This window comes from Achromobacter animicus (assembly GCF_040775605.1).
GTDB lineage: Bacteria > Pseudomonadota > Gammaproteobacteria > Burkholderiales > Burkholderiaceae_B > Achromobacter > Achromobacter animicus.
Map to the genome: position 1 here is coordinate 1474629 of NZ_JAYGJK010000001.1, position 115343 is coordinate 1589971.

At 65.3% G+C, this 115343-nt stretch carries 99 protein-coding genes and 1 pseudogene (2 of these 100 cut by a window edge); 56 read left to right on the forward strand and 44 right to left on the reverse strand.

Annotated features, from left to right (window positions below; genetic code table 11):
• The 7 genes from AB3147_RS06620 to AB3147_RS06650 all read left to right on the forward strand — a co-directional run.
• A protein-coding gene (locus tag AB3147_RS06620; RefSeq protein ID WP_175122950.1) for a DegQ family serine endoprotease crosses the window boundary here: on the forward strand, positions 1-1061 show its 3' portion. It extends 424 nt beyond the left edge of the window; 1061 of the gene's 1485 nt are visible here — the last part of the coding sequence; the start codon falls outside the window, past its left edge; it ends in the stop codon at positions 1059-1061.
• Positions 1062-1353: 292 nt separating this feature from the next.
• Positions 1354-3147, forward strand: coding sequence for a translation elongation factor 4 (gene lepA / locus AB3147_RS06625; RefSeq protein WP_175122949.1), 1794 nt, complete (start codon positions 1354-1356; stop codon positions 3145-3147).
• A 22-nt stretch (positions 3148-3169) separates the two neighbouring features.
• Positions 3170-4057 (forward strand): signal peptidase I, encoded by an 888-nt coding sequence (gene lepB / locus AB3147_RS06630; RefSeq protein WP_218345225.1) that lies wholly within the window; start codon positions 3170-3172, stop codon positions 4055-4057.
• 2 nt (positions 4058-4059) lie between these two features.
• Positions 4060-4821: a ribonuclease III gene (rnc, locus tag AB3147_RS06635; RefSeq protein WP_175122947.1), complete on the forward strand. Its 762-nt coding sequence runs from the start codon at positions 4060-4062 to the stop codon at positions 4819-4821.
• A complete protein-coding gene (era, locus tag AB3147_RS06640) occupies positions 4818-5708 on the forward strand; it encodes a GTPase Era (RefSeq protein WP_056321933.1) in 891 nt (296 codons plus the stop codon). The genes rnc and era overlap by 4 nt, the downstream gene beginning before the upstream one ends.
• Positions 5701-6288: a DNA repair protein RecO gene (recO, locus tag AB3147_RS06645; protein ID WP_175122946.1), complete on the forward strand. Its 588-nt coding sequence runs from the start codon at positions 5701-5703 to the stop codon at positions 6286-6288. Before era ends, recO begins: the two co-directional genes overlap by 8 nt.
• Positions 6289-6304: 16 nt before the next feature.
• Positions 6305-7213, forward strand: coding sequence for a LysR family transcriptional regulator (locus AB3147_RS06650; protein WP_367351599.1), 909 nt, complete (start codon positions 6305-6307; stop codon positions 7211-7213).
• Between the two features lie 8 nt (positions 7214-7221).
• Here AB3147_RS06650 and AB3147_RS06655 read toward each other — a convergent pair whose 3' ends face one another.
• The 9 genes from AB3147_RS06655 to AB3147_RS06695 all read right to left on the reverse strand — a co-directional run bounded on the left by AB3147_RS06655 (position 7222) and on the right by AB3147_RS06695 (position 16104).
• On the reverse strand, positions 7222-8322 hold the full coding sequence (locus AB3147_RS06655) for a pyridoxal-phosphate dependent enzyme (RefSeq protein ID WP_367351600.1): 1101 nt from the start codon (positions 8320-8322) through the stop codon (positions 7222-7224).
• Between the two features lie 3 nt (positions 8323-8325).
• Entirely contained in the window at positions 8326-9315 is a 990-nt protein-coding gene (locus AB3147_RS06660) for a M14 family metallopeptidase (RefSeq protein ID WP_367351601.1), read from the reverse strand.
• A 31-nt stretch (positions 9316-9346) separates the two neighbouring features.
• A complete protein-coding gene (locus AB3147_RS06665; protein ID WP_367351602.1) occupies positions 9347-10303 on the reverse strand; it encodes a Bug family tripartite tricarboxylate transporter substrate binding protein in 957 nt (318 codons plus the stop codon).
• A 90-nt stretch (positions 10304-10393) separates the two neighbouring features.
• Positions 10394-11683 (reverse strand): NTP/NDP exchange transporter, encoded by a 1290-nt coding sequence (locus AB3147_RS06670; RefSeq protein ID WP_367351603.1) that lies wholly within the window; start codon positions 11681-11683, stop codon positions 10394-10396.
• Positions 11684-11687: 4 nt separating this feature from the next.
• Positions 11688-12605: an aldo/keto reductase gene (locus AB3147_RS06675; RefSeq protein ID WP_367351604.1), complete on the reverse strand. Its 918-nt coding sequence runs from the start codon at positions 12603-12605 to the stop codon at positions 11688-11690.
• A gap of 130 nt (positions 12606-12735) precedes the next feature.
• Entirely contained in the window at positions 12736-13446 is a 711-nt protein-coding gene (locus AB3147_RS06680; RefSeq protein WP_175122939.1) for a Bax inhibitor-1/YccA family protein, read from the reverse strand.
• 145 nt (positions 13447-13591) lie between these two features.
• Positions 13592-14059 carry a hypothetical protein gene (locus AB3147_RS06685; RefSeq protein WP_367351605.1) on the reverse strand — a complete coding sequence of 156 codons (468 nt, stop codon included), beginning with the start codon at positions 14057-14059 and terminating at the stop codon, positions 13592-13594.
• Between the two features lie 52 nt (positions 14060-14111).
• Positions 14112-14573 carry a DNA polymerase III subunit chi gene (locus AB3147_RS06690; protein ID WP_367351606.1) on the reverse strand — a complete coding sequence of 154 codons (462 nt, stop codon included), beginning with the start codon at positions 14571-14573 and terminating at the stop codon, positions 14112-14114.
• Between the two features lie 22 nt (positions 14574-14595).
• Positions 14596-16104, reverse strand: a complete 1509-nt coding sequence (locus AB3147_RS06695) for a leucyl aminopeptidase (protein ID WP_218345216.1) — start codon at positions 16102-16104, stop codon at positions 14596-14598.
• Between the two features lie 57 nt (positions 16105-16161).
• Here AB3147_RS06695 and lptF point away from each other — a divergent pair, with 57 nt between their 5' ends.
• Complete coding sequence (gene lptF / locus AB3147_RS06700) at positions 16162-17265, forward strand: LPS export ABC transporter permease LptF (protein WP_175122935.1); 1104 nt, start codon at positions 16162-16164, stop codon at positions 17263-17265.
• 27 nt (positions 17266-17292) lie between these two features.
• On the opposite strand, the gene AB3147_RS06705 is transcribed toward lptF, so the two are convergent.
• Positions 17293-18213, reverse strand: coding sequence for a LysR family transcriptional regulator (locus tag AB3147_RS06705; RefSeq protein ID WP_175122934.1), 921 nt, complete (start codon positions 18211-18213; stop codon positions 17293-17295).
• A gap of 214 nt (positions 18214-18427) precedes the next feature.
• Here AB3147_RS06705 and AB3147_RS06710 point away from each other — a divergent pair, with 214 nt between their 5' ends.
• The 4 genes from AB3147_RS06710 to AB3147_RS06725 all read left to right on the forward strand — a co-directional run bounded on the left by AB3147_RS06710 (position 18428) and on the right by AB3147_RS06725 (position 22811).
• Complete coding sequence (locus AB3147_RS06710; protein WP_367351607.1) at positions 18428-19645, forward strand: ABC transporter substrate-binding protein; 1218 nt, start codon at positions 18428-18430, stop codon at positions 19643-19645.
• Between the two features lie 93 nt (positions 19646-19738).
• On the forward strand, positions 19739-21232 hold the full coding sequence (locus AB3147_RS06715) for a CoA-acylating methylmalonate-semialdehyde dehydrogenase (RefSeq protein WP_218345215.1): 1494 nt from the start codon (positions 19739-19741) through the stop codon (positions 21230-21232).
• A 95-nt stretch (positions 21233-21327) separates the two neighbouring features.
• Positions 21328-22272 (forward strand): CysB family HTH-type transcriptional regulator, encoded by a 945-nt coding sequence (locus AB3147_RS06720; protein WP_008161940.1) that lies wholly within the window; start codon positions 21328-21330, stop codon positions 22270-22272.
• Between the two features lie 215 nt (positions 22273-22487).
• Positions 22488-22811: a DUF2325 domain-containing protein gene (locus AB3147_RS06725; RefSeq protein WP_035212827.1), complete on the forward strand. Its 324-nt coding sequence runs from the start codon at positions 22488-22490 to the stop codon at positions 22809-22811.
• Between the two features lie 189 nt (positions 22812-23000).
• Here the strand turns inward: AB3147_RS06725 and AB3147_RS06730 are convergent, their stop codons facing one another.
• Positions 23001-23660: a C40 family peptidase gene (locus AB3147_RS06730; protein ID WP_175122931.1), complete on the reverse strand. Its 660-nt coding sequence runs from the start codon at positions 23658-23660 to the stop codon at positions 23001-23003.
• A 229-nt stretch (positions 23661-23889) separates the two neighbouring features.
• Here AB3147_RS06730 and AB3147_RS06735 point away from each other — a divergent pair, with 229 nt between their 5' ends.
• The 6 genes from AB3147_RS06735 to ltaE all read left to right on the forward strand — a co-directional run bounded on the left by AB3147_RS06735 (position 23890) and on the right by ltaE (position 31953).
• Entirely contained in the window at positions 23890-25836 is a 1947-nt protein-coding gene (locus AB3147_RS06735) for a propionate--CoA ligase (protein WP_367351608.1), read from the forward strand.
• Positions 25833-26240, forward strand: a complete 408-nt coding sequence (locus tag AB3147_RS06740) for a heme-binding protein (RefSeq protein ID WP_056567970.1) — start codon at positions 25833-25835, stop codon at positions 26238-26240. The genes AB3147_RS06735 and AB3147_RS06740 overlap by 4 nt, the downstream gene beginning before the upstream one ends.
• Entirely contained in the window at positions 26237-27577 is a 1341-nt protein-coding gene (locus AB3147_RS06745) for an MFS transporter (protein WP_367351609.1), read from the forward strand. Before AB3147_RS06740 ends, AB3147_RS06745 begins: the two co-directional genes overlap by 4 nt.
• 327 nt (positions 27578-27904) lie before the next feature.
• Entirely contained in the window at positions 27905-29884 is a 1980-nt protein-coding gene (gene acs, locus AB3147_RS06750) for an acetate--CoA ligase (RefSeq protein WP_175122928.1), read from the forward strand.
• Positions 29885-30015: 131 nt separating this feature from the next.
• Positions 30016-30900: an EamA family transporter gene (locus AB3147_RS06755; RefSeq protein ID WP_438860967.1), complete on the forward strand. Its 885-nt coding sequence runs from the start codon at positions 30016-30018 to the stop codon at positions 30898-30900.
• Positions 30901-30942: 42 nt separating this feature from the next.
• On the forward strand, positions 30943-31953 hold the full coding sequence (gene ltaE, locus AB3147_RS06760; protein WP_279971720.1) for a low-specificity L-threonine aldolase: 1011 nt from the start codon (positions 30943-30945) through the stop codon (positions 31951-31953).
• A 38-nt stretch (positions 31954-31991) separates the two neighbouring features.
• On the opposite strand, the gene AB3147_RS06765 is transcribed toward ltaE, so the two are convergent.
• The 3 genes from AB3147_RS06765 to AB3147_RS06775 form a co-directional block, all read right to left on the reverse strand.
• The gene (locus tag AB3147_RS06765) at positions 31992-32336 is read right to left on the reverse strand and encodes an antibiotic biosynthesis monooxygenase family protein (RefSeq protein WP_175122926.1); all 345 of its coding nucleotides are present in this window, start codon (positions 32334-32336) and stop codon (positions 31992-31994) included.
• Between the two features lie 193 nt (positions 32337-32529).
• Positions 32530-33381, reverse strand: coding sequence for an NAD-dependent epimerase/dehydratase family protein (locus AB3147_RS06770; protein ID WP_367351610.1), 852 nt, complete (start codon positions 33379-33381; stop codon positions 32530-32532).
• 76 nt (positions 33382-33457) lie between these two features.
• Entirely contained in the window at positions 33458-35104 is a 1647-nt protein-coding gene (locus AB3147_RS06775; RefSeq protein WP_343737530.1) for an electron transfer flavoprotein-ubiquinone oxidoreductase, read from the reverse strand.
• A gap of 109 nt (positions 35105-35213) precedes the next feature.
• Here AB3147_RS06775 and AB3147_RS06780 point away from each other — a divergent pair, with 109 nt between their 5' ends.
• The 3 genes from AB3147_RS06780 to AB3147_RS06790 all read left to right on the forward strand — a co-directional run bounded on the left by AB3147_RS06780 (position 35214) and on the right by AB3147_RS06790 (position 37316).
• The gene (locus tag AB3147_RS06780) at positions 35214-35666 is read left to right on the forward strand and encodes an acyl-CoA thioesterase (protein ID WP_255596284.1); all 453 of its coding nucleotides are present in this window, start codon (positions 35214-35216) and stop codon (positions 35664-35666) included.
• Positions 35667-35951: 285 nt separating this feature from the next.
• Positions 35952-36650, forward strand: coding sequence for a CoA transferase subunit A (locus AB3147_RS06785; RefSeq protein ID WP_175122922.1), 699 nt, complete (start codon positions 35952-35954; stop codon positions 36648-36650).
• Between the two features lie 12 nt (positions 36651-36662).
• Positions 36663-37316 (forward strand): CoA transferase subunit B, encoded by a 654-nt coding sequence (locus tag AB3147_RS06790; protein WP_056567942.1) that lies wholly within the window; start codon positions 36663-36665, stop codon positions 37314-37316.
• Between the two features lie 120 nt (positions 37317-37436).
• Here the strand turns inward: AB3147_RS06790 and AB3147_RS06795 are convergent, their stop codons facing one another.
• Positions 37437-37898: a GNAT family N-acetyltransferase gene (locus tag AB3147_RS06795; RefSeq protein WP_175184262.1), complete on the reverse strand. Its 462-nt coding sequence runs from the start codon at positions 37896-37898 to the stop codon at positions 37437-37439.
• A 202-nt stretch (positions 37899-38100) separates the two neighbouring features.
• On the opposite strand from AB3147_RS06795, the gene AB3147_RS06800 reads away from it, so the two are divergent.
• The 9 genes from AB3147_RS06800 to AB3147_RS06840 all read left to right on the forward strand — a co-directional run bounded on the left by AB3147_RS06800 (position 38101) and on the right by AB3147_RS06840 (position 49290).
• Positions 38101-38976, forward strand: a complete 876-nt coding sequence (locus AB3147_RS06800) for a MurR/RpiR family transcriptional regulator (protein ID WP_175122918.1) — start codon at positions 38101-38103, stop codon at positions 38974-38976.
• Positions 38973-39953, forward strand: a complete 981-nt coding sequence (locus AB3147_RS06805; RefSeq protein WP_175122917.1) for an isoaspartyl peptidase/L-asparaginase family protein — start codon at positions 38973-38975, stop codon at positions 39951-39953. The genes AB3147_RS06800 and AB3147_RS06805 overlap by 4 nt, the downstream gene beginning before the upstream one ends.
• 44 nt (positions 39954-39997) lie before the next feature.
• Positions 39998-41884: a dipeptide ABC transporter ATP-binding protein gene (locus tag AB3147_RS06810; RefSeq protein WP_175122916.1), complete on the forward strand. Its 1887-nt coding sequence runs from the start codon at positions 39998-40000 to the stop codon at positions 41882-41884.
• Positions 41885-41921: 37 nt separating this feature from the next.
• A complete protein-coding gene (gene gsiB / locus AB3147_RS06815; RefSeq protein WP_191576724.1) occupies positions 41922-43475 on the forward strand; it encodes a glutathione ABC transporter substrate-binding protein GsiB in 1554 nt (517 codons plus the stop codon).
• 89 nt (positions 43476-43564) lie between these two features.
• Positions 43565-44485: a glutathione ABC transporter permease GsiC gene (gene gsiC, locus AB3147_RS06820; protein WP_056322028.1), complete on the forward strand. Its 921-nt coding sequence runs from the start codon at positions 43565-43567 to the stop codon at positions 44483-44485.
• A 7-nt stretch (positions 44486-44492) separates the two neighbouring features.
• Positions 44493-45392 (forward strand): glutathione ABC transporter permease GsiD, encoded by a 900-nt coding sequence (gsiD, locus tag AB3147_RS06825; protein WP_175122914.1) that lies wholly within the window; start codon positions 44493-44495, stop codon positions 45390-45392.
• A gap of 145 nt (positions 45393-45537) precedes the next feature.
• On the forward strand, positions 45538-46632 hold the full coding sequence (locus AB3147_RS06830) for a DmpA family aminopeptidase (protein WP_367351611.1): 1095 nt from the start codon (positions 45538-45540) through the stop codon (positions 46630-46632).
• A 19-nt stretch (positions 46633-46651) separates the two neighbouring features.
• Complete coding sequence (locus AB3147_RS06835) at positions 46652-47485, forward strand: M55 family metallopeptidase (RefSeq protein WP_175122912.1); 834 nt, start codon at positions 46652-46654, stop codon at positions 47483-47485.
• A 14-nt stretch (positions 47486-47499) separates the two neighbouring features.
• Positions 47500-49290, forward strand: a complete 1791-nt coding sequence (locus AB3147_RS06840) for an aminopeptidase P family protein (protein ID WP_367351612.1) — start codon at positions 47500-47502, stop codon at positions 49288-49290.
• A gap of 90 nt (positions 49291-49380) precedes the next feature.
• Here AB3147_RS06840 and AB3147_RS06845 read toward each other — a convergent pair whose 3' ends face one another.
• Positions 49381-50379, reverse strand: a complete 999-nt coding sequence (locus AB3147_RS06845) for a hypothetical protein (protein ID WP_367351613.1) — start codon at positions 50377-50379, stop codon at positions 49381-49383.
• 220 nt (positions 50380-50599) lie between these two features.
• Here AB3147_RS06845 and AB3147_RS06850 point away from each other — a divergent pair, with 220 nt between their 5' ends.
• From AB3147_RS06850 to ftsB, 4 genes are all read left to right on the forward strand, one after another.
• Positions 50600-52252, forward strand: a complete 1653-nt coding sequence (locus AB3147_RS06850; protein WP_175122909.1) for a CTP synthase — start codon at positions 50600-50602, stop codon at positions 52250-52252.
• Between the two features lie 203 nt (positions 52253-52455).
• Positions 52456-52740 carry a DUF1330 domain-containing protein gene (locus tag AB3147_RS06855; protein WP_056322046.1) on the forward strand — a complete coding sequence of 95 codons (285 nt, stop codon included), beginning with the start codon at positions 52456-52458 and terminating at the stop codon, positions 52738-52740.
• Between the two features lie 4 nt (positions 52741-52744).
• The gene (gene eno, locus AB3147_RS06860; RefSeq protein ID WP_054429546.1) at positions 52745-54031 is read left to right on the forward strand and encodes a phosphopyruvate hydratase; all 1287 of its coding nucleotides are present in this window, start codon (positions 52745-52747) and stop codon (positions 54029-54031) included.
• A gap of 66 nt (positions 54032-54097) precedes the next feature.
• On the forward strand, positions 54098-54595 hold the full coding sequence (gene ftsB / locus AB3147_RS06865; RefSeq protein ID WP_175122908.1) for a cell division protein FtsB: 498 nt from the start codon (positions 54098-54100) through the stop codon (positions 54593-54595).
• 37 nt (positions 54596-54632) lie between these two features.
• Here ftsB and AB3147_RS06870 read toward each other — a convergent pair whose 3' ends face one another.
• The 14 genes from AB3147_RS06870 to AB3147_RS06935 all read right to left on the reverse strand — a co-directional run bounded on the left by AB3147_RS06870 (position 54633) and on the right by AB3147_RS06935 (position 69404).
• Complete coding sequence (locus tag AB3147_RS06870; RefSeq protein WP_367351614.1) at positions 54633-55409, reverse strand: TadE/TadG family type IV pilus assembly protein; 777 nt, start codon at positions 55407-55409, stop codon at positions 54633-54635.
• Between the two features lie 74 nt (positions 55410-55483).
• Positions 55484-56416 (reverse strand): Hsp33 family molecular chaperone HslO, encoded by a 933-nt coding sequence (gene hslO / locus AB3147_RS06875; RefSeq protein ID WP_218345201.1) that lies wholly within the window; start codon positions 56414-56416, stop codon positions 55484-55486.
• An 85-nt stretch (positions 56417-56501) separates the two neighbouring features.
• Positions 56502-57023, reverse strand: coding sequence for a gamma carbonic anhydrase family protein (locus tag AB3147_RS06880; protein WP_175122905.1), 522 nt, complete (start codon positions 57021-57023; stop codon positions 56502-56504).
• A 2-nt stretch (positions 57024-57025) separates the two neighbouring features.
• Positions 57026-58741, reverse strand: a complete 1716-nt coding sequence (locus AB3147_RS06885) for an acyl-CoA synthetase (RefSeq protein ID WP_279971690.1) — start codon at positions 58739-58741, stop codon at positions 57026-57028.
• A gap of 125 nt (positions 58742-58866) precedes the next feature.
• The gene (locus AB3147_RS06890; protein WP_175122903.1) at positions 58867-59739 is read right to left on the reverse strand and encodes a UDP-2,3-diacylglucosamine diphosphatase; all 873 of its coding nucleotides are present in this window, start codon (positions 59737-59739) and stop codon (positions 58867-58869) included.
• A 106-nt stretch (positions 59740-59845) separates the two neighbouring features.
• A complete protein-coding gene (locus tag AB3147_RS06895; RefSeq protein ID WP_279971686.1) occupies positions 59846-60751 on the reverse strand; it encodes a DUF2167 domain-containing protein in 906 nt (301 codons plus the stop codon).
• A 141-nt stretch (positions 60752-60892) separates the two neighbouring features.
• Positions 60893-61408 (reverse strand): RDD family protein, encoded by a 516-nt coding sequence (locus AB3147_RS06900; RefSeq protein ID WP_218345198.1) that lies wholly within the window; start codon positions 61406-61408, stop codon positions 60893-60895.
• A gap of 132 nt (positions 61409-61540) precedes the next feature.
• Positions 61541-61729, reverse strand: coding sequence for a hypothetical protein (locus AB3147_RS06905; protein WP_367351615.1), 189 nt, complete (start codon positions 61727-61729; stop codon positions 61541-61543).
• 266 nt (positions 61730-61995) lie between these two features.
• Entirely contained in the window at positions 61996-63384 is a 1389-nt protein-coding gene (locus AB3147_RS06910) for a THUMP domain-containing class I SAM-dependent RNA methyltransferase (RefSeq protein WP_246282860.1), read from the reverse strand.
• A 570-nt stretch (positions 63385-63954) separates the two neighbouring features.
• Positions 63955-64383, reverse strand: a complete 429-nt coding sequence (locus AB3147_RS06915; RefSeq protein ID WP_175137366.1) for a CopD family protein — start codon at positions 64381-64383, stop codon at positions 63955-63957.
• A gap of 91 nt (positions 64384-64474) precedes the next feature.
• The gene (locus AB3147_RS06920; RefSeq protein ID WP_175137367.1) at positions 64475-65926 is read right to left on the reverse strand and encodes a bifunctional 2-methylcitrate dehydratase/aconitate hydratase; all 1452 of its coding nucleotides are present in this window, start codon (positions 65924-65926) and stop codon (positions 64475-64477) included.
• Positions 65927-65999: 73 nt separating this feature from the next.
• Entirely contained in the window at positions 66000-67193 is a 1194-nt protein-coding gene (gene prpC, locus AB3147_RS06925; RefSeq protein ID WP_056322074.1) for a bifunctional 2-methylcitrate synthase/citrate synthase, read from the reverse strand.
• 89 nt (positions 67194-67282) lie between these two features.
• Positions 67283-68173 (reverse strand): methylisocitrate lyase, encoded by an 891-nt coding sequence (prpB, locus tag AB3147_RS06930; protein ID WP_175122897.1) that lies wholly within the window; start codon positions 68171-68173, stop codon positions 67283-67285.
• A gap of 241 nt (positions 68174-68414) precedes the next feature.
• Complete coding sequence (locus AB3147_RS06935; RefSeq protein ID WP_054429535.1) at positions 68415-69404, reverse strand: malate dehydrogenase; 990 nt, start codon at positions 69402-69404, stop codon at positions 68415-68417.
• Between the two features lie 355 nt (positions 69405-69759).
• Between AB3147_RS06935 and AB3147_RS06940 the strand changes: the two genes are divergently transcribed.
• The 7 genes from AB3147_RS06940 to AB3147_RS06970 all read left to right on the forward strand — a co-directional run bounded on the left by AB3147_RS06940 (position 69760) and on the right by AB3147_RS06970 (position 75589).
• Positions 69760-70539 carry a GntR family transcriptional regulator gene (locus AB3147_RS06940; RefSeq protein ID WP_056322083.1) on the forward strand — a complete coding sequence of 260 codons (780 nt, stop codon included), beginning with the start codon at positions 69760-69762 and terminating at the stop codon, positions 70537-70539.
• A 120-nt stretch (positions 70540-70659) separates the two neighbouring features.
• Positions 70660-71073: a succinate dehydrogenase, cytochrome b556 subunit gene (gene sdhC, locus AB3147_RS06945; protein WP_063952703.1), complete on the forward strand. Its 414-nt coding sequence runs from the start codon at positions 70660-70662 to the stop codon at positions 71071-71073.
• Positions 71074-71457: a succinate dehydrogenase, hydrophobic membrane anchor protein gene (sdhD, locus tag AB3147_RS06950; protein WP_008161843.1), complete on the forward strand. Its 384-nt coding sequence runs from the start codon at positions 71074-71076 to the stop codon at positions 71455-71457.
• A 3-nt stretch (positions 71458-71460) separates the two neighbouring features.
• Complete coding sequence (gene sdhA / locus AB3147_RS06955; protein WP_367351616.1) at positions 71461-73239, forward strand: succinate dehydrogenase flavoprotein subunit; 1779 nt, start codon at positions 71461-71463, stop codon at positions 73237-73239.
• Positions 73240-73257: 18 nt separating this feature from the next.
• The gene (locus AB3147_RS06960) at positions 73258-73974 is read left to right on the forward strand and encodes a succinate dehydrogenase iron-sulfur subunit (protein ID WP_056322095.1); all 717 of its coding nucleotides are present in this window, start codon (positions 73258-73260) and stop codon (positions 73972-73974) included.
• 24 nt (positions 73975-73998) lie between these two features.
• A complete protein-coding gene (locus tag AB3147_RS06965) occupies positions 73999-74259 on the forward strand; it encodes a succinate dehydrogenase assembly factor 2 (protein ID WP_218345193.1) in 261 nt (86 codons plus the stop codon).
• Positions 74260-74278: 19 nt separating this feature from the next.
• Positions 74279-75589, forward strand: a complete 1311-nt coding sequence (locus tag AB3147_RS06970; RefSeq protein WP_006218129.1) for a citrate synthase — start codon at positions 74279-74281, stop codon at positions 75587-75589.
• Positions 75590-75683: 94 nt separating this feature from the next.
• Here the strand turns inward: AB3147_RS06970 and AB3147_RS06975 are convergent, their stop codons facing one another.
• From AB3147_RS06975 to AB3147_RS06990, 4 genes are all read right to left on the reverse strand, one after another.
• Positions 75684-76709 (reverse strand): fimbrial protein, encoded by a 1026-nt coding sequence (locus tag AB3147_RS06975; RefSeq protein WP_367351617.1) that lies wholly within the window; start codon positions 76707-76709, stop codon positions 75684-75686.
• 14 nt (positions 76710-76723) lie between these two features.
• Entirely contained in the window at positions 76724-79294 is a 2571-nt protein-coding gene (locus tag AB3147_RS06980) for a fimbria/pilus outer membrane usher protein (RefSeq protein WP_367351618.1), read from the reverse strand.
• A gap of 138 nt (positions 79295-79432) precedes the next feature.
• On the reverse strand, positions 79433-80170 hold the full coding sequence (locus AB3147_RS06985) for a fimbria/pilus periplasmic chaperone (RefSeq protein WP_367351619.1): 738 nt from the start codon (positions 80168-80170) through the stop codon (positions 79433-79435).
• Between the two features lie 81 nt (positions 80171-80251).
• Complete coding sequence (locus tag AB3147_RS06990; RefSeq protein ID WP_367351620.1) at positions 80252-80791, reverse strand: fimbrial protein; 540 nt, start codon at positions 80789-80791, stop codon at positions 80252-80254.
• A gap of 170 nt (positions 80792-80961) precedes the next feature.
• On the opposite strand from AB3147_RS06990, the gene AB3147_RS06995 reads away from it, so the two are divergent.
• Positions 80962-82074, forward strand: coding sequence for a hypothetical protein (locus AB3147_RS06995; protein WP_367351621.1), 1113 nt, complete (start codon positions 80962-80964; stop codon positions 82072-82074).
• Positions 82075-82099: 25 nt separating this feature from the next.
• Here AB3147_RS06995 and AB3147_RS07000 read toward each other — a convergent pair whose 3' ends face one another.
• The 3 genes from AB3147_RS07000 to mdeB all read right to left on the reverse strand — a co-directional run bounded on the left by AB3147_RS07000 (position 82100) and on the right by mdeB (position 87877).
• Positions 82100-82552: a DUF2214 family protein gene (locus tag AB3147_RS07000; protein WP_367351622.1), complete on the reverse strand. Its 453-nt coding sequence runs from the start codon at positions 82550-82552 to the stop codon at positions 82100-82102.
• A 99-nt stretch (positions 82553-82651) separates the two neighbouring features.
• Positions 82652-84952, reverse strand: coding sequence for an NADP-dependent malic enzyme (locus AB3147_RS07005; RefSeq protein WP_175122888.1), 2301 nt, complete (start codon positions 84950-84952; stop codon positions 82652-82654).
• 237 nt (positions 84953-85189) lie between these two features.
• Positions 85190-87877: an alpha-ketoglutarate dehydrogenase gene (gene mdeB, locus AB3147_RS07010; RefSeq protein ID WP_367351623.1), complete on the reverse strand. Its 2688-nt coding sequence runs from the start codon at positions 87875-87877 to the stop codon at positions 85190-85192.
• Between the two features lie 211 nt (positions 87878-88088).
• On the opposite strand from mdeB, the gene AB3147_RS07015 reads away from it, so the two are divergent.
• Positions 88089-90140, forward strand: a complete 2052-nt coding sequence (locus AB3147_RS07015) for an OPT family oligopeptide transporter (RefSeq protein ID WP_367351624.1) — start codon at positions 88089-88091, stop codon at positions 90138-90140.
• Positions 90141-90149: 9 nt separating this feature from the next.
• Here AB3147_RS07015 and AB3147_RS07020 read toward each other — a convergent pair whose 3' ends face one another.
• From AB3147_RS07020 to AB3147_RS07035, 4 genes and pseudogenes are all read right to left on the reverse strand, one after another.
• A complete protein-coding gene (locus AB3147_RS07020) occupies positions 90150-91391 on the reverse strand; it encodes a M20 family metallopeptidase (RefSeq protein ID WP_367351625.1) in 1242 nt (413 codons plus the stop codon).
• 4 nt (positions 91392-91395) lie between these two features.
• A pseudogene (locus tag AB3147_RS07025) lies at positions 91396-92649 on the reverse strand (hydantoinase/carbamoylase family amidase); the annotation flags it as partial.
• Between the two features lie 68 nt (positions 92650-92717).
• Positions 92718-93662: an allantoinase PuuE gene (gene puuE / locus AB3147_RS07030; protein WP_367351626.1), complete on the reverse strand. Its 945-nt coding sequence runs from the start codon at positions 93660-93662 to the stop codon at positions 92718-92720.
• Positions 93663-93781: 119 nt separating this feature from the next.
• Complete coding sequence (locus AB3147_RS07035; protein WP_367351627.1) at positions 93782-94690, reverse strand: LysR family transcriptional regulator; 909 nt, start codon at positions 94688-94690, stop codon at positions 93782-93784.
• Positions 94691-94837: 147 nt separating this feature from the next.
• Here AB3147_RS07035 and AB3147_RS07040 point away from each other — a divergent pair, with 147 nt between their 5' ends.
• Positions 94838-96079, forward strand: coding sequence for an MFS transporter (locus tag AB3147_RS07040; protein ID WP_367351628.1), 1242 nt, complete (start codon positions 94838-94840; stop codon positions 96077-96079).
• A 14-nt stretch (positions 96080-96093) separates the two neighbouring features.
• Here the strand turns inward: AB3147_RS07040 and AB3147_RS07045 are convergent, their stop codons facing one another.
• Positions 96094-97110, reverse strand: a complete 1017-nt coding sequence (locus tag AB3147_RS07045) for a 1-aminocyclopropane-1-carboxylate deaminase (protein ID WP_279971649.1) — start codon at positions 97108-97110, stop codon at positions 96094-96096.
• Between the two features lie 192 nt (positions 97111-97302).
• On the opposite strand from AB3147_RS07045, the gene AB3147_RS07050 reads away from it, so the two are divergent.
• The 12 genes from AB3147_RS07050 (at position 97303) to AB3147_RS07105 (ending at position 113221) form a co-directional block, all read left to right on the forward strand.
• Positions 97303-97773, forward strand: a complete 471-nt coding sequence (locus AB3147_RS07050) for an Lrp/AsnC family transcriptional regulator (RefSeq protein WP_056567804.1) — start codon at positions 97303-97305, stop codon at positions 97771-97773.
• A gap of 327 nt (positions 97774-98100) precedes the next feature.
• A complete protein-coding gene (locus tag AB3147_RS07055) occupies positions 98101-100968 on the forward strand; it encodes a 2-oxoglutarate dehydrogenase E1 component (protein WP_367351629.1) in 2868 nt (955 codons plus the stop codon).
• A gap of 103 nt (positions 100969-101071) precedes the next feature.
• Positions 101072-102310: a 2-oxoglutarate dehydrogenase complex dihydrolipoyllysine-residue succinyltransferase gene (gene odhB / locus AB3147_RS07060; RefSeq protein WP_175122879.1), complete on the forward strand. Its 1239-nt coding sequence runs from the start codon at positions 101072-101074 to the stop codon at positions 102308-102310.
• 132 nt (positions 102311-102442) lie between these two features.
• Positions 102443-103870: a dihydrolipoyl dehydrogenase gene (gene lpdA, locus AB3147_RS07065; RefSeq protein ID WP_056567795.1), complete on the forward strand. Its 1428-nt coding sequence runs from the start codon at positions 102443-102445 to the stop codon at positions 103868-103870.
• 84 nt (positions 103871-103954) lie between these two features.
• Positions 103955-105046, forward strand: coding sequence for a cell division protein ZapE (zapE, locus tag AB3147_RS07070; RefSeq protein ID WP_105237867.1), 1092 nt, complete (start codon positions 103955-103957; stop codon positions 105044-105046).
• Between the two features lie 112 nt (positions 105047-105158).
• Positions 105159-105692 (forward strand): sigma-70 family RNA polymerase sigma factor, encoded by a 534-nt coding sequence (locus AB3147_RS07075; RefSeq protein WP_175122878.1) that lies wholly within the window; start codon positions 105159-105161, stop codon positions 105690-105692.
• Positions 105685-106659, forward strand: a complete 975-nt coding sequence (locus AB3147_RS07080; RefSeq protein ID WP_367351630.1) for a FecR domain-containing protein — start codon at positions 105685-105687, stop codon at positions 106657-106659. Before AB3147_RS07075 ends, AB3147_RS07080 begins: the two co-directional genes overlap by 8 nt.
• A 78-nt stretch (positions 106660-106737) precedes the next feature.
• Positions 106738-109266, forward strand: a complete 2529-nt coding sequence (locus AB3147_RS07085; protein ID WP_367351631.1) for a TonB-dependent siderophore receptor — start codon at positions 106738-106740, stop codon at positions 109264-109266.
• A 202-nt stretch (positions 109267-109468) separates the two neighbouring features.
• Positions 109469-109747, forward strand: coding sequence for a DUF3649 domain-containing protein (locus AB3147_RS07090; protein WP_175122875.1), 279 nt, complete (start codon positions 109469-109471; stop codon positions 109745-109747).
• A complete protein-coding gene (locus AB3147_RS07095) occupies positions 109744-111459 on the forward strand; it encodes a PepSY-associated TM helix domain-containing protein (RefSeq protein ID WP_367351633.1) in 1716 nt (571 codons plus the stop codon). Before AB3147_RS07090 ends, AB3147_RS07095 begins: the two co-directional genes overlap by 4 nt.
• Complete coding sequence (locus AB3147_RS07100; protein ID WP_056567777.1) at positions 111456-111779, forward strand: DUF3325 domain-containing protein; 324 nt, start codon at positions 111456-111458, stop codon at positions 111777-111779. Before AB3147_RS07095 ends, AB3147_RS07100 begins: the two co-directional genes overlap by 4 nt.
• Before the next feature lie 86 nt (positions 111780-111865).
• Complete coding sequence (locus tag AB3147_RS07105) at positions 111866-113221, forward strand: tryptophan--tRNA ligase (RefSeq protein WP_367351634.1); 1356 nt, start codon at positions 111866-111868, stop codon at positions 113219-113221.
• Positions 113222-113271: 50 nt separating this feature from the next.
• On the opposite strand, the gene AB3147_RS07110 is transcribed toward AB3147_RS07105, so the two are convergent.
• Complete coding sequence (locus AB3147_RS07110; protein WP_367351635.1) at positions 113272-113778, reverse strand: hypothetical protein; 507 nt, start codon at positions 113776-113778, stop codon at positions 113272-113274.
• A 347-nt stretch (positions 113779-114125) separates the two neighbouring features.
• Positions 114126-115343 carry the 3' portion of an RNA-binding transcriptional accessory protein Tex gene (tex, locus tag AB3147_RS07115; RefSeq protein ID WP_367351636.1) on the reverse strand. It continues 1158 nt past the right edge of the window, so 1218 of the gene's 2376 nt are visible here — the last part of the coding sequence; the start codon falls outside the window, past its right edge — the gene reads right to left on this strand; its stop codon occupies positions 114126-114128.

Genomic DNA, 115343 nt, shown 5'->3' on the forward strand with positions numbered 1-115343 from the left:
CGACGGACATCTACGTCACCCTGACCGACGGACGCGAGTTCAAGGCCAAGGTTATCGGCACGGACGAGCGCACGGACGTGGCGCTCATCAAGATCGAAGCCAAAGACATGACGCCGCTGGTGATCGGCGATCCCAAGAAGCTCAAGAAGGGTCAGTGGGTGCTCGCCATCGGCTCGCCGTTCGGCCTGGATTCCACCGTCACTTCCGGCATCGTCAGCGCCATCGGCCGCGATACCGGCGAATACCTGCCGTTCATCCAGACCGACGTGGCGGTCAATCCCGGCAATTCGGGCGGCCCGCTGATCAACCTGGACGGCGAGGTCGTGGGCATCAATTCCCAGATCATCTCGCGCAGCGGCGGATTCATGGGCATCTCGCTGGCCATTCCGATCGACGAAGCCATGCGCGTGGTGGACCAGCTGCGCACGACCGGCAAGGTCACGCGTGGCCGGGTTGGCGTGCAGATCGGTGAAGTCGGCAAGGATGTGGCCGAGGCCATCGGCCTGCCCAAGGCAGAAGGCGCGCTGGTCAGCAGCGTTGAAGCCGAAGGCCCTGCCGAGCAGGCGGGTGTGCAGCCGGGCGACGTGATCCTGAAGTTCAACAAGGAACCGATCAAGCGCTGGTCCGACCTGCCGCGCATCGTCGGCGAGACCAAGCCGGGCACGCGCGCCGACATGGAAATCTGGCGCAAGGGCAAGAGCATGACGCTGTCGGTCAAGGTGGGCGAGATCCCCACCGAGAAGGCCGCTGCCGCCGGCAAGAAGCCTGCGCCGGAACCCGAGGTCACCAACGCGCTGGGCCTGGGCGTCATCGACGTCCCCGCCGATACCCAGAAGAAGCTGCGCATCAAGGGCGGCGTCCAGGTGAAGGTTGCCGATGGCGCGGCCGCGAAGGCGGGCCTGCAGGAAGGCGACATCGTGTTGGCGCTGAACGACACCGATGTCACCGGCGCAAAGCAGTTCGGCGAACTGGTCGCCAAGCTGGACAAGAGCCGCGCGACGGGCCTGCTGGTGCGCCGTGGCGACCAGACGCAATGGGTAGCGGTGCCTGCGTCCAAGTGATGACGGCCCGGACCGGCGGGCGCCTGCCCGGCGCCGCCACCGGGCAGCCAGCACGGCGGGAAACCGCCAGGTGCGGCCACCCCAGGGCGCTTTTTGTCCCGGGGCGCGCCCCGGACAAAAAAAATGGCTCAAGACCGGCTAAAATGGCTGGTTGCCGCAAGAGGGGGCGCTTGGCGCCCCCTCAGTTTTGTCCGGGCCTAGCCCGTCAGCGCCTCACACGTCGGCCGTGCACATTCCGGCGGCGGTGTCTCCCGGCCGTGTGCCGTCTGTTCCGTCCCTTATAAATTCAAGCATGCAGCATATCCGCAACTTTTCCATCATTGCCCACATCGATCACGGCAAGTCGACCCTGGCCGATCGCCTGATCCAGCGCTGCGGCGGACTGGCGGATCGCGAGATGTCGGCGCAGGTCCTCGATTCCATGGAAATCGAGCGCGAGCGCGGCATCACCATCAAGGCCCAGACGGCCGCCCTGCATTACAAGGCGCAGGACGGCAAGATCTACAACCTGAACCTGATCGACACCCCGGGGCACGTGGACTTCTCGTATGAAGTCAGCCGCTCCCTGTCCGCCTGCGAAGGCGCACTGCTGGTGGTGGACGCATCGCAGGGCGTGGAAGCCCAGACGGTGGCCAACTGCTACACCGCCATCGAACTGGGCGTGGAAGTCGTGCCGGTGCTGAACAAGATGGACCTGCCGCAGGCCGATCCCGAAGGCGCCCGCCAGGAAGTCGAGGACGTGATCGGCATCGACGCCTCGGACGCCGTGCTGGCCAGCGCCAAGACCGGCATGGGCATCGACGAAATCCTCGAAACCATCGTGGCCCGCGTGCCCGCCCCGGAAGGCGATCCCGAAGCGCCGCTGCAGGCGCTGATCATCGATTCGTGGTTCGACAACTACGTCGGCGTGGTCATGCTGGTGCGCATCATCAATGGCGTGCTCAAGCCCAAGGACAAGATCCTGCTGATGGCGTCCGGCGCCACCCACCTGTGCGAGCAGACCGGCGTGTTCACGCCCAAGTCGCAGCAGCGTCCGCATTTGTCGGCGGGCGAGGTGGGCTTCATCATCGCCGGCATCAAGCAGCTTGAAGACGCCAAGGTCGGCGACACCGTCACGCTGGCCAACAAGCCCGCCGCCAACCCGTTGCCGGGCTTCAAGGAAGTCAAGCCGCAGGTCTTCGCCGGGCTGTATCCGGTCGAAAGCTCCGAATACGACCAACTGCGTGATTCGCTCGAAAAGCTCAAGCTCAACGACGCCGCGCTGATGTTCGAACCCGAAGTGTCGCAAGCGCTGGGCTTCGGTTTCCGCTGCGGTTTCCTTGGCCTCTTGCACATGGAAATCGTGCAGGAGCGCCTGGAACGCGAATTCGACATGGACATCATCACCACCGCGCCGTCGGTGGTGTACGAAGTCGAGCAGCGCGATGGCTCCGTGATCACCGTGGAAAGCCCGTCGCGCATGCCCGAGATCGGCAAGATCCAGGACATCCGCGAGCCCATCGTGAAGGTCACGCTGTTCATGCCGCAGGACTACGTCGGTCCGGTCATGACGCTGTGCAACAACAAGCGCGGTGTGCAGGTCAACATGAGCTATCACGGCCGCCAGGTTCACCTGGTGTACGAGATTCCGCTTGCAGAGATCGTGCTGGACTTCTTCGACAAGCTGAAGTCCGTGTCGCGCGGCTATGCCTCGATGGACTACGAATTCCTGGAATACCGCTCCGCTGACGTGGTGCGTGTCGACCTGCTGATCAACAACGACCGCGTCGACGCGCTGGCCGTCATCGTCCACCGCAGCAACGCGCGCCACCGCGCGCGCGACGTGGTGACCCGCATGCGCGGCCTGATTCCGCGCCAGATGTTCGACGTGGTCATCCAGGCGGCCATCGGCGCCGAAATCATCGCGCGCGAGAACGTGAAGGCCCTGCGCAAGAACGTGCTGGCCAAGTGCTACGGCGGCGACATCTCGCGCAAGAAGAAGCTGCTCGAAAAGCAGAAGGCGGGCAAGAAGCGCATGAAGCAGGTGGGCAGCGTGGAAATTCCGCAGGAGGCGTTCCTTGCCATCCTGCAGGTGGAAGACAAATAGAACCCCAGAAGGCGATTAGCTGATGAGTTGGAACTTTGCCCTGATCCTTTTTATTCTGCTGGTGGTTACCGGCGTTATCTGGGTGCTCGATCTGGCCGTACTGCGCAAGGGGCGTGAGCGCCGTGCGCAGGCCGCGATGGCGCAATACGACGCGGCACTGGTGGGCGATGCGCAAGAGGCCGAGCGCCTGCGGCGCGAAGCCGGCGACGCCGCGCGGCGCGTGCCCTGGTGGGTCGAATACGCGGTCAGCTTCTTTCCCGTCATCCTGTTCGTGTTCATGCTGCGCTCGTTCGTGGTCGAGCCGTTCCGCATTCCGTCCGGCTCGATGCTGCCCACGCTGCAGTCTGGCGACCTGATCCTGGTGAACAAGTTCAGCTATGGTCTGCGCCTGCCCGTGATCGACAAGAAGGTCATCCCCGTCGGCGAGCCCAAGCGTGGTGATGTGTTCGTGTTCCGGTACCCCGTTGATCCGAACGTCGACTACATCAAGCGCGTCGTGGGCCTGCCGGGCGACGAAGTCGCATACATCGACAAGAAGCTTTATGTCAATGGCGAACTGGTCCCGCACGTGCGTGATGGTGACTATTTCGAGCCGGATCGTGTTTCGTACATCGCGCAATATAAAGAGAAGTTGGGCGACGTTGAGCACAAGATCCTGCTGGAAGAGAAGGTTCCGCAGGTATATTCCCCGGAAAGGTGGACTTTTCCGTACCGTGAAAACTGCCAATACAGCCACAATGGGGTACGCTGCAAAGTACCCGAGGGCAATTATTTCGCCATGGGCGATAATCGGGACAACAGCGCGGACAGCCGGTATTGGGGCTTCGTTCCGGAAGCCAACATCGTCGGCCGCGCTTTCTTCATCTGGATGAACTTCAGCGATCTGAGCCGTATCGGCCGATTCAACTGATTATGTCGCTAGCCACGCTAGAAAACCGCCTGGATTACCACTTCGGTGATGCGGCCTTGCTTGAACAGGCGCTGACGCACCGTAGCCACGGTGCGCGCCATAACGAGCGGTTGGAATTCCTTGGGGATTCCGTGCTGAACTTCGTCGTGGCGGCGATGCTGTTCGAACGCTATTCAAAAATCGACGAAGGCGATCTGTCGCGTTTGCGGGCCAACCTGGTCAAGCAGGCGTCGCTGGCAGATATCGCCCAGCGGCTGGAACTGTCCCAGTACCTGCGTCTGGGCGAAGGCGAGCTCAAGAGCGGCGGATTCCGCCGCCCGTCCATTCTGGCCGACACGGTCGAAGCGATCTTCGGCGCTGTCTTCCTGGATGCGGGTTTCGAGGCAGCGCGCCGCGTGATCGTGCGCCAGTACCAGCCGGTGCTGGCATCCGTGGATCCCAAAACACTCGGCAAGGACGCCAAGACCTTGCTGCAGGAATTTTTGCAGGGCCGCAAGCTGGCCCTGCCGCTGTATACGGTGGTGGCCACGCACGGCGCGGCCCACAGCCAGCAGTTCGAAGTCGAGTGCGCCATTCCGGCGCTCGATATCAAGGTAATGGCGCCCGGCGCCAGCCGCCGCGCCGCCGAGCAGTCGGCCGCCAAGCTGGCGCTCGAGGCCGCGCTGGCCGTCAGCCCGGCCACCAAGGCTGCCCGCAAGTCGGGCAAGGCGCGCAAAACCGCGCAATTGTCGCTGCCCGTGGCAGTGGCTCAAGAGACTAAATGAGCGATACCCCTTTTCGTACCGGCTTCGTTGCCATCGTCGGCCGCCCCAACGTGGGCAAGTCCACGCTGACGAACGCCCTGATCGGTTCCAAGATTTCCATCGTGTCGCGCAAGGCGCAGACCACGCGCCACCGCATCCACGGTGTGCTGACGCGCGAGCACGAGCAATTCGTGTTCGTCGATACCCCCGGTTTCCAGACGCGCCACGGTGGCGCGATGAACCGCATGATGAACCGCGTCGTCACGCAGGCCCTGGCCGACGTGGACGTGGTGGTGCATGTGGTTGAAGCCGGCAAGTGGTCCGAAGGCGACGCCAAGTTGCTGCCGCTGTTGCCCAACCCCGAACGCACGATCCTGGTCGTCTCCAAGATCGATGCGCTGAAGAACCGCGACGATCTGTTCGCGTTCGTGTCCAAGATCATGGCGCAGCATCCGTTCGGCGCCGTGGTGCCGGTCAGCGCCACCAAGAATCAGCAATTGGACCAGTTGCTTGACGAAATCGCATCGCGCCTGCCGGAAGGCGAGCCGATGTTCGAGGAAGACACGCTGACCGACCGTCCCATGCGCTTCATCGCCGCCGAACTGGTGCGCGAGAAGATCTTCCGCCTGGTGGGCGACGAACTGCCTTACGGCTGCACGGTCGTCATCGAGCAATGGGAAGAGACCGCCAAGGGCGCCACCATCAACGCCTGTGTCGTCGTCGAGCGCGACAGCCACAAGCCCATCCTGCTGGGCACAGGCGGCATGCACATGAAGCGGATCGCCACCGAGGCGCGGCAGGACATTGCCAAGCTGCTGGACAAACCCGTGCATCTGGAGGTCTACATCAAGGTGCGCAAGGGCTGGTCCGACCGCGAGGGTGCGCTGCGCGACTTGGGTTATGAGTAGACGGGCGCCACGCGTCCAGGATCGACCGGGGTTCATGCTTCACGCCACCGCGTGGCGTGAAACCTCCCTGATTGTCCAGACTTTTTCTCGCGATCATGGCTGCGTGGCCATGGTCGCCAAGGGCGCCAAGCGCCCTTATTCCGTTTTGCGCCCCGTGTTGTCGGCTTTCCAGCCGCTGCTGCTGTCCTGGACGGGCAACGGCGAGGTCAAGACGCTGACGCGCGCCGAGATCGCCGGCATCCGGCCGCTGGCCGGGGCCGCGCTGATGTCCGCCTGGTACATGAACGAACTGCTGCTGCGCCTGCTGCCGCGCGAGGACGCGCATCCGCTGTTGTTCGACGCATACGACATGGCCTTGCAGCAACTGTCTGCCGGCACTCGCGCGGCCGGGGCGCTGCGCCGCTTCGAATGGACCTTGCTGCGCGAAACGGGTTACGGCGTCGACGAGGCGCCGCCCGATTTCGACGATCCTGCCATCGAGCCCGCCTTGCGCACCGACTTGCGCGCGCGACTGGCCGAGATTCTGGCGGGCCGTCCGCTGTCCACGCGGCGCGTGCTGCTGGACCTGCAACGCATCTGATTCCCCCGCCGGCCTCATGACGTTCACGCTCAAACAGGTCGAAACCTTCCGCACCGTCTACGAGACGGAAAGCGTCACCGCCGCCGCACGGCGCCTGGACGTGTCGCCTGCAACCGTCAGCGCAACGCTGGCCGCGCTGGAAGCCAGCATCGAGCTGCGCCTGTTCGAGCGCGTGCGCCAGCGGATGCAGCGCACGCCCGAGGCTACGCTGCTGTATGAAGAGATCCGCCGCTTGAATGTGGGCCTGGAAAGCCTGGGACGCAAGATCCGGGCGATCCGCGGCGCGGCGCAGCCGCGGCTGCGCATCGGCTGCATCCACGCCTACAGCGGCGCGATCGTCAGCGATGCGATATCGCGTTTTCGCGTGCGCTATCCGGATACGCCGCTATACCTGCAGATACGCGATTCCAACACCTTGCGCGACATGGTGGTCTCGGGAGAGCTGGACCTGGCGGCGGTGGCCGATGAATCCGAACTCGAAGGGCTGCGCGGGCATCGTCTGGCCAGCTTGCGCGCGGTGGCAGTGTTCCCCGCCAGCCATGCGCTGGCGCGCCTGGAATCGGTGAATTTCTCCCATCTGGCCGAAGTCGATGTGATTGCGCTGAACGCCGAAGACGGATCGCGCAAGCGGCTGGATGCGCTCTTGCGCCAGGCCGGTCAAAGCCTGCGCGTGGCGATCGAGACGCCGTATTCCAGCACCGTGTGTCAGCTTGCCCTGGCCGGGCACGGGGTGGGTATCGCCAACCCGGCGACGGCGCTGGGCATGGAGGCCATGGGCCTCACCTACCGGCCGCTCGAGGCGCCCGTGCATTTCGAATGCCACATGATCGTGCACGGCAGCCGCCCGTTGTCCGAAGCCGGCAAGTTCTGGGCGACGTGCCTGCGCGGCGCACTGGCGCCGCTGGTCGATCGGTTTGGTGTGTAGCCCGGGAATCAGCCCCGGCGGCCGTCGGACGTCAGCATCAGCACCACGTTAGATTCCGCGTCCAGCTTGGCGGCCCGCCTGAGCCGCGCGACGGCCGCCAGCGCGGCGGCCGACGACAGTTCCGCGCCCAGTCCCATGCGCTCCAGGCGTTGCCGAGCCTGCCCGGCTTGCGAGTCGGAGGTCTCCACCGGCATGCCTTCCGACCGCGACAGGGCTTCCAATGCTTGCAGCGTGCACGTGCCGCCCGCAATGGAATACTGCTGGGTCGCGCTTTCCCATTGGCCACGGGCATCGCCGGTTTCCAGCGCGCGCGACAGGCGGGCGTACGGTTCCACGGCGTGCAGCCGGGGCAGTCGGGCGATGCGTCCGGTCTGAAGCAGGTGCTGCCAGCCCAGGAAGATGCCCCACAGCAGGTCGCCGCGCGCGGTCGGGACGATGATGTCCGTGGGCAGACCGCAGTCGTCCAGGATTTCCCGGGCAATCGGCTTGTAGCCCTCGACGCCGTACGGATGCGTGCCCACCGGCGGATTGAGGTAATTGGTGCCCGCGAACGCGCCGTGGTTGCGGCACAGGTCGGCCACGTACGGCCAGCGGCCCAGGCTGTCTTCGAAGGCGCGCAGCCGTGCGCCGAAGCGCTCCATCGCTTCGCGCTGCAGCGGCGGGCAGTTGTGGGTGATGGCGATGTCGGCCTGCAAACCGGCCGCCGCGCAGTAGGCGGCCAGCGACACGCCCGCATTGCCGCTGGAGGCCGCCGCGACGCGCGTGGCGCCGGCCAGGCGCGCACGCGAGACCAGTTGCGCCGACATGCGGTCCTTGTGGCTGCCGGTGGGATTGGCGCTTTCGCACTTGAGCCACAGCGCGCCCACGCCTTCTTCGTGTGCCAGGTCGGGCGCGGACAGGCATGGGGTGCCGCCTTCGCCTAACGTCACGGCCGACAGCACCGGCAGGGGTATGGCGCCGTCCTGCGACGGCGCGTCGTATTGGCACTCCAGGGTGGCGGGGTGCCCAGACGCCAGGCACGAAGGGCAGCCTTCGGGATAGTCTCCCGCGGGCCAGAGGGTTGCGCAGCGGATGCAGCGCAGGCCGGTCAATCTGGGGTTCATCTGCATGGGTCAGTATCTTGAAGCAAGAGAGTCCAAGGAAAGAGGGGGCGCGACCTGCAGCAGGCAATCGCCGTCGTCACTGCGCGCGATGGGACGCAGGCAGACTACGGTGCCCGCCTGTGGGCTGAGCAATGGGCGCGGAGGGACGTCGGGCCGTGCCGGTTCGATCAGGCGGCCGATGGGCTGCTGCGCGGCCACGGATTGTCCCAGCTCCACGGCGGGAACGAATACGCCGGACTTGCGGGCACGCAGCGTCGCGGCGGGGGTGTCCAGGTCGTAGAGGCGGACCTGCGCATCCTGGGCGGGGTGTGCAGACTCGGGACGGGACAGCAACCCCAACTCTGCCAGGCAGCCCAGCAGCCCGTCGCGGCAGCTGTCCGCCAGCGATTGGCTCGTTTCCCGGCCGCCGCCGATCTCGGCCGAAAGCCGCAGCACGCCGTGACGGCTGGCCGCCGCCGGCATGGAACCGGCCTCGCCGCCGCGAAAGAACACGCAGTCGGGCAGTCGGAATGCCCGCGCGAGCGCCGGCAGACGCTCGTCATACGCATCGTTGCCGTAGCGGGTGATGACCGATGACGGCAGGTAGCGCAGCGACGCGCCGCCGCTGTGCACGTCCACCATGGCCTGCACCCGGGGAAGCAGCCGAGCCTCCAAGGCCGCCGCGATGCTTTCGGTGTAGCCGCGCGCCGGTTCGCCCAGGAAAGCGCGGTTCAGGTTGCCGCCATCAGATGGCGACAGCCGCGTGCCGGCCCGCGACGCTTCCGCATTGACGGCGGGAAGCAGATAGACCGTGCCGCGTTGCAGAATCTCCGGCAACTGATGCCACAGATCCAGAATGGCGGCCTGGCCTTCCCATTCGTCGCCGTGCACGCCTGCGATGAGCGCGACGGCAGGCCCCGGGCCCGCCTCGATCCGCAACACCGGGATCGTAACGCGCCGGTAAGCCGACGCATTGGTAGCGGCGGCCACGGAGAAATCCTCGCGGGTTACGTTGGCCATGCGCAGGCTCCGTTGGGTGTTCGGGCGCGGTTCAATCCAGCGTGGCGGCCTTGATGATGCTTTCCCACTTGGGCAGCTCCTTTTTGATCTGGGCCTGGACATCCTGCGGCGTGCCACCCAGGGGTTCCTGCGAGCGGCTGCGCAACTCGCGGCTCACGGCGTCCGAGCGCAACGCCTGATTCATCGCGGCGTTCAACCGCGAGATCGCGGCAACGGGCGTGCCTGCCGGTGCAACCAGGGCGCTCCACGCGGACTGCTCGTACTCCGGATAGCCTTGTTCGGCCACCGTCGGCACGTCCGGGTTGGACGCGGCCCGCTTGCGGGTGGTGACGGCGAGCGCGCGCAGGCGGCCGTCCTTCAGGTTGCCGATCAAGGGCGGCAGGTTTTCCATCATGGCGTCCACGTGGCCGCCCAGCAGGTCCGAGAGCTGCGCGGCCGTGGCCTTGTAGGGGATCTGCCGAACCGCGGCGCCGGTCTGGGCGATGAACAGCTTGACGCCAACTTCGCTGGTCGTGCCCGGATCGGCCGAGGTCATGGTCAGGCGGTCCGGCTGCGCCCGGCTGGCTTCGATGAATCCTTTCAGATCGCGGTACGGCGACGCGGCATTCACGACGATCACATTCGGGGTCTCGGCGACCAGGCCGATGGGCTTGAGGTCACGGTCCAGGTCGTAGAGCTGCTGCTTGAACAGGTACCGATGCAGCACCAGCGTGCCGACGTGGGCATAACCGATGGTGTAGCCGTCCGCGGGGGCCCGGACCACGGCCTGCGTGCCGATGCGGCCGCCGGCGCCCACGCGGTTTTCGACGACGACTGGCTGGCCGAGCAGCCGGCTCATCTCCTGACCGATCAGGCGGGCGGTGATGTCGGCATTGCCGCCCGCGGCGGCCGGCACGATCAGCGTGATGGCGCGTTCGGGGTAATCGGCTTGCGCGTGCGGCGCGGCAAGGCAAAGCAACAGGGCGGCAAGGCCGGCAGAGCGTTTCATGACGATTCCCGAGGCGTTGAGGGCTGCGCCATTGTGCGTCCGGGAATCGGCGTTTCCGTTTGGATGAATAAGATGGTTATTCAGAAAAAGTTAAGGCAAGTCGCCGTTGCGCCGATCAGCCTGCTTGCCCAGGCCATAGCCGACCGCGGCCGCACCCAACGCGACCACGGTGCCCAGCAGCGCGATCAACGCGGCGCCGTAGCCCAGCATGTCGATGCCCGCCTTCACCCAACCGCTGGCGGCATCGCCGCCGCGGTAGACCACGGTGTCGATGACGTTCTTCGTCTTGTACTTGTCTTCCGGCGTGACGGCCGTGAACAGCATTTCGCGGCCTGGGCGGATCAGCGCGTACTCCCCGGCGCGGCGCAGGATCATGGCGGCCGCCAGCACGGCGAACACGGGGAACGCGGCCAGCGCCAGGAACGCCAGCGCCACCGCAAGCGGCACCGCGGTCAGCAGGAACCGCAAACCCAGGCGTGCGGCCACGCGCCCGGTGATGAAGATCTGCGACAGCAGTGCCAGCGTCTGCACGGTGAAATCCAGGGCGCTGAAGACCCGGATGCGCTGGGCGGTGTCGGGGAACGCATCGGCGACCAGCCGCGCCTGTTCCATGTACAAAAACGTGTTCAGCGTGGCGAGCAGCACGACCAGCAGCGAAATGCCCAACAGGTAGCGGGACTGAAAGATGCGCCCCAGCCCGGCAAGAATGCCGCCTTCGATGGGACGCTGCATGTCCTGCAGGCCCACTTCTGGCCGGGAAGCGGCGCGCCACGCCAGCAGCCATTGCTTGAGCGGCAGCGTGGCGGTCAGCAGCAGGGCCGACAACACCAGCAGGCCCGCCGGACCTAACACGCCAGCGAGCAGCGCGCCAAGCAGGGGCCCACACAGGCCGCCCGCGCTGGCGCCCGCCGCGATCAGCGCGAAGAGCCGCTTGGCCGATTCCATGCGAAACACATCGGCCATCAGGCTCCAGGCGATGGACACGACGAACAGGTTGAACACCGACAGCCAGACATAGAACGCGCGCGCCGCCCAGACGCTACCGGGCTGCTGGTGGAGCAGGGCGGCAAAGCCCACCATGGTCAGCGCGAAGATGGCATAGACCCAGGTCACCAGCGTCGCGCGCGGCACGCGGGTGGAGATCCAGCCAAACAGGGGCACGACGGCGAGGGTGGCAAGAAACGTGGCGGTGAACAGCCATTGCAACTGGTTTACGCCCGCCTGGATCCCCATCGTCTCGCGGATCGGGCGCAGCATGAAATAGCCGCAAAAGAGGAAGAAGAAAAACGCGAAGCCGCAGGCGGCGGGAGCGAGTTCGTCCTCCTGGATGCCCAGCGCCCGCGACATGCGGGCGCGCCAGGACAGGGGGGCGGGCGCCATGGCGTCAGGCGAGCAGCGCGGCAATGCGGTCGCGCAGCGCGGCATCGGGCTGTTGGCCAAAGCCGGCGCGCGCGTTGTCCGCCATGTTGGCGGGCTTGGACGTGGCGGGGATGACGGCCGTGACGGCGGGGTGGCCGATGATGAACTTCAGGAAGATCTGCGCCCAGGAAGTGCAGTCGATCTCGGCGGCCAGCTTGGGCAGCGCCACCCCCTTGACCTGGCGGAACAGCGCGCCGTCCTCGAACGGCCGGTTGATCAGCACGGCGACGCCATTGGCCTGGCACGCGGGCAGCAGCCGCTTTTCAGCGCTGCGCGAGGCGATCGACAGGTTCACCTGCAGGAAGTCGGGCTTTTCCTTTTCAACCAGCTCGGTCAGATCGTCGTGGGCATGGTCCGTGTAATGCGTGATGCCGATGTAGCGCGTCACGCCCTGCTGTTTCAGGTCGCGCAGCAGCGCGAGCTGGTTGCGCGTGTCGATCAGGTTGTGCACCTGAATCAGGTCCAGCTTGTCGCTGCGCAGCGCCTCTTGCGACTGCCGCACCTGGCGCATCGCGGATTCGTGGCCGCGCGTGCTGATCTTGGTGGCCAGGAACACGCGCTTGCGCAGGCCGCCATCGCGCGCCAGCAACGCGCCTGTGACGGCCTCGGCCTCGCCGTAGCTGGGCGCCGTGTCGATCAGCGTGCCGCCCGCCTTCAGCATCGTTTCAAGCACCTGGGCCAGCGGCGCCATGGCCGACGCGTCGCTCGGCGATACGTTGAAGGTGTCCGCGGTGCCCAGTCCCACGACTGGCAGCATTTCGCCCGTCGACGGGATCGGGCGTTTGAGCATGGCTTGCGCCGGCTCAGCCGCCCATGCCGGCCACACGGTTCCGAGGAGGGCGGCGCTGGCGGTGGTCTGGAGGAAGCGGCGGCGATCGGGCATGGCGTAGCTCCGGGCAGGAAAAAGGTGAACAGGCGGGCCAAAGGAAGAGGGCCAAACAAAGCTGGCCAAAGAAAAAGGGCCTACATGTTGTGCATGCAGGCCCTTTCGGTGCTGGTCTGGCGACGGCGCGTTACTCGCGGTTGCCGCCAAAGATGCCCAGCAGCATCAGCAGGTTCGAGAAGACGTTGTAGACGTCCAGGTAAATGGCCAGGGTGGCGGACACGTAGTTGGTCTCGCCGCCGTTGACCACGCGCTGCAGGTCAACCAGCATGAATGCCGAGAAGATCACGATGGCGAGCACCGAGATGGTCAACATCAGGGCCGGCAGTTGCAGGAAGATGTTGGCCAGCGCGGCAACCAGGATGACGACGGCGCCGATGAACAGGAATTTCTGCAAACCCGACAAATCGCGCTTGATGGTCGTGGCCAGCGTGGCCATGGTGCCAAACACGATTGCGGTGCCGCCGAACGCCGTCATGACGAGCTGCGAGCCGTTGCTCATGCCCATCACGAAGCCCAGCAGGCGCGACAGCATGACGCCCATGAAGAACGTGAAGGCCAGCAGCAGGACGACGCCCAGCGAGCTGTTCTTGTTCTTTTCAATGGCGAACATCAGGCCGAAGGCGCCGACCAGGAAGACAATGGCCGACAGGCCGGGGCTGGCGCCCATGACGCGGTTGATGCCGGTGTAGAGGCCGACCGCCGCGCCCAGCACCGTCGGGATCAGCGACAGGGCCAGAAGCCAGTACGTGTTGCGCAGGACCTGGTTGCGAGCGACCTCGCCCGGCGCGCCGGCGACAGAGCCGGAACGGTTAAAAGGGGACGGACGATATTCGTTCATGGAGAACTCCTGTATACGGCAAATATGGTGATTGCCTAGAAGGCTTAGATGCGAAGGATACCTTACAGTTCCCTGAAGAATCCAGTTTGAGAAAGAAGTAGGACTGCCCGTTGCAGGGCAAATTGATCCTGCGCATGGCGGAGGATCACCCTCGCCGAACCTCGTTGAGCACGCGGGAAACAATAGCAGGCAATTCCGCATCCATGCGCGCCTGAAGCTGCTTGACCGCATCGGCAAGCGCCTGCTGCATGAGCTGTTCGACCTCGGCCTGCAGGCGCGCGGCGAGCACGGTGGCGTCGGGCAGCGGGGCGGGGCGCGCGGGGGCGGCCGCTGGCGAAGGCGCCGCCGGGGTGGTCGTTGGCGCTGCAACCGGGGCCGCCGGCTCGGACGTCCGCGAGACCGGCAACACCGGCGGCTGGTCGTCGCCGGCCACGTCCGTCAGGACGGGAAACGCGTCATGTTCATATGGGTCGTTTTCGTACACCGGACCCGCCTCGTCGGCCAGCTCGGTCAAAAGCGGCGCATCGGCGTCGTCGTCGGCCGGGTCGTGGAACGAGGGTTCGGCCCGATGGGTCAGGGTGGGGATGCCGGGGTCGGATGGGCGAGCGGGCATGGAAACTCCCGTAGTCTGGTGGAGCGCGGCGCGCGGGCGCGCGTGGGACGGTTCAGCCGCCCTGGGCCTTGCGGCTCAGGTCGTGGCTTTGCGGCGCATGACCGGCCGTAAGGTAGGTTCGCCAGCGCTGCCGGGCCGCCTGCTTGTCGTCGGGGTCGTCCGAGACGATTTCCAGCAGGCGTTCGAAAGCATCGAACCCGGGCGGACAATCGTCGTCGAGGTTCAGCAGCCAGGGCTGGGGCTGGTCGGGCTGCCCCGCCGCCTGCAGGGCCTGCAGCGGATCCCCGGCGGTGAGCACCACCGGAGTTTCCGCGGCCAGCGAATCATTTGCCAGCACGTGCGGCACGAAAGCCGTGTCGTCGAACGCCCACAGCATCCGGTCGAAGGCGGACAGGCGCGAACCGTCTTTACAGTACACCACCAGCCGCTGCCCGGCCAGGACGCGCTTGCGCACGACCTGGCAGGCCATGCGCAGGCGGTCCGGCGCGCCGAAGGCGAAGTCGATGCGCGTCATGGCGCTGTCGGCGTCCAGCGCTTCAAGCCTGGTCCAGCAGGTATTGCATCAGGAGCGGCACCGGACGGCCCGTTGCGCCCTTGTCCTTGCCGCCGCGCCAGGCGGTGCCGGCGATGTCCAGGTGCGCCCAGGGGTATGCCTTGGCGAAGCGGGACAGGAAGCAAGCCGCCGTGACGGCGCCGGCCGGAGGACCGCCGATGTTGGCGAGGTCAGCGAAGTTGGACTTGAGCTGTTCCTGGTAGGCGTCGTCCATGGGCATGCGCCATGCGGTGTCGAGCGAACGGCGGCCGGCCGAGGCCAGAGCGTCCGCCAGCGCGTCGTCCTTGGAGAACAGGCCGGTGTTGACGTTGCCCAGCGCGACGACGCAGGCGCCGGTCAGCGTGGCGATGTCGATCACGGCCGACGGCTTGAAGCGTTCGGCGTAGGTGAGGGCGTCGCACAGGACCAGTCGGCCTTCGGCGTCGGTGTTCAGGATTTCGATGGTCAGGCCAGCCATGCTGGTGACCACGTCGCCCGGCTTGTTGGCCTTGCCGCTGGGCAGGTTCTCGCATGCGGGAATGAGGCCGACGACATCCAGCGGCAATTCCAGTTCGGCCAGGGCGCGGAACGAGCCGAGCACGCTGGCGGCGCCGCACATGTCGTACTTCATTTCGTCCATGGTGGCCGCGGGCTTGAGCGAGATGCCGCCCGCGTCGAACGTGATGCCCTTGCCGACCAGCACGATCGGACCCTGCGCGGCCTTGGCGCCCTTCTTGGCAGCCTTGGCGCCGGCGTGGCGCAGCACGATGAAGCGCAGCGCTTCCTCGGAGCCGCGCGCAACCGACAGGAACGAGCCCATGCCCAGCGCCTCGACCTGCTTGCGGTCCAGGACCTCGACCTTCAGGGACTTGAATTCGCGCGCCAGACGCTTGGCGGTGTCGCCCAGGTAGGTCGGCGTGCAGATGTTGCCCGGCAGGTTGCCCAGCGTGCGGGTCAGCTCCATGCCGTTGGCGATGGCGCTGCCTTCGCGCAGGCCCTTCTGGGCCTGTGCCGCGTCGGCGCGCTCGACGACCTGCACGATCTTCTTGAGCTTGGGGCGCGCGTCGCGGTCGGGTTTGCCGAAGCTGGCGTCGTAGTGGTAGACCGCGCTGCCGGCCGCGATCGCGGCGCTGCGGGCGCGCGCAATGAGGTCGGTGTCGGCGATGGGATTGGCGAGCAGCGTGGACACGCCTTCGGCAAGCTGGGCGGCGACGCAGGAAGCGGCGAATGCCTGCTCGGCCGACGCGTGGGTGCGGGCCGAGTATTCTTCCTGCTTGCCCAGCCCGACCAGGACCACACGCTGCGCGGCGACACCCGGCAGCGTACGCAGGGTCAGCGTCGCGCCGGCGCGGCCGCGGAATTCGCTTTTGACCACCGCACGCACGGCGCCGTTGGAAGCGCGGTCGATGATGTCGGCGGCGGGGCTCAACACGCCGTCCGCGAACACGCCGACGGCGAGGGCCGCGGTTTTGACCTGGTGCAGGGAAGCAGTGGTCTGTGTGCTAAATTCCATGAGGGTTTCCCGTGTGCGTCTGTGTATGATGCGGTCGATTATCCCGCATATTCTCCCATGTCTCTATTCAAACGCTCTGTCGTCAGCGAGATCACCAGTCACGCTGGCGTTGTCTTTTCCACGTTGCTCGTCGTGTGGCTCAGCGTGCTTCTCGTGCGCCTGCTCGGTGAAGCCGCGGGAGGCAACATCGGAGCGGACGTGGTGGTCGTGCTTGCCGCGCTGTCGACCATCACCGCGCTGCCGACCATTCTGGCGGTCTCGATCTTCATCGCGGTGCTGACCACGGTCACGCGAAACTACCGCGAGTCCGAAATGGTCGTGTGGTTCGCCAGCGGCCTGTCGCTGGCGGACTGGCTCAAGCCCGTGCTGCGCGTGGCGGTCCCCGTCGCGATTGCCGTGGCAGGCCTGACGCTGGTCGCGTCGCCCTGGGCCTACCGCCAGATCGGCGAATACCACGAACGCTTCGAACAACGCTCCGACCTGTCCAAGGTCACGGCCGGCCAATTTGCTGAATCCTCCGGCGGCAGCCGCGTGTTCTTTGCTGAAGACCCCGTCAATCCCAGCGACGAACTCGGCAACGTCTTCGCGCGCGAGATCGGTCCTGAATGGCTCAGCGTGCTGACCGCAAGCAGCGCGCACAGCGAAACCCTGCCCAACGGCGACCGCTTTCTGGTGCTGGGCGAGGGTCATCGTTACGACCTGAAGCCGGGTACCCCCGAGCTTCGGCTGGTGCACTTCGAAAAATACGGCCTGCGCCTCGAAAGCAAGTCAGGCGGCGACCCTGTCGCCGAGGCCCGTGCAGCGGCAGAGCGGTCCTCCAAGGCGCGCAGCACGCCGCAGCTGGTTGAAGACAACACCAACAGCAGCTGGTCGCAGGTCATGTGGCGGATTTCGCTTCCCCTCGCCGCGCTGAATCTTGCGCTACTGGCCATTCCGCTGGGCGCGGTAAATCCGCGGCTTGGGCGTTCGGGCGACCTGCTCATCGCCGGTCTGGTCGGTCTGCTCTATATGAACCTGATCAACCTGTCGCGCGCCTGGATCTCCAACGGCAAGCTCAGTTTTGGTCTGGGCGTGTGGCTCATCCACGGCGCCGTCGCGCTGCTGACCGCCTTCCTGCTGATGCGCCGCCTGCGCGTGAAAGCGCCGAAGAACAGCGCTTAGCATAGTGGGCGCCGCCAGCCGGCGCGCTCAGGGCAGATACTTCATCGTTCCACGCCGGCCTGCCAACAGGTCGGCGTTTTTCAATACCGATTTGCGGATGAACTCCCACAGCACCGTTACGCGCTTGAGCTTGCGCAGGTCTTCGTGGCAGTACATCCAGAACGAGCGTGTGATGGCGATCTCGTCCTGCAGCACGGGTTTCAGCCGCGGATCCTGGGCCGCGATGAAGCACGGCAGGATCGCGAGCGACTGGCCCTGCAGCGCCGCGTGGTACTGGGCCACGACGCTCGTGCTGCGCAACACCACCTTGCTTGCCGGCAGCACGTCTTCCAGATAGCGCAGGCGTTCGCTGAACAGCAGCTCGTCCACATAGCCAATGAACGTGTGATCCGCGAGGTCCTCGCGGCGCGTGATGGGCGCATGGTTCGCCAGATAGCCAGGTGTGCCGTACAGCCGCAGCGTGTAATCGCACAGCTTGCTGCACACATACGGACCGCGCTGCGGGCGCTCGATGGTGATGGCCAGATCGGCCTCGCGCTTGGACAGGCTGACAAAGCGCGGCACGGGCAGGATATCCAGCGTGATGTGCGGATAGCGCCGCTGGAAGTCTGCGGCAAGCGGGGTGAGCACATAGCTGCCGAAGCCTTCGGTGGCGCCGATGCGCAGATGCCCCGACAGCGCCTGCCCGATGCCGGACAGGTTCTCGCGCGCGGTGTGCACGACGCTTTCCATCTGTTCGGCATGGACGAACAGCCGCTGGCCGTCGTCCGTCAGCACGAAGCCCGCGCTGCGGGATTTTTCAAAGAGCAGGGTGTCCAGTTCCGTTTCCAGCGCCCGGATGCGGCGCGAGACCGTGGTGTGTTCCACGCCCAGCTTGCGCGCCGCTGCGCTGACGCGCTGCGTGCGCGCCACTTCCAGGAAATAGCGCAGGCTGTCCCAATCAAGCAAGATCCATCGCTCCAAGGCCCCGGCAGCACGCTGCAACGCGGGTTTTTTTGTGTGTGCATGAATGCACAAGGAATGTGCATTTCTGGTGTTGCTTGTTGATTTTCACACATCTACACTGGATCGGCTGGCCTTGGGCTATGCCCTGGGACCGCAGGCCGCGAAGACGGCGCCACAACGCTAACACTCAGCGCATAAAAACTCAGGAGACAAATCCATGAAATTGCACGCACGCGGGCTCGCCGCAGGCTTGTGTCTGGGCGCCGGTTTGCTTGGGCAGGCCCATGCGGCGGATAAGCCGCCAGTGAAGATCGGCATTCTGACGGATATGTCCGGCACCTATGCCGGCATGGGGGGCGCAGGTTCGGTCGCCGCGGCGCAGTTGGCCATCGACGACTGCCTTGCGGCGGAATGCAAAGGCATGAAGATCGACCTGGTGTCCGCGGACAACCAGAACAAGGCGGACGTCGGCGCCGCGCGCGCCCGCGAATGGTTCGACCGCGACGGCGTCACCGCGATCGCCGACCTCACCAATTCCGCCGTGGCGCTGGCCGTGCAGGGCATCGCCCGCGAAAAGAACAAGGTCGTGATGTTCTCCGGTCCGGCCACCACGGCCCTGACCAACAAGGAATGCTCGCCGGTCGGCTTTCACTGGATGTTCGACACCTACTCGCAGTCGGCGGGCGGCGCCAAAGCCACCGTGCGCGAGGGCGGCAAGTCCTGGTTCTTCATCACCGTCGACTATGCGTTCGGCCACTCGCTGGAGGCCGACACGGCCAAGGCGGTGAAAGCGTTGGGCGGCACGGTGGCCGGCAGTGTGCGTCATCCGCTGAACGCACCCGACTTCGCGTCCTATCTCTTGCAGGCGCAAAGCTCCAAGGCGCAGGTGGTGGCGCTGGCCAACGGCGGCCAGGACACCGTCAACGCGGTCAAGCAGGCGCGCGAGTTCGGCATCGTGGCCGGCGGCCAGCGCCTGGTTTCGCTGCTGATCTTCCTGTCCGACCTGCGTGCGCTCGGCCTGGAGAACGCCCAAGGGTTGTCCTACGTGGACGGCTTTTACTGGGACTACGACGACGCCACGCGCGAGTGGTCCGGCCGTTTCGAGAAGGCCTTCCGCGGCCTGAAGCCCACCATGACGCAGGCCGGCGTGTATTCCAGCGTGCTGCATTACCTGCGCGCCGTGGCCGCCGCCAACAGTACGGATGGCAGGGTCGTGGCCGACAAGATGCGCGAGATTCCCATCAAGGATCCCATCATGCGCAACGCGTCGATCCGCCCGGACGGCCGCGTGATCCACGATATGTACCTGTACGAAGTCAAGAAGCCCGCGGACTCCAAGGGCGGCTGGGACTATTCGAAGCTGGTGGCCACCATTCCGGCGGCCGAAGCCTTCCAGCCCCTGGCCGATTCGAGCTGCCCGCTGGTGAAGAAATAATCCGAGGCACGCGGGCGTTGTCCCGCGGGCCCGGTTCGATCCAAGAACGCGGACGACCATCCGCATCGACTACGCAGTGTGAGGAGCATCAAAATGAGTGAAGTCCCGCGCGTTCCGCTACTGATCGGCGGCAAGCTTGTGCAGTCCAAAACCACCGAATGGCGAGACGTGATCAACCCCGCCACCCAGGAGGTCGTCGCCAAGGTGCCCTTCGCCACGCGCGAAGAACTGGACCTGGCCGTCTCCAACGCCAAGGAGGCTTTCAAGACCTGGCGCAACGCCGGGCAGGGCGCACGCATGCGCGTCATGCTCAAGTTCCAGGAGCTGCTGCGCGCCAATACCGGCAAGCTGGCCGAGATGATTACCCGCGAACACGGCAAGACGCTGCCGGACGCCGAGGGTGAAGTCGGCCGCGGTCTGGAAGTGGTCGAGCACGCCTGCTCGATCGCCAACCTGCAATTGGGCGAATACGCGGAAAACGCGGCGTCCGGGATCGACGTCTACACGCTGATCCAGCCGCTGGGCGTGTGCGCGGGCATCACTGCGTTCAATTTCCCGGTGATGCTGCCGTGCTTCATGTTCCCCATCGCCGTGGCCTGCGGCAATACGTTCGTGCTCAAGCCCTCCGAGCAGGATCCGACCTCGTCGCTGTTCCTGGCGGAACTGGCGCTGGAAGCCGGCCTGCCGCCCGGTGTGCTCAACGTGGTGCACGGCGGCCCGGAAACGGCCAACGGCCTGTGCGAGCATCCGGACATCAAGGCGGTGTCGTTCATCGGCTCGACCCGCGTGGGCACCGAGATCTACAACCGCGCATCGGCCGCCGGCAAGCGCTGCCAGTCGATGATGGGCGCCAAGAACCACTGCGTGGTTCTGCCGGACGCTGATCCGGAAGTCGCATTGAACCAACTGCTCGGGGCCGCCTTCGGTGCGGCCGGCCAACGCTGCATGGCGTCGTCCGTGGCCGTGCTGGTGGGCGAGGCCCGCAACTGGCTGCCCGATTTCGTCGAACGCGCCAAGAAGCTCAAGGTCAACGCCGGCACGGACCGCCAGGCCGACCTGGGTCCGCTGGTGTCGCCCAATGCGAAAAAGCGCGTGGAAAGCCTGATCCAGAAGGGCGTGGACGAAGGCGCCAAGCTGCTGCTCGACGGCCGCAACCTGAAGGTGGCGGGTTTCGAGGAAGGCAACTTCGTCGGCCCCACCGTGTTCGACGGCGTTGCCGAGAACATGACGATCTACACCGAGGAGATCTTCGGGCCGGTCCTGTGCTGCGTTGGCGTCGAGACGCTGGAAGACGCGGTGGAATTCATCAACCGCAACCCCAACGGCAACGGCGTCGCCCTGTTCACGCAGGACGGGGGCGCCGCGCGCTACTTCCAGAACAACATCGACGTGGGCCAGGTCGGCATCAACGTGCCGATTCCGGTGCCGGTGGCGTGGTTCAGCTTCACGGGTTCGCGCGGTTCCAAGCTGGGCGACCTGGGCCCCAACGGCAAGCAGGCTGTGCAGTTCTGGACGCAGACCAAGACGGTCACCGCACGCTGGTCGGCGCACGCCAAGACCGTCAACACCACGATCTCGATGCGCTAAAAGAGGGGACGCCTTGCTCCTAAGCTTATACGAATAATTCATATAGCAAGGCGTTCTTATTACTTATAATTGGCCCGTCTATCAGGGGCCAATTAATGAACCTCCAGCAATTTCGTTTCGTGCGTGAAACCATCCGGCGCGACTTCAACCTGACCGAAGCCGCCCGGATGCTCTACACGTCGCAGCCCGGCGTTTCCAAGGCCATCATCGAGTTCGAAGACGAGCTGGGTATCAAGATCTTCGAACGCCACGGCAAGCGCATCAAGGGGCTGACCAAGCCGGGTCTTGCCGTGTCGCAGGTGATCGACCGCATCATGCGCGAAGTCGACAACCTGAAGAAAGTCAGCGACGAATTCGCGCGCCGCGATGAAGGCGGCCTGGTCATTGCCTGCACCCACACGCAGGCGCGCTATCTGCTGCCGCGCGTCATTCCCGCGTTCCGCAAGCAATTCCCCAAGGTTCACCTGTCGCTGGCCGAGGGCAGCCCCGCCCAGCTTGCTGAAATGGTCTTGCATGAACAGGCGGATCTGGCGCTGGCCACCGAATCGCTGGCGTTGACGCCGGGCCTGGCCACCTTGCCGGTCTATGCGTGGGAACACACCGTGGTGGTGCGGCCCGATCATCCGCTGGCCGAACTGACCTCCAGCGCCGCCAAGCGGCTGTCGCTGGCGCAACTGGCCGAGTACCCCATCGTGACCTACGACCGCGCTTTTACCGGCCGCAGCACGATCGACGAGATCTTCGCCAATCAGGGCATTCATCCGGACATCGTGCTGGAGGCCATCGACGCCGACGTGATCAAGACCTATGTGGACGTGGGCCTGGGCATCGGCATCATCGCGGGCGTCGCCTATGACCCGCGTCGTGATTCCAATCTGGTCGGCCTGCCGGTGGGGCACCTGTTCGGCACGCATACCACCCGCGTGGGCGTGAAGGCGGGCGTGTTCCTGCGCGATTACGTCTACACCTTCCTGGAAATGCTGGCGCCTTCGCTGACCCGGGCGGTGGTGACCGATGCGGTGCAGGGCGCGCCGAAATAGCCTCTGCCGGCTGCCGGCGCCCGCCTCGACAACACGCGACGTCCTCACGACGTCGCGTTTTTTTTTGCCCGATGACCTTGGGGAAAGCGTGAGACGGCTATCCCTTTCCATAAGCTCATAAAAATAATTAAATAAGAACCGATCTCATTTGAGTTGACGAAAAAATAGGAATCATTATCATTACATCCAGGCTCAACGACCCAGTGAGGTAAATCATGACGGCAGGACTTAGTGCAGTGGTAGTGGGCGCCGACCGCCTCGGCAATATTCCCGATCTGCTCAAAGGACACAACATCTCGATCACGCACCACATCAGCGGGCGCGATCCTTCACATCAGAAGAAGACCCTGCAACTGCCCTCGGGCACGCAACTGGTCATCCTGCTTACCGATTTTCTTGGCCACAACGTCATGAAGACGTTCCGCAACGCCGCGCAGCGCGGTGGCATCCGGGTCGTCGCTTGTCGCCGTTCCGTGTGCAGCATGCAGCAGGCGCTGCAGCAATGCGGCCTGTGCCCGCGCGCCGGTACCGTTCATTGATGGGACGCGTCTTGCCGCGCATCCACGACAAACTGGGGAGGCCGATACGGCCTGCGGTCTGAACGCCGCGAAGAGAACAAACAAAAACGCCGCCGGACGAAAGTCTGGCGGCGTTTTGCATTTTGGACGATGGCGGCGGGTAGGCCCGCGTGCGACTATGTCGCCTTTAGTCTGGACAGGGCAGGGCAGTCAGTTTGCCGCGCGGGCCGATGCCATCAGGGTGTTGTCGAGGCGGCGGGCGCCGTTGTAGCGCTTGGACCAGTAGGCCATGGTCATGTTTTCGACACGCACCACGCCGCCGGCGCTGGGCGAATGCACGAAGCGGTCGTCGCCCAGGTAGATGCCAACGTGGGAATAACGGCGGCCCATGGTGTTGAAGAAGACGAGGTCGCCGGCCTGCAGTTCGTTCTTGGCGACGGCCACGCCTTGCTGGGCGATTTCGGCGGCATTGCGGGGAAGCTTGAGCCCCAGGCCACGTTCGGCCGAGTAAGCGACGAGGCCGCTGCAGTCAAAGCCGGTGTCGGGGGAACTGCCGCCGAAGCGGTAGCGGATGCCCAGGTGATTCAGGGCTTCGCTGACCATGCCGTTGTCGGTGCCGACACCCGAATGGGTGCGCTGGCGTTCACGCTTGAATTTCTGGACCACCAGCATGCCGATGGGATCATCGGCGGTGGCAACCCACTCCGTTTCGTAAGGATCGATCTCGGACGTATGGGCGGTTGACTTTTGGCTAGTGCTTGCACAACCCGCCAGACCCGCAAAACAAGCAACCAACGCGAGCATGCGCAGACCGCGCTTTGCAAGGCCAGTGGTTGAATTGAATCGCGCGGGTATGGAGTGTCGATGCATTCGCCTGGGGATGATTCACTGAACACAGCAAAAACCGCGCATTAGCCGCGGTTGGGGCCGAGATGTCAGCAAATTCAACAATTATGTGCAACTTCGCGGGGATTCTACCAAACTTTTAGTGCCGGTTCGTTACGTATCGGCCCTAAATATCCATGCAGCGTGGACATCTGGAAGAATTTTTTGACGTGCGGCAAGTCTCGTGCAAGGTTTGCCTACCAGAATGACCGAAATGATTAGACAAAAATCAATCAGCCTTAAGGCCTATGAACAATACCAGGAGACAGACATGCAAAGAACCCGGGATTTCCACTATCGCTCGGTGAATGACCGCGACGCCTTCTGGCGTGAAGAGGCCATGCGCATCCACTGGGAAACGCCTTTTGACAATGTGCTGGACTTCTCGCGTCCGCCTTTCGCCAGGTGGTTCGTGGGCGGGCGCACCAATCTTTGCTACAACGCCGTGGACCGCTGGCTGCCGACACAGGCGGACAAGCCGGCGCTGATCTGGGTGTCCACCGAGGTGGACCGTGAGCAGGTGTACACGCGGCAGGACGTCTTCGAGGAAGTGAACGCGGCAGCCGCCATGCTGCGCGAGTTGGGCGTGGGGCGCGGCGACCGCGTGCTGCTTTACATGCCGATGGTGCCGGAAGCCGTGTTCACCATGCTCGCCTGCGCGCGCATCGGGGCAGTGCATTCGGTGGTGTTCGGCGGGTTTGCATCCGTGAACCTGGCGCAGCGCATCGACGATGCGTCGCCGAAGGTAGTGGTGTGCACGGACGGCGGCTCGCGGGCCGGCAAGGTCGTGCCGTACAAGCCGCTCCTGGACCGCGCCTTGAGCCTGGCCAAGTCGCCACCGGCCTCGGTGGTGGTGTTCGACCGCGGCCTGGCCCCGTTCGAACCGGTGGCCGGTCGCGATCTGGATTACGCGACGCTGCGCGAACGCCACCGCGGCGCGCGGGTGCCCGTCGAGTGGCTGGAATCGTCCGAGCCCAGCTACATCCTCTATACCTCCGGCACCACCGGCCGCCCCAAGGGCGTGCAGCGCGACACGGGCGGATACGCCGTGGCGCTGGCGTCGTCCATGGAATACCTGTTCGATGGCAAGCCCGGCGACACCTATTTCTGCACCAGCGACATCGGCTGGGTGGTCGGGCATTCCTACATCGTCTACGGACCGCTCATCGGCGGGCAATCGACCATCCTGTACGAGGGAACACCCGTGCGCCCGGACGGCGCGATTCTCTGGAAGCTGGTCGAGCAATTCGGCGTGAACACGCTGTTTTCGGCGCCGACCGCAGTGCGCGTGCTCAAGCGCCAGGATCCCGATCTCTTGCGGCGGCACGATCTGTCCACGCTGCGCGCCGTCTATCTGGCCGGCGAACCGCTTGACGAGCCGACGGCGCAATGGATCTCGGAAGGCCTGGGCAAGCCCATCATCGACAACTACTGGCAGACGGAATCCGGCTGGCCGATCCTGTCGGCGCAGCCGGGCGTGGAAAAGGTCGCCACCCGGTTTGGCAGCCCGTCGTTCCCGGTCTACGGCTTTGACGCGCGCATCGTCAGCGAATCCACCGGCGAAGACCTGGGTCCGGACGAGAAGGGCGTGGTCGCCATCGTGCCGCCGCTGCCGCCCGGCGCCATGTCCACCATCTGGGGCGACGACGCGCGCTTCGTCGAAACCTACTTCACGTCGATTCCTGGCCGGAAGGTGTATTCGACCTTCGACTGGGGGCGGGTGGACGCCGATGGCTACTGGTTCATCCTGGGCCGCACGGACGACGTGATCAACGTGGCGGGCCACCGGTTGGGCACGCGCGAGATCGAGGAGTCGGTCAACAGCCACAACGGCATCGCGGAATGCGCGGTGGTGGGTGTGTCCGACCCCCTCAAGGGGCAGGTCGCCATGGCGTTCGCCGTGCTGAAGAATCCAGCCGGCGCCGACACGCCGGAAGCGGCAAAGGCGCTGGAAGCGGATATCATGCGGCTGGTGGAAGAACAGCTTGGGGCGGTGGCAAGGCCGGCCAGGATCCGGTTCGTGGGCGCCCTGCCCAAGACCCGTTCCGGCAAGGTGCTGCGCCGCGCGATCGTCGCGGTATGCGAGTCGCGCGATCCCGGCGACCTGACCACCATGGAAGACCCTAACGCCCTCGAACAGATCAAGGAGTCACTGCAATGAAAACCAAACCCGTGCTGAGCGCCGACGACGTCAAAAAGATCCTGGCCGCGGCCGAAGCACACGCCTTGCAGAACAAGTGGGCCGTCACCATCGCCGTGACCGACGATGGCGGCCATCTGCTGGGCATGCTGCGCCTGGACGATGCGGCGCCGATCTCGTCGCACATCGCGCCTGCCAAGGCCAAGACGGCCGCGCTGGGCCGCCGCGAATCGCGCATCTACGAAGAACTGATCAACAACGGCCGCTACTCGTTCCTGTCGGCGCCGCTGATCGAAGGCATGCTCGAGGGCGGCGTGCCGGTCGTCGTTGACGGCCAGGTCGTCGGCGCGGTGGGCGTTTCGGGCGTCAAGTCGACCGAAGACGTGCAGATCGCGCAAGCAGGCATCGCCGCGCTGGGCCTATGAGCCAGGCGCTGCCGCCGGAAACGCCGGCTGGCGTTTCCGCGCAGGACACCCGGGGGGCGGACAGCGGTCCGCTGAACCCCGGCGTGAAACGGCGCGAAGTCTGGGCCTGGGCCATGTACGACTTCGCGAACTCCGGATACACCACCGTGATCCTCACGGCGGTTTTCAGCACCTATTTCGTCGGCGTCGTCGCTGCGCGCGCCACATGGGCCACGCTCGCGTGGACGTCCGCGCTATCGCTGTCGTACCTCGTCATCATGCTGACCATGCCTACGCTGGGCGCCCGCGCCGATGCACGGGCCAGCAAGCGGCGGCTGCTCTACACCAGCACGGCCGGCTGCGTGGCGGGCACGCTGGCCCTGACGCAAGCGGGGCCGGGCGACGTCTGGCTGGCGCTGGCCGCCATCGTCGTGTCCAACTACTGCTATTGCGTTGGCGAATCCGTGGTCGCGGCGTTCCTGCCTGAACTGGCCAAGCCGCAGGCGTTGGGCCGCGTCTCGGGTTGGGGATGGAGCTTTGGCTATTTCGGCGGCATGCTGACGCTGGGGTTGTCGCTTGTCGTGGTGACGCTGGCCGAAGGGCGAGGCGAGACCGCCGAGCAGTTCGTGCCCTGGGTCATTGTGGTGACAGCCTCGGTATTTGCGCTGGCCGCGCTGCCGTCGTTCTTCATGCTGCGCGAGCGCGCCAAGCCGCAGCAGGGCAATCCGCCCGCGCTGCACATGCTCAAGCGCCTGGCCTATGCCTGGCGCGAAACGGGCTTGCACTTCCCGGAGTTTCGCCGCCTGTTGATGTGCATTGCCTGCTACCAGGCCGGCATCTCGGTCGTGATCACGCTGGCCGCGGTGTATGCGTCGGAAGTCATGGGTTTCACTACGCCGCAGATCATGCTGCTGGTGTTCACCGTGAACATCGGCGCGGCGGCCGGGGCGTTTTCGTTCGGCTACGTGCAAGACCGCATCGGCCACAAGCCGGCGCTGGCCATCACGCTGGTCGGATGGATCGTGATGGTGCTGACGGCTTACGCGGCCGTGACCGCGCCGGTGTTCTGGGTGGCGGCGGTGCTGGCCGGCCTGTGCATGGGCACGACGCAGAGCGCGGGCCGCGCCATGACCGGCGCGCTGGCGCCGGCGGGCCGGCTGGCCGAGTTCTATTCGCTGTGGACCTTTTCCGTGCAGCTTGCCGCCGTGATCGGCCCGTTGACGTACGGGCTGGTGACGTGGGCCACGGAAGGCAATCATCGCCTGGCCATCCTCGTCACGGGGCTGTTCTTCGTCGGCGGACTGGTCCTGTTGTCGCGGGTGGACATGAAGCGCGGCCTCGCCCGGCAGGCCGCCTGAATGCGGTATACGCCAAGCGGGAAGCGACTGCTATCCTTATGGACTGCCTTGTGCCGCCGCGTCCCGATACGGCGGCACATGCTGATTGCTTGGCATTGTTGGCGCGTCGCAGTGCGGCGCGTCGTTGGCTTGTGCATGCTGCCCGGTTGGCGCCTTGCGGCGTCTTCCTGCCCGGATCCGGCGCAGACGCATCGCCTTGGGCCTCGTCAATCTGCGGGCTCCGGCCCGCATTTTGCGTAAGGTGCCCGTAAGAGCGCGGCGATACGGTTGCAGGTGGGTAATAAAAAAGCAGCATAAACAACAGAATCACCGATTGGAGACAAGATCATGTCGAACGCTATTGAGTCCGTACTGGTGGAAAACCGCGTGTTTCCGCCGCCCGAGCGCGCCGCGCAGGGCGCCGCGATTTCCAGCATGGACGCCTACAACGCGCTGTGCGCGCAGGTCGAGAACGACTTCGACGGATTCTGGGCCGGACAGGCCCGCGACAATCTGCAGTGGACCAAGCCCTTCACGCAGGTGCTTGACGAGTCCGATGCCCCGTTCTACCGCTGGTTCGGCGACGGCGAACTGAACGTCTCGGCCAATTGCCTGGACGTCCACCTGACCAACGGCAACGCCGACAAGACCGCCATCATCTTCGAATCCGACGATGGCAAGGTCGACAAGGTCACCTATCGCGAATTGCTGGCGCGCGTGTGCCGCTTCGCCAATGGGCTGGCGGCGCTGGGCTACAAGAAGGGCGATCGCGCCATCATCTACATGCCCATGTCCATCGAAGCCGTGGTCGCCATGCAGGCCTGCGCGCGCCTGGGCGTGACGCACTCGGTGGTGTTCGGAGGTTTCTCGGCCAAGAGCCTGCAGGAACGCATCGTCGACGTGGGCGCATCGCTCATCATTACCGCCGACGAACAGGTGCGCGGCGGCAAGACCATTCCGCTCAAGCCCGCCGTGGAAGAAGCCATCGCGATGGGCGGCTGCGAAGCCGTCACCAAGGTCGTCGTGTACCGCCGCACGGGCGGCAAGGTGCAGTGGAACGAAGGCCGCGATCTCTGGATGCAGGACGTCGAGGCCGGCCAGCCGGACACCTGCGAACCGGTGCCGGTCAACGCCGAACACCCGCTCTTCATCCTGTACACCTCAGGTTCCACGGGCAAGCCCAAGGGCGTGCAGCATTCGTCCGCCGGCTACCTGTTGTGGGCGCTCCTGACCGTGAAGTGGACCTTCGACGCGCGCAAGGACGACGTCTACTGGTGCACCGCTGACGTGGGCTGGGTTACCGGTCACACGTACATCACCTACGGCCCGCTTGCTGCTGGCCTGACGCAGATCGTCTTCGAAGGCGTGCCCACGTTCCCCAACGCCGGCCGCTTCTGGGACATGATTGCGCGCCACAAGGTCACCACGTTCTATACGGCGCCGACCGCGATCCGCTCGCTGATCAAGGCGTCTGAAGCCACGCCCGACGCGCATCCCAAGAACTACGATCTGGACTCGCTGCGCATCATCGGCACGGTGGGCGAGCCCATCAACCCCGAAGCCTGGATGTGGTATCACAAGAACGTCGGCCGCGAGCGCTGCCCCATTGTGGATACCTGGTGGCAGACCGAAACCGGCGGGCACATGATCACGCCGCTGCCGGGCGCCACGCCCACCAAGCCGGGTTCGTGCACGCTGCCCCTGCCGGGCATTGCCGCAGCCATCGTCGACGAGACCGGCGGCGACGTGGACAAGGGCAATGGCGGCTTCCTGGTCATCAAGCGTCCGTGGCCCGCCATGATCCGCAACATCTGGGGCGATCCGGAACGCTTCAAGAAGAGCTACTTCCCGTCCGAACTGCGTGGCTATTACCTCGCGGGCGACGGCGCGCAGCGCGACGCCGACGGCTACTTCTGGATCATGGGCCGTATCGACGACGTGCTGAATGTCTCGGGCCACCGCCTGGGCACGATGGAGGTCGAGTCGGCGCTGGTGGCGCACGAAATGGTGGCCGAGGCCGCCGTCGTGGGCCGTCCCGACGACACGACCGGCGAGGCCGTCGTGGCCTTCGTCGTGCTCAAGCGCTCTCGTCCAGAAGGCGAAGAGGCCCAGGCCATCGCCAAGCAGTTGCGCGACTGGGTGGCCCGCGAGATCGGTCCCATCGCCAAGCCCAAGGACATCCGTTTCGGCGACAACCTGCCCAAGACCCGTTCAGGCAAGATCATGCGCCGCCTGCTGCGCGTGGTCGCCAAGGGCGAGGAAGTGACGCAGGACGTGTCCACGCTGGAAAACCCCGCCATCCTGGAGCAGCTCGCCAAGCCGCTGTAAATGCAACCGGCCGGATTTCACCGGCCGTTTGCAGCGCGACAGGCGCATAATGACGACGCCCGTGCCGGCATGTAGCGGCACGGGCGTCGTCATTCCTGGATTGCCAAATTTCTTCGCATGGAGCCGCACCCGTGAGCAGCAGTTTCGATCGCGCAGGGCTTGCCCTGATGTTCAGCACCATCCTGGTCTGGGCGGGAAGCTGGATCGCGATGAAGCTGATCGTGCCCTACATCGGACCGTTCGACTTCGTGGCCCTGCGCTACGTGACGGGCAGCCTGGTGCTTTTCGCGCTCGCGTTCGCCACGCGCCGGCCGCTGGCGATGCCGCCCTGGAAACTGACCCTCTTGATCGGCCTGACCCAGACGGCGGGCTTTCAGGGCTTCGTCCAGACCGCGCTGGTGGACGGGGGCGTGGGCAAGGTGTCCCTCATGGCCTACACCATGCCGTTCTGGGTCGTGCTGTTTGCGTGGTGGTTGCTGGGCGAGCGGCCCACGGCCCGGCACGCGGCCGGCAGCGCGCTGGCCGCCGTCGGCCTGATCTGTTTCGTCGAACCCTGGAACGGGCTGGGCGACATCCGCCCCGTGTTGCTGGGCCTTGGAAGCGGCCTGTGCTGGGGCGTGGGCACGGTGCTGTCCAAGCGCATGTTCGACCGCCATGCGCCGGACGTGATGACGTTCACCGCGTGGCAGATGCTGTTCGGCGGCCTGGTCATGGTGCCCATCGCCTATCTGGTGCCGCAGATGACCGCCCAATGGGGCTGGCCGCTCTGGACCGGCATGACCTACATTGTGCTGATCGCCACCGCGGCGGGCTGGCTGCTGTGGCTGCAGGTCGTGCGCCGCGTGCCCGCGTCGATCGCGGGACTGTCGAGCCTGGGCGTGCCCGTGGTGGCCATGCTGCTGGCATGGGCCATCCTGTCCGAGCGTCCCACGCCCGTCGAGGTAGGCGGGATGGTGCTGATCCTGGCTGGCATCTTTGTGGTGAGCCGTGCCGCGCCGGCCGCGCGCGCCGAATGACCTTTCCGAATTCCTGTCCTCTCCAATCCCCTGGAAACTTTCATGATTGATCTGCGTAGCGATACCGTCACCCGTCCCGATGCGGCCATGCTGCAGGCGATGGCCAATGCCCCGCTGGGCGATGACGTGATGGGCGACGATCCCACCGTGATCCGCCTGCAAAAGACGTTGGCCGAGCGCACCGGCAAGGCTGCCGGCCTGTTCTTCCCGTCGGGCACGCAAAGCAACCTGGCCGCGCTCATGGCGCATTGTGATCGCGGCGACGAGTACCTTGTCGGCCAGCTTGCGCATACCTACAAATACGAGGGCGGCGGCGCAGCGGTGCTGGGCAGCATCCAGCCCCAGCCCATCGAACACGCGCCGGATGGATCGTTGCCGCTGGAAAAACTTGCCGCGGCGCTCAAGCCCAAGGGCGACCCGCACTTCGCGCGCACGCGCCTGCTGGCGCTGGAAAACACCTTCCACGGCAAGCTGATTCCGGCCGCGTACATCCGGGCCGCGACGTCCTGGGCGCGCGAGCAGGGCCTTGCCACGCACCTGGACGGGGCGCGCGTGTTCAACGCGGCCGTCGCCAGCGGCAAACCCGTGGCCGACCTTTGCCAGCCCTTCGACTCGGTGTCCATCTGCTTTTCAAAGGGTTTGGGCGCGCCGGTCGGGTCGGTGCTGGTCGGCAGCGAGGAATTGATCGGCCGCGCGCATCGCTGGCGCAAGATGCTGGGCGGCGGCCTGCGCCAGTCTGGCGTGCTGGCGGCCGCGTGCCTGTACGCGCTGGAGCACAACGTGGAACGGCTGGCGCAGGACCACGAGAATGCGCGCCTGTTGGCCGAAGGCCTGCGGGGCATTGCCGGCGTCAAGGTGCTGAGCCAGGACACCAACATGGTGTTCGTGGAATTCGAGCCGTCACGCTGCGATGCGCTGACGGCGGCGCTGGGCAAGGAAGACATCCTGATGCGCGCCGTCTATGGCGGTCCGACGCGCCTGGTCACGCATCTGAACGTGTCGGCCGACGACGTGCGGCGCGTGGTCGAGGCCGTGGGGCGGTTGTTGCGTTAAGCCGCCTCGGCGATCGCAATCGCGCCGTCGCCGCGAGTTCAGCCGTGGCGCGCGCGGCTGTCGGAGGGCGCCTCGTCGCGCTCCTGCATGCCGTAGTCGCGCAGCACCTGGGCCACGCGCAGACGGTAGTTCTGGAACACGCCGCCGCGCCCGGCCTCTTGCGCGCGGCGGTGCGATTCCAGGGAACGCCAGCGCAGCACCGCGGCCTCGTCGCGCCAGAATGACAGCGACAGCAGCTTGCCGGGCGTGGACAGGCTTTGAAAGCGTTCGACGGAGATGAAGCCGTCGATGGTGCGCAGCTCGTCGATCAGGCCGGCGGCAATCTCCAGATACGGGGCGGGGTCGCCGTGGGCGGGCTCGACTTCGAATATCACGGCAATCATGGGCTGCTGTCCTTTTGAAAATCAAACTGGGCATGCGCGCGTTGGAGAGCGCGCGATAGCGCAATCGCGTGGGTCTGGATGCGTGACGGCGTCCAGGGGATGGGGGGCGGCATGGCGGGTGGGCGGTGACCGATGGGGGATTCGGCCGCCAGTATCCGCCAGCCCCGCAGGCAACGATTCGGTGTGAGCCGAACTATGCCTGCGCCGCGTCGCCGTCGGCCAGTAACGCCGAGTAGCCCTGCCGTGAATCGGGCCATTGCAGCGACAGGCCGCTGGCGCGCAGGCGCGCATTGCTGAGCTTCTTGCTGCCCACGTTGGCGGGCGCAGGCGCCTCGCGCGGGGCCGGGGCGCCGATCATCCGGGCCAGTTCGGCATACAGGACGTGCAAAGGCAGAGGCGTGTCGTCGCAGCCGATGTACACCGGCGCAACCTCTGGCAGCAGCGCCAGGTGCACCACCGCGGCGGCCGCGTCGTCGATGTGGATGCGGTTGGCCCAATGCTCGGGCTGCACAGGCGCCCCTGCCGCGCCGCTGCGCAGGCGCTCGATGAGCTGCATTCGACCCGGCCCGTACAGGCCCGCGAGCCGCAGCGCCGCCGAGGAAACCGGCTGTGCGGCGAGCGCGGCCTCGGCTTCGAGCAGCACTTTCCCGTTGAAGCCTTGCGGCGCGGGCGGCGTGTCTTCGTCCACCCAGCCGCCATGATGTTCGCCGTACACGGCGCTGGAAGATACGAACACGATGCGCTTCAGGCTGGACGTGTCCAGCGCCTTCAATACGTTGGCCAGGCCATCCACAAACACGCCGCGGTACGCCTGCGGATCGCGCGCGCCGGGCGAGGGCAGGTGAATGAGCCGCGTGACGCCTCGCGGTAGCGAGGCAAGCGTGTCCGGGCGCGTGATGTCGCCTTGCAGCCATTGAACGCCGCTGGCATCGCCGGCGGGCGGGTGGCGGCGCAGCGCATGGACCTCGTCGCCGCGCGCCAGAAAGCGCTGCGCCGCGCGCAGGCCCAGGTCACCGCAGCCGATCAGAAGTACGCGTTCGCTCATGTTGTCGCTCCAGGCAGTCGGAAAAAAAAGGCGCCCCGCAGGGCGCCTTCCGGGCGGGCTCGGTGCGCCCTTAGTGTCACATGCCGCTGTAGACCGGTCCTTCGCCGCCTTGCGGCGCCACCCAGACGATATTCTGCGTGGGGTCCTTGATGTCGCAGGTCTTGCAGTGCACACAGTTCTGCGCGTTGATCTGCAAGCGGTCCTCGCCGTGGTCGTCCTTGACGAACTCGTACACGCCGGCCGGGCAGTAGCGCGACTCGGGGCCGCCGTACTTGGCCAGGTTCACCTTCACCGGCACGGACGGATCCTTGAGGGTCAGGTGGACGGGCTCGTTCTCGTCGTGGTTGGTGTTGGAAATGAACACCGAGCTCAACTTGTCGAACGTGAGCTTGCCGTCAGGCTTGGGGTAGTCGATGCGCGCGCATTGCGACGCCGGTTGCAGACAGGTGTGGTCGGGCTTGTTGTGACGCAGTGTCCAGGGCATCTTGCCCTTGAGCAGCAGCTGTTCGATGCCGGTCATCAGCGTGGCGACCGTGCGGCCCTTCTTGAACCACTGCTTGAAGTTGCGCGCCTTGTTCAGTTCTTCGTGCAGCCAGGAGGCTTCGAAGGCCTTGGGGTAGGCGGTCAGTTCGTCCTGGCGGCGGTCGGCAACGAGGGCGTCGAAGGCGGCTTCGGCGGCCAGCTTGCCCGACTTGATGGCGGCGTGGCTGCCCTTGATGCGCGAGGCGTTCAGGAAACCGGCTTCGCAGCCGACCAGCACGCCGCCCGGGAACGTGAGCTTGGGCAGCGCCAGCAGGCCGCCGGCGGTGATCGCACGCGCGCCGTAGGCGATGCGCTTGCCGCCTTCGAACGTGCCGCGGATGGCCGGGTGGGTCTTGTAGCGCTGGAATTCGTCGAAGGGCGACAGCCACGGATTGGCGTAGTCCAGACCGACGATCATGCCCACGGCCACCAGGTTGTTGTCCAGGTGATAAAGGAACGAGCCGCCGTAGGTGTCGGCATCCAGCGGCCAGCCGGCGGTGTGGATCACCAGGCCGGGTTTGGATTGGGCCGGATCGACTTCCCACATTTCTTTGATGCCGATGCCGTAGGACTGCGGGTTGCGGCCATCGTCCAGCTTGAAGCGTTCGATGAGCTGGCGGCCCAATTGGCCGCGCGAGCCTTCGCTGAACACCGTGTAGCGGGCATGCAGTTCCATGCCGGGCTGGTAGTGGTCGGTGTGGCTGCCGTCGCGGGCCACGCCCATGTCGCCGGTGGCCACGCCGCGGACGGCGCCGTTTTCGTCGTACAGCACTTCAACGGCCGCAAAGCCGGGGAAGATGTCCACGCCCAGCGCTTCGGCCTGTTCGCCCATCCACTTGACGACGTCGCCCAGACGGACGATGTAGTTGCCTTCGTTGTGGAAGCACGGGGGCAGCAGCCAGTTCGGCGTGGCGCGCGCGCCGGTCTCGGACAGGAACAGGAACTTGTCCTGCGTGACGGGCACGTTCAGCGGCGCGCCTTTCTCTTTCCAGTCGGGGATGAGTTCGGTCAGCGCCAGCGGGTCCATGACGGCGCCGGACAGGATGTGCGCGCCAAGTTCCGCGCCTTTTTCCAGTACGCAGACGCCGATCTCCTGATTCTTCTCAGCGGCCAGCTGCTTCAGACGGATTGCTGTGGCCAGGCCGGCGGGACCACCGCCAACCACGACCACGTCATATTCCATCGACTCGCGTTCAGACATTGCAAAGCTCCCCGTATGTATTCCATATATGGCTGGAAGTATTATCGGCGATTGTATTGCAGGCGAGGGTCCTGTACCCCTTCGCATTTCTTTTAGCCTTCAGGAGTTATTGGTGAACCCGGACAACCTGTCTGCGCGGCTGCTTTCGGTGGGCGACACCCATCAGCTCGAATTGCCCTTGCGCTGGGGCGATTCAGACGCCTTGAACCATCTGAACAACACGCTGTATTTCCGCCTCATGGAAGAGGCTCGCATGCAGATTCTGTATAACGCGGGCTTCAAACTGCCGGCCGACGATGGCGCGATCCTGGCGCACGCGTCGTGCGATTTCCTGCGTCCGCTGACGTATCCGGCCACCGTCCGCGTGACGCATAAGGTGACGCGTATCGGCCGCTCCAGCGCCGAGTTCGAGCTGCTGCTCGAGAAGGTCGGTGACGACGCGGGCCCTTATGCACGCGGCCGGAATGTGCTGGTATGGATGGATTATGTAGCCAATACGTCCGCGCCGTGGCCGCCCGAAGTCCTGGCCCAAATGGCCACGCAGTTCACGCCGGCCCAATGAGCACGCGCGGCCGCGGGCCGCGCACCGGCCAAAATAGCGCGTGCTTTGACCGGTCATGTCGGTAAAATCTAGCGCAAAATCAGAAAAGCAATGAGGGCGCGCCACCCTCGGCGCCACCGCTTCACGGAAATCGGGCCTCGCCGCGATGCCCGCGTAGCCTGCGCCAACAGCCGCGCCCCAAGGAACGACTGGGCTTGTCCCGATTCCCCGATTTTTCCGGGACCCGTGCGCGGGTAGCGGCGGGGCGGGCTCACTTTGGTTAGACCTTAACTAGGAGTTGGAGCGATGGACAAGGTTTATGCAAGCGCCCAGGAGGCGCTGGCAGGCATCGTCAAGGACGGTCAGATGATCGCCGTGGGCGGTTTCGGCCTGTGCGGTATTCCCGAGGCGCTGATCGCCGCACTGCGCGATTCGGGCGTCAAGGATCTCACCTGCATCAGCAACAACGCGGGCGTCGACGGTTTTGGCCTGGGCCAGCTGCTCAACACGCGCCAGGTGCGCAAGATGATCGCGTCCTACGTCGGCGAGAACAAGGAATTCGAACGCCAGTATCTGTCGGGCGAACTCGAGCTTGAATTCACGCCGCAGGGCACGCTGGCCGAAAAGCTGCGCGCCGGCGGCGCCGGCATTCCGGCGTTCTTCACCCGCACCGGCGTGGGCACCATCGTGGCCGAGGGCAAGGAAATCCGCGAGTTCGACGGCCATCAGTACGTGATGGAGCGTTCGCTGGTGCCGGACGTGTCGCTGGTCAAGGCGCACATCGCCGACCGCAGCGGCAACCTGGTGTTCCGCAAGACCGCGCGCAACTTCAATCCGAACGTCGCCATGGCGGGCAAGTTCACGGTCGTCGAGGTCGAACAGATCGTCGACACCGGCAGCCTGGACCCGGATCAGATCCATCTGCCCGGCATCTATGTGCAACGGATCGTGGTGAACGCCACGCCCGAAAAGCGCATCGAACAACGCACCACTCGCCCGGCCTAAGGAGAAGACGACATGGCATGGTCCCGCGATGAAATGGCGGCACGCGCCGCGCGCGAGCTGCAAGACGGCTTTTATGTGAACCTGGGCATCGGCCTGCCCACGCTGGTCGCCAACCACGTCCCCGCAGGCGTGGAAGTGTGGCTGCAATCCGAAAACGGCCTGCTGGGCATCGGCCCGTTCCCCACCGACGATCAGGTCGACGCCGACCTCATCAACGCCGGCAAGCAGACGGTCACGACGCTGCCCGGCTCGTCGATCTTCTCGTCGGCCGACTCGTTCGCGATGATCCGCGGCGGCAAGATCAACCTGGCGATCCTGGGCGCGATGCAGGTCTCCGAAAAAGGCGATCTGGCCAACTGGATGATCCCGGGCAAGATGGTCAAGGGCATGGGCGGCGCAATGGACCTGGTGGCCGGCGTCGGCCGCGTGGTCGTGCTGATGGAGCACGTCGCCAAGAAGAAGGACGGCTCCGAAGACATCAAGCTGCTGCCCGAATGCAACCTCCCGCTGACCGGCGTGGGCGTGGTTGACCTCATCATCACCGACCTGGGCGTGATGGAAGTCACCGAAAACGGCCTGAAGCTGCTGGAAACGGCGCCCGGCGTGACGGTGGACGAGATCAAGTCCAAGACGGCGGCGAAGCTGGACGTGTCGGCGGTGCAGTAATAATCCGCGAACGCCTGGCCGGCTCATGCCGGCCGGCACCCGCCAAAGCAAAGCGCCCGTTCAAGACGGGCGCTTTTTTGTTTTTGCGGATCGCTGGGCGGGGCGTTTGGCCTGCGGCCGTTACGCGGTTTCCTGCAACAGCATCCCCACATGCGGGATGCCGTCTTCCATGTATTCCTCAGTCACCGGCACAAAGCCGTGGCCGCCGTAATAGCCCTTCAGCCGCGCCTGCGCGCCCAAATAAACCGGCTGACCCGGCCACAACCGCTGCACTTCTTCCTTTGCGCGGCGCATCAGCTCATGCCCCAACCCTGTTCCACGCGCGGCCGGGGCGGTGATCACGCGGCCGATAATGGCGCGCCCGTCGTTCAGGGCCGGCTCCAGCAGGCGGCAATAGGCCACCAGTTCGCCCTCGTGCCACGCCATGAGGTGTTCGGTCTGCCCCTTGAGATCCTTGCCGTCCATGTCCAGAAACACGCAGTTCTGTTCCACCACGAATACCTCGGAACGTAGCCGCAGGATGGCGTAAAGCTCGGCGGGGGTCAGATCGGCGTGGGGCTTGCAGGTCCAGGCGGGCGTCATGCGGGTCATTCCAGATATCGGGACAAGGTGGGCAATTCTGTAAGGGCTCCAAGCGTAACGCAACCCGGCCCCGATTTTTAGAGCCGGACTGTTACATCTATTCACGGGTATACCCTTAGTATGAAAATCTATTTTCTTAACTAAAATTTGTGTGTAAACAGATTTACATAAACCCGCCGCCTGATTTCCACCACGCTGTTCGATGACCAAGTCCGCCATTACGATCGCTGATCGGATCGCCCGGGCCCAGCCCGCGCTGAGCCGGACCCAGCACAAGATGGCCGAGTACGTGTTGGCGCATCAATTCCGCGTCGCCACCATGACCATCGACGAGTTCGCAGTGGCAGTGGGCGTGTCGGTGGCCACCGCCAACCGGTTTGCGCGTGCCCTGGATCTGCCGGGTTACCCGCAATTCCGTGCCGAGCTGGCGCGCGGCTTTGAAGCCGCGCTGGAACCGGTCGAGAAGCTGCGCACCGAACTGGCCCACTCGGCCAGCGCCGTCCAGATCTTCGCCGCGACGCTCGAAGAAGACATTCGCAACGCGCAGCGCAACCTGCAGGCCCTGGATTCGGACGCCTGTGAAAAGGCGGTCGACACGATCCTGGCCGCCGAACGCGTTTTCATCATCGGTTTCGGCGCCAGCGGGTTCCTCGCGGGCCTCTTGCAGCGCGGCCTGTGCATGCACCTGCATTCCGTCGAGTCGCTGGCCGGTCCCGGCGGCGTGTCGCACGCGGCGCGGCAGATGTCGCGCATGACCAGCAAAGACCTGGTGATCGCCATCGGTTTTCCGCGCTATCTGGCCGACACCGTGACGCTGGCCGGCGCGGCCAAGCAGGCCGGCGTGCCGGTGCTGGTGCTGACGGACAAGCCCACGTCGCCGCTGGCGCCCACGGCCTCCGTCGTGCTGTATGCCTTCTCGGCACGCCAGCTCATTCCCAATTCCGAAACCGCCGCGCTCGGGCTCATTGAAGCCTTGTCCGCGGCGGTGGCCTATCGCGCCAAAAATTCCGTCGCGGCCGCCGCTGGGGTGACCCAGTCCGTCATGCCGTGGCTCATACATGGAGTAGGTAAACGATGATTCAGCCCGTGATTGCCATTCACGGCGGCGCCGGCGCGATGTCCCGCGCGGCCATGTCTCCCGAGAAAGAACAGGAATACCTGGCGGCCCTGGAGTCCATCCTGACCGCCGGCCAAGCCGTGCTGGCCAAGGGCGGCAGCGCCCTGGACGCCGTCACCGAGGCCGTGCGCCTGCTCGAGGATTGCCCGCTGTTCAACGCCGGCCACGGCGCCGTGTTCACCAGCGCCGGCACCCATGAGCTGGACGCCGCCATCATGGACGGCGCGACGCTGCGTTCCGGCGCCATCGCCAATGTGAACCGCGTGCGCAATCCGATCTTTGCCGCGCGCAAGGTCATGGAAAACAGCAAGCACGTCTTCTTTGTGGGCGAGGGCGCCGAAGCCTTCGCCACTCAGGAAGGCGTGGAACTCGTCGACCCGTCGTATTTTTCGACCGAAGCCCGCCGCGAGCAGCTGCTGCGCGTGCAGCGCGAAACGCCGGACGCCGCCGTGCTGGATCACGACGGCCAGGCCATGGTCGCGCGCGGCCAGCCTGCACCGGCCGACCCGCTGGACGCCGACAAGAAGTTCGGCACCGTGGGCGCCGTGGCTGTCGATGCGCAGGGCAACCTGGCGGCTGCCACTTCCACCGGCGGCATCACCAACAAACAGGTCGGCCGCGTGGGCGATGCGCCCCTGATCGGCGCCGGCACCTATGCCAGCAACAAGACCTGCGCCGTGTCCACCACGGGCACGGGCGAAATGTTCATCCGCATGGTTGCCGCGTACGACGTGGCGGCCCAGATGGAGTACTGCGGCGCCTCGCTGGAAACGGCGGCGGACCGCGTCGTGATGGAAAAACTGCCCACCATCGGCGGCAAGGGCGGCCTCGTGGCCGTCGACGCCCAGGGCAATGTGGCCTTGCCGTTCAACACGGAAGGCATGTACCGGGGTTACGCCCGCGTTGGCGAAAAGCCGGTGACCGCCATCTACCGATGAGCGGCGGGTTTGGATCAGTAGGTTTATTTTGGGAATGAGAAGAGATGGTTGATCGCGCAAACAGCCTGGCGCTGCCGGATAACCGCGTGGTCCAGGTCGACGACCTGACGGTGCGCTTCGTGGGTTCCGAGCGTACGGTCGAAGCCGTGCGCAACCTGTCGTTCCATGTGGACCGGGGCGAAACCCTGGCCATCGTGGGCGAATCGGGTTCGGGCAAATCGGTGACGTCGCTGGCGCTGATGCGTCTGGTGGAACACGGCGGCGGCCGCATCGCCCAGGGGCGCATGGCCCTGCGCCGCCGCAACGGTTCCGTGATCGACCTGGCCAATTCCAGCCAGCGCGTCATGCGTGACGTGCGCGGCGCCGACATGGCGATGATTTTCCAGGAGCCGATGACCTCCTTGAACCCGGTGTTCACGGCCGGCGACCAGATCGCCGAATCGATCCGCGAGCACCAGGGCATGGACGGCGCCTCGGCGCGCGCCGAAGCGCTGCGCATGCTGGAACAGGTCCGCATTCCCGAAGCCAAATCGGTGCTGGACCGCTACCCGCATCAACTGTCGGGCGGCATGCGCCAGCGCGTCATGATCGCCATGGCGCTGGCCTGCAAGCCGGCGCTGCTGATCGCCGACGAGCCGACCACCGCACTGGACGTGACCATCCAGGCGCAGATCCTGCAACTGATCCGTCAGCTTCAGGAAGAGATGCACATGGGCGTGGTGTTCATCACCCACGACATGGGCGTGGTGGCCGAAGTGGCCGACCGCGTGCTGGTGATGTTCCGCGGCGACAAGGTCGAGGAAGGTCCGTCGGACCAGGTGTTCGCCGCGCCCCAGCACAGCTATACCAAGGCGCTGCTGTCGGCCGTGCCGAAGCTGGGCGCCATGCAGGGCACGGACCTGCCCGCGCGCTTCCCGCTGCTGCAGGTGGAAGGCCAAGCCCAGCCGGTGGCTGAGCCCGGCGCCGTCAGCACGCAGGAAGTGCCCAACGCCAAGCGCGAACCCATCCTGAGCGTGCGCAACCTGGTGACGCGTTTCGACCTGCGCGGCGGCATCATGAGCCGCGTGCAGCGCCGCGTGCACGCCGTGGAAAAGGTCAGCTTCGACCTGTACCCGGGCGAGACGCTGTCGCTGGTCGGCGAGTCCGGCTGCGGCAAGTCCACGACGGGCCGCTCGCTGCTGCGCCTGGTGGAAAGCCAGGGCGGCGAGATCCGCTTCGGCGGCCGCGACATCGTGCGCCTGAAGAACAACGAACTGCAATCCCTGCGCCGCGACATCCAGTTCGTGTTCCAGGACCCGTTTGCGTCGCTGGATCCGCGCGTGACCGTGGGCTTCTCGATCATGGAGCCGCTGCTCGTGCACGGCGTGGCCAAGGGCAAGGATGCCGAGCGCCGCGTCGCCGAACTGCTCGAGCGCGTGGGCCTGCCGCCGGAAATGGCGCAGCGCTACCCGCATGAATTCTCGGGCGGCCAGCGCCAGCGCATCTGCATTGCGCGCGCCCTGGCCCTGAACCCGAAGGTCGTGATCGCGGACGAATCGGTGTCGGCACTGGACGTGTCGATCCAGGCGCAGATCGTGAACCTGCTGATCGACCTGCAGCGCGACATGGGCATCTCGTTCCTGTTCATCTCGCACGACATGGCCGTGGTCGAACGCGTCAGCCACCGCGTGGCGGTGATGTACCTGGGCCAGATCGTCGAAATCGGCCCGCGCCGCGCCATCTTCGAGAATCCGCAGCACCCGTACACCAAGAAGCTGATGTCCGCCGTGCCGATCGCCGATCCGGCGCGCCGTCACCTGAAGCGCACCTTGCTGTCCGATGAAATCCCCAGCCCGATCCGCAAACTGAACGACGAACCGGTGGTGCAGCCGCTGGTTCAGGTCGGTACGGATCATTTTGTAGCCCGCCATCCCGTCGGCGGCGCGTATTGACTCAGTAGTTGACCTTTTTTTGGAACCAGGAGTTGCAATGATGAAAGTTCTGCGCCCCACCAAGCTGATGGCCGCTGCCGCGCTGGCCTTCGGCGTGCTCACCGCGCCGATGGCCCACGCCGCCAAGGACGTGACGTTTGCCGTTTCCATCGCGCTGGAAACGCTGGACCCGTACAACACGAACAGCACGCTGAACCAGGCGGCTGGCAAGGCCTACTACGAAGGCCTGTTCGAATTCGACAAGGACCTGAAGGTCCAGAAGGTGCTGGCGACCGATTACACGGTCAGCGAAGACGGCCTGGTCTACACCTTCAAGCTGCGTCCCGGCGTGAAGTTCCATGACGGCACCGACTTCAACGCCGAAGCGGTCAAGGTCAACTTCGACCGTCCGGCCAATCCGGACAACCGCCTGTCGCGCTACATCCAGTTCAGCGTTATCGAGAAGACCGAAGTGGTCGACCCGATGACCGTCAAGATCACGCTGAAGAAGCCGTTCTCGGCCTTCATCAACGCGCTGGCTCACCCGGCCGCCATGATGATCTCGCCGGCCGCCCTGGCCAAGTACGGCAAGGAAATCGGCTTCCACCCGGTTGGCACGGGCCCGTTCGAATTCGTCGAATGGAAGCCGGCTGAATACCTGAAGGTCAAGAAGTTCGCCGGCTACTGGAAGCAAGGCTACCCGAAGGTCGACACGCTGACCTTCCGCACCGTGACCGACAACAACACCCGCGCCGCCGTGGTGCAGACGGGTGAAGCGCACTTTGCCTTCCCGGTGCCGTTCGAGCAGGCCGCCGTGCTGAAGAAGAACGACAAGCTGGACGTGGTCGATCACAAGAACTCGATCATGGCCCGCTACCTGTCGATGAACACGCAGCAAAAGCCGTTCGACAACGTCAAGGTGCGTGAAGCCATCAACTACGCCATCAACAAGGACGCCCTGGCCAAGGTCGCGTTCTCGGGCTACGCCACCGTCATCGACGGCGTCGTGCCGCAAGGCGTGGACTACGCGCACAAGATCGGCGCATGGCCCTACGACATCAAGAAGGCCAAGGCCCTGCTGGCCGAAGCCGGCTACCCCAACGGCTTCGAAAGCACGTTGTGGTCCGCCTATAACGACGGCACCTCGGTGAAGGTCGTTCAGTTCCTGCAGCAACAGCTCGCCCAGGTCGGCATCAAGGTTTCCGTGGAAGTCCTGGAATCCGGCCAGCGCGTGCAGCGCGTCCAACAGGTGCAAAAGCCTGAAGACGCCAAGGTCCGCATGTACTACGCCGGCTGGTCGTCCTCGACCGGTGAAGCCGACTGGGGCCTGCGTCCGCTGCTGACCACCGCCGCGTTCCCGCCGGTGCTGAACAACGTGTCGTACTACTCGAACAAGTCGGTTGACGAAGGCGTCCAGCAAGCGCTGGCCACCACGGACCGCGAGAAGAAGACCGAGATCTACAAGAACGTTCAGGAAACCATCTGGAAGGACGCCCCGTGGGCCTTCCTGGTGACCCAGAACAACCTGTACGTCAAGTCGAAGAACCTGTCGGGCGTGTACGTTGAGCCGGACACCTCGTTCTGGTTCGGCGACATCGACCTGAAGCAGTAAACCAAGCAGTAACTCTTGGGGCCTTCGGGCCCTTGTAAGGCCACATACGGCGGGGACGCGGTGTCCCCGCCGATGTTGCAGGAATTTCAATGCTGACCTACATCGTCAAACGTCTTCTGGGCATGATCCCCACGCTGCTGCTGGTAGCGGTGGTCGTGTTCCTGTTTGTGCACATGCTTCCGGGCGACCCGGCACGGCTGGCCGCTGGCCCCGAGGCCGACCAGCAAACCGTCGAGCTCGTGCGCAAGGAACTTGGGCTGGATCTGCCCCTGCCGCAGCAGTTCGTGCGCTACTTCAGCCACATGCTGCAGGGCGACCTCGGGACCTCGCTGCGCACCAAGCGCCCCGTCTCGACCGAAATCGCCGACCGTTTCATGCCCACCCTGTGGCTCACCCTTGCGAGCATGGTGTGGTCAGTCGGCTTCGGCATGATCATCGGCATCGTGTCGGCGGTATGGCGCAATCGCTGGCCTGACCGTCTCGGCATGACGCTGGCGGTGTCCGGCATCTCGTTCCCCGCGTTCGCGCTGGGCATGATGCTGATGCAGATCTTCTCGGTGAACCTGGGCTGGCTCCCCACCGTGGGCGCATCGACCTGGCAACACTACATTCTTCCCTCCATCACGCTGGGCGCCGCGGTGGCTGCCGTGATGGCGCGTTTCACGCGGGCCTCGTTCGTCGAAGTCGTGCAGGAAGACTTCGTGCGCACCGCCCGCGCCAAGGGCTTGTCCGAGCGCCGCGTGATCATCAAGCACGCGCTGCGCAACGCGCTGATTCCCGTCGTGACCATGATGGGCCTGCAGTTCGGCTTCCTGCTGGGCGGCTCGATCGTGGTCGAGACCGTGTTCAACTGGCCCGGCCTTGGCCGCCTGCTGGTGGACGCCGTGACCCAGCGCGACTATCCGGTGATCCAGGGCCTCGTGCTGCTGTTCTCGCTGGAATTCATCCTGATCAACCTGATTGTCGACGTGCTCTATGGCGTCATCAATCCCAGCATCCGTTACAAGTGAGGCGGCCATGAGCAATACGACACCCGCCGCGACCATCGCCGCCGTCCCCAAGAACGACGTGCGCACGCCCGCCACCGAGTTCTGGCGCAAGTTCAAGAAGCAGAAGCTTGCCGTCGGCGCCGGCCTCTTCGTCCTGCTGCTGGTCATCGTCGCGGCGTTCGCGCCGTGGATCGTGCCGTTCGATCCGGAGAACTTCTTCGACTACGACGCGCTGAACGCCGGGCCGTCGCTGACGCACTGGCTGGGCGTGGATTCGCTGGGCCGCGACATCTTCAGCCGCATCGTCATGGGCGCGCGCATCTCGCTGGCCGCAGGCTTCCTGTCGGTCGCCATGGGCGCCATCGTCGGCACCTTCATGGGCCTGATGGCGGGCTACTACGAAGGCTGGTGGGAACGCATCACGATGCGTATCTCCGACGTGCTGCTGGCGTTCCCCGGCATGCTGCTGGCCATCGGCGTGGTCGCCATCCTGGGTTCCAGCATGGTCAACGTGATCGTGGCCGTGGCCGTGTTCAGCGTGCCCGCGTTTGCCCGCCTCGTGCGCGGCAACACGCTGTCGATCAAGCAGATGACGTACGTCGAAGCCGTCAAGAGCGTGGGCGCGTCCGACTGGACGATCATCATGCGCCACATCCTGCCCGGCACGATCTCGCCGATCGTGGTGTACGGCACGATGCGGATCGGCACCTCGATCATCACCGCCGCCAGCCTGTCGTTCCTGGGCATGGGCGCTTCGCCTCCCACGCCGGAGTGGGGCGCGATGCTGAACGAAGCACGCGCCGACATGGTCATCGCACCGCACGTCGCGATCTTCCCGGCGCTGGCGATCTTCCTGACGGTGCTGGCGTTCAACCTGCTGGGCGACGGCCTGCGCGACGCGCTCGATCCCAAGATCGACCGCAAGTAAACCTGCCGCCGGGCCTCTTGCGAGGGCCGGCGTGGAGGGCGATTTTTCCGCCGCCGCCTCCGTCCGCCACGCGCCTGCCAGCGCGTGCCCCGGACCCAGGGTGGCGGCGTTTTGCATTCTGGAGCGTGGCGACACGTAGACGAACATGGACAAACAAGCGCTGGACATTCCGCGTATCGGCGTACTGCCGTCGGGGCCGCTGGACTCGATCTGCGACGTGGGCGACGTCACCGTTGGCCATTGCACGCTGGCCGAGGGCCCGCTGCAGACCGGCGTGACCGTCGTGCGCACGCATGGCGGCGACGCCTTTCTGGACAAGACGCCGGCCGCGGCCACCGTGCTGAACGGCTTCGGCAAGAGCACCGGCCTGGTTCAGGTGCAGGAACTGGGCGTGCTGGAAACGCCGATCGGGCTGACGAACACGTTCGGCGTGGGCACCGTGGCCAATGCGCAGATCCGCGCGGCGGTCGCCGCCAACCCCGCCATCGGCCGCGGCATGGCCACCGTCAATCCGTTGGTCTTCGAGTGCAACGACGGCTACCTGAACGACATCCAGGCGCTGGCAGTCCAGGAATCCCATTACGCCGCGGCGCTGGCCGCCGCCGGTAAACAGTTCGCGCAGGGCGCCGTGGGCGCCGGCCGCGGCATGTCCAGTTTCTCGTTCAAGGGCGGCATCGGCTCGGCCTCGCGCGTGGCGCAGATCAAGGACGGGCCGCAGTACACCGTGGGCGCGCTGGTGCTGTCGAACTTCGGCCGCCTGCCCAACCTGACGGTGGCGGGCAGGCCGTTCGGCCGCCGTCTGGCGAGCCAGCTTGACCAAGGGCTTGCGCAGCAGGGCGAGAACGCCGTGATCGCGCCCGAGAAGGGCTCGATCATCCTGCTGGTGGCGACCGACGCGCCGCTGGATTCGCGCCAACTGCGCCGTCTGTCGCTGCGCGCCGGCGCGGGCCTGGCGCGAACCGGCTCGGTGTTCGGGCACGGCAGCGGCGACATCGCGCTGGCGTTTTCCACGGCATACACGATTCCGCAATTGGCCGAGTCGCCCATGCCCGCGATTGCCATGCTGCATGAGGCCCGCATCGATCCGCTGTTCGAAGCCGCCGCCGAGTCCTGCGAGCAGGCCATCATTGCCGCGCTGTGGCACGCAGAAAGCGTGACCGGCCGCGACGGCCATCACCGCGATTCCATCCGCCATGCCGCGCCCGATTGGCGCCAGTGGCTGTCCGCTACCGAATTCTGAATATCCTGAAGGCCAACTCATGAAGATCCTGATTTCCACCGATATCGAAGGCGTCGCCGGCGTCTTCCACCCCGAGCAGGTCCGCGCCGGCAATGGCGAATACGAACGCGCGCGCGCCTGGATGACCGCCGAGGCCAACGCGGCCGTGCAGGGCGCCATTGCGGGCGGCGCCGAAGAGATTCTGGTCAACGATTCGCACGGCGGCTTTCGCAACCTGCTGCCCGACGGCCTGGACGAGCGCGCCCGACTGGTGCTGGGCAAGCCGCGCTACCTGGGCATGATGGGCGGGCTGGAAGAAGCGTGCGACGCCGTCTTCATGATCGGCTACCACTCGCGCTCGCAGGGGCGCGGCATCCTGGCCCACACCATCAACAGCTTCGCGTTTGCGCGCGTCGTCATCAACGGCATGGAGCTGGGCGAAGCGGGCCTGTACGGCGCGCTGGCCGGCGAACTGGGCGTGCCCGTCATCCTGGGCACCGGCGACGACGTGTTCATCGCGGAAACGCGCGACACCTTCCCCGGCGCCGAATGGGTGCAGACCAAGGTCGCGCACGGACAGGGCAGCGGCGTCACGCTGTCTCCCGCCGCGTCGCGACGCGCGATTGCCGCGGCCGCCGAAACCGCGGTCCGCAATTTCAAGCGCGGCGGCGACAAGAAAGCCGTTCCTTTCGTCATTCCCGCGCCTATAGAATGCCGGTTGCAGACGCAGAGCGCGGCATTGGCCGACCTGTTCTGCATGTGGCCCACGCTCGAACGCGTGGACGGCGTCACCTTGCGATTCACCACGGATAGCATGCAGTCCGCCATCCGTACGCTGAACAGCCTGGGCGCCATGTCTTTCATGTTGCGCTAAGGATCCCATCTCCCATGTCTAGCACCGACGCCCGTATTGCCCAATTGCGGCAGGCCATGAGCCGCCGCGGTCTGACCGCCTACGTCGTACCTTCCTCGGACCCGCACCTGTCCGAATACCTGCCGGCCCGCTGGCAAGGGCGGCGCTGGCTGTCGGGCTTCACGGGCTCGGTGGGCACGCTGGTTGTCACGGCGGACTTCGCTGGTCTGTGGGTGGACAGCCGCTACTGGGTGCAGGCCGAAGCGCAGCTCGCCGGCACCGGCGTGCAGCTGATGAAGATTGCGCTGGCATCGACGCCGGGCCATGTCGACTGGCTGGCCGCCAATACCGGCGCGGGCGACGTCATCGGCGTGGACGGCGCGGTGCTGGGCCTGGGCGCCTTCCGCGCCTTGTCGGCTGCAGCGGCAACGTCCTGCGCCGTGCTGGAAATCCGCGAAGACCTGCTGGACGAAGTCTGGAACGACCGCGCCGGCCTGCCGGACGCCCAAATTTATGAACACGTGGCGCCCGAAGCCTGCGTGACGCGTGCCGACAAGCTGGCGCAGGTGCGCGACGCGATGCGCAAGCACGGCGCGGACGTGCATTTCATCTGCACGCTCGACGACATCGCCTGGCTGTTCAACCTGCGCGGCGCGGACGTGGATTACAACCCCGTCTTCGTCGGCCATGCGCTGATCGGCCTGGACCACGCCACGCTGTTCGTGGCCGATGGCAAGATCGACGACGACTTGCGCGCCATCCTGGCCGCAGACGGCGTCGAAGTGGCGGACTATGCCCAGGCGGCGGATGCGCTGGCTTCGCTGGAACAGGATCAGAAGCTGCTGATCGATCCGGCCCGCGTCACCTGCGGCGTGTTCCATGCCATGGACCCGGCCGTGCCGCGCGTGGAAGCCATCAACCCGTCCACGCTGCTCAAGTCGCGCAAGACCGACGCAGAGCTGGCCAACGTGCGCCAGGCGATGGCGCAGGACGGCGCCGCGCTGTGCGAATTCTTCGCCTGGTTCGAAGGCGCGCTGGGCAAGGAAACCATTACCGAACTGACCATCGACGAGCAGATCACGGCCGCCCGCGCGCGCCGTCCCGCCTACGTCTGCCCCAGCTTTGCCACCATTGCGGGCTTCAATGCCAACGGCGCGATGCCGCATTACCGCGCCACGCCCGAATCGCACGCCACGATCGAGGGCGACGGCCTGCTGCTCATCGACTCGGGCGGCCAGTACCGGGGCGGCACCACCGACATCACGCGCGTGGTGGCGGTTGGCACGCCCAGCGCGGACCAGAAGGTCGACTTCACGCTGGTGCTCAAGGGCATGATCGCGCTGTCGCGCGCATCGTTCCCGCGCGGCACGCCGTCGCCCATGCTGGACGCCATCGCGCGTGCGCCCATCTGGGAAGGCGGCGCGGAATACGGCCACGGCACGGGTCACGGCGTGGGCTATTTCCTGAACGTGCACGAAGGCCCGCAGGTCATCTCGTACCGCGCGATGCCGGGCCCGCACACGGCCATGGAACCGGGCATGATCACATCCAACGAGCCGGGCATCTACCGTCCGGGCCGCTGGGGCGTGCGCATCGAGAACCTGGTCGCCAACCGCAGCTGGCTGACCTCGGAGCTGGGTGAATTCCTGTGCTTCGAAACGCTGACGATGTGCCCGATCGACACGCGCTGCATCGAGCCTTCGCTGATGCGCGAGGACGAGATCGACTGGCTGAACGACTATCACAAGACGGTGTTCGAACGCCTGTCGCCGCTGGTCGAGGGTGAGGCGCTGGCGTGGTTGACGCTGCGTTGCGCAGCGATCTGACGTTGCATGGATGCCGGCGGCGCCCGGCGCAAAGCAGAAAGGCCACGACGCATGACGCCGTGGCCTTTTTTTCATGGCGCGCGGTTGAGGCTATCGCACGGACCCGCCTTGATTGCGGTAGAGCAGGCGCGTGGCCACCAGGCAACCCAGCGACAGCAATGCGCCGTAGGCCAGCAGCACCAGCGCGGCGGAAGCCGGTGATTGGGCGGCCCATGCCAACTGCTCCCAGGTCATGGACTTGAGGATGATGAGACCGGCGCCCAGGCCCAGCACCTGCGCGAACCAGAACGCAAGGCTGCCCAGCGCCACGGCCCGGCCGGTGCCGGCGTATTCAAAGGCGCGGGGTAGCAGCTTCAGGCACACGATCGTGACCAGCGCCAGCAGCGCGACTGGCAATACCCAGTAGCCCAGCGCGTACTCGGCCCATCCCGCTTCCAGCGTCTGCATCTGCAGAAAGCCGCCGAGCATGATGGAGAAGCTGGTCTGCCAGATCAGGACGGTCAGGCCGCAAATCCATGCCACATGCCGCCGCGTCAGCGTAAGCCCGGCGCCCGGGCCGGTGGGCCCCGCCGTCCATGCGGCAATGCGCAACGCCACCCAGATGCCGATGACTTCCAGCAGAATGGTGACGGCGCGGATCATCAGGTTGATGGCGATGGACCGGCCCACGATGCCCAGGCCAAATGCTTCCTCGAGCCAGGAGCCGCTCTTGAACGTGCCGATCATGAGCACGTTCTGTGCAATGCCGACGCCGCTGGACAGGCACAGCGTGTAGAGCGCCTGCAGGGCCAGGAACGTAGCCAGCATCCTGCCGGGCTGATTCACGGTCGCGGCATCGTGCCGGGCGAGCCACTGGCGCGTCGCGCACCAGGCGGTCAGGCCCACGACCAGCAGGGTCGACACCAGGGTGGCCAGCAGCGGGGCCAGCACCGGCGGCTGCATGTAGCTCGCGCGGATCTGGTCGCCGTAGGGCAACGGCGTCATCAACGTGTAGGCCTGCACCAGCACGGAATAAGCCAGCCGCAGCAGAACGGCGGCGACAGCGATGCGCCAGGCAAGGGAATAGGCAGGACGGGTGGAGTCGGTCATCAGCGCGAGGGTGAAGAACGGAGGGCGCTGCCGGGAAGGCAGCGGTCGAAAAATAGGGAGCGACCATAGCACGTGCGCGTGGCGCGGCTCGCAGCGTTGCCTTGCCGAGTGCAGCCAATTGTTACCCGCACGGCGCTAGGGGAAAACCCAAACAAGTCGCGTCGCCCGGCTATAATCCAAATTTCCCGCACGCGCCCGCTCGTCCCGGGTGCTCATTACGATGACCAAATACGTATTTGTCACCGGCGGTGTGGTGTCTTCCCTGGGCAAGGGCATCGCCGCTGCGTCGCTTGCTGCCATTCTCGAGTCGCGTGGTTTGCAGGTCACCATGCTGAAGCTCGACCCCTACATCAACGTCGATCCGGGCACGATGAGCCCCTTCCAGCACGGTGAAGTGTTCGTCACTGAAGACGGCGCCGAAACCGACCTGGACCTGGGCCACTACGAGCGCTTCATTTCCGCTCGCATGCACAAGGTGAACAACTTCACCACCGGCCAGATCTACGAATCCGTGCTGCGCAAGGAGCGCCGTGGCGACTACCTGGGCAAGACCGTCCAGGTGATTCCCCACATCACGAACGAAATCCAGGACTTCATCGCCCGTGGCGCCGAAGCCGGCTGGAATGGCAACACCGATGTTGCCATCGTCGAAATCGGCGGCACGGTCGGCGACATCGAATCGCTGCCGTTCCTCGAGGCCGCCCGCCAGATGAGCCTGCGCATGGGCCGCAACAACGCGGCCTTCGTGCACCTGACGCTGGTGCCCTTCATCGCCTCCGCCGGCGAACTGAAGACCAAGCCCACGCAGCACTCGGTGCAGAAGCTGCGCGAAATCGGCATCTACCCGAACGCGCTGCTGTGCCGCGCCGACCGCCGTATTCCGGACGACGAGCGCGCCAAGATCTCGATGTTCTCGAACGTGCCCCTGGACGCGGTCATTTCCGTCTGGGACGCCGACTCCATCTACAAGATCCCCGCCATGCTGCACAAGCAAGGCGTGGACAACATCGTCTGCGAAGCCCTGGGCCTGACCCCGCCGCCGGCCGACCTGTCCATGTGGGACAACCTGGTCGAAGCGCTGGAACACCCCGAGCACCAGCTCACCATCGGCATGGTCGGCAAGTACGTCGACCTGACCGAGTCGTACAAGTCGCTGACGGAAGCCCTGGTTCACGCCGGCATCCACACGCGCTCGAAGATCAACATCGAGTACATCGACTCGGAAGACATCGAAACCCGCGGCACCGACCAGTTGAAGCACCTGGACGCCATTCTGGTTCCGGGCGGCTTCGGCAAGCGCGGCACCGAAGGCAAGATCGCCGCCATCCGCTACGCCCGTGAAAACGGCGTGCCGTACCTGGGCATCTGCCTGGGCATGCAGCTGGCGGTCATCGAATTCGCCCGTCACGTCGCCGGCCTGGGCGGCGCCAACAGCACCGAATTCGATCCCTCCGCACCGCACCCGGTGGTTGCACTCATCACCGAATGGATGGACCGCGAAGGCAAGGTCGAAAAGCGCGACAACTCGTCCGACCTGGGCGGCACCATGCGCAAGGGCGCGCAGCGCGTGCCGATCAAGGCCGGCACCCGCGCGCAGACCATCTATGGCGACGAAGTGAACGAACGTCACCGTCACCGCTACGAGGTCAACAACGTCTACGTGCCGCGCCTGGAAGAAGCCGGCATGGTGATCAGCGCCCGCACGCCGACCGAGAACCTGCCCGAAATGATGGAACTGCCCAACCACCCGTGGTTCGTCGGTGTCCAGTTCCACCCGGAGTTCACGTCCACCCCGCGCGACGGCCATCCGCTGTTCTCCAGCTACATCCGCGCCGCCATCGAGCAGAAGGCTCGCCGCGGCCAGGAGGCCTGATGCGCGTCCGCGGTCCTGAGTTCCGTAAGCGGATCCTCGGGGCCGCGGGCCGTTTCCCCAGCGCCGCCCTATACGGCGGCGCTTCTTTCGGATACAACCGATTAGCATCGGATATGCGTCGCCCGTGCGCCTTGCGCGACACTGGCGGCGGCGTCGTATCCGGCGTCAGCCCCCAACCAACGCAACTGCTCTGAAGGAACCCCATGAGTGCTTATCTCATCGCCGACGTCAAAGTGACCAAGCCTGCGCAGTACGAGGACTACAAGCGTCTGTCCACGCTCGCGATGCGCGCGTACGATGCCAAGATCCTGGTGCGCGGCGGCGAATCCAAGCACCTTGAGGGGCGTGAACCCGGCCGTACCGTCGTCATGGAATTTCCGTCCATGGCCGCGGCGCAGGCGTTCTACGATTCCTGGCAGTACCGCCGTGCCCGCAATGCCCGCGAAGGCGCGGCCGTCATGAATATGTTTATCGTTCAGGGAATGTAAAGTCATGAGTGCAATCGTCGACATCATCGGCCGCGAGATTCTGGATTCGCGCGGCAACCCCACCGTGGAATGCGATGTGCTGCTGGAATCCGGCGCCATGGGCCGTGCGGCCGTGCCGTCGGGCGCCTCCACCGGCGCCCGCGAAGCCATCGAACTTCGTGACGGCGACAAGGGCCGTTATCTGGGCAAGGGCGTGCTGCGCGCCGTTGAAAACCTCAACACCGAAATCTCCGAAGCCCTGATGGGTCTGGACGCGCAGGAACAGACGTTCGTCGATCGCACCCTGATCGAACTGGACGGCACCGAGTCCAAGGAGCGTCTGGGCGCCAACGCCATCCTGGCAGCCAGCATGGCCGTGGCCCGCGCCGCCGCCGACGAATCGGGCCTGTCCCTGTACCGCTATTTCGGCGGCAGCGGCCCCATGAGCATGCCCGTCCCGATGATGAACGTCATCAACGGCGGCGCGCACGCCAACAACACGCTGGACCTGCAGGAGCTGATGATCCTGCCGGTGGGCGCCGGCAGCTTCCGCGAAGCCCTGCGTTGGGGCGCTGAAGTCTTCCACATGCTCAAGAAGCTGATCCACGGCCAGGGCATGTCCACCGCCGTGGGCGACGAGGGCGGTTTTGCGCCCAACGTTCCCAGCCACGAAGCCGCCATCCAGCTCATCCTGAAGGCCATCACCGAAGCCGGCTACGAGCCGGGCACGCAGATCGCCCTGGGCCTGGACTGCGCCAGCTCCGAGTTCTACCGCGACGGCAAGTACACGCTGGCCGGCGAAGGCGGCATCTCGCTGTCCTCGCAAGAGTTCACGAACCTGTTGGCCACGTGGTGCGACAAGTACCCGATCATCTCGATCGAAGACGGCATGGCCGAAAACGACTGGGAAGGCTGGAAGCTCCTGACCGACCAGCTCGGCAAGAAGGTTCAGCTGGTGGGCGACGACCTGTTCGTCACCAACACCAAGATCCTGCGTGAAGGCATCCAGAAGGGCGTCGCCAACTCGATCCTCATCAAGATCAACCAGATCGGCACGCTGACCGAAACGTTTGCCGCCATCGAAATGGCCAAGCGCGCCGGTTACACCGCCGTCGTCTCGCACCGTTCGGGCGAAACCGAAGACTCGACCATCGCCGACATCGCCGTGGCGACCAACGCGATGCAGATCAAGACCGGCTCGCTGTCGCGCTCGGATCGCATGGCCAAGTACAACCAGCTCCTGCGCATCGAAGAAGAGCTGGCTGAAGTGGCGTCGTACCCCGGCCTGGAAGCTTTCTACAACCTGCGTTGATAAGAAGCGCGGCCCCGGCGTCTTGCCAGGGCCGCATCCACGCCACGACAGTTGAGGTTCCCGCGTATGCGCCTGTTGTTCCTGGTGCTGTTCGTGCTGCTAGGCTTGATCCAATACCCGCTGTGGCTGGGTAAGGGCGGCTGGTTCAAGGTCTGGGATCTGCAACGCCAGGTGGCGGAGCAGCGCGAGACCAACGAAGGCCTGCGCGCGCGCAATGCCGCGCTTGAGGCCGAAGTGCGCGATCTGGAAGGCGGATCGGGAGCCATCGAGGAGCGGGCGCGCGGAGAGCTGGGCATGATGCGGGACGGCGAAGTGTTCGTGCACATCCTGCCCCAGAATACCCAGCCGCCCGCCGGCGCCTCGCTTTCCGCCGAAGCGCCGCCCAAACCTGCCGTAACCGGCACCCCGGCGCGCGCAAATGCGCCGGCTGCCCGGCCTGCGTCGGCCGCGCCCACGACCCGGCCTGCTTCGACGACGGCCACGCCCCGGCCCGCGTCGGCAACGCCTGCCAGACCCGCCGCCACGACCGGCGCCAACAATTCCAATTCCACCGCCCGGCAGTGATGCCCGGCGGTTTTTTTTGACCGGGCGGCGTCCCCGCCTATCCTGAGCCGCAGCGCAACTGCCGGCACTCCCCGTACACCACGCCTTCCGGATGGGGCCGCTTGCGCGCCCAGTCGACCGGATGCGTGTGCATTTCGTGTTCCAGCTCCACCACGATGGGCAGCAGGCCGCGGGTCAGCGCGTGGCCGGTGTAGGTGCCATCCCGCCGGCCTGACACGGCCAGCAGCGCCCGCAACGGCGGCAGCAGCGGCTTGTGCAGATACGTCAGCCGCAGCTTGAGCGTGTTGGCCAGGAAGATGTCCTGGCCGCCCGGGCGTGGCGGGCGGCGGGCATGCTGCAGATCCTGGTAGCCGTTGTCGATGGTCCGTAGGCCCGGCGCGCCAGCCACCTGCAAGTCCGGCCGCCCGTGCTCGCGGAACGACTGGTCGTCGGGCCGCAGCACTTCAATGCGCCAGGGCGGGGCCCCCATCCATGCCTTCAGTGCTGCCATCGCGCCATCCCGCCGTTCAATGGCGCCGGCCGGGCCGCTGGCGCTCGCATGCAGCGGCAGCAGCGCCTGCAGAAAGGCAGCTCGCAGCCGGGCCGGGTCGCCATGGCCCGTGGCGCCGGCGCGCGCCGCTTCCATCAGCGCCAGGTGCGCCATCTGGCGCGCGCCGTGCCACCGCGCGGCCTCGACGCACAGCAGGCCCAGCAGCAGCACGATGGCGCCTGCCACGGCGAACTCGAGGGCGGCGGCCCCGTGTTGCCGGCGTACGGCGCGTAAGTGGCAAGAAAAAATTAAGGCGGTCATGGCTGCGCAGTGTGGCGCGCCCATGACCGCCTGTCGATAAGGACAATCCGGCGTGACAAAAACGTTCCGGCGGGCTTGCCGCCGGGACGCATCAATCATCAATGCACGGTGGGAGGCTCATCTCCGGAGGACGTCTGGCTCGCCGAGAACAGCGCCGCGCAGTCGACCGTATCGAACTTGTAAGGCTTGCCGCAGAAATCGCAGGCGACGTCGACCTGGCCGCGCTCTTCCAGGATGCTGTTGACCTCTGCTTCGCCCAGCGAACGCAGCATGTTCGCCACGCGCTCGCGAGTGCAGGGACAGTGCCAGCTCACCGGCTGGGGGTCGAAGGCGATGAGCGTTTCTTCCCAGAACAGGCGATGGATGAGCGTGTCGATGTCGGTGGCCAGGATCTCGTCGCGCTTAAGCGTGCCGGCCAGGGCGTTGATGCGTTCCCAGGTCTCGGCGGCCACCTGTTCGGTCAGGGCGCGGTCGGTCTCGCCGCCGCCGTGGTGCGGCAGGCGCTGCAGCAGCATGCCGGCCGCGTGGTCGGCGTCGGCCGACAGCCACAGGCGCGTATCCAGTTGCTCCGAGGCCTTCATGTAGTGTTGCAGGGCTTCGGCGACGGTATCGCCTTCGAGCGGCACGATGCCTTGGTAGGCCTGCTGGCCGGGCAGCTTGCGCTGCGGGTCCAGCACCACGATGAAGCGTCCATTGCCGCCGGGGTTCAATAGGCTTTGCATGTCGCCGGTGCTGGGCACGTCGTGGCCTTCGCGCATCTTGACGGTGGCGCGCAGGCTGAGGTCCGAGCGGCATTCCACCACCAGCAGGGCGATGGGGCCGTCGCCCTGGATCTGCAGCACCAGCGAGCCATCGAACTTGATGTTGGCGGCGAGCAGGGTGGATGCCGCCACCAATTCACCCAGCAGATCGGTGATGGCGGGCGGGTAATCGTGGTTGGCCTGGACGGCCTTCCACGTGTCAGACAGGCGCACCGCTTGGACGCGGACGCTGCGGTCTTCGGTAAGGTATTTTTTGAGCTGATCGGTCATAGCGGAATGTTAGCCGATCGCGGGGGGGTATTCCCCCTGCTGGCAGCAGGGGTTGGGGCACTTGCGGGGGCCCTCGGGGGAGCCGTCAGCCGATGCGTTTCAGGGCCGTCTTGTACTGTTGGCCGCGCGCCACGTAATGGGCGGTGTTCTTGTGCATGTTGGCGATTTCCTCGGCGGAAAGCTCCCGCACGATCTTGCCAATGCCGATGACCAGCGAATTGTCCGGAATGACCCGGTCTTCGGGGATGATCGCCCCGGCGCCGATCAGGCAGTTGCGGCCGATGACGGCGTTGTTCAGGACGATCGCCTGCATGCCGACCAGCGCCCCTTCGTGGATGGTGCAGCCGTGCAGCATGGCCTGGTGGCCGACGGTGACGTTCGGGCCGATGGTCATGGGACAGCCCGCGTCGACGTGCAGGACGCTGGATTCCTGGATGTTGGTGCCTTCGCGGATCAGGATGGCGTCGTTGTCGGCGCGGATCGATACATGCGACCAGATGCTGACGCCGGCTTCCAGCGTGACGTTGCCGATGAGGTCGGCGCTGTCGGCCACGTAGGCCTGCGGGTCGATGCGGGGGATCAGGTCGTTGAGCTGGTAAATGGCCATGCCTAGGTCTCCGTTTGCCGCGCCGGGGCGGCAACGGGCGCGCCAACGTCGGTCTGGGGCGCGCTGGCCTGCGCGCGTTCTGCTTCACGCTCGCGCAGGATGCGCCGCTGGATCTTGCCCGTGGTGGTCATGGGCAGTTCGTCCACGTATTCGATTTCCTTCGGGTATTCGTACGGCGCCAGGCGCTCGCGCACGTGCTCCTGAAGGTTTTCGGTGATTTCGCCTCTGTCCCGGAGGGCAAATTCCGGCGTCAGCACCACAAAGGCCTTGACCACCGCCCCGCGCTCGGCGTCCGGCTTGGGCACCACGGCGGCATTGGCCACGGCCGGGTGGCCAACCAGGCAGCTTTCGATTTCACCCGGGCCGATCCGGTAGCCGGCCGACTTGAAAACGTCGTCGGCGCGGCCCGCATACCAAAGGTAGCCGTCCTCATCGACGGTGGCGAGGTCGCCCGTCAGGCACCAGTCGCCCTTGAACTTGGCCAGCGTGGCGGCCTCGTTGCGCCAGTAACCCAGGAACATGACCGGGTCCGGAAAGCCGTGGATGTCCAGCCGGTTGACCGCGATCTCGCCCGTGGCGCCCGGCGCGACCGGCGTGCCGTCGTCGTCCAGCACCGCCACGTTGTGGCCGGGATACGGGCGGCCCATCGAGCCGGGTTTGGCGGGCCAGCGTTTGTTGCTGTTGCCCACCACGTAGTTCATTTCGGTCTGGCCGAACATTTCGTTGGGCGTCACGCCCAGCGCCGTTCGGCACCAATCGAACACCGTCTCGCCCACGCTTTCGCCGGCGCTCATGATGGAGCGCAAGGCAAGCTGGTAACGCTGGCGGGGCTCTGGCACCGCTTTCATCATCATCTTCAGCGCGGTGGGGAAGAGGAACGTATTGGTGACCTGATAACGTTCCAGCAGCTCGAAGGCGCGTTCCACGGAGAAGCGTCCGCGCGTGCCTACGATGGGGTGGCCGAAATACAGCGTGGGCAGCAGGGCGTCCATCATGCCGCCTGTCCAGGCCCAGTCGGCTGGCGACCAGAACACGTCGGCGGGCTTGGGAAACCAGTCCTGCGAGGCGACAAAGCCCGGCAGGTTGCCGATCAGCACGCTGTGGGGCAGCAGCGCGCCCTTCGGGGCGCCGGTGGTGCCGGAGGTGTAAAGCAGGATGGCCGGATCCGACGAACGGGTCTGCACGGCCTTGAATTCGTTGGGTTGGCGGGCCAGCAGGCTGCGCCATGGCAGCACACGTTCGTCGGCGAAGCCGATGCCGATGACCTGCTGCAGGGCGGGACAGTGTTCGGTGACGGCCAGCAAATTGGCGCTGGAGGCGTGGTCGACGATGGCGACGCGGGCTTCGGCATCGCACAGGCGGCTTTGCAGCGCTTCGGGGCCGAAGAGCGCCGACAGGGGCAGGACCACCGCGCCGACGCTGTAGATGGCCATATGAGCGACCACGGTTTCCGGGCGTTGCCCCAAAACCACACCGACCCGGTCGCCCTTGCCCACGCCCATTTTCACCAGGCCGTTGGCGAGCTGATTGGCGGCTTCCGCCAGGCGGGCGAAGGTCCAGACCTCGCGGTTGCCGGACTCATCTTCGTAGTAGATGGCAATGCGCCGCGCATCCGGACTGCTGGATGCCCAGCGGTGGCAGCACGCTTCCGCAATGTTGAACTGGGTGGGCACCAGCCAGCGGAATGATTGGTAGAGCGCCTGATATTGGTCGTTCATGGCCCTATGTTGTAAGCATGTTGCGGCGTGAACGGGTCATATCGCCCGTTACTCAGGTGCAAGCATGACCTAGAGGGGCGTGAACTGCAATATCCCCGTTGCGTAACGGGGACGCATACGGGTTATCACGGATGCTTGCCTTGCCGGCGCAGTGCGGAGGGCAGGGCGGGCAGCGTCAGGGACCGCGGCGGGCGGTTGGCCGGGTCGCGCTGGCGTTCGGCCTGCAGCACCGCCCAGTCCAGAAGCTGGAGCTGGCCATCGTGCGTTTCTGCCAGCGCCGACAGGCTTTCGACCCAGTCGCCGTCGTTGCAGTACAGGATGCCGCTCACGTCGCGCAGTTCGGGCTTGTGGATGTGGCCGCAGACCACGCCGTCCAGCCCACGCCGCCGGGCTTCGCCGGCCAGCGCCTCCTCGAAGTCGGTGATGAACGACACCGCGTTCTTGACCTTGTGCTTCAGGTACTGGGACAGCGACCAGTAATGCATGCCCAGCCGGTGGCGCAGGCGGTTGAAATGGTGGTTGACCCACAACGCAAACTGGTAGAGCCCATCGCCCAGGTGCGCCAGCCAGCGGCTGTGCTGGATGACGCCGTCGAACTGGTCCCCGTGCAGCACCAGCAGCCGCAGCCCCTTGGCCGTGACGTGCACGTCCTCGTCCAGGACCTCGATGTCGCCAAAGGCGAATCCGGCGAACTCGCGGGCGAATTCGTCATGGTTGCCCGGGATGAACACCACGCGGGTGCCATTGCGGGCTTTGCGCAGGATGCGCTGGATCACGTCGTTGTGCGCGCGGGGCCAGTGCCAGTGCTTGCGCAACTGCCAGCCATCGACGATGTCCCCGACCAGGTACAGCGTGTCCGAGTCGTTGTGATCCAGAAAATCGAGCAGGAATTCCGCCTTGCACCCGGCAGTGCCCAGGTGAATATCGGAAATCCACAGGGCGCGCCAGTGCGTCGGTTGGATCTCGTTCACGGTCGCTTCCCTGTGGGCTGTGGTCATGCTTGAGAATGAGACCACCTACCGATGACGCGCGCGTGACGAATCCATGACGCGGTTGTGACGGCGCGCGCGGCCAGGCAGGCGCACGCACCACCCGTCCAGCGGATCAGGACTGCCCGGTGGCCTTCTTGCCCTTCAGGCGCTTCCACAACCCGCCGCCCAGCGCTGCCGCGGCCAGGATGCCGACCTTGGCGAACTTGGCCAGGAAAGCCGCGATCACCGCGAACAGACCGAGCTTCTTGGCGGCGACGCCCGCCACCAGAGCCGCCAGGCCATACTCGGCGACCTTGTCGCTCGAGGCATCGAAATCGGCGTAGCGCTTGCCTTCCACGTAGTGCAGGTTGTCCAGCAGCGCCAGCACGGCGGCCTTGTCCGTGGGCACTTTGTTCTTTTCGGTGATCAGGTCCAGGGTGATGTAGCCGTCGCGGCCCAGCGCGTAGGTGTTGTAGTTGACCGTGGCGTCTTCCTCCGCGGCGGCGTCCTTGTGCTTGGCGGCCACCGACCAGACCAGGCGCTGCGTATTGCTGTCGTACTTGGGCGCCTCCACCCAGCCGCCCACCGTCAGCTCCGGAAAGCCGCGCTTCTTGCGTTCCTCGTTGGACGCCTCGGTGCCTTCACGCAGACTGTCCAGCAGTTCGTTCACGTTCCAGTTGCGGGCGTCGTCGTCCTTGATGTAGCCGGCCTTGTCGAAATTGACAGTGACGACCCAATCCTCGTCGTCGCTCTTGGGCATTACTACGCCCAGCAGGGAAGGATCCTTGCCGTTGCCATAGGCCTGCATCAACCGGTCGGCCTGCGGGCGCGGCACGAAAAACATGTTCTGGGGCAGCTTCAGCGTGGCCTGGTCGCCCAGTGTCACGTCGGTCGGCCCTTGCCGGGCGGCGGCGAAGGCGGCCTTGGAAGCCGCTTCGATTTCCTGCTGGGCCGATGCGTTTTGGGCGGACGCGCCTGCGTGCAGGAACAACAGCGCGCTGGCGAGGGCCAGCGACAGGCGGGAAAGGAATGCGCGCATGGTGAGAATGAAGCCGTAAATTAAATGGGGCCTCATTGTCCGGGCGTGCGGCTGTCATCTTTCTGAACAGGCGAGCGAAATAGCGGGCGGCTTGGCAAGCATCAAACGGCGATACCGGCCGCGCGCCGCCGAGCGTGCCGGTCAGCGCGCTTTCTTGGCCTGCGGCGCGTTGCGCAGGCGCGTGCCCAGGATCCGGTCGTGCAGGAACTGACCGTCCGGGTCGAACCATGACCAGATGAAGATGGCAAAGGGGGCCGCCACGATGAACATATCCACGGACGGCCAACCGGTGGCCAGCGCCGCGCCCCAGACCACGGCGGCGCCTGCCAGCACCAGCGGCCAGGCCAGGATGTAGCGCAGGATCAGCAGGCCGGTCGACGGCGTGTTGCCGTTTCGGTCCACCAGCCGGATGTTCCAGGTCTTCATGGGCAGCGTCTGGCCGCGGCGGCGCCAGCACAGCACGAAGTAGGCGCCGATCGCCACGAACAGCCACGCCTGCCGGGCGGCCCGCAATTCCAATGCGTTGCGGCTTTGGGTGAGGGTATCCAGCAGGTAACCCGCGAGGAACACGACGCCGAACAGCAGGACGGCTTCGTACATCATGCAGGCAAACCGGCGCAGCCGATTGGGCGTCTCGTCGAGGTGGGCGTCATTCATGGACGCGTATTATCCATAAATTGTTGCCCCCACGTTTCGCGAAAAAAAAACCCGCCGGTGAGGGCGGGTCTATAAAAGGGGCTATGCAGCCCCCAAGGGGAAAATCGTTAGGCCCGAAGGCCTGAGCCCAGCTTAGGCAGCGGAATGCGCGCTCTTGGCGCTCGTCTTGCCGGCCAGAGCCTTGATGCCGTGGGCCAGCTTGCGCAGGCCTGCAGCCAACGCCCGCATCGGATGCGGGCGGAATTGTTCTTCGATAGCCTGGAGCATCAGTTGACGCTCGAGTTCGTCGGTCAGGCGAATGGTGTTGTTCGGGTTGATCACAATAGCCTCCACGGGCTTGCACAGTTGTTTGCTACTAGGGATAACCCGGATTATAGGGGTTTACCCTGAAACTATGCAAGAGGCCGATTCAAGCTGGTGCAACCTGGCAACACCTTGGTGCTGATGATGCCCCAAAACCGCGCGGCCGGGCACCATAAGCAAAGATAGGCGCCGCATGTTGCGGCGCTTTTACAACGTGGGATGCTGGCGGAATCAAGGAAGGGGCGCCCCGGCGGCGTGTGCCGCACGGGGGGGGCAGAACGCGCTCAGGCGTCGCGGTAGCCGGCGGCCACCAGCTCGAAGCCGAACAGGCGGCAATCGAGCGCGCCGTTGTGCAAGGGGACGCGCCGCTTGGGCTTCAAGCGCATCTGGTTGGGCAGCGTCAGGTCGCTGGTGATGACGTGCAGCTCCCATCCCGCGAAATTGCGCTTCAGGCAGGTGGCCCAGTCGCGCCACAGGTCGGCGTCCTGCTCCGCGCCCATGCGCTCGCCGTAAGGCGGGTTGGTGACGATCCAGCCGTGGTCGGCGGGCGCCGTCACGTCGCGGGCGTCGCCCACTTCAAAACGGATCGAGTCGGCCGTCAGCCAGGCGCGCTCGGCGTTGTTGCGGGCGTATTCGATGGCCAGGGGATTGAGGTCGTAGCCGACCAGCGGTGCGTCCAGCTGCGGCAGGATGCGGGCGCGGGCGTCTTCCTTCAGGTCGCGCCAGCGGTACGCATCGTGGTCACGCAGACGTTCGAAACCGAACGGGCGCGAGATGCCCGGGGGCACGCCCAGCGCGATCCAGGCCGCTTCGATCAGAATCGTGCCGGAGCCGCAGAAAGGATCCAGCAGGGGCGCCGCCGGATCCCAGCCCGCCAGCGCCAGCATGCCGGCGGCCAGGTTTTCGCGCAGTGGCGCCTCGCCCTTGTCCAGGCGCCAGCCGCGCTTGAACAGGGATTCGCCCGACGTGTCCAGGTACAGCGTGGCCGTGTGACCCGTCAGGAAAAGGTGCACGCGTGCATCGGGGCGTACCGTGTCGATGCTGGGACGTTCGCCTTCGAGTTCGCGCAGGCGGTCGCAGATGCCGTCCTTCGCGCGCAGGTTGCAGTACTGCAGGCTCTGCACCGGGCTCTTGATGGCCGAGGTGTCCACGCGCAGCGTCTGTTCGGCGCCGAACCAGCGTTCCCAGGGCGTATCGCGGGCCAGATCCAGGATGTCGTCTTCGTGCGAGATCTCGGCGTGCGCCACCTGCACTAGGATGCGGGTCGCCAGACGCGAGTACAGGTTGGCGCGCTGGATGCCGGACCAGTCCGACGTGAACGAACAGCCGGCCCGGCCTGCCTTGGCATCTTCGTAGCCGAGGGCCTGCATTTCGGCGGTCAGCGCTTCTTCCAGGCCTTGGGGGCAGGGGGCGAAGACGGTGAAGGTCTCAGCTTGACGCGGCTCGCGGGGACGGCGGCTGCGGACATCGACGCGGGGGGCGGCGCGCTCGCGCGGGGCATCCCAGTCGTGATCTGCATCGGCTTCGTGCGCGAAATCGGATTGCTGCGCGTCGTCGGATGCTGCGGTGTGGTCGGGCTCTTGCGCGAATTCGAAGGCGGGGCCGTCGTCTTCGAACGGATCGTAGAAACGGCCGGCCGGCGTTGCCGGGGCAATGTACTGGTCGTCACGCAAGCGCGGCGCGCGCTGCGGCGTGCGGCCGGCGCGCGGGCCGGGTGCGTCATCGCGGCGGCTGTCATCGCGGCGGCCGTCGTCACGGCGGCCGTCGCCACGGCGGGTGTCGTCCGCGCGGGTGCGGTCCGAAGCGCCACGGCGCGCCGAGGGACGGTCGGATTGGCCGCGATCGGAAGGACCACGGTCGTACGGGCTACGGTCGGACGGACCGCGGTCGTACTGGCCGCGCTCGGCCTGCCCGGGGCGTGACTGACCAGACCGCGACTGCCCCGAACGCGGCGACGTGCCACGGGCGGGCGCATCGCGGCCCGCGCCGGACGGCCTGCGGGCGCTGCGGGCCTCTTCTTCCTGGCGCCGCTGGTAGCCCTCGGGGTCCTTCTGGCGTTCGGTGTTGTCGCGGGCGCGCTCGATCTGCGCGACCAGGCGCGCGCGGGCGCCGGTGCGGGTGCGTTTGGCAGCGCCCTCGGCTTGGGCGTCGCGGGCCGTTTTCTTGATCGTCAGCGTCTTGCGCGGGCGGTCCTGTTCATCAGAGGACATACGAATCCTGGCGAATGTGCAAAGGTAGGGGTATCAGAAGGGTTTGACGACGACCAGCGCCACCACCACCAAGAGCAGCAAGACGGGAACTTCGTTGAACCAGCGATAGAACTTGTGCGAACGGGTGTTCTTACCCTGTTCGAACTTGCGCAGCATGAGGCCACAGGCGTGATGGTAGCCGATGACGAGCAGCACGAAAAAGAGCTTGGCGTGCATCCAGCCATTGCCCGGGCCCACGCCGATGCGGTAACCCACGTACAGCCACATTCCGAAAATGATGGCCACGACCGCCAGGATGGTGGTGAAGCGGTACAGGCGGCGCGCCATGCCGAGCAGCGTTTCCTGGACAGCAGAGTCCGAGGTCTGCGCCAGATTCACGAAGATGCGCGGCAGATAAAACAATCCGGCAAACCAGGAAGCGATGAAGACGATGTGAAAGGTCTTGACCCAGAGCATGGCCATGGCGCGATCCGATGGAGGAAAGCCGCATTGTATGCGCGCCGGTGTGAGCCGCAGACGCCTGCCGTTTACACCTCCCGTCAGCCGGACGCCCTTAGATCACGTACAAATCCATATATTCGTGGACCGGCATCGCTTCCAGCGTCTCCTGATCCAGCGACGCCGCCAAGATGCGCTGCTGCTGACGCGGTGGAAACACACGGGCCAGGTTGGTGCGGAATTTGGCCTCCAGCAGCGGAATGCCGTCGGCGCGGCGGCGCTTGTGGCCGATGGGGTATTCGCAGACGATTTCATCCAGCGCCGAGCCGTCGTTGAACTGCACGGTCAGTGCGTTGGCGATCGAGCGCTTGGCGGGGTTGTGATAATCGCTCGTGAACGCGGGGTCTTCGATGCAGACGATCTTGGCGCGCAGCGCGTCGATGCGCGGATCCTGCGCGATCTCGTCTTCGTAGTCGCCCGCGGTCAGGCGCCCGAACAGCACCGGAACGGCCACCATGTACTGAATGCAGTGGTCACGGTCGGCAGGATTGTTCAGCGGTCCCTTCTTGTCGATGATGCGGATGCACGCCTCGTGCGTGCGGATCCGGATCTGCTTGATGTCGTCGGCGCTTTTACCCAGGGACTTGAGGAGACCGTGGAGCTGCATGGCGCATTCCACGGCGGTCTGCGCGTGAAATTCAGCGGGAAAGGAAATCTTGAACAGCACGTTTTCCATCACGTAGCTGCCATAAGGCCGCTGGAACTTGAACGGCTGCCCCTTGAAAAGCACGTCGTAAAAGCCCCAGGTCTTGGCGGTCAGCACCGACGGATAACCCATTTCGCCGGTGCGCGCGATCAGCGCCAGACGCACCGCGCGGCTGGTGGCATCGCCGGCCGCCCAGCTCTTGCGGCTGCCGGTGTTGGGGGCGTGTCGATAGGTGCGCAGGCTCTGGCCGTCGACCCAGGCAAGCGACACCGCGTTGATCACTTCGTCACGGGTCAGGCCCAGCATCTGCGCGACGACGGCGGTGGACGCCACCTTGACCAGCACGACGTGGTCCAGGCCGACCTTGTTGAAGGAGTTTTCCAGCGCGATGCAGCCCTGGATTTCGTGAGCCTTGATCATGCCGGTCAGCACGTCGCGCATGGACAGGGGCGGCTTGCCCGCCGCGACCGCCGTGCGCGACAGCCAGTCGGCTGTGGCAAGGATGCCGCCCAGGTTGTCGGACGGGTGGCCCCATTCGGCCGCGAGCCAGGTGTCGTTGAAATCCAGCCAGCGGATCATCGTGCCGATGTTGAACGCCGCCTGGACCGGGTCAAGCTGGAACTGCGTGCCGGGCACCTTGGCGCCTTGCGGCACTACGGTGCCCGGCACGACCGGACCCAGCAGCTTCCTGCACGCCGGATATTCCAGCGCTTCCAGGCCGCAGCCCAGCGTGTCGATCAGGCAGTTGCGCGCGGTCTCGTACGCCAGATCGCTGCGGACTTCGTAGTTGAGCACGTAGTCCGCGATATCGGCCAGGACCTGGTCGGGTTCGGGGCGGACGTTCGAGATCGGGGCAGACATAGCAGTACCTCTTCGGAAAAGTGAATACAGGTGGCCATGCCGCGCCCTTGATCGGTTTTACTTCCGCTTGGCTTTACTTGCGCTTGTCGATGGGCACGAACTTCTGGTCTTCCGGGCCCACGTAATTGGCGGTGGGACGGATGATCTTGTTGTCGATGCGTTGCTCGATGATGTGGGCCGACCAGCCCGCGGTGCGCGCGATGACGAACAGCGGGGTGAACATGGCGGTGGGCACGCCCATCATGTGATAGCTGACAGCCGAGAACCAGTCCAGGTTGGGGAACATCTTCTTGACGTCCCACATGACCGTTTCCAGGCGTTCGGCGATGTCGAACATCTTGGTCGTGCCGGCCTTCTTGGACAGCTTCTTGGCGACGTCCTTGATGACCTTGTTGCGCGGGTCGGAAACCGTGTAGACCGGGTGACCGAAGCCGATGATGACTTCCTTGGCTTCCACGCGGCGGCGGATGTCGGCCTCGGCTTCGTCCGGCGTTTCGTAGCGCTTCTGGACTTCGAATGCGACTTCGTTGGCGCCGCCGTGCTTGGGGCCGCGCAGTGCGCCGATGGCGCCCGAGATGGCCGAGAACATGTCCGAACCCGTGCCGGCAATGACGCGGGCCGTGAACGTCGAGGCGTTGAATTCGTGCTCGGCGTACAGGTTCAGCGAGATGTGCATCGCCTTGACCCATTCGTCGCTGGGCTTTTCGCCATGCAAGAGGTGCAGGAAGTGGCCGCCGATGCTGTCGTCGTCCGTCTGCACGTCGATGACGCGGCCGTTGTGGCTGTAGTGGTACCAGTAGAGCAGGGCCGATCCCAGGTTGGCCATCAGGCGGTCGGCGATGTCGCGCGCGCCCGGGGTGTTGTGGTCGTCCTTTTCAGGCAGCACGCAGCCCAGCACCGACACGGCCGTGCGCATCACGTCCATCGGATGGCTGGCGGCGGGCAGGGCTTCCAGGGCGACCTGCAATTGCGCGGGCAGGCCGCGCAGGCTGCGCAGCTTTTCCTTGTAGGCTTTCAGTTCGGCCTTGTTGGGCAGCTTGCCATGGACGAGCAAGTGGGCGATTTCCTCGAACTCGCTGGTATCGGCGATGTCCAGGATGTCGTAGCCGCGATAGTGCAGGTCGTTGCCGCTGCGGCCGACGGTGCACAGTGCGGTGTTGCCCGCGACCACGCCGGACAGCGCAACCGACTTCTTGGGCTTGAAACCGGCTTTTTCTTCCGGCTTGGCGTCCGATTTGGCTTCTTGCTTCTTGGGAGCCGTGCTCATGTCTCTACTCCTTTCCTTACGCGATGGAAGATGCAATGGGGGCGGGCGCCGCCGCGGGTCTGCCGCGGCGCGCGCCTGACGTTGCGCAACTAGGCCTTGCCCTTCTGGAAGAGCGCGTCCAGCCTGGATTCGAATTCGTGATAGCCGATGCGGTCGTACAGTTCTTCGCGCGTCTGCATCAGGTCGACGACGTTCTTCTGGTGGCCGTCGCGGCGGATCGCGGTGTAGACGGCCTCGGCGGCCTTGTTCATGGCGCGGAAGGCCGACAGCGGATAGAGCACCATGCCCACGCCGACGCTCTTCAGTTCCTCGACGGAGAAGAGCGGCGTCTTGCCGAATTCCGTGATGTTGGCCAGCACCGGCACCTTGACGGCCTTCACGAAGCGGTCGTAGGTCGGCAGGTCGTAGGCGGCTTCGGCGAAGATCGCGTCGGCGCCGGCTTCCACGCACGCCAGCGCGCGTTCGATGGCCGCGTCCACGCCGTGCGAGGCGATGGCGTCGGTGCGGGCGATCAGGTAGAAATCGCTGTCGGTGCGCGCGTCGGCGGCGGCCTTCACGCGGTCGGCCATTTCCTCGGTGGTGACGATTTCCTTGCCGGGCCGATGGCCGCACCGCTTGGCGCCGACCTGGTCCTCGATGTGGCAGGCGGCCGCGCCGAACTTGATCAGGCTTTTGACGGTGCGGGCGATGTTGAACGCCGACGGGCCGAAGCCGGTGTCGATGTCGACCAGCAGCGGCACATCGCACACGTCGGTGATGCGGCGAACGTCGGTCAGGACGTCATCCATCGTGTTGATGCCCAGGTCCGGCAGACCCAGCGAGCCGGCCGCGACGCCGCCGCCGGACAGGTAGATGGCGCGATAGCCGGCGCGCTTGGCCAAGAGGGCGTGGTTCGCGTTGATGGCGCCGATGATCTGCAGCGGATTCTCTTCGGCGAGCGCGCGGCGAAAGAGGGCGCCGGGCGATTCGGGTCTGGCCATGGTTGTCTCCTGTTCTTGGTAGCCCACGACCTTATCGCGGGTCCGAAAAATAAATCTGTCCCCTGCGCGACAATCCCTGCGGCAAGATCTTTCGCGGGTGAGCGAAGAGACAGGTGTATTTCACGGTATTGCGGTATTGAATGCGGTACTGCGGTGCGGCACTTCAGCTGCCGCGCGCAATGCGGTCCCGCTTAAGGATTGGGCCCGCATGAACGGGCCCAATCCTTTTACTGCGCGCTGCTTACTTCAGCAGGTCCTTGACGCCGTCGCGCTCTTCGAGGAGCTCTTTCAGCGTGAAGTCCAGGCGCTCACGCGAGAAGGCGTCGATCTCCAGGCCTTCGACGCGCTTGTATTCGCCGTTTTCGGTCGTGACCGGCACGCCGTAGATGATGCCTTCGGGGATGCCGTAGGAGCCGTCCGACGGGATGCCCATCGTGACCCACTTGCCGTTGCTGCCCAGGACCCAGTCACGGACGTGGTCGATGGCGGCGTTGGCGGCCGAAGCGGCCGAGGACAGGCCACGGGCTTCGATGATGGCGGCGCCGCGCTTGCCCACCGTGGGGATGAACGTGTCGCGGTTCCAGGCGTCGTCGTTGATCAGCTTGGACAGCGATTCGCCGCCGACGGTGGCGAAGCGGAAGTCGGGGTACATCGTGGGCGAGTGGTTGCCCCACACGACCAGCTTTTCGATGTCGGCGACGGCCTTGCCAGACTTGGCGGCCAGTTGCGACAGGGCGCGGTTGTGGTCCAGGCGCAGCATGGCGGTGAAGTTCTTGGCGGGCAGGTCCGGCGCCGACTTCATGGCGATGTAGGCATTGGTGTTGGCAGGGTTGCCGACGACCAGGACCTTGACGTTGCGGCTGGCGACGTCGTTCAGGGCCTTGCCCTGAGCCGTGAAGATCTGTGCGTTGACGGACAGCAGGTCCTTGCGTTCCATGCCCGGGCCGCGCGGGCGGGCGCCAACCAGCAGGGCCACGTCGGCGTCCTTGAAGGCGGTGCGCGGGTCGCTGTGCGCGGTGACTTCCTGCAGCAGCGGGAAGGCGCAGTCATCCAGTTCCATGATGACGCCCTTCAGGGCCTTTTGCGCTTTCTCGTCGGGGATTTCCAGCAGTTGCAGGATGACGGGTTGATCTTTACCCAGCATTTCGCCCGAGGCGATGCGGAATAGCAGTGCGTAACCGATTTGGCCGGCGGCGCCGGTGACGGCGACACGCAAGGCAGGCTTGGACATGGACGTTCTCCGTAATGGTTTGGCGAGAAAAAAATCTCACCAATCAGTGTAATCGTTGGGCGCGGTAACAAGCGGCCGCCAGGGGCGCTGCGCGTCGCGCGGACAGCTTTGAATCCTAGATCGAATTAACGTAAGCGTCAATTGATCTTCTATCTTATATAAGACATAAGACGTTGGACAGCTCGCCTCCCGATATGCCACAATAGAGCGTTTATTCGAATGCGCCGCGGCCCACTGGGCCGCGCGCCTGTATCAAGCCATAAGGCCGGCGGCAGCAGCGCATACGGATGAGTCCGCATCCCTTGGTGCTGCCTTCTCATTCATCCGGATAAACATGACACTTTCAAGAAGATCCATGGCAGAGCCTAGGCCCGAAACCTCCTTACGCAATCGCGCCGCCCGTCCAACGGGCGAGGGAGCCGCTTTCAGTCCGCTCTACCGCCAGATCAAGGATCTGCTTGTCCAAAGCCTCGAACGCGGCGAATGGAAGCCCGGCGAGCTCATCCCCAGCGAAATCGATCTGGCCGCCCGTTTTCAGGTGAGCCAGGGCACGGTGCGCAAGGCGGTCGATGAGCTGGCCGCCGAGCACATGCTGCTGCGCCGCCAGGGCAAGGGCACTTTTGTCGCCACCCACCACGAAGCCCGCGTGCGCTACCGTTTCCTGCGCCTGGCCCCCGACGAAGAGGGCGAGGCCGGCCGCGCCGAAAGCCGCATCCTGGAATGCCGCCGCACCCGCGCGCCCGCCGAAATCGCCCGCGCGCTGGACTTGCGCGCCGGCGAGACCGTCGTCATGATCCGCCGCCTGCTGTCCATGGGGCAGACACCGACCGTGCTGGACGACATCTGGCTCCCCGGTTCCATATTCCGTGGTCTCACCCTTGAGCTGCTGACCGCCAACAAGGCGCCGCTCTATGGCCTTTTTGAATCCGAGTTCGGCGTCAGCATGGTGCGTGCGGACGAGAAGCTGCGCGCGGTCGCCGCGCCGGCTGAAGTCTGTACGCTGCTTAATGTTGCCGCCGGCACGCCGTTGTTGCAGGTAGACCGGGTGTCTTACACATACGGTGACCGCCCCATGGAAATCCGCCGGGGGTTGTACTTGACCGATCGATACCACTACCGCAATAGTCTGAATTGATGAGCTTTTTACCTACGATTTGATACCAACCCGTCTCTGGGCGAAAATACCGCGTTTGCCCGCAAGGGCCGCGGCGATTTAGCCGTAACGATTCCCTAGTTCCGAAACACCGAGGCCGTCATGTCCGACACCGCTGCCAAGCCACGTCCGCAGTTTCGCAATATTGGTATTGCGCAAATTGCCAGTTACCGCCTGCCCCTGGCCGGCAAGCTGTCCATTCTGCACCGCGTAAGCGGCGCGTTGTTGTTCCTCTGTCTTCCCTTGGTCATTCTGCCGCTCTTCGCGGCCAGCGTGGCCGCACCGCAGACGTTCGCCGCCGTGGCCGCGTACGCCGGCAACCCGATCGTCAAGCTCGTTTTCCTCGTCCTCGTCTGGGGCTACCTGCATCACTTCTGTGCGGGCATCCGGTACCTGCTCCTGGATCTGCACATCGGCATCGACAAGCAGTCCTCCAAGAAGAGCGCCGGCGTGGTGTTCGGCGTCAGCCTCGCGCTGACCCTGGTGTTCGCTCTCAAACTGTTCGGAGTGCTGTAAATGGCCGCCGCTAAAAACTACGGACCCAAGCGCCTGGTCGTCGGCGCGCACTATGGCGTCATGGATTTCATCATCCAGCGCATCACCGCCGTCATCATGGCCGTGTACACGCTGGTGCTGCTCATCGGCATCCTGATGATGCCGGCCTTCACGTACGAACACTGGACCGCGCTGTTCAATTTCTACGTGGGCGTTCTTCCGGTTGGCCAGATCCTGGCCACCCTCGCATTCATTGCGCTGGCCTGGCATGCCTGGATTGGCGTGCGCGACATCTGGATGGACTACGTCAAGTCGGTGGGCGTGCGCCTGCTGATGCAAGTGCTGACGATCCTCTGGCTGGTCGGTTCGGTCGTTTACTTCGCGCAAATCCTCTGGAGCATTTAAGCCGTGGTCTCTGTCCTGAAATCCCTGCCGCGCCGCCAGTTTGATGTGGTGGTCGTGGGCGCCGGCGGAGCCGGCATGCGTTGTTCGCTGCAACTGTCCCAAGCGGGCCTGTCCGTTGCGGTGCTCTCCAAAGTGTTCCCCACGCGTTCGCACACCGTGGCCGCACAAGGCGGCGTGAGCGCCTCGCTGGGCAACATGAGCGAAGACAACTGGTACTGGCACATGTACGACACCGTCAAGGGTTCGGACTGGCTGGGCGACCAGGACGCCATCGAATTCATGTGCCGTGAAGCACCGAACGCCGTGTACGAGCTCGAGCACTTCGGCATGCCGTTCGACCGCAACCCCGACGGCACGATCTACCAGCGTCCGTTCGGCGGCCACACCGCCAACTTCGGCGAAAAGCCGGTCCAGCGCGCCTGTGCCGCTGCCGACCGTACCGGCCACGCCCTGCTGCACACCCTGTACCAGCGCAACGTTGCCGCGCGCACCCAGTTCTTCGTCGAATGGATGGCGCTGGACCTGCTGCGCAACGAAGCCGGCGACGTCGTGGGCGTGACCGCCCTCGAAATGGAAACGGGCGAAATCTACATCCTGGAAGCCAAGACCACGGTGCTGGCGACCGGCGGCGCGGGCCGTATCTGGGCCGCTTCCACCAACGCGTTCATCAACACCGGCGACGGCCTGGGCATGGCTGCCCGTGCCGGCATCCCGCTGCAGGACATGGAATTCTGGCAGTTCCACCCGACCGGCGTGGCCGGCGCGGGCGTGCTGATCACGGAAGGCGTGCGCGGCGAAGGCGGCATCCTGCTGAACAAGGATGGCGAACGCTTCATGGAGCGCTATGCGCCCACGCTGAAGGATCTGGCGCCGCGCGACTTCGTGTCGCGCTCGATGGACCAGGAAATCAAGGAAGGCCGCGGTTGCGGTCCGGACGGCAGCTACGTGGTGCTCAAGCTCGATCACCTGGGCGCCGACGTCATCAACAAGCGCCTGCCCTCGATCCGCGAAATCGCCATCAAGTTCGGCAACGTGGATCCGATCAAGGAACCGATCCCCGTCGTCCCGACCATCCACTACCAGATGGGCGGCATCCCGGCCAACTACCACGGCCAGGTGCTCACGCGTGAAAACGGCGAGAACAAGATCGTCAACGGCCTGTACGCCATCGGCGAGTGCGCCGCGGTCTCGGTCCACGGCGCAAACCGCCTGGGCACGAACTCGCTGCTCGACCTGATCGTGTTCGGCCGCGCCACCGGCAACCACATCGTGAACTCGCATCCGGAGCGCCAGCGCGCGCACCAGGACCTGCCGCAACAGGCCGTCGAGTTCTCGCTGGACCGCATCAACAAGCTGGAATCGCGTACGTCCGGCGAAAAGACGCAAGACATCGGCAACGCCATCCGCTTCTCGATGCAGCGCCACTGCGGCGTGTTCCGCACGCTGGAGCTGTTGAACGAAGGCGTCGGTCAGATCGAAGACCTGGCCAAGCAAGCCGACAGCATCTACTTCAAGGACAAGTCCAAGGTGTTCAACACCGCCCGCGTCGAGGCGCTGGAACTGGCGAATATGACCGAAGTGGCACGCGCCACGATCAAGTCGGCCGCCGCCCGCACCGAAAGCCGCGGCGCGCACGCGCTGGACGATCACCCGACGCGCGACGACGAGAACTGGCTGAAGCACACGCTGTGGTACTCCGAAGGCAGCCGCCTGGATTACAAGCCTGTTCAGATGAAGCCGCTGACGGTCGAATCCTTCCCGCCCAAGGCGCGTACCTTCTAAGTCCGGATTGAGCCCATTATGAGCACCAAGAGAATCGTCAAGTTCGAAATCTACCGCTACGATCCGGACAAGGACGAGCGTCCCTACATGCAGAAGCTGGACGTCGAACTCCAGCCCACCGACAAGATGCTGCTCGATGCGCTGGTGCGCATCAAGAACGACGTCGATGACAGCCTGGCCCTGCGCCGCTCGTGCCGTGAAGGCGTGTGCGGTTCCGACGCCATGAACATCAACGGCAAGAACGGTCTGGCCTGCACGACGAACCTGCGCGAACTGAAGGAACCGATCGTGCTGCGTCCGTTGCCCGGTCTGCCGGTCATCCGCGACCTGATCGTGGACATGACGCACTTCTTCAACCAGTACCACTCGATCCGCCCGTACCTCATCAACGACACGCCGCCGCCCGAAAAAGAGCGCCTGCAGTCGCCCGAGGCGCGCGAAGAGCTGGACGGTCTGTACGAGTGCATCCTGTGCGCGTGCTGTTCCACTTCCTGCCCGTCGTTTTGGTGGAATCCGGACAAGTTCGTCGGCCCGGCCGGCCTGCTGCAAGCCTACCGTTTCATCGCCGACAGCCGCGACGAAGCCACCGGCGAGCGTCTGGACAACCTGGAAGATCCGTACCGCCTGTTCCGTTGCCATACGATCATGAACTGCGTCGACGTCTGTCCCAAGGGACTGAACCCGACCAAGGCGATCGGCAAGATCAAGGAACTGATGGTCCGCCGCACGGTCTAGTTTTTGTGTATTTGAGGTGTACGAATGAGCAGGCTGACTGAACTGGAGCGGGCGCGACTGCGTTGGCGGGCGCGCCGCGGCCTGCTCGAAAACGACTTGATCATCACCCGGTATCTGGATGCCCACGAGGCTGAACTTACCGATGATGACGTGGCCGCATTGACCCAGCTGTTCGAGATGGGAGACAACGATCTTCTCGATCTGCTGCTGGCCCGTAAGGACCTCGAAGGCGAGCTGGATACGCCCAGGCTTCGAGGCATTATTGGCCAGATGCGCGCGCTCTGATTAATTGAGAGGAATAAACATGAACCTGTCTGACAAAAAAGCCACTCTGTCCTTCTCGGATGGCAGCGCACCCATTGAGTTCCCTGTCTACAAGGGCACGGTCGGTCCGGATGTGATCGACATCCGCAAGCTTTACGGCCAGACGGGCATGTTCACGTTTGACCCCGGCTTCATGTCGACGGCTGCCTGCGAATCGGGCATCACGTACATCGACGGCGACAAGGGCGAACTGCTGTACCGCGGCTACCCGATCGAACAGCTGGCCGTGAACTGCGACTTCATGGACATCTGCTACCTGATCCTGAACGGCGAACTGCCGAACCAGGAGCAAAAGGCCGATTTCGACTCGCAAGTGACCCATCACACGATGGTCAACGAGCAGCTGCATTTCTTCCTGCGTGGTTTCCGCCGCGACGCCCACCCGATGGCCGTCCTGACGGGTCTGGTCGGCGCGCTGTCCGCGTTCTACCACGATTCCACCGACATCACGAACCCGCAGCATCGTCACATCTCGGCCATCCGCCTGATCGCCAAGATGCCGACGCTGGTTGCGATGGCGTACAAGTATTCGCAAGGCCAACCGTTCATCTACCCGCAGAACGACCTGTCCTACACGGGCAACTTCCTGCGCATGATGTTCGCCACGCCGTGCGAAGACTACAAGGTCAATGAAGTCGTCGAGCGCGCGCTGGACCGCATCTTCATCCTGCACGCCGATCACGAGCAAAACGCCTCCACCTCGACCGTGCGCCTGTGTGGTTCGTCGGGCACCAACCCGTTCGCCGCGATCTCGGCTGGCGTGGCTTGCCTGTGGGGCCCGGCTCACGGCGGCGCCAACGAAGCTTGCCTGCAGATGCTCGAAGAACTGCAAGCCAACGGCGGCATCGACAAGGTCGGCGAGTTCATGGAGAAGGTCAAGGACAAGAACTCGGGCGTGCGCCTGATGGGCTTTGGCCACCGCGTCTACAAGAACTACGACCCGCGCGCCAAGCTGATGCAGGAAACCTGCAAGGAAGTGCTCTCGGCCCTGGGCCTGGAAAACGACCCGCTGTTCAAGCTGGCCATGGAACTGGAACGCATCGCCCTGTCGGATCCGTACTTCGTCCAGCGCAAGCTGTACCCGAACGTGGACTTCTACTCGGGTATCGTCCAGCGCGCCATCGGCATCCCGACCTCGCTGTTCACGGCCATCTTCGCGCTGGCCCGCACGGTGGGCTGGATCGCCCAGTGGAACGAAATGCTGTCGGATCCCGACTACAAGATCGGCCGTCCCCGTCAGTTGTTCACCGGTTCGGTCACGCGCGACGTGCCCCCGATGGACAAGCGTTAATTCGCTACGCCCCTCCGGAAGGCGACGCCTTCCGGCAAAACGCCAGTCAGCTCTGCGCCGACTGGCGTTTTTCTTTGGCGCCTTGCGTTGGCAGCTACAGATAATTCATCGTGAAAGTCACTGCCGAGTTAGCCGAACCGGGCGTGACCTTGTCGCCGGTTTGACGGTATTTCGCGCGCAAGGGGATCTTGAAGCTGCCGCCCGATGCGCTGTTGTAGCCGGTAAACGGCACCTTGGTGCCCAGCACTGCCGGATTTCCGTCTCCGTCCAGCAACTGGATGCCAACGCCCGTCGCGGATGAGGCCGCGTCCAGCCCGATGACCGCGTTTGCGGCGTCCAGGACGGGCGTGACGGCGTCGATCTGGTAGTGGATGGCGCTCATTCCCGCCGGGCAGCCATTCAATGAAATGTCGAATGGAACCGGCTCACTGGATGTCCCCTTGCCCTTGAAGACCGATGCTTTGGGGGATCCGAGAAGCACGGAAACGTCGGGCGTGGTGCATGCCTGCGAGAACAGCAACACCGCCATGGTGACGAAATTGATCTCGAGTCCGGGATTCTGGGTGAGAGCGCTGCCGACTTCATTCGAGAACGATGCGGTGGATGCAATGGTTATCGGCGAAACAATGCCGGTGGCAACCGGCCCGGTTTTAACGAACATCGCGCGTAGCTGTCCGCCGTTGGTGACGGCGCCTTGCATGTTGCATGCCCTTGTTCTCCAGTTCCGGCTGAGGGCTTGGAATGCCGACCAACTGCAGCCGTTGATGAAGCTCCGGGCGCCGATGATGATGCCGAGGCCGTCGACGCCCGTCGCATGGACCTCGTAGGTAACTCCGTCAACCACCTTCGTCTGTCCTGCGCTGGGAATCAGGGCGCGCATACCCGTGCCCGTGGTGGCCCCTCCGGAAACGTTGCACTTGAACCAGTCGGCAGTGGGATCGGTCGTCAGCCAGTCGGTGAGGGCCGTGCCCACGGCCGCATCCCGAGGTACTGTGATGTGCGGCGGCGTATTCACGGAAACCGCGCTTATCGTCTGGGTGCAGGTCGAGGCAGCCCACGAGGTGGTGGAGCCCAGCAAGGCGATCAGCGTGGCCCCGGCAAGCAGGATGGTCTTTTTCATCAATGTTCTCGTCGTCAGTTTTTGGCGATCAGTCGGGGCGCCGTCTCTTCGCAGAGCAGGCCGGTTGCCTGAGGCAGCGATTCGGCCTTGGAACGCTGCTCGGGGAGGGCATAACCGAACGTGCAGGTTTCGCCATCGTTCGCGCCCCATTTCACGGTCAGGACGCCTTGTTTGTTCTTCAGTCCGCGCGCGAGAATGCGGCCGCCCTGTGCCACGACACCCACGCTGTTGCCCTCTGCATCCCGCACGTCAGCGCCGAAGGGAAGGGGTTCGCCGCTGCGCGTGGCCACCGTCAGCAGCGCCGCGCTTCCAGTGCTTTCGGTTTCGAAGCTCAGCCGAACCACCGCGCCGGCGGTGGGGGCCACATGTTGTTCGGTCGCCTTGAGTTCGACGTTCAGCGGCAGGCCCTTAGGGTCGAGCTCGATGCTGTTTCTGGCGTAGGGCGTCAATGTCGATACGACGCCGCGACCCTTGGAATCCAGGCGCACCCCGCTGCTGGTCAGCACCCGGGCGCCGGCAGCGTCTTTCGCCTCAACGATTGCGATCGTTTCGCCGGAGTTCGGGGTCATGACGACGCCGCCGCCATACGCCACAACGCCGCCGGAAAGGCCCGCGCCGTATTGCGTGTAGTTCGAGCTGGTGCTGGCGTTGGCCGACACGGCGGCCACCGGCGTGCGGTACGAGGCGTTGGCCGCGATGTTGGTGTTGGCTGGACCATTTGACGACATGGCGCGCCCGGCGCTCACGCCATAGTTGAACGCGTTGCCGGCGCCGAGAGCCCCCGCCACAGACTGCTGGATGCTGCCCGAACCGTCCGATCCCTTCTGCATGCTGGTCGACGCGTAGACCGGGTTCTGGTTGCGGCCCAGCGGAATGCCCACGTTGAGCATGACCTGGTTGTCCCACTTCTGCGTGCCCACGTTGAGCTGACGCGTCGCCGACACGCTGTAGTTCACGTTCTTGTAGCTGTTGCTGTAACCGGCCTGGAGCTGAGTGTCGCGGCCCGGTTTGTCCCAGTAATCCTGCGTCGATCCGGTGAAATGGACGGACCCATAACCCTGCGGCAGTTTCTGGTTGATGGTCGCCTGCAGGCGGCCGCGCTGCGTTCCATATTGGCCCGCGCCTTGCCCGTGCTCCTGTCGGGATCGCAGTTCCATGGCGTCGGCCATGCTGAGGTAGCCGCGGCTGGAATAGCGATAGGCGCCCAGCGTTAGGCTGGTGCTGGTGGGCTCCAGAAATTTGGAGTAGCTCAGTTTGACGCTTTGTCCATTGCGGTTCTTTTCTTTGGGCAGGCGCGTGGCAGCCTGCGTGATGTCCAGCCCAAACGCGCCGAAGTCCGTGTTCAACGCGGCGCCGCCCAATACGGCGCCGTAGCCTTGGGCCGCGGTCAGGCCGCCGTAGGCGGTCACGAGATTGTTGATGCCATGCTGCACGGTCGCTTGCGCCATCAACGGCCGATCGGCCGTCTGCGGCGTGCGGTATTGGCCCGCGGTCACGCTGTATCGGGTCACGCCCGGGCGCAAGGAATTCACGGCGCCGGAGAAAGGAACCCGGGAGACCAGGACACGGCCGTCGGCTTCGTTGACCACCATTTCCAGGTCGCCGCCGTATCCGGTGGCATACAGGTCATCGATGATGAACGGGCCGGGGGCCACGGTGGTTTCGTAAATGATGTTGCCGTTCTGGCGGACCTGGACGCGCGCGTTGGTGTTGGCGATGCCGCGCAGGGTAGGCGCAAAGCCGCGCTGCGATTCGGGATACATGCGATCGTCGCTGGACATCTGTACGCCGCGGAACCCGACGCTGTCGAAAGTGGACCCGTCCGTGAACGCGTCGCCGATGACCAGCTGGCTTTTCATGCCGGTGATGTTGCGCTGCAGATTCGTCTGCACGCTTTGATACTGCAGGCCGCGCTTGCTGTCCTTGGTCGCGTTGCCGGTGTGACGCAGGCGCCAGGGGCCCAAGTTCGCGCCGGCGTTCAGGCCCGCAAAACTCTGGGTCGAAGCCTTGCCATCGGCGCGAGAGGTGTAGAAGTTGGCGTTGTAATTCAGAAGCGCGGCGGGCACCCCTTCGTCCCAATGTTTGGGGTCCACGAAACCGCGGCCCTGCCGGACCAGCGACGCCTGCGGCACCGTCACGTTCAGCCGCTGCTCGCCCGCATCGAACTCCGCGCGCGCTTCCTTCACCAGGTCGGTCAGCGCGACACATTGGTCGCCCGACAACCGTCCGGCGACCGCGGCGTCAACCTTGGCAAGATCGATGCCCACCAGCTCCGCGAGCGCCTGGTCGAAGCACGCCTGAAGCGGCGCGTTCGCGGAAGACGATTTATCGATACGCACGTCAGAACGACCCAGCCAGCGGTCGTTCACCAGCACGTCGAGACGGTAGGTGCCCGGGATTGCGCTGTTCGAGCGCGAGAACTGGCTGACGTCCACGTTCGCGCCGCCCAGAAAGGCATCGTTGAACTCCACGTCCGCTTCCATGGCGGCGAGCTCGGTGCTGCCTGCGGCCCAGGCAGTTGCGCTGAGCAGGCTTAGCGTGATCGCGGCGAGCGCGAAATGCGGCGTGGTGGCAAGACGTTCCATGATGGGCAGGGGCGTGATCAGGCGCGGCGCTGCCGGCAGGCTGATGCCGGCCGATCGTGCCGCGTTGCTGGCGTCGGGAATGGGATTGGTGAGCAGACAGCCGGCCGGTCGATCCGGGCCGGTAATGCTTGTGTCGTGCTAGGTGGCGCTGACGGACCGGGCGCCTTTGACCGCGCCGCCATGGTCATTCAGGAAGCGGTACGTGACTTCGGCATTTGCGCCCTGGACCACGTCGCCCACAAGGGGAAGGATCTTTTTTTCGCCCGGGGCAAGCATGTCCCCGTCGGTGAACTTTGCGCGCTTGCCGTTGCTTGCCACATTCACTTCGATGAAGGTGACGTGATACGGCGTGGGATTGGTGGCTTCGATGGCGTTGCGGTTGCCGGACTTGACCAGGCGCCAGCTGACTTGCGAGGGCGCGTCCTCGGCCTTGCCTTTGAGCCCTGCGGGCCGGTAGAACAGCTTGATGCGCGAGCGGAATGCCATCTGCAGCAGGTTCTGGTTGGCTTTGTCCTTGGGCGGAATTTCCAGCACGTTGAGCCAGAATACGGACTCTTTGTCCTGGACCATCGGTTCGCCCGTGTGCATCAGGCGCAGGGTCTGGCCCTTGCCCTGGTCGATCCGGGTGACGGGCGGGGTCACGATAAACGGCACCTGGATGGATCCCGGCGCCGCCTTGGCGTCGCCCTTGTCGATCCAGGCCTGGGTGAGGGCGGGCTGGCTGCCTTCGTTCTTGAGCTTGACGTTGACTTCCGCCTGCCCGGCCTCGTAGATGATGCGAGTGCCGCCAATGACGACGGATGCGGTGGCCGGCGCTGCGGCGGAAATACAGCCTGCCAACGCGGTGGCGGCAATGACTACGTTGAATGGGTTCATCGGATTCCTCGGACTATAACGGTGGGTCTTGACTACTGATCCGGGCGGCTTCAAGGCATTGCAGAGGCCAAGCCTGGCGGCTTATTGGTAAATGATGGTGTATTTGGCGGTGGCGGTTACGTGGCCGGCGCTGGCCTGACCGAGTGCGAAATACTGGGCCAGGTAATTGAGCGAGGCCTCGCCGCTGCTCAGGGAAACGGCTTTGGAGTTCTGGGCTTCGTCGGCCACCGTGACGTTGATGGGCGTTGCGTCGCCATTCAAAAGGCGGACTTCAACGTTGTTTGCGCCACCCGCGCCGATTGTCAGATTGCCGGTTGCGGCATTGCCATTGGAGCCGGGTTCGAAAAGGGTGTGGACCGTGCCCGTGTCCGGGGTGCACGCCGTCAGTCGGATGGTGAAAGGCGTGGTACCGGCCGTTTGGCCTGCCGTGGTCGGGGCGTCGACGCCGACCGAGGGCATGAGCACGTTGAAATTCTTGTTGCCGCTGCCGTTGCCGTCGATGGTGCACGTGTTGGCGGAGATTGCGCCGGTGAAGTTGATCGTGCCGTCGGCGGCGAACGCCAGTTGCGAAGTGGAAGCGAAGGCGCTGATGGCCAGCGCAATGAACACCTTGGATTTCATGATTTGATGTCTGTCAAAAAGGGCCGAAAAACGATTTGCCGACGGTGTTTTTCAGCGGTTCAGGGTGTGTTTCCGTCGACAGGGGTCATTACATTCGGTCTGAGAAGTGGTGTCTTTAATAAAATTCTGATAATTCGCCACAGAGTAATTTTGCGGATAGCATCACCGCCATGATTCCGATAGCACTTCCCAGCGCCAGTTTTTTCATCTTGCTTACCGCCGGCTTCTTCGCAGGACTATTGCTGCTGGGATGGGGGCTGGTTCTGGCAATCAGCCGCGGCGCGCGGCGCACGGTTCGCAAATACTGGAAGACGTCGGCGTTGCTGTGCGTGGCACTGTTGGTGCCATTCGGCTTTTATGCGTGGTTCCAGGCCATGATGTGGCAGATCGAGCGGGAGATCGAACGCGGCGAAGCGGCACGCAATGTGACGTTGCAGCAGGCTACGACAGTGAGCGGTGTCACGATGCCTGCCGGTACGCGGTTGAAACTGCAGGACGAAGGAAAACTCGACACCTACGTCGAGGCCAGCTTTCCGCAGGCGGTGTCCATGCTGGGCGTGAACGCGACGTTCGTGCGGCGTTATCTCGATGCCGAATACGAGAAGGACACGTATGCGCTGCTGGGCAGGCATCCGCGATCAGTCATTCTGCGCGGCGCCGGTGTGCAGGACGTGCAGAGCTGGCGTTGCGATGCCACGCAGGACATCGAGTTCGACGTGATGCCCGATGGCGCCTTGAAGGCGTTCGGACAATGTGTGCTGGCGGACGGCAACCGGGCCGCAGACCTGGAGATCGCGCCGGGGGCTGTGCTGCGAGGGTCTGACGGCACCGTCTATACCGATGGTTCGCGCGACCCGGACCGTTGGCGGGTGAGCGTGAATGGCATGACTGCCGTGCAGGTGTTCGGGCTTTACCTGAGCCGGCCGAGCCTTTATCTGGATGCGTCGCGCGAAGTGCTGCGGGTCACGGATGCGGAGCTCGCCTGCAGCACCCCGTTCGGCGGGCTGACCTACCCCGCCGGCACGCAATTCAAGACTGCGCGGCGCAAGGCCGCGGGCGAGCGCGAACCGTATCCCGGTGTGCTGGTTTTTTCGCCGTGGAACGGGCAGGCTGCCAAGCGCGCCGGCCATGAGGATGTGCCCGAGGGCAAGTCCGTCTTGCAGACGCTGCAAGGCGAGGTCGTGGACATCGTGGACAACGAAGCGGCGGGCGTGATCCGCTTCGATACCTTCATCATTGACGGCAAGGAGCCGGAGCGCCCGGCCCGGGCGCGCTGCCCCTGAGCGGGCGCGTCAGCCGCCGGATGCGTCAATAGCCGATGCCGCGCGCCATCAGCACCGCGAAGAGCGGCAGGAAGATGAACAGGTGCGAGGCAATCATCACCCAGCGCCGGGCGCGCTTGATCTCGGGCAAGGCGGGGACGAACTCCGGCTGCTGGCGACGTTGCTTTGCCCAGCGCAGGAACGTGAGCGTGGGCGGGATGGAACAGAGCGCGATGACGACAGAGAGCGAGATCTTGGCGTGGAACCAGGGGTTGCCCATGTAGAACGCCGCGCCTTTGGCGCCCAAGGTCAGCCGCAGCACGCCGGTGACCAGGACCAGGATTGCGGACACGCCGTAGAGGCGGTCGTAGATGATCAGGCGCTTCACGCCGGCCGGCGTCAGGTCAGGCCGTATCAGGACGGCTTCGGCGGTCAGGACCACCACGAGTACGAAGATCGCCAGATAGTGGAACCAGGCATACATTGCATCGGCCAGCATGTCGTCTCCAGGGTAAAGGACAAGCTAGGTTTTACCATCCCGAAATAAAACGGGCGCCCCGTTCAGGGGCGCCCGCTTGTCTGCAGCGAGACGGTGCGATCAGCGGCGGCGCTTCTTGGCTTCTTCAGCGGCTTCCTGCTGCGCGTCCACCACGGCCAGCGCCGTCATGTTGACGATGCGGCGCACGGTGGCGCTGGTGGTCAGGATGTGCACGGGACGCGCGGCGCCCAGCAGGATCGGACCCATCGCGACGCCATTGCTGCCGGTCATCTTCAGCATGTTGTACGTGATGTTGCCCGTGTCCAGATTGGGCATGACCAACAGGTTGGCGCGGCCCTTCAGCGTGCTGTCCGGGTAGGCCAGGACGCGGATCTTTTCGGACAGGGCGGCATCAGCGTGCATTTCGCCGTCGACTTCGAGATCGGGCGCGCGGTCTTGCACGATCTGGCGCGCGGCGGCCATCTTGCGCGACGATTCCGTGACGCGGCTGCCGAAGTTCGAGTGCGACAGCAGGGCGATCTTCGGCACGACGCCGAAACGCAGCATTTCATCGGCGGCCTGGATGGTGATGCTGGCGACTTCGTCGGCCGACGGGTTCTCGTTGACGTGCGTGTCGGTGACGAACAGCGTCTGGTCGGGCAGCATCAGCACGTTCAGGGCGGCGTACGTCTGGCCTTCCTTCTTGCCGATGATTTCGTCGATGTACTTGAGCTGGTTGTCGTACTTGCTGGCCACGCCGCACAGCAGCGCGTCGGCGTCGCCACGGCGCAGCAGCATCGCGCCGATCAGCGTGTTGTGCTTGCGGATCATCGCCTTGGCGATGGCCGGCGTCACGCCTTCACGGCCCTTCAGCTGGTAGTACGCGTTCCAGGTTTCATTGAAGCGGCTGTCGTCTTCGGGATCGACGATCTCGAAGTGCTGGCCGGCGACGAGGCGCAGCCCGGCCTTCTGGATGCGCATCTCGATGACGGCGGGACGGCCGATCAGGATCGGGAACGCCAGCTTTTCGTCGGCGACCGTCTGCACGGCGCGCAGGACGCGTTCGTCTTCGCCGTCGGCGTAGATGACGCGCTTGGGCGCCTTCTTGGCCTGGGCGAACAGCGGGCGCATCAGTTGGCCCGAGTGGTACACGAAGCCCATCAGCTTCTGGCGGTAGGCTTCGATGTCTTCGATGGGACGAGCGGCGACGCCGGAGTCGGCGGCAGCTTGTGCCACGGCCGGGGCGATCTGCACGATGAGGCGCGGATCGAACGGCTTGGGGATGATGTACTCGGGGCCAAACGACAGTTCCTGGCCGGCGTAGGCGCGGGCCACTTCATCGTTCTGCTCGGCCTGCGCCAGATCGGCGATGGCCTTGACGCACGCCAGCTTCATTTCTTCGGTGATGCGCGAGGCGCCGGCATCCATGGCGCCGCGGAAGATGAAGGGGAAGCACAGGACGTTGTTGACCTGGTTCGGGTAGTCCGAGCGGCCGGTCGCGATGATGCAGTCGGGGCGCGCGGCCTTGGCGACTTCGGGGCGGATTTCGGGTTCCGGGTTGGCCAGGGCCAGGATCAGCGGACGGTCGGCCATGGTCTTGACCATGTCGGCGGTGAGCACGCCGGCGGTGGAGCAACCCAGGAACACGTCGGCGCCATTGACCACGTCGGCCAGCGTGCGCGCGTCTGTCTTTTGCGCGTAGCGCTTCTTGTTGGCTTCCATGTTTTCGTCGCGGCCGTCCCAGATGACGCCGCGCGAGTCCACCACGAAGATGTTTTCGCGCTTGATGCCCAGGTGAACCAGCAGGTCCAGGCAGGCGATGGCGGCGGCGCCAGCGCCCGAGCACGCCAGCTTGACCGAGCCGATGTCCTTGTTCACGACCTTCAGGCCGTTCAGGATGGCGGCCGACGAGATGATGGCGGTGCCGTGCTGGTCGTCGTGGAAGACGGGGATCTTCATGCGCTCGCGCAGCTTCTTCTCGATGTAGAAGCATTCGGGCGCCTTGATGTCTTCAAGGTTGACGCCGCCCAGCGTGGGTTCCAGCGCCGCGATGATGTCGACCAGCTTGTCCGGATCGTTCTCGGCCAGTTCGATGTCGAACACGTCGATGCCGGCGAATTTCTTGAACAGGCAACCCTTGCCTTCCATCACGGGCTTGGCGGCCAGCGGGCCGATGTTGCCCAGGCCCAGCACGGCGGTGCCGTTGGTGATCACGCCCACGAGGTTGCCGCGCGACGTGTACTTGGAGGCGGCGTCGTCGCCCTGGTCGAAAATGGCCATGCAAGCCGCAGCCACGCCGGGGGAGTAGGCCAGGGACAGGTCGTCCTGGTTGGCCAGGGTCTTGGTCGGGGTGACCGAGATTTTGCCGGGAGTGGGATAGGCGTGGTAGTCCAACGCCAGTTTGGTGAGAGTTTCGTCCATGGGATCGGGGCCTGAAAGGGCTAACGGAAAAAAAACAGGGATGAAAAATCGGGATGACAAAAGGCGGGCTCGCGGCCCGCCGTATTCTTTGCGAAATGCTTGGGGAACACCCGTATTTCACCAGAAAGCGCGGGTGCTTGGTTGCTGCACTGCAGCGAGTGTTCGCGTTGGTTAGCTTTTAATCAAGCAAACACCAGCGCTGCATCGGTCCGATGGTCGAGATTCGATGGACGAGAGTCAGACCTCCCAGGGCGGCGCCTGGCGGCTGCCGGCATTCAGGGATTCGCGCAGTGCGCGCGTGTCGTCCTGCCTGCCCAGGCTGTCCAGGGCGTACAGCACGATCCAGTCCGCGCTGACCTCGAAGAAATCGCGCAACCGGGCCCGGGTGTCGCTGCGGCCGAACCCGTCGGTGCCGAGCGTGCGGTAGGGCGCGGGCACGTACGCGCGGATCTGTTCGGGTACGGCGCGCACGTAATCGCTGGCGCCGATCACGGGCGCGTCGCTGCCGCCCAGGCAGGTGCGCACCCAGTCCTGATCGTCGGGCGCGTCCAGACCCAGCACGCGTGCGCGCTCAGCCTGGCGGCCGCTGCGGGCCAGCTCGGAATAGCTGGTGACGCTCCAGACCTCGGCGTCCACGCCGAATTCGTCCTGCAGGCGGGTGGCGGCCATCTCGGCCTCGCGCAGCATGGGGCCGGCGGCCAGAAGGCGGACCTGAGCCTTGCCGCGCGCGGGCCGCAGCCGGTACAGGCCGCGCAGGATGCCTTCGCGCGTGGCCGGGTCCTCGGGCATGCCGGGTTGCGCCAGGTTCTCGTTCGTGACGGTCAGGTAGAAGAATTCGTCGCGTTGCTCGTCCAGCATGCGGCGCATGCCGTGTTCGACGATGACGGCGACCTCGTAGGCGTAGGCCGGGTCGTAGGCGCGGCAGTTGGGGACGGTGGCGGCCATGATGTGGCTGGAGCCGTCCTGGTGTTGCAGCCCCTCGCCGCCCAGCGTCGTGCGGCCCGACGTGGCGCCGATCAAAAAGCCCCGGGTGCGCTGGTCGGCGGCCGCCCAGATCAGGTCCCCGATGCGCTGGAATCCGAACATCGAGTAATAGATATAGAAGGGCAGCATCGGCAGGCCGTTGACCGAATAGCTGGTGCCGGCCGCGGTCCATGACGAGATCGCGCCGGCCTCGGTGATGCCTTCTTCGAGGATCTGGCCGTCGCGCGCCTCGCGGTAGTACAGCACCGAGCCGATGTCCTCGGGTTCATAGAGCTGGCCTTGCGCGGAATAGATGCCGATCTGCCGGAACAGGTTGGCCATGCCGAAGGTGCGGGCTTCGTCGGCAACGATGGGCACGATGCGCGGGCCCACGGTGGCGTCTTTCAGCAGCGCGGTGAGCATGCGCACGATGGCCATCGTGGACGACATTTCCTTGCCGTCTGCGGCCAGGGCGAAACGCGCCCATTGGTCTGCGTCCGGCGGCGCGAGCCGCGGGGCCTCGGCGTTGCGGCGGGGAATGTAGCCGCCCAGCGCGGCGCGGCGCGCCTGCAGGTGGCGCAGCTCGGCGCTGTCGTCGGCGGGCCGGTAGAACTTGAGCGCCAGGCAATCGGCGTCGGAAATCGGCAGCGCGAAGCGGTCGCGGAAGGCGAGCAGCGCCTCGTCGTCCAGCTTCTTCTGCTGGTGGGTGGTCATCTTGCCCTGGCCGGCCGTCCCCATGCCGAACCCCTTCTTGGTCTGCGCGAGGATGACGGTGGGCTGGCCGCGATGGCGCGCGGCGCGGTGGTAAGCCGCGTGGATCTTCACCATGTCGTGGCCGCCCCGGCTCAGGCGGTCGATGGCTTCGTCCGACCAGTCGGCCACTAGTGCAGCCAGTTCGGGATTCTGGTTGAAGAAATGGGCGCGGTTGAAGGCGCCGTCGTTGGCCGCGAAGGTCTGGAACTGGCCGTCCACGGTGTTGGCGAAGGCGCGGGCCAGCGCGCCGCCCGTGTCCCGGCGCAGCAGGGCGTCCCAGTCGCTGCCCCAGACCAGCTTGATGACGTTCCAGCCGGCACCCGCATACAGGGTTTCCAGCTCGTCGATGATGCGGCCGTTGCCACGCACCGGGCCGTCCAGGCGTTGCAGGTTGCAGTTGACGACGAAGATCAGGTTGTCGAGCTTTTCGCGCGCGGCCAGCGTGAGCGCGGCGATGGATTCGGGCTCGTCCATTTCGCCGTCGCCGAAAATGCCCCACACCTTGCGGTCGGCGCCGGGCACGAGCGAGCGGTGCTCCAGGTAGCGCATGAAGCGCGCCTGGTAGATCGCGTTGATGGGGCCGATACCCATCGAACCCGTGGGGAACTGCCAGAAGTCGGGCATCAGCCACGGGTGGGGATAGGACGACAGGCCTCGCAGGCCGCGCGTGGTGGCCGTGATTTCCTGGCGGAAGTGCGCCAGGTCATCTTCGCCCAGAAAGCCCTCCAGGAAGGCGCGCGCGTACACGCCGGGCGCAGAGTGCGGCTGCATGTAGACGATGTCGCCGGGATTGCCGTCCGAGCGTGCCCGGAAGAAATGGTTGAAGCCGACCTCGAACAGGTCGGCGGCCGACGCGTAGCTGGCGATGTGGCCGCCGAGTTCGCCATGCGCCTGGTTGGCGCGCACCACCATTGCCAGCGCGTTCCAGCGGTTGATGCGGGCGATGCGCTCTTCGACGGCCAGATTGCCGGGAAACGGCGGTTCCTGGTCGGCGGGAATGGTGTTCAGGTACGCGGTGCGGGTCTGGCTGTTGGCGCGCAGGCCGAGCGAGGCGGCATGACCCAGCACGCTGTCCAGCACATAGCCGGCACGATCGGCCCCGTCCGCCTCCAGCAGGGACTGCAGCGCTTCGCGCCATTCGGCGGTTTCTGCGGGGTCGGCGTCGTCTTGGCGGGCCGATGCGGAAAGAGGCTGGCGAGGGTCGAGCATGGTAAGTCGTCTCCTGTTTTTATCCTCATCCTAGACCCATGCGCCAGGCATGAGGCATCGAAATTCCCGGGCAAATCCTGCGCTTTCAGCATAATCTTTCGCCAGGGTCCCGCGCCACGGCAGGTTCTACCGCCGCATCGTGCTTACGGCTGGTGACCACGGTGTGGACGGCCAGGCGCTAGAATTCGCGGCTATCAATAGGGAGAAACCCATGACTGAGCCCATCCGCGTTCCGCCGGAGGTCACGCTGCCGGAGCTGACGTTCCGCGGCGTCCTGCTCGGCGCGCTGATCACCGTCATCTTTACCGCCTCGAATGTGTTCCTGGGGCTGAAGGTGGGCCTGACGTTTTCGTCCGCCATCCCGGCGGCGGTCATCTCGATGTCCGTCCTTCGCATGTTCAAGGACGCCAACATCCTTGAAAACAACATGGTGCAGACGCAGGCTTCGGCGGCCGGCACGCTGTCGGCCATCATCTTCATCCTGCCGGCGCTGGTCATGATGGGCCACTGGCAGGGCTTTCCGTTCTGGCAGACGCTGGGCATCTGCGCGGCCGGCGGCATGCTGGGCGTGATGTTCACGATTCCGTTGCGTCACGTGATGGTGGTGCAGAGCAACCTGCCGTATCCCGAGGGCGTGGCGGCGGCCGAGATTCTGCGCGTCGGCAGCGCCGAGCGCGCGCAGGACGAGTTGCAGGACGCAGCGGGCGCCTCGGCCAAACCCGCCGCCACCGGCATGGGCGACATCGTCGCCGGCGGTATCGCGGCGGCCGTGGTCAGCTTTGCGGCCAACGGCCTGCGGGTCCTGGGCGACAGCGTGAGCGGCTGGTTTGCTTTGGGCGGCGCGGTGTTCCGCCTGCCGATGGGCTTTTCGCTGGCGCTGCTGGGCGCGGGCTATCTGATCGGCATCGTTGCCGGGCTGGCGATGCTGACGGGCCTGGTGATTGCGTGGGGCATCGCGGTGCCCATCCTGACCGCCATGGGCGACATGCCCGCCGGGGCGACGCTGGCTTCGTACGCCACAGGCTTGTGGTCCTCGCAGGTGCGCTTCATTGGCGCGGGCGTGATCGCCGTGGGCGCGATCTGGACGCTGGCGACGCTGTTCGTGCCGATGGCGCGCGGCGTAAAGGCGTCGTTTTCGGCGCTGACCAAGGAGGGCGCCGCACGCGCCGGGGCGGCGCCGCGCACAGAGCGTGACCTGTCGGCCGGCTGGATCTCGGCGGTGACGCTGGTGCTGGTGGCGATCCTGGTCTTCACGTTCCAGGTGTTCCTGTCCGGCACGCCGCTGTCGGCGGGCGCCATCTGGAAGCTGGTGGCCTATGCGGTGCTGTTCGCGTTTGTGTTCGGTTTTCTGGTGGCGGCCGCCTGCGGCTACATGGCGGGCCTGGTGGGCTCGTCGACCAGCCCGATCTCCGGCGTGGGCATCGTCGCCATCGTGCTGGTGTCGGTGCTGATGCTGGGCGTGGGCGGCGATCTGATGGCGCTGGAAAATGGCGTGCAGATGGCGATCGCGCTGGCGATCTTCAGCACGTCGGCCGTGGTGGCGGTGGCGTCCATTTCCAACGACAACCTGCAGGACCTGAAGACCGGCTGGCTGGTGGGCGCAACGCCGTGGCGCCAGCAGGTTGCGCTGCTGATCGGCTGCGTCGTGGGCGCGGCGGTGATCTCGCCGGTGCTGGAGCTGCTGTACAACGCGTACGGTTTCGCGGACGCGATGCCGCGCGAGGGCATGGACCCGTCGCAGGCGCTGTCGGCGCCGCAGGCCACGCTGATGCTCGCGATCACGCGCGGCATCTTCACCCACCAGCTCAACTGGACCATGATCCTGATCGGCATGGCTGTCGGCGTGGGGCTGATCGTAGTGGATGAAATTCTGAAGCGCACGTGCAAGGTTGCGCGCATCCCCGTGCTGGCGGTGGGCATCGGCATCTACCTGCCGCCGACCGTGGCCGCGCCCATCGTGGCGGGCGCGCTGCTGGCGTGGCTGCTGGAAGGCGCGCTGCGCCGCCGCGCTGCCGCCGCCGGCCAGCCCTATGACAGCTACGCCGAAGCGGCCAACCGCCGCGGCGTGCTGCTCGCTTCCGGGCTGATCGTGGGTGAGAGCCTGGTGGGTGTGCTGATGGCCGCGATCATCGGGGCAGCGGGGTCCGAGGCGCCGCTGGCGATCGTTGGCGAAGACTTCGCCGGCATGGCGTCCTATCTGGGGCTGGCCGTGTTCGTGCTGGTGGCGGTGCTGTTCTGGCGCCGGGTGATGCGGCTGGCGTAGAGCAGGGTGTCAGACACCCGTGCCGGGTTGCAGCAGATCTGCCAGCGTACGCGCGATGACCTTCGTCGCGCGGCGCAGGTCTTCCAGAACGACACGTTCGTCGCTCCGCTTGGCGTGCGATTCCAGCACCGTGCGCGGGCCTGCGCCGTAGATCACGCCGGGGATGCCGGCCTCGGCGTATAACCGCACGTCGGTGTACAGCGGCGTGCCCATCGCCGGGATGGGTTCGCCGAACACGGCCTCGCCGTGTTGCTGGATGGCCTGCACCAGCGGCTGCGCGCCTGGCAGCGGGCGCATCGAATTGGCCAGCAACAGCCGCTTGATGTCCACGCGGATGCCGGGACATGACGCTGCGGTTTCCTCGATGATGCGCCGGATGCCGGCCTCGACCTCGACGGCGTTTTCTTCGGGAATCATGCGGCGGTCCAGCTTGAAGCTGACCTTGCCCGGCACCACGTTCGTGTTGGTGCCGCCTTCGATCCGGCCCACGTTCAGGTACGGATGCGAGATGCCCGGCACCTGCGACGTGATCTTGCGGTACTGCGCGTTCTGCGCATACAAGGCATTCAACAGCGCGACGGCGCCCTGCAAGGCGTCGACGCCGCTGCTGGGAATGGCGGCGTGGGCCATCTTGCCGTGCACCGTTACCTCCATCTGCAGGCAGCCGTTGTGCGCGGTGACGACTTCATAGCTGAAGCCCGCCGCGATCAAGAGGTCGGGACGCGTCAGCCCCTGCGCGAGCAGCCAGCCGGGACCGAGCAGGCCGCCGAATTCCTCGTCATACGTGAAGTGCAATTCCACCGCGCCGCGGGTCGGCTTGGCGATGGCTTCCAGCGCCCGCACGGCGAACGTGAAGCTGGCGAAGTCGCTCTTGCTGACCGCGGCGGCGCGGCCGTACAGGCTGCCGTTGTCGATCTCGGCGCCATAAGGATCGTGCGTCCAGCCGTCTCCGGGCGGCACCACGTCGCCGTGGGCGTTGAGCGCGATGCGCGGGCCCTCATCGCCGTATTCGCGCCGCACGATGAGGTTGGTGATGGACTGCATGCCGTAGTCCTGCACGGCCTGCGCAGGCACGGGATGCGCTTCGGCCTCAAGACCAAAGCCTTGCAGCAGTTCCGCGGTGCGCACGGCGTGCGGCGCGTTGTTGCCGGGCGGCGTGTCGGTGGGCACGCGGACCAATTCCTGCAGGAGGCGGACTTCTTCGTCGAAATGGGCGTCAACCCAGGCGTCGAGTCGGGCGTAATCGGTCATGGCGTTATGTCGAGGTTTCGTTGGCCAGCGCATCGAGCAGGCCCAGCATGGCCTGCGCGGCAAGTTCGATGTCGTCGCTGGTGGTGGATTCGTTGGGGTTGTGGCTGATGCCGTTGTTCTGGCCGCGCACGAACAGCATGGCTTGCGGCATGACCTCGTGCAGTTTCATGGCGTCGTGGCCCGCGCCGCTGGGCATGCGGTGCACGGGTACGCCCAGCGCGTCGACCGCGCGTTCCCAGCGCTGCTGCCAACGCGGATCGCTGGGCGCGGCGGCGGCGCGCATGGTTTCCTCCAGCGCATAACGCAGGCCGCGCCGCTTGCAGATGGCGGCCAGTTCGGCCAGCACGTCCTCCGCCAGCGCGTCGCGCTGCGTATCGCTGGGCGCGCGCAGGTCCAGGCTGAATCGGCATTCGCCCGGCACGACGTTGATCGACCCGCTGGGCACCTCAAACATGCCCACGGTGCCGACCGAGTCGCCATCGCGGGCGGCGCGCCGTTCGACAAACAGCGCCAGTTCGGCGGCGGCCACGGCGGCGTCGCGCCGGCGGTCCATGGGCGTCGTGCCCGCGTGGCTGGCCAGACCCAGGATCTGCACTTGATAGCGCACGCAGCCGTTGATCGACGTGACGACGCCCAGTGGCAGCCCCAGTTCGTACAGCACGGGGCCTTGTTCGATGTGGACCTCGACAAAGCCCAGGTAGCGGGCCGGATCGCGCCGCAGGCCGGCAATGCCGTCGATGTCCAGCCCCGCGTGCAGCATGGCGTCGCGCATGGTGATGCCGTCGGCGTCCTTCTGGTCCAGCCATTCAGGCTTGAAATCGCCGATCAGGGCGCCCGACCCCAGGAACGTCGCGCGATAGCGCTGGCCTTCTTCTTCGGCGAAGGCGATCACCTCCACGTCGAAGGGCAGCCGGCGGTTCTGGCGGTGCAGCGCGCGCACGCAGGCCATGGGCACGAAGATGCCGAGCCGGCCGTCGTACTTGCCGGCGTTGCGTACCGTGTCGAAATGGCTGCCCGACATGAGGACCGGTGCGCCGGGCTGCGCGGCACGGTAACGCCCGACCACGTTGCCGACGGCATCGATGCCGACCTCGTCAAAGCCGCAGTCCTTCATCCATTGCGAGATGCGCGCGGCGCAGGCGCGGTGCGCGTCGGTCAGATAGGTGACTGTGAGTTGGCCTTTCTCGGCGTAGCCCGGATCGCTGTAGACGCTGAGCGCCTCGTGCCAGTCCCAGATGTCCTTGCCCATTCCGGGTTCGCCGACGCGCTGGCGCGGGCTCGGCTCGGCGTTCGGATCGTTCAGATTGTTGGTCATGGTCGTCCTGTTCAACGGTCGGGGGTGTAGGGGTGCGTGGCTTTCCAGTGACGCGCAATGTCCAGCCGGCGGCAGATCCAGACGCGGTCGTGGCGTGCGATGTGATCCAGAAAGCGTTGCAGGGCGACGATGCGTCCGGGGCGGCCCAGCAGGCGGCAGTGCATGCCGATGCTGAGCATCTTTGGCGCCTCGGTGCCTTCGGCATAGAGCGCGTCGAAGCTGTCTTTCAGGTACTGGAAGAAGGGATCGGCGTGCGAATAGCCCTGCGGCAGCGCAAAGCGCATGTCGTTGCAGTCCAGCGTGTAGGGCACGATGAGCTGCGGCGCGGTCGAGCCATCGGTCTTGCGGACCTGCATCCAGAAGGGCAGGTCGTCGCCGTAGTAATCGCTGTCGTATTCGAATCCGCCGTCGTCGGCGACCAGCCTGCGCGTGCGCGGGCTGTCGCGTCCGGTGTACCAGCCCAGCGGGCGCGTGCCGGTCAGCGTGGTGATGGCGTCGATGGCCAGCCGCATGTGCTCGCGTTCGGTGGCTTCGTCCACGTCCTGGTAATGGACCCAGCGCCAGCCGTGGCAGGCGATCTCATGGCCCAGTTCCACGAAGGCAGCCGTCAGGTCGGGGTGGCGTTGCAGGGCCATGCCCACGCCGAACACCGTCAGCGGCAGTTGCCGCTTATCGAATTCGCGCAGGATGCGCCACACGCCCGCTCGTGACCCGTATTCGTAGATGCTTTCCATGCTGAGATGCCGGTCCGGATAGCTGGCGGGGTTGAACATCTCGGACAGGAACTGCTCGGAGCCAGCGTCGCCATGCAGCACGCTGTTCTCGCCGCCTTCTTCGTAGTTCAGCACGAACTGCACGGCGATCCGCGCGTTGCCCGGCCACTGCGCGTGCGGCGGATTGCGTCCGTAGCCGACGAGGTCGCGGGGGTAGGGCAGCGTGGTGTCGTAGAGGGGCATCGGCGGTCGCAGGAAGGGGGATGATCGGTCGCGTGAAGACGCGGGTCTAATCATGTATACAAAGTATGTACATCAAATACCAGCCGCCGGCCATCGGCGAATGCCCTACGCCGCGGTTCTCATACTGGCGCGGCGTCGCGCTCCTTGAACAATTCCTCGCCCATGAAGTCGATAAATACCCGTAGCTTGGGCGCCAGATGCTTGCTGGACGCCCACAGCAGCCGGAATGTGCCTTGGTGTTCGACATGGGCGTCCAGCACCGAAACCAGTTCGCCACGCTGCAAGGCAGGCCGCACCAGAAAATCGGGCAGGCACGCGATGCCCAGGCCTGCGACTGCCACATCCAGGAGGGCCGCGGACGTGTTGCACACCATCGACGCGGGCACTGTCCATTCGGGCATGCCTGCGTCGCGCTTCAGCGGCCACGGTTCAAGCTTGCCGATGCTGGGGAATCGGTGCTGCAGGCAGGCGTGATGCTGCAGGTCGGCCGGACCGCGCGGCGTGCCGCGGCTGGCCAGATAACCCGGCGCGGCGACAAGCAGCAAACGATAGTTGCCGACCGGGCGCGACACCAGCCGCGAGTCCGTCGGCTCGCCCGTGCGCATCACGATGTCGAAGCCTTCGTTGATGACGTCTACCAGACGATCTGAAAAATCCACGTCCAGTTCGATCGCGGGATAGCGGTGCATGAACGCGGTCAACGCCGGCATGACCAGCATGCCGACGAGCGGAAGGCTGATGCGCAATCGGCCTTGCGGCGCCTGGCGCGTTTCGGAGAGTTCGAGTTCGGCGGACTCGAGCTCGCACAGGATGCGCCGGCAACGTTCCAGGAAAACGGCGCCTTCGGCGGTCAAGGTGATGCTGCGCGTGCTGCGATGGAGCAGGCGCACGCCCAGGCGTGTTTCAAGCCGGCAGACGCTCTTGCCCACCGCCGACGCCGACACGCCCAGATGGCGGGCGGCTTCGGAATAACTGCGCATTTCGGCGGCTTGCACAAAGGCGGCAATGGCACTGAGCGATTCAACCATGATGCGATTCAGGACAATTTGTCCGATATGTTTTGAACACCGGCATTATTGTCCCGGACCGCACTTGCCGCCAACATGGCTGCCTTCCCACAACACGTGCCGGCGTCGGGGATTTCCACCCGCCGCCGGCCAATCAAAAGGCAGAACATGGCAGGTAATCAGGCGGCGGCCTCCGGCCCCGGCGCGCGCGAGGCGCGTCTTCCCATTGCAGCACTGCTGGCCCTGGCGCTGGCCGGTTTCGTCACGATCCTGACGGAAGCCCTGCCGGCCGGCCTGTTGCCGCAGATCAGCGCGGGGCTGGCTATTTCCGAAGCGATGGCCGGACAGCTGGTGACGATCTACGCGATCGGTTCGCTGGTGGCGGCGATACCGTTGACCGCCGCGACGCGAGGCGTGCGCCGCCGCCCGTTGCTGCTGGTCGCGATCGCCGGCTTCGTCATCGCCAACACCATCACGACGGTGTCCGCCAGCTATGTGCTGACGATGGCGGCGCGTTTCGTCGCCGGCGTGTCCGCCGGGCTGCTGTGGGCGCTGGCCGCGGGCTATGCTGCGCGCATGGTGCCGGAGCATCAGAAAGGGCGGGCCATTGCCATCGCGATGGTGGGCACGCCGTTGGCGTTGTCGCTGGGCGTGCCGGCGGGCACCTTCCTGGGCAACGTGGTGGGATGGCGCTGGTGTTTCGGCATCATGAGCGCGCTGGCGCTGATCCTGATGGCGTGGGTGCGCATCCAGGTGCCGGACTTTGCGGGCCAGGCTGCGGGCAAGCGCGCGCCGCTGCGCCGCGTCTTCACCCTGCCGGGCGTGCGCGCGGTGCTGTTCGTGGTGTTTGCATTCGTCCTGGCGCACAACATTCTCTATACCTACATCGCGCCGTTCCTGGCGGCGCGCGGCATGGAGGACCGCACGGACGTGATGTTGCTGGTGTTCGGTCTGTCGTCGTTGATCGGGCTCTGGGTCATCGGCGTTCTCATCGACAGCCACCTGCGCGCGATGACGCTGGCCAGCACGGTGCTGTTCGCGTTGTCGGCATTGGTCCTGGGCATCAGCGGCAATGATCCGGCCGTGGTGACCACGGCGGTGGCGGCATGGGGCCTGGCGTTTGGCGGGGCGCCGACGCTGTTCCAGACGGCACTGGCCAAGACCGCGGGCGAGTCGGCCGATGTGGCGCAGTCGATGCTGGTCACGGCCTGGAATCTGGCGATCGCGGGCGGCGGCGTCATCGGCGGCCTCCTGCTCGAAGGCGTGGGCGTCGCCGCCTTTGCGCCCGCGCTGGTGCTGTTGCTGGCGGCGACGCTGATCGTGGCGGCAGCGGCGCGCCGCCATGGGTTTCCCATGGCGGGCGGGCAGGGCTGCAATGTCAACGCAAGTCCCCGCAAGGCCACCCCGTGACGCCGAATCCGCCGCTATCCGTTGCGGTAGAGAAAGCTGTAGGCGTTGATCGCCGGCACCCCTCCCAGGTGCGCATACAGGACCTTCGAGCCGGCGGGAATTTCGCCTTTGCGGATGATGTCCATCATTCCCTGCATGGATTTTCCTTCGTACACGGGGTCGGTCATCATGCCTTCCAGCCGAGCGCACGTGCGGATGGCATCGTTGGTTTCGGCTGAGGGCAGGCCATACGCGGGATAGGCGTAGCGCGTGTCCAGCACCACGTCCTTGTCTTCGATGGGCTTGTCCAAGCCGACGAGGTCGGCGGTGCGCCGCGCGATGCGCAGGACCTGCGCGCGGGTCTGGTCCGGCGTGGCGGACGCATCGATGCCGATGACGCGATCGGCGCGGCCGTCGGCCGCAAAGCCCACCACCATGCCGGCCTGCGTGCTGCCCGTGACCGCGCACACGACGATGTAGTCGAATTTGAATCCCAGCTCGGCTTCCTGGCGGCGCACTTCTTCGGCAAAGCCTACATAGCCCAGCCCGCCTAATTCGTGATCGGACGCGCCCGCCGGAATCGCATAGGGCTTGCCGCCGCGGCGTTTCACTTCTTCCAGCGCCTCTTCCCAACTGCGGCGAAAGCCGATGTCAAAGCCCTGATCGACCAGCCGCACGTCCGCACCCATGAGGCGGCTCATCATGATGTTGCCGACGCGGTCGTAGACCGCATCGGAATAGTCCACCCAGTTCTCCTGGACCAGCACGCAGGCCAACCCCAGTTTGGCGGCCACCGCCGCGACCATCCGCGTGTGATTGGACTGGATGCCGCCAATCGTGACGAGCGTGTCGCAGCCTTGTTCCAGCGCCTGCGGAATCAGGTATTCGAGCTTGCGCAGCTTGTTGCCGCCGAAGGCGAGGCCGCTGTTGCAGTCCTCACGCTTGGCGTAGATCTCGACCTTGCCGCCCAGGTGCTGCGACAAGCGCTCCAGCTTTTCGATCGGGGTATCGCCAAAGGTCAGGCGATGACGGGGAAAACGTTGCAGATCCATGGTGGCTCCTGGTGATTCTGGCGGGCCCGGCGTTGCGGCGGGGTTCGCAAAAATCATAGAAATCATGGGGTTGAGGGGTCAATTGCGTATTTTTTTAATCCGCCAAATCGAAAGGTCGTTTATCCCGATTAATCGATCTAATATTTGCAAAACAAAAAGACCGGCGAAATTAAATTTTTAGGGACGCTATCCATGACCGCCGTTTTCACGCTGGACCGCATCGACCGCCAGATCCTGCGCATTCTTCAGGACGATGCGCAGATCACCAATCTGGACTTGAGCGCCCGCGTGCATCTGAGCCCGGCAGCGTGCCTGCGGCGCGTGGAACGGCTGAAGAGCGAAGGCGTCATCCGAAAGACGGTCGCGTTGCTGGAGCCCGCTGACGTCGACATGGCCACGCTGGTCATCGTTGGCGTGGTGCTGGATCGCTCGACGCCCGATTCATTCACAGACTTCGAGGAAGCGGCCAAGGGCATCAGCGGTTGCCTGGAATGCCATCTGGTGGCGGGCGAATTCGACTATTTCCTGATGTTGCGTATCCGGGACCTGGAACGCTTCAACAAGCTGCATGCGGGCGAGATCATCAAGCTGCCCGGCGTACGCCAGATTCGTACTTTTTTCGTGCTCAAAGAGATCATGTCGACCACCGCGCTGCCGGTTTGACGACGCGTAAACGCAACACTCATCTTTTCTGTTATTTGAAATGACGCGCTGCCGCATTTTGCATTGACGGATTTTGGTGGCGCGTAGACGGCGCGATAGAAGGGGTTGGACGGACATTCCGTTGCCGCATGACAGCATTCCGAAAGGCCTTTTGCGTCACAGAAATGCAGGAAGACGCCCATAAACTCAAAGGGTTATACTTCTCGACCATAGGCTTTCAAGGCTTGTACGCGCCTTCTGCCCCTGCTATCCGCCTAACGGGAAGCCCGTGTCGCGGAAGGTTTTCCTGCATCGTCTCGAGTGAAGCACTCGTAAAGGTGAAGCGATATGTCTTCGGAAATAGAATCTCTATCCACGTCTTACCTCTTTGGGGGTAATGCCCCGTATGTCGAGGAGCTTTACGAAGCCTACCTCGATAACCCCGGTTCGGTACCTGACAACTGGCGCGAATATTTCGACCAATTGCAGCACGCTCCCGCAACCGACGGCCAGGAATCCACTCGCGACCAGGCCCACGCTCCCATCGTCGAATCGTTCGCCCAGCGCGCCAAGGCCAATGCCTTCGTGCAACGCTGCGCCGAACCCGACCTGAGCGTGGCCAGCAAGCAGGTTTCGGTGCAATCGCTGATTGCCGCCTACCGTTCGCTGGGTTCGCGCTGGGCCGACCTCGATCCGCTCAAGCGCCAGGAACGTCCGCCGATCCCCGAGCTCGATCCCGCCTTCTACGGCCTGACCGAAGCCGATCTGGACCAGACGTACTCGGCCACCAACACCTACTTCACGACCGCCAGCACGATGACGCTGCGCGACATCCTGAAGGCGCTGCGCGACACCTACTGCCGCAGCATCGGTGCAGAATTCACCCACATCTCCGACCCCGCCGCCAAGCGCTGGATCCAGGAACGCCTGGAAACCACGCTGGGCGCGCCCACGTACACCGCGGAAGAAAAGCGCCACATCCTTCAGCAGCTGACTGAGTCCGAAGGCCTGGAACGCTTCCTGCACACCAAGTACGTCGGCCAGAAGCGCTTCTCGCTGGAAGGCGGCGAAAGCTTCATCGCCTCGATGGACGAAGTGGTCAACCACGCCGGTGAAAACGGCGTCCAGGAAATCGTGGTCGGCATGGCCCACCGCGGCCGCCTGAACCTGCTCGTGAACATCATGGGCAAGATGCCCGGCGACCTGTTCGCCGAGTTCGAAGGCAAGCACGCCGAAGGCCTGACCGACGGCGACGTGAAGTACCACAACGGCTTCTCGAGCGACCTGTCCACGCGCGGCGGCCCCGTCCACCTGTCGCTGGCGTTCAACCCGTCGCACCTTGAAATCGTCAACCCCGTCGTCGAAGGCAGCGCACGCGCCCGCCAGGAACGCCGCGGCGATACCGAAGGCAAGCAAGTGCTGCCGGTGCTGGTGCACGGCGACGCGGCCTTTGCCGGCCAGGGCGTCGTGATGGAAACCCTGAACCTGGCGCAGACGCGCGGCTACGGTACGGGCGGCACGCTGCACATCGTCATCAACAACCAGATCGGCTTCACCACGTCCGACCCGCGTGACTCGCGTTCGACGCTGTATTGCACCGACGTGGTCAAGATGATCGAAGCCCCGGTGTTCCACGTCAACGGCGACGATCCCGAAGCCGTGGTGTTCGTCACCAAGCTGGCGCTGGACTACCGTCTGCAGTTCCGCCACGACGTCGTCGTGGACATCGTCTGCTTCCGCAAGCTGGGCCACAACGAGCAGGACACCCCGTCGCTGACGCAGCCCCTGATGTACAAGCGCATCGGCCACCACCCCGGCACGCGCAAGCTGTACGCCGACAAGCTGACCACGCAAGGCGTGCTGGCCGACGGCGAAGCCGATCAGCTGGTCAAGGACTACCGTCAGCTCATGGAAGACGGCCAGCGCACCATCGAACCGGTGCTGACCGACTACAAGAGCAAGTACGCGATCGACTGGTCGCCGTTCCTGGGCGCCAAGTGGACCGACCAGGCCGACACCGCCGTGCCGCTGGCTGAACTCAAGCGCATCGGCGAACGCATCACCACCGTGCCGGAAGGCTTCACGGTGCACCCGCTGGTCGCCAAGCTGCTGAACGACCGTCGCACGATGGCCAAGGGCGAAATGAACCTGGACTGGGGCATGGGCGAGCACCTCGCCTTCGCGACCCTGGTTTCCTCGGGCTACGCCATCCGCATCACCGGCCAGGATTCGGGCCGCGGCACGTTCACGCACCGCCATGCCGTGCTGCACGACCAGAACCGCGAACGCTGGAACGACGGCACCTACATTCCGCTGCAGAACGTGTCGGAAGGCCAGGCCCCGTTCACCGTCATCGACTCCGTGCTGTCCGAAGAGGCTGTGCTGGGCTTTGAGTACGGCTTCTCCAGCGCCGAGCCCAACACGCTCGTCATCTGGGAAGGCCAGTTCGGCGACTTCGTCAACGGCGCCCAGGTCGTGATCGACCAGTTCATCAGCTCCGGCGAAGCCAAGTGGGGCCGCCAGTCGGGCCTGACGCTGATGCTGCCGCACGGCTACGAAGGCCAGGGTCCCGAGCACTCGTCGGGCCGCATCGAGCGCTTCCTGCAGCTGTGCGCCGACAACAACATGCAAGTGATTCAGCCGACCTCGGCTTCGCAGATCTTCCATGTTCTGCGCCGCCAGATGATCCGTCCGTTCCGCAAGCCGCTGGTGCTGTTCACGCCGAAGTCGCTGCTGCGCAACAAGGACGCCGGTTCGCCCCTGACCGATCTGGCCGGCGGCAGCTTCCGCCCGGTCATCGGCGAGGTCGACGAGGGCATCGACGCCAGCAAGGTCAAGCGCGTGCTGGCTTGCTCGGGCAAGGTGTACTACGACCTGGTCAACGCCCGCCGCGAGCGTGGCGCCGACAACGTCGCCATCATCCGCGTCGAGCAGCTGTATCCGTTTGCGCACAAGTCGTTCGAAGCCGAACTGCGCAAGTACCCCAAGGCAACCGAAGTGATCTGGGTGCAGGACGAACCCCAGAACCAAGGCGCCTGGTTCTACGTTCAGCATCACGTGTACGAGAACATGGTCGAAGGCCAGAAGCTTGGCTACGCAGGCCGTGCCGCGTCGGCATCGCCGGCCGTGGGCTACCTGGCCAAGCACCAGGAGCAGCAGAAGGCCCTGATCGAAACGGCCTTCGCGCCCAAGTTCAAGGTCATGTTGACGAAGTAACCTTTACTTGATGCACGCGCCGCGGGCGGCAAGCGTTCCGGAACCCCGTTTCGAACCTTGCCGCGCCGCGTGACAAGAACATACTCTCTACGGAATAAACAAAATGGCTATTACCGACGTCGTCGTTCCCCAACTTTCCGAATCCGTTTCCGAAGCGACCCTGCTGACCTGGAAGAAGCAGCCGGGCGCTGCCGTTGAAGCCGACGAAATCCTGATCGAAGTCGAAACCGACAAGGTCGTGCTGGAAGTGCCGGCCCCCGCCTCGGGCGTGCTGGCCGAAATCGTCAAGGGCGATGGCAGCACCGTGACCTCGGGCGAAGTGCTGGCCCGCATCGACACCGCCGCCAAGGCTGGCGCCGCCGCCACCGCGCCGGCTGAAGCCCCGAAGGCCGCCGAGCAAGCCGCTGCTGCTCCCGCGCCCGCCGCTGCCGCACCGGCCTCGACGGCCGCCGCCGGCGTCGCTTCGCCCGCCGCCTCGAAGATCCTGGCCGAGAAGGGCGTTGACGCCGCTTCCGTGGCGGGTTCGGGCCGTGACGGCCGCGTGACCAAGGGCGACGCCCTGGCCGCCAGCGCCGCTCCCGCCAAGGCCGCACCGGCCAAGGCCGCCGCCGCGCCCGCCCCGACCACGCTGTCGCTGGACGGCCGTCCGGAACAGCGCGTGCCGATGAGCCGCCTGCGTGCCCGCATCGCCGAGCGCCTGCTGCAATCGCAGCAAGAAAACGCCATCCTGACGACGTTCAACGAAGTCAACATGCAGGCCGTGATCGACCTGCGCGCCAAGTACAAGGACAAGTTCGAAAAGGAACACGGCATCAAGCTGGGCTTCATGTCGTTCTTCGTCAAGGCCGCGGTTGCCGCGCTGAAGAAGTACCCGCTGATCAACGCCTCGATCGACGGCAAGGACATCATCTACCACGGCTACTTCGACATCGGTATCGCTGTCGGCAGCCCGCGTGGCCTGGTGGTGCCGATCCTGCGCAACGCCGACCAGCTGTCCATCGCCGACATCGAAAAGACCATCGCCGACTTCGGCCGCCGCGCTGCTGACGGCAAGCTGGGCATTGAAGAAATGACCGGCGGCACGTTCTCGATCTCCAACGGTGGCGTGTTCGGCTCGATGCTGTCGACCCCGATCATCAACCCGCCGCAATCGGCCATCCTGGGCGTGCACGCCACCAAGGATCGCGCCGTCGTCGAAAACGGCCAGATCGTCATCCGCCCGATGAACTACCTGGCCCTGTCCTACGACCACCGCATCATCGACGGCCGCGAAGCCGTGCTGGGCCTGGTCGCCATGAAGGACGCCCTGGAAGATCCGCAGCGCCTGTTGCTGGACCTGTAATCTCGACGCCCCTGACCGGCGCCGCGCCCGACCTGCTGGTCGCGCGGCGCCCGGGCCGGCTCCCCGCCGGCCCGCAGCCCGACTGCGCTGGGCAGGAAGTGCGCTTCTTCATCCCTCATTCGCGAGAACACTATGTCCAAACAATTTGACGTCGTCGTGATCGGCGCAGGCCCCGGCGGCTACATCGCCGCCATCCGCGCCGCGCAGCTCGGCATGTCGGTCGCTTGCATCGACGCTTGGCAAAACGGCCAAGGCGGCCCGGCTCCCGGCGGCACCTGCACCAACGTCGGCTGCATCCCGTCCAAGGCGCTGCTGCAATCGTCCGAACACTTCGAACAAGCCAACCACCACTTCGCCGAGCACGGCATCGAAGTCAAGGGCGTCAGCCTGAAGCTCGACACGCTGATCGGCCGCAAGAACACGGTGGTCAAGCAGAACAACGACGGCATCCTGTACCTGTTCAAGAAGAACAAGGTCACGTTCTTCCACGGCAAGGGCGCGTTCAGCGGCCAGGTGGAAGGCGGCTGGGCCATCAAGGTCACCGGCACCGCCGAGGAAGACCTGGTTGCCAAGCACGTCGTGGTCGCCACCGGCTCGTCGGCGCGTGAACTGCCCGGCCTGCCGTTCGACGAAAAGGTCGTGCTGTCCAACGACGGCGCACTGAACATCGGCGCCGTGCCCAAGACGCTGGGCGTCATCGGCGCCGGCGTGATCGGCCTGGAAATGGGCAGCGTGTGGCGCCGCCTGGGTTCCGAAGTCACGATCCTGGAAGCGATGCCGGAATTCCTGGCTGCCGCCGACGGGCAAGTGGCCAAGGAAGCCCTCAAGGCTTTCACCAAGCAAGGCCTGAACATCCAGATGGGCGTCAAGATCGGTGAGATCAAGGCGACCGCCAAGTCGGTGACCGTGCCCTACGTCGACGCCAAGGGCGCCGAGCAGAAGCTGGTCGTGGACAAGCTGATCGTCTCGATCGGCCGCGTGCCCTACACCGGCGGCCTGAACGCCGACGCCGTGGGCCTGAAGCTGGACGAGCGCGGCTTCGTGGCCGTCGACGGCGACTGCAAGACCAACCTGCCGAACGTCTGGGCAGTGGGCGACGTGGTGCGTGGCCCGATGCTGGCGCACAAGGCCGAAGAAGAAGGCGTGGCGGTTGCCGAGCGTATCGCCGGCCAACACGGTCACGTCAACTTCGACACCGTGCCGTGGGTCATCTACACCTCGCCGGAAATCGCCTGGGTCGGCAAGACCGAGCAGCAGCTCAAGGCCGAAGGCCGCGAGTACAAGGCCGGCAGCTTCCCGTTCCTGGCCAACGGCCGCGCCCGCGCGCTGGGCGACACCACCGGCTTTGCCAAGGTGATCGCCGATGCCAAGACCGACGAAGTCCTGGGCGTGCACATCGTGGGCCCGATGGCCTCGGAACTGATCTCGGAAGCCGTGACCATCATGGAATTCCGCGGCGCCGCCGAAGACATCGCCCGCATCTGCCACGCGCACCCGACCCTGTCGGAAGCCGTGAAGGAAGCCGCTCTGGCCGTGGACAAGCGCGCGCTGAACTTCTAAGCCGCGTCTGACTTCTGCAAGACCGGGGGCGGGTTCCAGGACCCGCCCTTTTCTTTACTCCCTTCAGCTTGATCCGGTTCCCCTATGAATGTCAGCGACTACTACGAACACGCATTGGCCGAACGCGGCTACAAGCCCGACGACGCGCAGAAGAAGGCGATCGACCGCTTGCAGCGCTATTACGACGAATGGGTCAAGTTCAAGTCGATGCGCTCGAATGCGCTGAAAAAGCTGCTGAACCGTCCCGACGTGCCGCGCGGCGTGTACCTCTGGGGCGGCGTGGGCCGCGGCAAGAGCTTCCTGATGGACGCCTTCTATGCCACCGTGCCCGTCGTGCGCAAGACGCGTCTGCACTTTCACGAGTTCATGCGCGGCGTGCACCGCGAACTCGAGGAAGTGAAGGGCATGCAGGATCCGCTGGACGAGGTCGCCAAGCGCGTGGCCAAGCGTTACCGGCTGATCTGCTTTGACGAATTCCACGTGTCCGATGTGGCGGACGCGATGATCCTGCACCGCCTGCTGCTCAAGCTGTTCGAATACGGCACGTCCTTCGTGATGACGTCCAACTACGAACCGTCCACGCTGTACACCGATGGTCTGCACCGCGACCGCGTGCTGCCCGCCATCGCGCTGATCCAGTCGCGCATGGATGTCATGAACGTGGATGCGGGTATTGATTACCGCCGCCGCTCGCTGGAGCAGGTGCAGAGCTATCACACGCCGCTGGACGAGAACGCGCAGAAGGCGCTGCAGGCGGCCTTCGATGCATTGGCGGATACGCCGCCGCAGGATCCGGTGCTGCACATCGAGCACCGCGAGATCCGTGCGCTGGCGCTGGGCGGGTCGGTCGTGTGGTTCGACTTTGCCACGCTGTGCGGCGGTCCGCGTTCGCAGAACGACTACCTGGAACTGGCCAACCGCTTCCATGCCGTGATCCTGTCGGGCGTGCCGCGCATGGGGCCGCGCCAGGCGTCCGAGGCGCGCCGCTTCACCTGGCTGATCGACGTGTTCTACGACCACCGCGTCAAGCTCATCATGTCGGCCGAGTGCGAACCTGAAGAGATCTACACGGAAGGCGCGCTGGCCAACGAGTTCCACCGGACGGTGTCGCGCATTCTGGAAATGCAGTCGCGCGAATACCTGGAATCCGAACGCCGGTTGGCCGTGACGTTGTAGTAAAGCCTCATCCGGTCCTCATTTCGAGGGCCGGGTGGGCGCAATCATTGTTAATGCAAGTCATTATCAATTAAGATTTTGGGACTTTTGGTTCAGCGCCGCAGTCTCAACCGTGTCTTCCACCTTGCTTTCCTCATCGGCCCCGTGCGTCGACGCCCAGGTCGCGCCTGTCGATGGCCTGTATCGCGATCACCGCCCGTGGCTGTTCGGGTGGCTGCGCCGCAAGCTGGGTTGCGAACACCGCGCGGAAGACCTGGCCCAGGACGTCTTTGTCCGGGTGATCCAGGGCCGCAAGCAGGTGCGCGCCAGCGAGGCGCGCGCGCTGCTCACCACCATTGCAAAAGGCCTGGTGGTCGATCACCAGCGCCATGCCGCGCTGGAGCATGCGTATCTGGCCTATCTGGCCACCGTTCCCGAATCCTATGCGCCATCGCCCGAGGCGCAGGCCGAGCAACTGCAGGCGCTGGTTCAGCTGGATCGCCTGCTGGACGGGCTGCCGCCCAAGGCCCGCGCGGCCTTCCTCTTGTCGCAGCTTGATGGCCTGACGTATCCGGAGATCGCCGAACGCCTCGATGTGTCGTTGAGTTCGGTGCAGCAGTACATGGTGCGCGCGATGTCCGCCTGCTATGCCGCGATCCATGCCTGACGCGGCCAAGGGCGCGCCTGTGGACGCCCGCCCGTCCGATGCCGTGGTGCGCGAGGCCATCGCGTGGTGGGCGCGCCTGCAATCGGGCATTGACGATGCGCGCGACCACGAATCCTGCCGGGCCTGGTTGGCCCAGGACCCCGCGCACCGCGTGGCGTGGGATCGGCTGCAGGACATCGGCCGCAATGCGCGCCGCGTGCCGGCGGCCCTGGCGCACACGGCGCTGAATGCGCCTGCCTCGCACGGCCGGCGCGCCGCGTTGCGCTGTCTGCTGGCCGGCGCGGGCATCGCTGCCACCGGGTGGGCGGGCTACCGCCATGCCCCGTGGCAACGGCTGGTCGCCGACTACAGCACCGGCGTGGGCGAGCGCCGTGCGCTGGCGCTGGCGGACGGGCTGCGCGTTACGTTGAACAGCGATACCGCGGTGCGCGTCAATGTCAGCGGCAGCGCGCGCGACATCGATCTCCTGCGTGGCGAGATGCTGGTGCAGGCCGAGCCGCGCCCCGGCGTGCAGGCGCTGCGCGTGGATACCGGCTACGGCGAATTGCGGGCCGAGCGCGCGCGGTTTGACCTGCGGCGCACGGGGGAGGGTTCGCGCGTGGGCGTATATGAAGGCACCGTCGCGCTGCTGCGCCAGGGCGTGCTGACGCAAGTGAGCGCCGGTGAACGGCTTGCCTACGCCGACGATGGCGAGGTCCGCCGCGGCGCGTCGGACCCGGATCGCCTGGCGTGGGTGGACGGGATGGTGGTGGCCAAGGAGTGGCGGCTGGACGATTTTGCCGAGCACCTGGCGCGCCAGCGGGTGGGCGTGATCCGCGTCGATCCTGCGGTGGCGGCATTGCGGCTGTCGGGGGTGTTTCCGCTGGACGACGCCGAGCGCGCGCTCAAGGCCCTGGAACACACATTGCCCATCGCAGTGACGCGCCGCACGCAGTACTGGCTGCAGGTTGGCCCCAGCGGCGCCTGAGTTACAAATTTTCTTGCCGGCGCATTGCAGGTTTTGCATCCCCGTACGGAAAGCAGAAAGAAACCACCGTACAGGGAGATGTTTGTGTCCGCTTCAATCCACCCGCGCCTGCGCACACCGATGACCGCCGGCCGTAAAGCTGTGCTGGCCGCGACCTGCGCCGGGGCGCTGTTTGCCGGTGCGCCGGCGGCTTGGGCGCAGCCGGCGCCTGCCGCAGGTGCGCAAGCCACCGCCAATGGCCAGCGCAGCTACCAGATTCCCGCAGGGCCGCTGGCCGACGCGCTGACCCAGTTCGCGCGCAGCGCCGGGGTGGTGCTGTCGTTCGACCCCGCGCTGGTGCGCGGCCGGCATTCGGATGGGTTGAATGGTTCTTACACGGTGGGCGCGGGCTTCTCGCGCATCCTGGCGGGCAGCGGCCTGCAGGCGCGCGCGCAGTCGGGCAACACCTGGACGCTGGCGCCCGCGCCGGTCTCCACGGGCGACACGCACACGCTCGCGCCGGTGACGGTGACGGGCATGTCGGACAGCGCCTTTGCGCCCACGGTGGGCTATGTGGCCACCGCCAGCGCCAGCGCCACCAAGACCGACATCCCGCTGATCGAGACGCCGCAGTCGGTGTCCGTGGTCACGCGCGAACAGATCACCGAGCAGGGCGCGCAGACGCTGAACCAGGTGCTGCGCTACACGGCGGGCGTTGCCACCGAATCGCGCGGCGCCACGGCGACCCGCCTGGACCAGTTCAACGTGCGCGGTTTCTCGGCCTCGACGTATTTGGATGGGCTGCGCGTATTTGGCGGCCGCGATGCGCTGCCGCAGGTCGACGCCTTCCGCCTCGAGCGCGTCGACGTCCTGAAGGGCCCGGCGTCGGTGATGTACGGGCAGGGCGGTCCGGGCGGCGTGGTGAACCAGGTCAGCAAGCGTCCGCTGGAAGAGCCGCTGCGCGAAGTGGAGCTGCAGGTCGGCAACTACGACTTCCGCCGCGCCAACTTCGACTTCGGCGGCCCCATCGACGAAGAGGGCAAATACCTGTACCGCCTGGTGGGTTCGGGCTACATGTCTGACGGCCAGGTTCAGGACACCAAGGAGCGCCGCTACTTCGTGTCGCCGGCGTTCGCGTACAAACCCAATGCGGACACGTCGCTGACCATCCTGACCAACTTCCAGCACGATCCCGACATGGGCTCGTACGGCGCCGTGCCGGCGATGCGCACGCTGCTGCGCGCGCCCGACGGTTTCCGTCTGCCGGCCGATTACTACGATGGCGACGCCAATTTCGAAAAGAGCGACCGCAAGAGCTATTCGCTGGGCTACATCCTGGACCATCGCTTCAACGACACCTTCAAGGCGTCGCAAAGCCTGCGCTGGACGCATTCGGACGCCAAGTACCGCAGCGTCTACGGCGCGATGACCAACTACTACGGATACACCGACCCGACCTACCTGTATCACCAGCGCGCCTCCATCGCGACGGACGTGGACGTTGGCGCGCTGACGATCGACAACAACCTGCAGGCGCGGTTCAACACGGGCAAGATCGGCCACAACGTGCTGGTGGGCTTCGACTATCAGCACGTCAAGACCGACACGCTGTCGGGCTTTGGCTCGGCCCCCCCGCTGTACGTGAAGAACCCGGACAACTTCCAGAACATTCCGGTTCCGGCGTTCTCCAGCGACGCGTCTACCACGCAGTACCAGACGGGCGTGTACTTTCAGGACCAGATCAAGATCGACCGCCTGTCGTTCCTCTTGGGCGGGCGCTACGACTGGTCGCGCAACGTGGGTGAAACGACCGCCATCGCTTCCGGCCGTGTCACCCCGTCCAAGCTGAACGCAGAAGCCTTTTCGGGCCGGATCGGCGCCATCTACAACTTCGACAATGGCGTCGCGCCGTACTTCAGCTATTCGGAATCCTTCGAGCCGCAGTCGGGCACGGGCTGGAACAACACGCCGTTCAAGCCGATCGAGGGCAAGCAGTACGAGGTGGGCATCAAGTACCAGCCGCCGGGTTCGGCCACGTTGCTGACGTTCGCGGCGTTCGACATCCGCCGCGAGAACATGACGACCACCGATCCGGATCCGACGCACGTGTGCGGCACGGCCGGCGGCCGCTGCTCGATCCAGGCGGGTGAACTGCGCACGCAGGGCATCGAGCTCGAAGCCAAGACCGAGCCGATGCGCGGACTGTCGCTGATTGCCGCGTACTCGATCATGAACAACGAGTACACCAAGGCCTACCCGAATGCGGCCGGCTTCGACCTGACCGGCAAGACTCCGGCCGCGCTGCCGTCGCAGCAAGCGTCGGCGTGGGCGCGCTACCAGCTTCAGGAAGGGCCGCTGGCCGGCCTGGGCGTTGGTGGTGGCGTGCGCTACATCGGATCGTCGTATGCCAACGAGGCCAACACGCTGAAGGTGCCGAAGGTCACGCTGGTGGACCTGATGCTGGACTACGACCTGGGCCGCGCCTCGCCCGCGCTCAAGGGCATGCAGGTGGCGCTGAACGTGCAGAACCTGTTCGACAAGGAGTACATCGCGTCGTGCTCCGGCGAATCGTGGTGCTGGTTCGGCTACCAGCGCTCCATCAAGGCCAGCTTGCGGTATCGCTGGTAAGCAACGCCAAAAGGCGGCTCCCTGGCGAGCCGCCTTTTCTTTTGGTCCGAGACTGCCGTTCCTGTCTTAACGAGAATCGTTATAATTCAGGCCTTATACAGGGAAAGGCGGATAAGCTCGGAAACCCCGTCCCCACCCCGGGTCCGCCACGGACCCGCAACCACCTAGAACTCCCGTGAAAGCTCCCGCAGCCGGCGCAGGCATGATGCGCTACAGAATGGCCGTTTTCTCTCGCGCGACGGCCGCCATCCTGGGCGGCTACGCCCTGGCTTCGGCGGCGGCTGCCTGTCTGGCGGTCTGGCTGCCCATGGGGCGCGCCGACGCCGTGACCGCGGCGCAGATGCTGTCCTTCGTGGTCTACGCCTGCGGCGTGATCTGGGTGTTCGCCACGCGCAGCGCCTGGCGAGCCTGGGCCGGCATCCTGGGCCCGGCCGCGCTGCTGGGCGGTCTATTCCTGGCGCATCGGCTGGTGGCGGCATGAAGGCGGCCAAGCACAAGCATCCCGGCGAAGAGGGCATTCGTCAGTCCATGTCCTGGCTGCACACGTGGGCCGGCCTGATCTTCGGCTGGGTGCTGTTCGCCATGTTCCTGACCGGCTCGCTGGCCTTCTTCCGGCCCGAGATCACGCGCTGGATGCAACCTGAGGTTCAAGCCCAGCCGGCGCCGGCAGTGCAGGCCGTTGCCACGGCGCAGCGCTATCTGGCGGAACACGCGCCGGACGCCAAGCGCTGGTTCATCACGCCGCCCTCGGATCGCGAGCCCCTCATTCAGTTGCTGTACCAGACGCCCAAGCCCAAGCCGGGCGAACGCGGCTTCGTGCGCGTCAAGCTGGATGCGGCCACCGGCGAGCCCGTGACGGCGCGCCAGACGCGCGGCGGCGACTTCTTCTACCGCTTCCATTTCGAACTGGAGACCGCGTTTCCGTGGGGGCGCTGGCTGGCCAGCATCGCGGGCATGTTCATGCTGGTGGCGATCATCAGCGGCATCATCACGCACAAGAAGATATTCGCGGACTTCTTCACCTTCCGGCCGGGCAAGGGCGGGCAGCGCGCCTGGATGGACGGCCACAACGTGCTGTCGGTGCTGGGTCTGCCGTTTCACCTGATGATCACCTTCAGCGGCCTGGTGCTGTTCATGGTGATGCTGATGCCGGCGGGCATCCAGGCCGTGTACGACAATCCGCGCCAGTTCACGAGCGAGGTCTTCAAGGCCAACAAGATCACGCCACCGCAGAACCAGCCGGCGCCGCTGGTCGACATCGCGCCGCTGGTGGAACAGGCGCAGCAGCATTGGCAGGGCCGCCTCGGGCGCGTGACCGTCAACAACCCCGGCGATGCGGGCGCTACCATCACGCTGGTGCGCAACGTGGGTGACGGCGTGTCGTACGGGCTGCTGGCGCCCTTCATGCGCTTTGATGGGGTGACGGGCGCGCTGCAGGAGGCCGAGGACGATCACAGCGCCACCGTCGTGACGACGGGCGTCATCACCGGCCTGCACCTGGGCCTGTTTGCCGAACCGCTGCTGCGCTGGTTCTATTTCATCGTCAGCCTGGCCGGCACGGCCATGGTGGCCACAGGCCTCGTGCTGTGGATCGCCAAGCGCCGTCAAAAGGCGCGGCAGGGCGACGCGCGGGAAGCCTTCTCGCTGCGTCTGGTCGACGGCCTGAATGCGGGCACCATCGCGGGCGTCGTGTTCGGCGTGGCGGCGGTGTTCCTGGCCAACCGGCTCCTTCCGGCCGACATGCCCGGCCGCCAGGTCTGGGAAGTGCGCGCCTTCTTCATGGCCTGGGGGCTGTCGCTGGTCTACGCGTTTCTGTTCCAGCGGCGCAAGTGGCAGGACCTGCTTGCCATCGCCGCCGCCGCGCTGGCGCTGGTGCCCGTGGTCAATGCGCTGACCACCGACCGGCACCTGGGCGTTTCCCTGCCGCAGGGCGACTGGGTGATGGCGGGCTTTGACCTGACGTGCCTGGCCAGCGCCGTGTTCTTTGCCTGGATGGCGGTGAAGGCCGCCCGCGCCCGCAAGGCGCCCGCCAGAACGGCAGGCAAGCCGCGCGCCGCGCGCAACGAAGCGGTCAAGGCCGCCGTCGCCGCCACTGCCCATACCCCGGCAACCGCCCCAGCCCCCGCCCACGAGCCCGCCGTCCCGGCCGCCGTGCACCGGACCGCTTTTGAACCGCGAGGTGATACGCCATGACGCTTGCCGCCTTCTGCCTGGCCTATGCAGGGTTTTCCGCCCTGTGCCTGGGCATGGACCGTCACTACGAAGACCTGTTCGACCGCGCCTTGCCGCGCCGCCATCGGCTGCCGCTGCGGCTGTTCGGCTGGGCGTCGCTGGCGCTGTCGTTGTGGGCGTCGGCGGCGGTCTGGGGCTGGAGTTACGGCACGGTCGAATGGATCGGCATCCTCAGCATCGCCGGTTTGCTGCTGATCTGGTTCCTGACCTTCCGGCCGCGCGCCGCTCTCACCGCGGGCGGCCTGTGCGCGCTGGCGGCGCCAGTGCTGGCGGTGCTGTAAACACGGGGCCACGAGTCTTTCCGGGGCGGGGTCGGGCTGCGGCACGTTACACTCAGGGCTTCCCCTAGCAACCGCCTTCTCGCCTCATGAACACCCGCGTCCTTACCGGCATCACCACGACTGGAACTCCCCATCTCGGCAACTACGCGGGCGCGATCCGTCCGGCGGTGCAGGCCAGCACGCAGCCCGGCGTGGACGCATTCTTCTTTCTGGCGGACTACCACGCACTGATCAAATGCGACGACCCGGCGCGCGTCGCGCGCTCGCGTCTGGAAATCGCCGCCACGTGGCTGGCAGTGGGCCTGGACCCCGAGCGCGTGACGTTCTACCGCCAGTCGGACATCCCCGAGATTCCCGAACTGAGCTGGCTGCTGACCTGCGTGACCGCCAAGGGCCTGATGAACCGGGCGCATGCCTACAAGGCCTCGGTGGATCAGAACGTGGCCAAGAACGTGGATCCGGACGACGGCATCACCATGGGGCTGTTCTCGTACCCGATCCTGATGGCCGCGGACATCGTCATGTTCAACGCCAACAAGGTGCCCGTGGGCCGCGACCAGATCCAGCATCTGGAAATGGCGCGCGACATCGCGCAGCGCTTCAATCATCTGTATGGCCGCGAGTATTTCTCGCTGCCGGAGGTGGTCATCGAAGAAGATGTGGCGACGCTGCCCGGGCTGGACGGCCGCAAGATGTCCAAGAGCTACAACAACACGATTCCGCTTTTCGAAGGCGGCAAAAGCGCATTGCGCGCCTCGGTGATGCGCATCGTGACTGACTCGCGCGAGCCGGGCGAACCCAAGGACGCCGAATCGTCCCATTTGTACACGCTGTACCGCGCATTTGCCACGTCCGAGCAATCGGCGGCGTTCCGCCAGCAGCTCGAGGCCGGCATGGGCTGGGGCGATGCCAAGCAGGCGCTGTTCGAGCACCTGGAAAACCTGCTGGCCCCGATGCGCGAAAAGTACGTCGACCTGATGGCCAACCCGGGCCGCATCGAAGACATCCTGCAGGCGGGCGCCGCCAAGGCGCGCAAGCTTGCCGTGCCGTTCATGCAGGAACTGCGCGAGGCCGTGGGCCTGCGCACGTTGGGCGCCGCCGCTACGGCGGGCAAGAGCGCCCAGGGCAAGAAGGAAAAGTCCAAGGGCGCGCGATTCGTCAGCTTCCGCGACGAGGACGGCGGCTTCCGCTTCCGCCTGCTGGCGGCCGATGGCGAGGAACTGTTGCTGTCGCAGCGCTTTGCCGATCCCAAGGAAGCGGGCGCGCTGATGCGCCGCCTGCAGTCCGAACCCGCCGACAGCGTCCTGCAGGCACATGCCCAGGGCTATGCGGTGGTGATCGACGGTGTGACGGTCGCCACCGCGCCCGAAGGCGTGCAGGGCGAACCGGCTGCGGGCATCGCGCGCACGCGCGAAGCGCTGCTGTCGCTGGCGCAGGAATAACCGGTAGCGGATGGACAGAGACGGCGCGGGCAATCCGCGCCGTTTTGCATTCAGTTCAGGCGTGCGCTTGCGACGATGCGTCCGTCGCGCACCTGAAAGCGCTGCACGCGGCCTTGCCCCGCGATTTCAAGCTGGTCGCCGTCCGAATAGCCCGTGACGTGGGGACAGTCCAGCCATTGCGGATTGATGAACGGAAAATACTTCAGCGTGCCGCTGCCCTCGCTGGCGAAGTCGAACGTGGTGTTGGCCACGACTTCGGGATCCCATTGGCTGGCGTCGTAGGTGATCACGCAGCCGATGCCGATGCGGTAGACGATGCTGGCGCCCATGCTGGCAAATCCCAGCGCGCCCACATGCAGTTGCGCGCCATTGCGCAGTTCGATGACCCGGCTGCCCAGGCGTTCGAGTGTGACGTGCTTGAAGGTGACCGCGGCGCTGTCGACGATCAGATGCGAATACTGACCCAACGTCACGTCGCCGTAGACGCCGCTTGCCGTGGCGTCCTTGTCGGTGATGGTTGCGGTTTCGTTTGCGGCGAGCGTAATGGTGCTGAGCATGACGGAACGGATCTCCGGGCTATCAGGGGCGCGCTCTTGTTCTGATGCTGCTCCTCGACAGGCGCTTCGCGCAGTAGCTCGCCTGACCGCGGGTGGTTGTGCCGCCGGTGAACGCTTTAGTGAAAGACAGCGTCATGCCGGTTTTTATTATTTAGACACAATTAGATATTTTCACTTATTTCTGTGGTGCCGAATTGCGGGAGCGCAACAAAAGCGACTGATCTAGGGGTAAGCCCCTAGGTTGCAGGCGCGACCTGAAGGTGATCTGGCGGGGCAGCCCAAAAGAAAATCCCGGCGCCTCGGGCGCCGGGATTTCGGTAAAGCAGGGATGCCGAGGGATCAGCGGATCAGCGCTTCAACTTGGCAAACGCGTCGGCCATGGCGCTGTTCATCGACGCTGCTGCGCCGCCGCCTGCGTTGCGGCCGCCATCGCCCTGACGGCGCGGGCGATCACCGCCCTTGGGCGCATCGGCGCTGCGGCGGGCGGGCGCGGCGGTGTCGTTCAAGCGCATGGTGAGCGCCACGCGCTTGCGCGCGGCGTCCACTTCCAGCACCTTGACGCTGACCGTCTGGCCGACGCGCACCACGTCGCGCGGATCCTTCACGAACTTCTCGGCCAGCGCCGAGATGTGGACCAGCCCGTCCTGGTGCACGCCGATATCGACGAACGCGCCGAAGTTGGCCACGTTGGTCACCACGCCTTCCAGCACCATGCCCGGGTACAGGTCGTTCAGCGTTTCCACGCCTTCCTTGAACTGCGCCGTCTTGAACTCCGGGCGCGGATCGCGGCCGGGCTTTTCGAGTTCAGCGAAGATGTCCTTGACGGTCGGCAGGCCGAAGCGCTCATCGGTAAAGTCCGACGGCGACACGCCTTTCAGGGCTTCGCGCTGGCCGATAATCTGCTTCACTTCGGCCTTGATCTTGGCCACGATGCGCTCGACCACCGGGTAGGCTTCGGGGTGGACCGACGAGGCGTCCAGCGGGTTGTCGCCGTTGGGGATACGCAGGAAGCCCGCGGCCTGTTCGAATGCCTTCTCGCCAAAGCGCGGAACCTTGCGCAGGACCTCGCGCGTGGGGAACGCGCCGTTTTCGTCGCGGAAAGAGACGATGTTCTTGGCCAGCAGCGAGTTCAGGCCGGACACGCGGGCCAGCAGCGCGGCCGACGCCGTGTTCACGTCCACGCCCACCGCGTTCACGCAGTCTTCGACCACGGCGTCCAGCGAGCGCGCCAGTTCGCGCTGGTTGACGTCGTGCTGGTACTGGCCCACACCGATGGCCTTGGGATCGATCTTGACCAGTTCGGCCAGCGGATCCTGCAGGCGGCGGGCAATGGACACGGCGCCGCGCAGCGTCACGTCGAGGTCGGGGAATTCCTGGGCGGCGATTTCGGAGGCCGAGTACACCGACGCGCCCGCTTCGGAAACGACGACGCGGGTGACCTTCAGGTCGGGGAAGCGCTCCATCATGTCGCCGACGAGCTTTTCGCTTTCACGCGAAGCCGTGCCGTTGCCGATGGCGATCAGGTCCACGTTGTGGCGCGCCACCAGCGCGGCCAGCGTGTTGAT

Coding starts and splice junctions, on each gene's coding strand:
- lepA (WP_175122949.1), top strand. CDS start 1,354: ATGCAGCATATCCGCAACTTTTCCATCATTGCCCACATCGATCACGGC.
- lepB (WP_218345225.1), top strand. CDS start 3,170: ATGAGTTGGAACTTTGCCCTGATCCTTTTTATTCTGCTGGTGGTTACC.
- rnc (WP_175122947.1), top strand. CDS start 4,060: ATGTCGCTAGCCACGCTAGAAAACCGCCTGGATTACCACTTCGGTGAT.
- era (WP_056321933.1), top strand. CDS start 4,818: ATGAGCGATACCCCTTTTCGTACCGGCTTCGTTGCCATCGTCGGCCGC.
- recO (WP_175122946.1), top strand. CDS start 5,701: ATGAGTAGACGGGCGCCACGCGTCCAGGATCGACCGGGGTTCATGCTT.
- AB3147_RS06650 (WP_367351599.1), top strand. CDS start 6,305: ATGACGTTCACGCTCAAACAGGTCGAAACCTTCCGCACCGTCTACGAG.
- AB3147_RS06655 (WP_367351600.1), bottom strand. CDS start 8,322: ATGCAGATGAACCCCAGATTGACCGGCCTGCGCTGCATCCGCTGCGCA.
- AB3147_RS06660 (WP_367351601.1), bottom strand. CDS start 9,315: ATGGCCAACGTAACCCGCGAGGATTTCTCCGTGGCCGCCGCTACCAAT.
- AB3147_RS06665 (WP_367351602.1), bottom strand. CDS start 10,303: ATGAAACGCTCTGCCGGCCTTGCCGCCCTGTTGCTTTGCCTTGCCGCG.
- AB3147_RS06670 (WP_367351603.1), bottom strand. CDS start 11,683: ATGGCGCCCGCCCCCCTGTCCTGGCGCGCCCGCATGTCGCGGGCGCTG.
- AB3147_RS06675 (WP_367351604.1), bottom strand. CDS start 12,605: ATGCCCGATCGCCGCCGCTTCCTCCAGACCACCGCCAGCGCCGCCCTC.
- AB3147_RS06680 (WP_175122939.1), bottom strand. CDS start 13,446: ATGAACGAATATCGTCCGTCCCCTTTTAACCGTTCCGGCTCTGTCGCC.
- AB3147_RS06685 (WP_367351605.1), bottom strand. CDS start 14,059: ATGCCCGCTCGCCCATCCGACCCCGGCATCCCCACCCTGACCCATCGG.
- AB3147_RS06690 (WP_367351606.1), bottom strand. CDS start 14,573: ATGACGCGCATCGACTTCGCCTTCGGCGCGCCGGACCGCCTGCGCATG.
- AB3147_RS06695 (WP_218345216.1), bottom strand. CDS start 16,104: ATGGAATTTAGCACACAGACCACTGCTTCCCTGCACCAGGTCAAAACC.
- lptF (WP_175122935.1), top strand. CDS start 16,162: ATGTCTCTATTCAAACGCTCTGTCGTCAGCGAGATCACCAGTCACGCT.
- AB3147_RS06710 (WP_367351607.1), top strand. CDS start 18,428: ATGAAATTGCACGCACGCGGGCTCGCCGCAGGCTTGTGTCTGGGCGCC.
- AB3147_RS06715 (WP_218345215.1), top strand. CDS start 19,739: ATGAGTGAAGTCCCGCGCGTTCCGCTACTGATCGGCGGCAAGCTTGTG.
- AB3147_RS06720 (WP_008161940.1), top strand. CDS start 21,328: ATGAACCTCCAGCAATTTCGTTTCGTGCGTGAAACCATCCGGCGCGAC.
- AB3147_RS06725 (WP_035212827.1), top strand. CDS start 22,488: ATGACGGCAGGACTTAGTGCAGTGGTAGTGGGCGCCGACCGCCTCGGC.
- AB3147_RS06730 (WP_175122931.1), bottom strand. CDS start 23,660: ATGCATCGACACTCCATACCCGCGCGATTCAATTCAACCACTGGCCTT.
- AB3147_RS06735 (WP_367351608.1), top strand. CDS start 23,890: ATGATTAGACAAAAATCAATCAGCCTTAAGGCCTATGAACAATACCAG.
- AB3147_RS06740 (WP_056567970.1), top strand. CDS start 25,833: ATGAAAACCAAACCCGTGCTGAGCGCCGACGACGTCAAAAAGATCCTG.
- AB3147_RS06745 (WP_367351609.1), top strand. CDS start 26,237: ATGAGCCAGGCGCTGCCGCCGGAAACGCCGGCTGGCGTTTCCGCGCAG.
- acs (WP_175122928.1), top strand. CDS start 27,905: ATGTCGAACGCTATTGAGTCCGTACTGGTGGAAAACCGCGTGTTTCCG.
- ltaE (WP_279971720.1), top strand. CDS start 30,943: ATGATTGATCTGCGTAGCGATACCGTCACCCGTCCCGATGCGGCCATG.
- AB3147_RS06765 (WP_175122926.1), bottom strand. CDS start 32,336: ATGATTGCCGTGATATTCGAAGTCGAGCCCGCCCACGGCGACCCCGCC.
- AB3147_RS06770 (WP_367351610.1), bottom strand. CDS start 33,381: ATGAGCGAACGCGTACTTCTGATCGGCTGCGGTGACCTGGGCCTGCGC.
- AB3147_RS06775 (WP_343737530.1), bottom strand. CDS start 35,104: ATGTCTGAACGCGAGTCGATGGAATATGACGTGGTCGTGGTTGGCGGT.
- AB3147_RS06785 (WP_175122922.1), top strand. CDS start 35,952: ATGGACAAGGTTTATGCAAGCGCCCAGGAGGCGCTGGCAGGCATCGTC.
- AB3147_RS06790 (WP_056567942.1), top strand. CDS start 36,663: ATGGCATGGTCCCGCGATGAAATGGCGGCACGCGCCGCGCGCGAGCTG.
- AB3147_RS06795 (WP_175184262.1), bottom strand. CDS start 37,898: ATGACGCCCGCCTGGACCTGCAAGCCCCACGCCGATCTGACCCCCGCC.
- AB3147_RS06800 (WP_175122918.1), top strand. CDS start 38,101: ATGACCAAGTCCGCCATTACGATCGCTGATCGGATCGCCCGGGCCCAG.
- AB3147_RS06805 (WP_175122917.1), top strand. CDS start 38,973: ATGATTCAGCCCGTGATTGCCATTCACGGCGGCGCCGGCGCGATGTCC.
- AB3147_RS06810 (WP_175122916.1), top strand. CDS start 39,998: ATGGTTGATCGCGCAAACAGCCTGGCGCTGCCGGATAACCGCGTGGTC.
- gsiB (WP_191576724.1), top strand. CDS start 41,922: ATGATGAAAGTTCTGCGCCCCACCAAGCTGATGGCCGCTGCCGCGCTG.
- gsiC (WP_056322028.1), top strand. CDS start 43,565: ATGCTGACCTACATCGTCAAACGTCTTCTGGGCATGATCCCCACGCTG.
- gsiD (WP_175122914.1), top strand. CDS start 44,493: ATGAGCAATACGACACCCGCCGCGACCATCGCCGCCGTCCCCAAGAAC.
- AB3147_RS06830 (WP_367351611.1), top strand. CDS start 45,538: ATGGACAAACAAGCGCTGGACATTCCGCGTATCGGCGTACTGCCGTCG.
- AB3147_RS06835 (WP_175122912.1), top strand. CDS start 46,652: ATGAAGATCCTGATTTCCACCGATATCGAAGGCGTCGCCGGCGTCTTC.
- AB3147_RS06840 (WP_367351612.1), top strand. CDS start 47,500: ATGTCTAGCACCGACGCCCGTATTGCCCAATTGCGGCAGGCCATGAGC.
- AB3147_RS06845 (WP_367351613.1), bottom strand. CDS start 50,379: ATGACCGACTCCACCCGTCCTGCCTATTCCCTTGCCTGGCGCATCGCT.
- AB3147_RS06850 (WP_175122909.1), top strand. CDS start 50,600: ATGACCAAATACGTATTTGTCACCGGCGGTGTGGTGTCTTCCCTGGGC.
- AB3147_RS06855 (WP_056322046.1), top strand. CDS start 52,456: ATGAGTGCTTATCTCATCGCCGACGTCAAAGTGACCAAGCCTGCGCAG.
- eno (WP_054429546.1), top strand. CDS start 52,745: ATGAGTGCAATCGTCGACATCATCGGCCGCGAGATTCTGGATTCGCGC.
- ftsB (WP_175122908.1), top strand. CDS start 54,098: ATGCGCCTGTTGTTCCTGGTGCTGTTCGTGCTGCTAGGCTTGATCCAA.
- AB3147_RS06870 (WP_367351614.1), bottom strand. CDS start 55,409: ATGGGCGCGCCACACTGCGCAGCCATGACCGCCTTAATTTTTTCTTGC.
- hslO (WP_218345201.1), bottom strand. CDS start 56,416: ATGACCGATCAGCTCAAAAAATACCTTACCGAAGACCGCAGCGTCCGC.
- AB3147_RS06880 (WP_175122905.1), bottom strand. CDS start 57,023: ATGGCCATTTACCAGCTCAACGACCTGATCCCCCGCATCGACCCGCAG.
- AB3147_RS06885 (WP_279971690.1), bottom strand. CDS start 58,741: ATGAACGACCAATATCAGGCGCTCTACCAATCATTCCGCTGGCTGGTG.
- AB3147_RS06890 (WP_175122903.1), bottom strand. CDS start 59,739: ATGACCACAGCCCACAGGGAAGCGACCGTGAACGAGATCCAACCGACG.
- AB3147_RS06895 (WP_279971686.1), bottom strand. CDS start 60,751: ATGCGCGCATTCCTTTCCCGCCTGTCGCTGGCCCTCGCCAGCGCGCTG.
- AB3147_RS06900 (WP_218345198.1), bottom strand. CDS start 61,408: ATGAATGACGCCCACCTCGACGAGACGCCCAATCGGCTGCGCCGGTTT.
- AB3147_RS06915 (WP_175137366.1), bottom strand. CDS start 64,383: ATGGCCATGCTCTGGGTCAAGACCTTTCACATCGTCTTCATCGCTTCC.
- AB3147_RS06920 (WP_175137367.1), bottom strand. CDS start 65,926: ATGTCTGCCCCGATCTCGAACGTCCGCCCCGAACCCGACCAGGTCCTG.
- prpC (WP_056322074.1), bottom strand. CDS start 67,193: ATGAGCACGGCTCCCAAGAAGCAAGAAGCCAAATCGGACGCCAAGCCG.
- prpB (WP_175122897.1), bottom strand. CDS start 68,173: ATGGCCAGACCCGAATCGCCCGGCGCCCTCTTTCGCCGCGCGCTCGCC.
- AB3147_RS06935 (WP_054429535.1), bottom strand. CDS start 69,404: ATGTCCAAGCCTGCCTTGCGTGTCGCCGTCACCGGCGCCGCCGGCCAA.
- AB3147_RS06940 (WP_056322083.1), top strand. CDS start 69,760: ATGGCAGAGCCTAGGCCCGAAACCTCCTTACGCAATCGCGCCGCCCGT.
- sdhC (WP_063952703.1), top strand. CDS start 70,660: ATGTCCGACACCGCTGCCAAGCCACGTCCGCAGTTTCGCAATATTGGT.
- sdhD (WP_008161843.1), top strand. CDS start 71,074: ATGGCCGCCGCTAAAAACTACGGACCCAAGCGCCTGGTCGTCGGCGCG.
- AB3147_RS06960 (WP_056322095.1), top strand. CDS start 73,258: ATGAGCACCAAGAGAATCGTCAAGTTCGAAATCTACCGCTACGATCCG.
- AB3147_RS06965 (WP_218345193.1), top strand. CDS start 73,999: ATGAGCAGGCTGACTGAACTGGAGCGGGCGCGACTGCGTTGGCGGGCG.
- AB3147_RS06970 (WP_006218129.1), top strand. CDS start 74,279: ATGAACCTGTCTGACAAAAAAGCCACTCTGTCCTTCTCGGATGGCAGC.
- AB3147_RS06975 (WP_367351617.1), bottom strand. CDS start 76,709: ATGAAAAAGACCATCCTGCTTGCCGGGGCCACGCTGATCGCCTTGCTG.
- AB3147_RS06980 (WP_367351618.1), bottom strand. CDS start 79,294: ATGGAACGTCTTGCCACCACGCCGCATTTCGCGCTCGCCGCGATCACG.
- AB3147_RS06985 (WP_367351619.1), bottom strand. CDS start 80,170: ATGAACCCATTCAACGTAGTCATTGCCGCCACCGCGTTGGCAGGCTGT.
- AB3147_RS06990 (WP_367351620.1), bottom strand. CDS start 80,791: ATGAAATCCAAGGTGTTCATTGCGCTGGCCATCAGCGCCTTCGCTTCC.
- AB3147_RS06995 (WP_367351621.1), top strand. CDS start 80,962: ATGATTCCGATAGCACTTCCCAGCGCCAGTTTTTTCATCTTGCTTACC.
- AB3147_RS07000 (WP_367351622.1), bottom strand. CDS start 82,552: ATGCTGGCCGATGCAATGTATGCCTGGTTCCACTATCTGGCGATCTTC.
- AB3147_RS07005 (WP_175122888.1), bottom strand. CDS start 84,952: ATGGACGAAACTCTCACCAAACTGGCGTTGGACTACCACGCCTATCCC.
- mdeB (WP_367351623.1), bottom strand. CDS start 87,877: ATGCTCGACCCTCGCCAGCCTCTTTCCGCATCGGCCCGCCAAGACGAC.
- AB3147_RS07015 (WP_367351624.1), top strand. CDS start 88,089: ATGACTGAGCCCATCCGCGTTCCGCCGGAGGTCACGCTGCCGGAGCTG.
- AB3147_RS07020 (WP_367351625.1), bottom strand. CDS start 91,391: ATGACCGATTACGCCCGACTCGACGCCTGGGTTGACGCCCATTTCGAC.
- puuE (WP_367351626.1), bottom strand. CDS start 93,662: ATGCCCCTCTACGACACCACGCTGCCCTACCCCCGCGACCTCGTCGGC.
- AB3147_RS07035 (WP_367351627.1), bottom strand. CDS start 94,690: ATGGTTGAATCGCTCAGTGCCATTGCCGCCTTTGTGCAAGCCGCCGAA.
- AB3147_RS07040 (WP_367351628.1), top strand. CDS start 94,838: ATGGCAGGTAATCAGGCGGCGGCCTCCGGCCCCGGCGCGCGCGAGGCG.
- AB3147_RS07045 (WP_279971649.1), bottom strand. CDS start 97,110: ATGGATCTGCAACGTTTTCCCCGTCATCGCCTGACCTTTGGCGATACC.
- AB3147_RS07050 (WP_056567804.1), top strand. CDS start 97,303: ATGACCGCCGTTTTCACGCTGGACCGCATCGACCGCCAGATCCTGCGC.
- AB3147_RS07055 (WP_367351629.1), top strand. CDS start 98,101: ATGTCTTCGGAAATAGAATCTCTATCCACGTCTTACCTCTTTGGGGGT.
- odhB (WP_175122879.1), top strand. CDS start 101,072: ATGGCTATTACCGACGTCGTCGTTCCCCAACTTTCCGAATCCGTTTCC.
- lpdA (WP_056567795.1), top strand. CDS start 102,443: ATGTCCAAACAATTTGACGTCGTCGTGATCGGCGCAGGCCCCGGCGGC.
- zapE (WP_105237867.1), top strand. CDS start 103,955: ATGAATGTCAGCGACTACTACGAACACGCATTGGCCGAACGCGGCTAC.
- AB3147_RS07080 (WP_367351630.1), top strand. CDS start 105,685: ATGCCTGACGCGGCCAAGGGCGCGCCTGTGGACGCCCGCCCGTCCGAT.
- AB3147_RS07085 (WP_367351631.1), top strand. CDS start 106,738: ATGTTTGTGTCCGCTTCAATCCACCCGCGCCTGCGCACACCGATGACC.
- AB3147_RS07090 (WP_175122875.1), top strand. CDS start 109,469: ATGATGCGCTACAGAATGGCCGTTTTCTCTCGCGCGACGGCCGCCATC.
- AB3147_RS07095 (WP_367351633.1), top strand. CDS start 109,744: ATGAAGGCGGCCAAGCACAAGCATCCCGGCGAAGAGGGCATTCGTCAG.
- AB3147_RS07100 (WP_056567777.1), top strand. CDS start 111,456: ATGACGCTTGCCGCCTTCTGCCTGGCCTATGCAGGGTTTTCCGCCCTG.
- AB3147_RS07105 (WP_367351634.1), top strand. CDS start 111,866: ATGAACACCCGCGTCCTTACCGGCATCACCACGACTGGAACTCCCCAT.
- AB3147_RS07110 (WP_367351635.1), bottom strand. CDS start 113,778: ATGCTCAGCACCATTACGCTCGCCGCAAACGAAACCGCAACCATCACC.